The organism is Nodosilinea nodulosa PCC 7104 (assembly GCF_000309385.1).
GTDB classification, from domain to species: Bacteria; Cyanobacteriota; Cyanobacteriia; order Phormidesmidales; family Phormidesmidaceae; genus Nodosilinea; species Nodosilinea nodulosa.
On sequence record NZ_JH976537.1, the window covers coordinates 1,623,117 to 1,735,407 of the forward strand.

Below are 112,291 nucleotides of genomic sequence, written 5' to 3' on the forward strand. Positions count from 1 at the left end.
TTGACAGAATGGGACATTGAATAAAAACTCCAATGTGGGTCACGACTGGGTTTGACAGCTTTAAGGAGGCCCTCAAAGGTGGGTCAAAACGGTCTATTCAGTAAGGGTTTCCTAATCTTTGACCAGTCTATAGCGAGAGATTTCAGCTCTCATCGCCACCCCCTACAAACCTTAACGGATCGTAATATGAATAGGCGTTTAGACTCATAAACGCCCCGCGAACGGGATCCCGGTGGTTTAAGTGGTCTGGCCCGTCAAGTTAACCGCACCTCAACCATCGATGCGGTCAACCTGTTTGAAGGCCATTACCACCAGAGCATCGTCGGCCATCAACCGCTCGAAGGACTGGGGCTTAGGGTTGAGCAAAATCTCGCCGCCCCGGCGCACCCCCAGCAGCAGCAGCGGATTGTCGGTTTGGGTGGCGCTGTAGGTGCTGACCCACTGGCTGAGTTCGGTAAAGGTTTTGCCCCACAGGTGGCTGGGGTAACGGCCCGAATCAATAAAGTAAAACTCGTTGGTGTCGTCGGAATAGGTGAGCAACTGCTGGTAAACCACCGACATATTTTTGAACATGGCGCTCTGGGCAATGATGCCAGCACTGTAGTCGCGGGCCGACACTACCTCATCCACTCCGGCCTCCTGGAGGTGGCGGCGGCGGCTGAGGTTGACCAGTTCGGCAATCACGTGGATGTCTTTCTGCCGACCGGGAATATGCTCCAGATGCTTGATGGCCAGGGCAATCAGGGCATTTTTTTCGTCGGGAGCCTCGGTCTCCTCATCGGCCAGCAAAATAACCGCCCTGGCCTGGGAGGCATAGAGGCGCTCTAGGGTGGCGTGGTGGGTGGGGTCGTCTTGCACAAAGTGAACCCAATCGCTGAAGCCGCTGCGATCGCTCAGAAAAGCCGGAATGCGATCGTCCACCAGCGCCGAGGCCGCCACCACCACAATGTCGATGGGGCTATCTTTGTTGCCCTCCAGCAGCTGAGCGACAATGCCCGCCGCCTTATCGTTCCAGTTGCAGATAATAATGTGGTCTTTAAACACACTCACAGAGGTCTCCGATCGCAGGGCGCGGGTCACAAAGAGGGCAGAAATCCTGCCGCTGATAGCCCCAAAGATAAACGTGCCCGAAATTAGCAGCAGCAGTTGCAGCACCCGCCCAACGGGGCTTTTGGGCTTGTCGGGGTATTCCCCCATCAGGGTAATGACGATATTTTCGAGCACCACCCAGGGGGCTGTGCCATTGGCCCCACGGCTCTCCTGCCACAGCAGCAGCCCCACCACGCCCGCCAGCGCCAGCGCCACAGCCAGGGCAATCAGCCGCTGCCACCGCTTACGATTGAGGTTTGGCATCACCGTCATAGACACGGGGTTTGGAATCTGGGAATGAGAAGATGAAAACGCCAGAAATATGCCATCAAACCCTAGGGTACCGTTAGGCTGGTCAATAACTCTGGGTTTTAGGCAACACTCCTGGCTCGGCCCTAACCCATCACGCCCATCCACCAGCACTGCACACTGCTATGGCTACCCGCCTCTGGAACTTTCTCACCACCGACGTTGGCGACCTGGTTTCGCTCAAGACTATCGACAGTGCCGCCGATGCCGCCGACGCGGTACTGGGTTTGGCAGAGGTACTGGCCGAAGAAGGTCCAAACGTGCAAAAGCTGGCCCCGCTGGTTGGCCAGCTCGACTCGCTACTCGATGCCCTCAACTCGCCCCTGGGCAAGCTGGTGGGCGCAACCCTGCCCTTTGTCTCTATTGGAACTGGGCTGCTGAAGTTTTATCTGGAGACCACAAAGAAAGAACCGACTCTGGCCCAGTCGGTGGCGCTGGTGAGCCAGGCCGCCTACTTGGAGAGCTTTCGGGAGTTTGTTAAACAGCATCCTAAGTTGGAGCAATGGCTCAACGCCAAAGACGGCACTCTCCAGGCTAAGAACATCACCCCCGCCGTTAAAGCCCTGGGCCAATTTGAGCTAACGGATAAAGAGGCCCGCTTTGCCACACTGTACTTTCATCAGTCGGCTCTGGCGATCGCGTTTAATGACGCTCTAAATGCGCGGCTGGTGCAGCTGGGGGCAAAGCCGGACCTAGCCAACCAAATTGTCGACCGCGTTGCTCAAAACACCAATCGGCACATGCGGAATGCGATCGCCGATGCCGCCCCCGACCTCCAGCGCGTAGTGGAGTGGTACCGCACGGGCGGCGACCAGGTGTTTGAAAAGTACCTCAGCATCGATAGCTATCTGGATGAGGCGATCGCCCCCTGCCCCCACCAACAGGTCTTTGCTGAAGACTTCACCTTTAGCGACATCTACGTGCCCCTCAAGGCCCAGGCTCTAACTTCAGCAGGAGAAGCCAACGGCACTGAGGAATCCTTTGTTTTAGAGGCATGGGCGCGGCAATGTCTCAATGACTCCACTAAGTCAGGTCAGGTGATGTTTGTGCAGGGTGGGCCAGGGCGGGGCAAAAGCGTGTTTTGCCGCATGTTTGCCGACTGGGTGCGTCGCCACGAGCATCCCCGCTGGACGCCGATTCTGATTCGCCTGCGGGATGTGTCGGTGCTGTCGAATGATTTTGAGGAAACGCTGGCCAAGGCGATCGATCGCGACTTTGCCAAGACCGACTCTGGCTGGCTGACCGATCGCAACGTCAACTTTCTCTTCATCCTCGACGGTTTCGACGAACTGCTGATGGAGGGCCGCACCAGCGGCGGGCTCGATCGCTTTCTCGATCAGGTGGGGCGGTTTCAGGAGCAGTGTGCCAGAAATTCTGAAAAGAACCACCGAATTCTGATCACAGGCCGCACCCTGTCGCTGCAATCCATCGAGCGCAGCCTGCCGCCCAACCTGGAGCGGGTCGAAATTTTACCCATGGATGACGACCTGCAAGCCCAGTGGTTCGTCAAATGGGGCAGGCTCATGGGCCAAGACCCCAACTATCTCAGGGGCATTCTCAAAGACCCACGCCTGCCCGATCGCCTGCAAGAGCTGGCCCGCGAACCGCTGCTGCTGTACCTGCTGGGGGCCATGCACCGCGACGGTGCCCTGCGCCTGGAGATGTTTGAGGGGGCCGAAGGCGCTAAGGCCAAAGTACTGATCTACGAAACCGCGCTGGATTGGGTGCTTACAAAACAGCGCCCTGAGCGACTGAACTTAGACATCGCTGAACTCGACACCGAGAGCCTACGCCGCATTCTCATGGAGGCGGGGCTGTGTGTAGTGCAATCGGGTATGGAGTTTGCGCGGATTGGTGCGATCGCCCAGCGACTGCAACAAGACAGCGCCGCCAAACAGTTTCTCGACGCGGCCCAGCAGCGCCTGCAAGACAGCGAAGCCCCCCTCCGCAATGCCCTGGCGGCGTTCTACATGCAGTCGGGTCGTCAGGGCGAGGGCTCGATCGAATTTGTCCACAAAAGCTTTGGCGAATTTCTCTGCGCCGAACGCATCGTCAAAAGCCTGATCGACTGGTGCCAACCAGGCCGCAACCGCGAATACGACATCCAAGACGCTGAATTTTGCTGGGGCGTGTATGACCTGTTAGGCTGCCATGTACTGACCTCGGAAATCCTAGAGTTAGTTATTCAGCTACTTCTAGAGTTAGTTATTCAGCTACTTCTAGATTGTGCTAGTGACGAAATTGAAAGGCTTTTCGATCGTCTTTACAGCTTTTACTTAAGCTGGCGAGAAGGCGATTTCATCGATTCGTTGGCTGAGAACTTACCACAAAGGAAACAGCGTCAAATTCAAGATTTTAGAAGTGATTCAAATCAAAAACTTGGAATTAGGCAGATAGATTTCTTCGCTGGAATTAATGCACTCTGCCTGATTTTGAATATCAGGAATTCATCATTGCTAGAAAAAGACGATTTCTATCCCTTTGGGGATCCTAGCAAGCTTGAGAAGGAACATTGGGTCTACACTGACCTTTCCCAAATCATAGATTACAGTTCGTGTGTTTCGCCTACTATATTTCTTAAAGTGGTTGGTCCGCACTTACAAGGAGTCAACATCAGCAGGCAATTTCTTGAGAGCGCAAACTTGAGTTTCCTGAATTTAGAAAATGCCAATATTCAGAACTCAGTTTTGTTTGCTTCCAATCTAACAAATTCCAATTTAAAAAATGCGAACTTAACGGGAGCAAGACTAGAAGGAATCTATTGGAATGAAGATACTAACTGGGATAATGTAATTGGACTCGACAAAGCGATCGGTGTTCCTGATGCACTTAAACGTCAGCTTGGCCTCGATCGCCCGTAGGGTGCCTTCGGCTGGCCAATATCCTCAGCAAATCTGCAACACTCCTGCTCAGCCAACGCACCAAAGCTCATCCACCAAAACATTCGCTACTGCCAGAAACCGGGTTTCTTCTTTGCATCGATAAGGGCCATTAACACAGCCTCAGAAACCCGGTTTCTAAATTCTATGGCTACCTGCCCAATACAGTCGAGACAATCACCGTCACCGTCGCCGCCGCAATCAGGCTAAAGGCAAGCTGAACTACCCACTGAGTCGCTTTTTGGTAGTTGTCAAACTTTTGGTTAAACCGCTCAACTTCTTGCTTCAGTTCCCGAATCTCAGTAATCACCTGCTGCGAGTCGCTTCTATCATCCGTTGCTTGGGCCATCACAGGTAAAAGGTATGGTTATATCCATCAATCTTACCGCAAGCCTCAAAACAGCAGTTTAAGGAGAATTCTTTTCTGTGGCACCATAGGAGTACATCACTGCAAAGGCCCATGGCTACTAGCGCTCCCAACACCCAGGCCAATATGGCCCTTGGCGAAAAGCGGGTGACGCTGCGCGGTCTAGACTGGCAGGCTTACCAGCAAATTTACCAGGCCCTGCCCCAGACCCGTGCGGCTCGCTTTACCTACGATCGCGGTGCGCTCGAAATCACCATGCCCCTCGAAGATCACGAATTTGCGGTGCGTCTGATTGAGCTGTTTATTCGCATTTTGGTGGTAGAGCGGGGGCTAAAAATCAAAACCCTGGGCTCCACCACCCTCGATCGCGAAGATTTAGATCGCGGTGCCGAGCCCGATAACGCCTACTACATTCAAAATCAGCCCCTAGTGGTGGGCAAAACCATTGACCTACAAACCGACCCACCCCCCGATCTGGTGGTGGAAGTTGACATCACCCACAGCGATATTGACAAGCTCGGCCTCTATGCCAACCTGGGAATACCGGAATTTTGGCGCTACAACGGCAAGATCTGGCGCATTTACCAGCTTGAAAACGCGATGTACCAGGAAGTTGAGACCAGCCCCACGTTTCCTATGGTGGCCAAAGCCAAACTGTACGAGTTCCTGGCCCAGGCCAAGCTAGACGAAGTTGATGCAGAAATAACTCTCCGACGATGGCTGCAATCTTTAGCCACATAGCTCAATATTCCTAGCCAATTCGGGCTGCAAAAGCCAAGCTTTTTGCGTTCTTATCAACTTAAAGCCAGGGCAACAGCCGCCTCGGCGTGGATGCGGGTGGTGGGAAACAGCGGCACCGTCGCCGTCGCATCGCCCACCAGCAGCTCTAGCTCGGTGCAGCCCAGAATCACCCCCTCGGCTCCGGCCTCAACCAGCTCCTGACAGATCCCCAGCACCGTCTGGCGCGACTCAGGCTTAAACTGCCCCTGGCACAGCTCATCATAGATAATCTGGTGCACCGCCGCCCGGCCCGCATCATTAGGAATGATCACCTCCAGGCCGTGATTCTCGACCAGGCGCTGGCGGTAGAAGTCTTGCTCCATGGTGAACCTGGTGCCCAGTAGCCCCACGCGCCCTAGCCCCTGGGCTTTAATGGCCTCGGCCACCGCATCGGCAATGTGCACCAGGGGCACAGAAATGCGGGCCTCAACATCATCGGCCACCAGGTGCATCGTGTTGGTGCAAATCAGCACCATGCTGGCTCCGGCCATTTGCAGCTGTTGGGCGGCCTCCACCAGGATGGCTGAAATATCGCTCCACTGGCCCTCGTGCTGCATGGCGGCCAGGTCGGCAAAATCGACCGAGAACAGAATCACCTTGGCGGAATGCAGCCCTCCCCGCCGGGCCTGGGTCGTTTGGTTGAGAATGCGGTAGTACTCCAGGGAAGACTCCCAGCTCATGCCGCCAATTAGGCCAATGGTTTTCAATGGATGCCTCCTAGTCCTAGCGCGTTGGGATGTGCCCTGGGTATATCACCTTTCCGGGACGATGGGGTATGGTTGCGTAAGTTTAGGCATGCCTAGCCAGGCATGCCTGACCGGGTGAACGGACTGTCCAACCCCATCTGCTTCTAAAATTGACCTATGACGTTTGCCTCCGACACCGCTCCCTACGAACCCCTCAGCGTTGAAGCCCTGGCACAGCGCCTGGCTGAGGCGGACGAAGATGTGCAGCTAATCGATGTGCGCGAGCCTTTTGAAGTGGAGACCGCCAGCCTGGAGGGGTTTGTAAATCTGCCCCTGAGCGAATTCGCCGCCTGGGCTGACACGATCCACAGTCGTTTTGAGGCCGATCGCGAAACCATTGTGCTCTGCCACCACGGCATGCGATCGGCCCAGATGTGCGGCTGGCTGGCCCAGCAGGGCTTTACCCAGCTCAAGAATGTGACCGGCGGCATCGATGCCTACTCGCTGATGGTCGATCGATCGGTACCCCGCTACTAGGCTCGCTGCGAAGGTTGACCCATGGTTACCAGTACCCTGCGATCGCTGATTCCTGGCCAGCCCCCGGTGGCGGCTGACCTGCGGACGCTGGCAGCGGTGGTGGGGCCGCAGCTAACGGCCCATCGCCGGGGTTTGCCCCTGGTCGCCTCACCCCGCGAGATTCCCATGAATTACCGGGTGTGGGGGCTTCAGTTTGGCCGCCAAGACAACCAGGTGCTGACCTCCGTGGGGGCGATCGCCGATCTGTTTCAGCGCGACGGCATCGACGGTCGGCTGCTCATTTTAGGCGAGGCGGGGGTCGGCAAAACCCATACCCTGCTGGCGGTGGGCGATCTGCTGCGGCAGCGCGGCGGCCCGGTGCCGGTGCTGCTGGATGTCTCGGCCTGGGCCGGGGAGACCATGCGCGAGTGGCTGATGGCGACCCTGTGGCGCGAGTACCGCGTCGCCAAAGCCGCCGCCGCTAGTTGGATAGACACCGCCCAGCTCACTCTGCTGGTGGACGGGTTTGATCACCTGCCCGTGCCCCAGCAGCGCAAGTTTGCCGCCGCCCTGGAGGCGCTGCTGCGCACCAACCCCAACCAGACCGCCCTGCTCTGCTGCCGCCGCCAGGTGATGGAATCGTCGGGGCTGATTTTTGATCAGTTCAACGGGGGCATCAACATCATTCCGCTGGCGGCGCAGCAGGTCAAAGACTACGTGCTGGCCCAAAACCGCCCCGACCTGTGGCCAGTGATTAAGGGCAGCAAAGTGCTGCAACAGCTGGCCCGGCTGCCGCTGCACCTGACCATGCTGGTGGCGATGGCGAACCCAGCCGAGCCGCCCGTTCGCAATCAGGCCGACCTGGTGCAGCGCTACATCGATGACCGACTGGCCCAGGCCAAGGGCAATGCTGGCCAGCACCGGGCAACGCTGAGCTGGCTGGCCGGGCAGCTCGATCAGCGCCCCCGCCTGTTCTATCTGGACGACCTCCAGCGCACCTGGCTGCCCGAACCTCGTCAGCTGCTGTACCGGCTGCTGGTGGGGCTGGCGATCGCCCTGGTGATGGGGCTGGTGGGCGGCAACCTGCTGCTGGGGCTGGCCCTGGGACTCATGTTCTCGCAGATTGACCTGGAGAATTTTGCCTATTTTCGCCTCGGGCTGGCGATCGCCCCCCTGAGCCGCCTGGCGGCCATGGTGCTGACCTGCGGCCTGCTCGCCCTGGTACTGGGGCTGGGGTTGGGCACCCTGGGGGCGCTGCTGCTGACCCCGCTGAGGTTGGGCGTGCCTGGGTTCGGCTGGGCGGGGGCCGTGGGGGCTGTGCTCGGCACTGGCCTGGGGCTAGGGCTGCTGCTGCGGGGCGGCCAGGCGGGGGCCATGCAAAGCCGCCAAACCCCAAACCAGGACATTGCCCTGGCCCTGCGCAACACGCTGGTTTTGATGGTGGGGCTGGGGGCACTGCTGGCGCTGCTGCTGGTGCTGCCAGCGATGGCCAGCGGCCAGCCCCCCCTGGCGCTGCTGCCCCCCAACCGGATTCGGCTGCTGGTGGGGGCACTGGCGATCGCGGTGCTGTGGCTGTCCTTTGGGTTGCAGCACGGCGCTGTGCGGCTGCTGTTGGGAAGCCGCAATAGTCTGCCCCTGGCCGCCCGCCCCTGGCTCGATGCGATGGGGGCGGTGGGGCTGCTGCGCCGAGTGGGAGGGGGCTATGGCTTTGGCCACGAGATGCTGCGCCAGGCGATGGTCAAGGATCGCGCCTAGGGGGCGATCGCGCCCAATCCTCTCGCAGCGGCTATCTAATTGGTCCTAGGGCGAACTAATGCCGAACTCCCTGGCCTGCGAGTATTGCTTTGCTGGTGCCTGTTTGCAGGGGCCTAAAGCAGTAGAGAATGGGTTGCAGCCGTGGTGTAGTAACCCCAGGTACCCTTTAAATTCGCCTATGTCCTCCATACTGATGGTCGCTCGTGTGGCTCTAAGGAGAATTAGCCGGGATCTCTACGTGTGATATAGCTGTGGCCAGTCTGGTTAAGACAGGTCTCCTATGAACGTTCAAACGTTTGAACGCTCATAGGGTTTCTAGATGTCCTAACCCACGTGACTGTGGCTACAAGTGCAGCTCTGGCGACGTCGCCAAGAGAGTATTCACGCTCGCTTCACCTGCCCTCTACCCGTTCACTACTTCTATGGCGTTTTTATCCAGGTCTGCTTCAAAGCCGACTGATCGGGCTAAATCGCGCCCCCCGCTGCGCTGGGCAACCATGACAATGGCGGCCACCGTCGGGTTCTCAGCCGCCGTTGTGATGGCCTGGTTTGCGGGCGAGGCGCGCATTACCAGGCTTTTTGCCCAGCTTCAGGTGTTGCAGAGCCAGCCCCCCGTGTGGCTGGAGGTACCGATGGTAGCGGCCCAGTATCTGGTGGCCCCCACGGTGCTGCTGCTGCTGGTAGCCTACGCCATTACCCGCGTTTCGCCCCGGCCTCAGCCCTGGTCGCGGTGCGTTGTGGTCGGCATTTTGCTGGCCCTGGTGACTCGCTACCTGGTGTGGCGCTGCCTCTCAACTTTAAATCTGGCCTCGCCCCTGGAGGGTACCCTTAGCCTGGGGCTGCTGGGTATGGAGCTGTTTGGCCTCACCACCAGCATTATTCAGCTGGTGCTGCTGCTGTGGGTGCGCGATCGCAGAGCCCAGGCCGACCAGCTAGAGCAGACTGTGGCCAGCGGGCAGTACCAGCCCTGGGTCGATGTGTTTATTCCCACCTACGACGAACCGGCGTTTATTTTGCGCCGCACCATCATTGGCTGTCAGGCCATGAGCTATCCGCGCAAGACCATCTACCTGCTCGACGATACCCGCCGCCCGGAGATCAAGGCGCTGGCCGTCGACCTGGGCTGCGAGTACATCACCCGCCCCGACAATGCCCACGCCAAAGCCGGCAACCTCAACCACGCCATTGGGCAGGTCCAGGGGGAGCTGATCGCCTCCTTTGATGCCGACTTTGTGCCCACCCGCAATTTTCTCTGCCGCACCGTGGGCTTTTTTCAGTCCCCCAGGGTGGGGCTGGTGCAAACGCCCCAGAGCTTTTACAATGCCGACCCGATCGCCCGCAACCTGGGCCTGGAGGGGGTGCTGACCCCCGAGGAAGAGGTGTTCTATCGGCAGATTCAGCCCATGCGCGACGGGGTGGGCAGCGTGGTGTGCTCGGGCACCTCCTTTGTGGCCCGGCGCAGCGCCCTGGAGCATACCGGCGGCTTTGTCACCGAGTCGCTGAGCGAAGACTACTTTACCTCGGTGCGCCTGGCCGCCCAGGGCAACGACGTGATCTATCTCGATGAAAAACTCAGCGCCGGGCTGGCCGCCGAGGACATCGCCGCCCACGCCACCCAGCGGCTGCGCTGGGCCAGGGGCACCCTTCAGGCCTTTTTTATCGACTCCAATCCGCTGACCATTCCGGGGCTTACCCCGCTCCAGCGGCTGGGCCACCTGGAGGGGCTGCTGCACTGGTTTAGCAGCATTCCCCGCATCGGCTTTCTGCTGATGCCGCTGGCCTACTCGTTTCTCGGCGTAATTCCCATCCAGGCTACGACGCCGGAGATTCTCTACTACTTTGTGCCCTACTACCTGGTGCAGCTGACCGTGTTTGGCTGGCTGAACGAGCGATCGCGCTCTGCCCTGCTGTCCGACATTTACTCGCTGGTGCTGGTCTTTCCGCTGGCGGCCACCGTGATCAAGGCCATGGTCAGGCCCTTTTCGCGGGGGTTCCAGGTCACCCCCAAGGGCACCTCCAGCCAGCGGTTTCGGTTCAACTGGAAGCTGGGCTGGCCGCTGGTGATTCTGTTTGGGCTCACGGCGGTGAGCCTGTGGCGCAACCTGGGCCTCTGCCTGATGGCCGGCTGGGGCACCGACGCCTACCTCCAGGTCCGGGGGCTGACCCTGGGCTGGGTGTGGAGTGCCTACAACCTGGCCATGATCGCCGTCGCCCTGCTGATTTTGCTGGATGTGCCCCGTCCCGATTCTCACGTGTGGTTTGATCTGCGCCGGGTGATCAAGCTGTCGCCGCGCATCTTTCCGCCGGAGCCAGGCGATCGCCCCGACAACCTCTCGCCGCCCAGCCCCCGGCCCAAAACCTGGTGGGGCATCACCACCCTGATGTCCGAGGCCGGGGTAGAGGTTTCTCTCACCCAGCGGGCGTCCCCCGAGCATCCCCTCAGCGTGGGCATGGCCGTAGATCTAGAAATTGCCGAAGAGGCGATCGCCCTGGAGGGCATCATCACCGCCGTCAGCGACAGAGATGGATTCCCCCACCTGCGGGTGCAGTTTGGCCCGCCGTCCCCGGCCAGCTACAGGGCGCTGGTGATCACCCTATTTTGCCGCCCCGGCCAGTGGAAAAGCTGGAATAGCCCCGGCGAGCTGCAATCGATCTGGCTGCTGCTGCGGGTACTGCTGTGGCCCTGGCGCTTTAGCGGCCGCAGTCCCAGGGGCGTGCCGCTGGTAAAAGGGTAGCCCATCGGGGTTAAGCTATCAGGGCTGAAACGCTCTATGATGGCGGCTATTAATTGCCCCGCGACACTACCCGTTAACCTTTGTGCCCTTCGCCTTCGCCCTATGCAGATTATCTACGACCCCGATCGCGACATCCTGCAAATCGCCTTTAATCAGCGCGAAGTCGGCGAAACCGCCCGCATTTCGCCCAACCTCATCCTCGACTACGACGACGATGGCATGGTGGTGGGGCTAGAGCTGCGCCAGGCCTCGCAGCGGGTCGAAAATCCTCTGTCAGTCACCTTTACCGTGGGCGACGCCGACCTCGAAAAGCCCCAGCCGTAGACGCAAAAAAAGGGGGAGGCAATGCCTCCCCCAGTCATCATGACAAACTCTCAATCGTCAACCGTTAGCGTTAACCCGCAGCGTCAGGACACCTCTGCCTAACGCTTAGGCTTGACCTGCTTCAATGGCGGGTGCTGCGGTGCCGCCCAGATCAATTTTGACCACTTTGTTGCGGGCCTCAACCACCTTGGGCAGGGTGAGGGTCAGCACGCCGTCGGCGAAGTTGGCCACAACCTGGTCGTTTTGCACCGCGTCGGGCAGGTTTACCAACCGCTGGAAGCTGCCGTAGCGGGTGTCGTCGTAGAGCACCTTGGTGTCATCGGCGGCCACTTCGGGCTGGTTGCGGGTGCCAGAAATAGACACGCCATCGGCACTGACCTGCACATCCAGGTCGGCGGCGTTGACCCCGGCCAGGTGGGTAGTGAGCACGAACTCGTTGCCCCGGTCTACCAGGCGCACAGCCGGTGCCCAGTCAGCCTTGGACAGAGCCTCGGTGGTGAGGTCGCCGAACACATCGTTGATCTGACGACGAATGGCGTTGATTTCGGTAATCGGGTCTAAGTAGCGACGAATAATCATGGGTTTTAAACCTCCTGGTACTTGCCTTCTAGAACTGCTTAAGTGAGTCAGGTCAAGCATTTGCGCTTTCACTCTGTACAGTTACTATGGTGCGCCAGAGTTGTCTCTACCTAAAGTGGTAGGAACCCTACTGCGGTGGCGAACTTACCTCCCGTACCGTTTTGGGGGCGAACCGTAAAGCAGAGTACGGGCCAGGGGCGATCGCGCTTGCCACGCCTGGAATTGTTGAGGCAGGGTCTGCGATCGCGATCGCAGCTCGATGCCATGCCATTGCAGGGCGGTGATAGGCGATCGCGGCGAGACCTGTCGGCTTAAATTCTCTGCGAGTACCATAGCGATAAGGATTTTTCCCTTAGCCCGCCCCGTATGGATCGCGCCCAGCTTTTCGATGACCTGAGCAATCTGTCGTCTCACGACTTTGAGCGGCTGATTCTCAGCGTCAATATGCCTAGAATGAATCGAGCTGGGGCATCGGCCAAAATAGGCGAGCAGGTTAGCGCCCTGCTGGACTGGGCCGATAGCGCGATCGGGCCGGGGTTAGAGGCGATCGCCCGCCACCTGGCCGAACTTAATCGCTTTGAGTTTGATGCCTGCCTGCGATCGCTCATCGCCACCTACGAGAAATGGTGGGAGCACTACACGATTACCGATGCCGTTGGCAAAGTTGACCAAGCACAGCCAGAGCAACCCTCAGTTTTTGACTTTGGCCTTATGGTGCAAACCGTCACCAAAGAACGAGAGCCAGCCGACCCGGAGAATAATCCACTTCAGAAAGAGAAAGAAAAAACCGAACGCCTGCCCGTGCTTGATGGCATTCGCAAATATGCCGACGGCCACGTGCTGCTAGTAGGTCGCCCTGGCTCTGGTAAATCAACCGCGTTGATTCGGTTAGTTCTAGAGGTGGCAACCGAAACGCTAAAGGAAGGTCAAGGGCAAATTCCTATTTTGGTGGAGCTGCGCTACTGGCAAACCTCCGTCATTGAGCGCATTCAGGCATTTCTCCATCAGCATGACCCAGCGCTGTCGCTGGATAATGCTGCCCTCACGACACTATTGCGCCAGGGACGGTTTCTGCTGCTGGTTGACGGGTTGAATGAGTTGCCCTCCGACGAGGCCCGCACCCAGCTCACCACCTTTCGCCGCGACCATCCCAAAGTGCCGATGATCTTTACCACGCGAGATCTGGGTCTTGGGGGCGACCTGGGCATTGAGAAAAAGCTGGAGATGCAGCCGCTGACCGAGGCGCAGATGAAAGCCTTTATTCGCGCCTACGTGCCCGATCAGGCGGAGGCGATGCTGCGGCAGTTGAGCGTTGGCAGAGCCTCTGGGAACCAGACTCGCCTGCGAGAGTTTGGCCAAACGCCGCTGCTGCTGTGGATGCTGTGCGAGGTGTTTCAGCGATCGTCTAATCGACAACTGCCCACCAACCTGGCGGAGGTGTTTCGGGCGTTTACGACCATGTATGAAGACAGCAGCGTGCGCAAGCATGAGGTGGCACTGCTGAAGGGGGATGTGCGACCATTGAGCGATCGCCGCCTGTGGAAAGACGCTCTCAAAGCTCTGGCGGCCCTGATGATGCAGGGCGAAACCCCGGTTGATTTTCGCGTGGCGATTCACCGCACCGAAGCCGAACGCGAACTCAGCAAAATCTTTGCCAACGAAAAGTTCCCCGCCCGCGACATTCTTGACGACCTGCTCAAATACCACCTGCTGCAAAACCGCACTACCGACCAGCTCGAATTTCGCCACCAACTGATTCAGGAATATTACGCCGCAGAACATTTGCTGTGTCTGCTGCCGGATTTGCTTAAAGAGAAAAACAAATTTAAGCGAGACTACCTTAACTATTTGAAGTGGACAGAAGCGATTGCCCTCATGCTGGGGCTGGTGAAAGAGGATGCCCAATCGCTGCAGGTGGTGAAGCTGGCAATAGATGATGTGGATTTGATGCTAGGAGCGCGATTAGCTGGGGACGTTATACCTCCGTTACAAAGTACAGCTATTGGCTGGATTAGTACCTCAGATGTCCCAACACGTCTCAAAATTCAGTATTGGACAATGAGCCACAGCGAAGCGGCTATCCCAAGCTTGCTCAAAGCCCTTGAAAATTCAGACTCCGATGTTCGTATGAGTGCCGCAGAGGCCTTAGGCCAAATCGGCAGTGAGGCGGCTATCCCAAGCTTGCTCAAAGCCATTGAAAACTCAGACTCCGATGTTCGTTGGAGCGTCGCAGAGGCCTTGGGCAAAATCGGTAGTGAGGCGGCCATCCCAAGCTTGCTTAAAGCCCTTGAAGACCAAGATCCTAATGTTCGTGTGAGTGCCGCAGAGGCCTTAGGTAAAATCGGCAGTGAGGTAGCCATCCTAGGTTTGCTCAAAGCCCTTGGAGAACAAAATCTTTATCATCAGGGGGTCGTCGCAGAGGCGTTGGTGAAAATCGATAGTAAGGTGGTCATCCCAGATTTGCTTAAAGCCCTTGAAAACCAAGATTCTAATGTTCGTGGGAGTGCCGCAGAGGCCTTAGGCCAAATCGGCAGTGAGGCAGCCATCCCAGGTTTGCTCAAAGCCCTTGAAGACCGAGAATTTTATGTTCGTGGGAGTGCCGCAGAGGCCTTAGGTAAAATCGGCAGTGAGAAAGCCATCCCAAGCTTGATCAAAGCCCTCAAAGCGCAAAACTTTTACGCCGCAGAAGCCTTAGGCAAAATCGGCAGTGAGAAAGCCATCCCAAGCTTGATCAAAACTCTTGAGAACCAATACTTTGATGTTCGTAGAAGATCCGCAGAGACCTTAGGCAAAATTGGCAGTGAGAAAGCCATTCCAGGTTTGCTCAAAGCCCTTGAAGACCGAGAATTTGATGTTCGTAGGAGTGCCGCAGCGGCCTTAGGCAAAATTGGCAGTGAGGCAGCCATCCCAAGCTTGCTCAAAGCCCTTAAAAATTCAGACTCCGATGTTCGTAGGAGATCCGCAGATGCCTTGGGCGAAATCGGCAGTGAGGCGGCTATCCCAAGCTTGCTCAAAGCCATTGAAGACCAAGTTTCTAGTGTTCGTGGGAGATCCGCAACGGCCTTAGGCAAAATCGGCAGTGAGGCAGCCATCCCAAGCTTGCTCAAAGCCCTTAAAAATTTAGACTCCGATGTTCGTGGGAGATCCGCAGATGCCTTGGGCGAAATCGGCAGTGAGGCGGCTATCCCAAGCTTGCTCAAAGCCCTTGAAGACCAAGATTTTAGTGTTCGTTGGAGATCCGCAACGGCCCTAGGCAAAATCGGCAGTGAGGCAGCCATCCCAAGCTTGCTCAAAGCTCTTGAAGACCAAGATTTTATTGTTCGTATGAGTGCCGCAGAGGTTTTTGAGGAAATCGGCACTCCTAACTGCTTAACTAAGTTATGGCAGCTGCATCTCCAACAGCCAGAAGATGCCTTGAAGAGAGCAATTTCCGCTATCCAAGACCGCTGCAAGTTCTACAACTACGAAATCTGGCAGGCCTGTCTAACAGGCCAGCAGGCCGACAGCACCCCCAGCCAAAGCGACAAAATAATCGCAAACACCATAACAGTTCAAACTGTAGAAAAACTAACAATCATGAGCGACAAAGCACCCATTTTCAATCAGCAAAATGCAACAATCGGTGTTAATTATGCGGCTGAAGGCAGTCAACAAGACTTCACTCAGCACATTCACGTCCCAGAGCAAAACTTTGAGACTCTTCTAACGGGCTACAAACACTTCATCGACGAACTCCAGCAACAAAATCCCCACGTCACCGACGAAACCGCCATCACCCAAACTATCGACATCGAAGCTAGACGCATCGACACCCGCTGGCAAAACTTTCTCAACCTCAAGCGTCTGTGGAATGGCGGCAAAAAAGCAGCCATCAAAGTCGGCGAACACTTTGTTGAATCTAACCCCTGGGGTAAAGGTGCGATCGCCTTTCTAGAAGGCGTAAGCGAAGATGTGAAGTAACCATCATTGAACTGAGCGGACTCAAACTATGCAAATTATCATTGACCTGCCTGACAACTTAGCTCTCACAGAACCAGACCTGCGCCGAGAAGTTGCAATTACTGAAGGCATTCGTACTGTAGCGATGGAGGCTAGAAGGAAAAAGAGTGGAGGGTGAATGAAGGAAATTCGCTTTAGTGAGCACTCAGAGATCAAAATAGAACTACTTGCCAATCATGGACTCACTATCGAACCAAACTTCATTATTGACGTAGTTCGTTCACCTAACAGGCTAGAGCCTGGAGAAGACGATAAGAAGATTGCTCAAAAGCGGTTAGACAAAACGCGAGTATTGAGAGTAGTCTATCGAGAGTTCAATGCATTTATTCTGATCATTACCCTTTACCCTGGCAGGAGATCTAGATATGAAAAAAATTAGCTATAGCAAAGATGTCGATGCGCTTCTAGTTGAATTATCTGAAGAACCCATCGCCTACGCTGAGGAAGATGGACAGGTGATTTTGCACTACTCGGCCAATGAGAGGCTGGTCTTAGTTGAAATTCTAGACTTTAGAAGATTCATGTCTGAAGAAGCAGTCACGGCACTTTTGGCTTCATGAACATCCCTTGTCAACTAATGGAGTCTGAATAATGCAAATTACGCTCAACTTACCAGATGACATCCAACTGACAGAAACCGATTTGCGCACAGAGCTAGCGATTCTCCTTTGGAGAGGCTACGCCAACGCCCTCTTTCAGCAAAATATCCTGCTCATCGAGCAAGCGGCTCAAGTCGTTGCAATGGATGTAGACGATTTTTATCAAATTCTCGTCGATCGCGGTATCCTCACTCCCCCAAGCGACCCCGACGACGACCCAAATGAACTCATCCTTGCCCATTTGCGAATCTCCCTACAACAAGCTAAGGAAGGCGATTTAAAACCCATCTCTGAGCTTTGGGATGGCATTGATGACTGACGCTCCATCCGTTCAAGTTTTAGTCACTCCTGATTTCCAAGGACAGCTTCGCAAATTAGCCAAACGGTATCGCAATATCCGGGCTGACCTACAGCCGCTATTCGATGACCTCGCAAAGGGAAACTGTCCCGGCGATCAAATTCCTAGCACGACTTACACTGTTTTCAAAGTCCGCGTCAAAAATAGCGATATTCAAAAAGGTAAAAGGTAAATGTATGAATCTTGAGAAACGACTAGAGAGAGAACGAGCACAAATTTTAGAATTGGCTACCCAATATGGAGCTTACAACGTTCGTATTTTTGGCTCAGTAGCCCGAGGCGAAGCAGACTCAAACAGTGATATAGATTTCTTAGTTGAAATGGAGCAGGGTCGTAGCTTACTCGACCTCGGTGGCTTGCTCATGGAACTGCAAGACTTATTAGGTTGCTCGGTTGATATTGTCACCGACAAAGGACTACGCACCAAAATCCGTGAACGAGTGCTCGCTGAGGCCATACCTCTATGAGAAATGATCGCGACAAATTGCACGACATGCTGGAGGCCATTGAGCGTATTGAGCGTTATGCATCTCAGGGCAAAACAGCCTTCGAGCAAAACGAACTGATCCAAACCTGGTTTACACAAAATCTTCAGATTATCGGGGAAGCAGCCCGCTCCTTGTCTTTAGAAATCAGGGAGCAGCATCCAGAAATACCCTGGCCAAAAATTATCGGCATGCGCAATATCTTGACTCACAACTATTTTGAGATTGACTTTGACATCGTCTGGGTTGTTGTAGACCAGGAACTCACTCCCTTAAAACAAAACATAGAAACCATTGTGCGATCCATACCTTAACAACCTCAGCATTGAGGCCATTGAGCTTTTCTTTGAAGTCGCTGATCCTACAGAAATTGCCAACCGCCTAAAATCCGAGATCTTCATTACCCGCTTGGAGGTCAGCGCTGGGCAAGCTTAGAATCTTCTCTGGCCAAGAAGTTTGTAAGCTCTTGGAGCAGCACGGGTTTCAAGCTGTACGTCAGCGGGGAAGCTACATCGTTATGCAAAAACTCACAGAAGAAACGACTATTACAGTTCCCGTACCTAATCACAAGGCGTTAAAGATTGGAACATTGCAATCCATCATTCGTCAGTCTCGGTTACCAAAATCATTGTTTGAAGCCTGACTATTTAAATTAGATACAGGCCTAAATCATTTCTACAGCATTACCAGGTCGGGGTAGTTCGCAATTAGCTCATCGGCGCTGAGGCTGTCGCTGGGGTCCTGGGGTGTCCACAGCAGCTCATAGACCAGCAGATAGGCGGGCGAAATCGAACCCAAGCGTTGCAGAACAGCCCTGAGATCCGCTGCGGAGTTCACGGATTGGAATAAGGGGCGATCGTCCGCCGTACCCAGCAGCAGCGTCACCACAATGTGCGAGGCCACCTCATTGCTGGGGCCATTGGGCATGGCTCGCCGCTGCACCTCACCGCCCACGTTGACCAGCGTCTCTACCGCAAACTTGCTGCGCTCTTGAATCGAGAGGCGCTCAAACAATTCCGATGCTTTCTCCCGTCCGGCGACAGTTTGAGACTCGGCCCGCGCGTAGGTCCAGTAGTCGGGGTGGCGCAGCAGGGCCAGCACGGTGGCGCGCAGCTGGGCGGCCAGCCCAGCCGAGGTGGTGAGGTCGGCCTCCAGGGTAATGCGATCGAGATCGCGTTGCAGTTCTCTCGCGCCTGCTAGCAGCACGACCTGAAGGCGCGTCACGGTGACAATATCGTTGAGCAACTCGCTCTGGCTGCCCGCCACTGCCGGGCAATCGCCCCGGCGGGTGCCGCCCTGCATGTAGTTGAAGGCAATGGGCAGCAGAATAAACCCCAGCACCACAATTACAATGAAAAACCCACCGCCATCGTCATCGCCCGTACCCACATACACCGGAGCTGGAGCATAGGTGGGGTAGGGCACGATGACTGGGCCAGGGGCCGAGCGATAGCCGTACCCACTGCCGTAGCCATACCCACCGCCGCCACTGGGGGGTAAGCTGCGCGGCATTGAGGGTGCAGGCGAGGCCGGACGGCTAAAGGAACCGCCCCGACTCATGCCGCCGCTGGCCGATTGGGCGGCGATCGCCCCTGGGGGCAGCAAACTCTCGCTCCGCAGCCGTTCTTCTATGGCCTTGAAGGAGAGGTGGTGGCTTTTGACCACAGGCACCACGACCAGGTAAACCACCAGGGTAATCAGCAGAGTGGTTGCCGAAATCATTAACCAAAGTCGTTTGAGGCTGGGGCTTACCGACATGGTGGATTTCTCCAGGAATGAGACATCAAACGTTTGCCTAAGCTGTTGCGCATCTAAATTGCATCAATAGCACTTCCCTTGTTTTTCACCTTCCGATGCCAATTTATGGCCAGTTCTCCTTCATTGAGAAGCTTATTGATAAGAGCCTCGAGATCTTCAATAGACTTAAATAAACGATTTGAGATGAACTCTTTTGCTGAATGCCAAACCAATTCGACCAGATTGTAGTCCGGGCTATACTCAGGTAAAAACTCCAAAACTAAATTTGGCATCTCTAACTTTATCTTCTCTGTAAATTCCTCCTTTTTGTGAATGCTCGCATTGTCTAAAATAATCACAACCTTAGGCCCGTCTTTCTCAAATTCGCTCACGCTCCTATCCTCGCCAGCCCAGTCATAAATAACCTCCTCGTAAAAGTTCTTGAGAACCTTATAAAAATTTTCACCGGTTCCTTTGGGGAGAAAGTCCACCAACCGCTTCTTGTCCGAATAGCGGATTCCTCCCATCACATTGATACGTCCTTTCCGTCGAATTCCAGAAACCTTCTTGCGCGTCCCTTTCTTGACCCAATCCTTTCGACGTGTCACTCTCAAACTAAAGCCACATTCATCCCAAAACCAGACCTGGAGCTTCTCTGGGGATTCTTTAGTAATTCTTAAATACTCCTCCAGTTTTGCCTTGAAGAGTTTTCGCTTCTCTGGATCTTGCTTCTCCTCTAAGCTATATTTGGCCCAGAGGTAAACGTACTTTTTTGACTTGAGAATCCTCCTCACTTGACTCCCACTTAGCTGAATCCCGGTTTCTTGTTCTAAATATGTGGCGAGCCGAGCCGCCGTCCATCGACCAAATTCGTACCCCAATTCTTGAGGCTCTTTCTCAATGACATCCAATAATAAGTTGACATATTGATCGGTGGCCTTATGATAATTCCCATGCATTCGTTCATCGGTTAAACTGGCTAAGTCACTTGGATTTCCGTGGGCACACCAATAGGCTACTTTCCTTAAGGAGCAACCTAGAAAGTCTGCAATCTCTTGCTGTTTTCTGCCATCATTTCGCAATAGCAGAATTAGAATACGCTCACGAACGTCGGGATGCTCATGAAATTTAAGCTGCTTCTGCAATTCCTGTTTCTCTTCGGCCGTTAGGTAATTCTTGATTGGCATGTATAACTCACCAAAATACACTCCCTAATATGTAGTTTAGATGCTTAACAGCTTACAGCTATTCTTTGAGTATCTAATAAAGCCCAGGACAAGGGGGTAAATAATCCTAAACCCCCTCAGCAGCGGATTAGTAACAGCCTTCAAATGGCCCTGGGGCGTTGCTAAAAGCGTAACCCCGTACAGCTTCCTTATAGTTCGCTGATAGATTGCTAAAGGACTAAGGGGAGATGTAATCAGCTTTCTTGGCATATCAAAGCCGATGACTGTCGATTTCCCGGCTAAACGTTAGGTGTGAGATCAATGATGAACAAGCGAGTATTTTTAGCGCTGGTGGGGGCGTCTCTGGTGACCGCATCCCTGGGCAGCGGGGTGTTGACGACAGAGCAGGCGATCGCCCAGACCCAGCCCGACCAAACCCAGCCCGAGTGGTACAACTGCCTCACCCGCGAGGTGTTTACCCCCGAAAAGCAGGCCTGGTGCGATCGCTGGAGCAAGCTGCAAAACGGCACCTACATCGTGCCCCTGGGCTTTGGCCCCGAGCCCACCTTCGAAACCGTGACGCTGGAAAATGGCGAGTACAACCGCCCCGGCGAGCTGCTGGTGAGCCTGGCCAACGAGCCCAACTGGCTGGCCTTTGGCGACCTCAACGGCGACGGCAAAACCGATGCCGCCGTGCTCTTTGGCGTCAACCAGGGGGGCGGCACCAACCTGGTCACCTACCTGGCGGCAGTCATGGATATTGACGGCGAGGCCCAGGCGCTGCGGCCCGTGGCCCTGGGCGAGCGAATTATGCTCAACGGCCCGACCACCATTGAAAATCAGCGCATCAACCTGTCGCAGCTGACCCAAACCGAGGTGATCAACCGCAGCTTTGTGACCGATGGCAACAGCCTTAGCGAGCTGGCTCAGCTGCCCAGCCCCGAGCGGGCGGAGCTGCCCGATGGCACCGTCGTGTTTTCGCAAACGCCGACCTACGCGGTGCGGGTGCTTACCCGCGACGGCCTGCCCTACATCAATCTGTTTGATAAAACGACGGGGCAGCAGGTCATCAACGGCTTTCGGGCGATCGCGACATCATCTGTAGAGGGCATCACGTTTAGCTACGCAGGGTCGACCGCTGAGGGACGCCCCTCGGTGCAGGTGAGCGTGGCGTCGAACGGAGCCCAAACCATTGAGGTAAATGATATGGCGCTGACCGATGCTGCCAGCGTGACCGGCACCGTCACCTACCTGCCCCGCGTTGCCATGCCGCCCAATGCCGTGCTGGAGGTCAGCCTAATAGATGTCAGTCGGGCCGATGCCCCGGCTGTTACACTGGCGTCTCAAAGCATGGTGTTTGGCGATCGCCAGGTGCCGCTTCCCTTTGAGCTGGTGTACAACCCCGACCAGATCGACCCCCGCTTCAGCTATGCGGTGCAGGCCCGCATCCTGGTCGATGGGCAGCTGCGCTTTACCAACACCAGCCGGTTCGCGGTGATCACTCAGGGCAACCCCACCTCGGTAGAAGTCAGAGTTGACCCGGTGTCGCGGTAGGGCTGAGGAGGTTTCTGAGGCAGAAAAGTCCCCCCGGGTAGGAGCGCAGCGCTTGCGCCTCTACCTGGGGCACAAAATTCTTGGGTATTTTCGTGGCCAGAATTGCCCTGAGGCCACCGAGGTTGCTGGCTACCCCTGTCGACAAACCCTGTCGGGGCAGCCCTCCCAAGAGGGTTATTGAGTCCTGCCCTGAGATATAAATTGAGTAAACCTGGAGCTGAAGCCGATCGGGCTGGGAAGACCGCTTGTTAGACTAACGGCTGTATAGCCCCCGTGTTGTCAAGAGCGTGTAGACCTACCGTGACCACCGTTAAAGATTCAGCCCCCGCACTGCCCGCCGTAGCCCAGCCTGCCCTCCAGCCCCTGGTTTACCTCGTTGAAGATGAAACCCAGACGGTGCTCGATTGGGCCTCGTCGGTAGCCCAGTCTGACGATACCTACTTTCAGCGGGGGCAGCGGCTGGCCCGACGGTTAGGTGCTCACTACCGCCGCGACGGGCTGACCGAGTTTGGCTTTTGGACCCCAGAGCTGGTGGCCGACATCATTCAGTCGGAGCGCACCCTGGAGCTAGAGATTCTCACGCCGCTGCAGCCGATCGACTTTCGTGCGCCCCAGCAGACCCTGCGGTTTCAGCGCGATCGCCTGCCGGTGATGCAGCAAGGCGAGTTTGTCTGGGCGGTGGTGGCGGGGGTGAAGCCGGGGGGGCGCGATCGCGCCGGCAGCTTTTACTGGCTGCGCTACGTCGATGCCGACGGACGGCTTAACTACATTCGCGACCCGCTGGCCTACTCGCTACCCTACGGCGTATTTGCCCCCGCCGAAGTGTACGACCTCAGGCGGCTGCAGCAGCGCCGGGCCGACCTGGGCTACCTGGCCCGCAGTTCCGCCCCCAAGGGCGGCATCGATCCCGAAATTCCCCGCGTGCCCGCCCCCACCAATATCCTGCAAATCCACGTCAAAACCGCCTCTGCTGAGGGCAGCCTGGAGGGGCTAACCCGCATTTACCAGCACATTTCTGCCAAACTGGCCGCTGGCGAAGACCTCACCCCCGCCGAGGCCGCCTATACCGGCTACGAGGCGGTGCAGCTGCTGCCGGTCGAACCCACCATTGAGTATCGCCGCGAAGACACCAACATCGAGCACGAGTTCTTTGCCATTGTCGAAGACAGCAGCACAGGGGCTAGCGATGACGAGGCCGCCAGCGCTGGCCTGACCGTCACCCTGCGCCAGCCCAACACCCAAAACTGGGGCTACGACGTGCCCATTTTGGGCTCAGCCGCCACCAACCCCAGCGTGCTGGGCAGCCTGCGCCCCGACGAAATCGTGGAGTTTATCGCCACGCTGCACACCTTCTCCACTGGCCCCATCCAGCTAATCTACGACCTGGTCTACGGCCACGCCGACAACCAGGGCATCGAGCTGCTCACCCAGCAGTTCTTCAAAGGGCCCAACATGTACGGCCAGGACCTCAACCACCAGCTGCCCCAGGTGCGGGCCATTTTGCTGGAGATGCAGCGGCGCAAAATCAACACCGGGGCCGACGGCATTCGCGTCGATGGCGGCCAGGATTTTCGCTTTTTTAACCCCCTCAGCGGTCGGGTCGAGCAGGATGACGTCTACCTGCTGGCCATGAGCGACGTGGTGCAGGATATCCAGGGCTACCGGCGGCGCATGTTCACCATTTTTGAGGATGGTCGCCCCTGGCCCGAGACGGGCTGGGAAGAAAAATCGACCTACCGCGAGCTAATCGAGGCTAAGCCCGGCTCGTTTCAGTGGGGACCGCTGATTTTTGCCCACAATACCCCCACCCTGAAGGGCTTTTGGGACCGCAAGTGGCGGCGGGTGTGCGAGGTGATCTTCCAGGGCGACCACTGGATTACCGGCTGCGGCAACCACGACACCGTGCGCCGGGGTAACCAGATTGCCCTCGATGCCGACATCAACTGGAACCTGGGCAACACCCTGCCCGAGGCCCTGAACCGGGCCTACAACAACTCGGCTACGCTGCTATGGGTGCACGGTTTTAGCCCCGGCCTGCCAATGGACTTTCTCAACGCCAGTCTGGAGACCCCCTGGGGCTTTTTTCGCAACACCGACGCCCGCTACGGAGTAAAAGTTGCCTCTGAAGAGGTGGGCTTTTTGGATTGGGAAATCGAGCCGGAGCTGTATCTTCAGCCCTACGCCTTTCCCCAGCTCAAATCCCTGGGCTTTGAAACCCTGGAGCAGCTGAAGGATTTTGCCAAGGCCCTGCGGGAGGCGATGGTCGAAACCGACTACAACCTGGAGCAGGTGGCCCAAATCTGCCAGCACTGCCTGGGGGATGGGGCCGAGGGTGTGGCCTGCGAGGTGCCTGCCCTGGAGGAGCTAAACCAGCCCAGCCTGCCCCGGTTTTTGGCCACCCTGGATGTCTCAAAGCTAAAGCAGTTTGCCATGGCCTTCATGGAAGACGGCCACGATGTTTGCAATGTGGCCCACTATTTTGATCAGGCCAACCCCGATCGCGGCTACTTTGGCATGGCCCTGCGGCAGTTTCGGCGGCAGCGCCCCTGGCTGCGGGAGAATTTGATTGGCCGCGATCGCTTCAACCGCATCAGCGACGACGAGCGCACCATTTTCTACGGCTACCGCATCGAGCCCAGTGCAGACGAGCATCGGCCACCCCAGGAAATTGTAATGGTGGCCCACATGGGGGGCGCGCCCATGACGGTGAACCTGGGCGACTGGCTCCAGCTCGATCTGTCGGCCTGGCGAGTGGGGCTCACCACGCCGGGATTAAATCTGGGGTCCCAGCCCGACGACTTGCGCTCCTTTGAGCTGCGCGACAGCCAGGGCGTGCTGCTGGTCAATACGACTGGTGGTTAGAGCGATTGCCTAAAGCATCTGCTCAGTATGGCTGAGATCTCGCATCTGCTGCCCCAGGGTCTACAGATCCCTACCCATTCCCTGGCAGGACAGAGGTTTAAACCTATGATCGATCAGTCCTTTCCGTGAGGTGAAGGGCGACGGAACGCCCTTCTCGACGGGGGTCTGGGGCCAGCGAAATGGCCCCAGCAGCACCTTGGGCTTGCCGCCGCAGTTGTGGTCTCGCGTGCCCCGGCCTTGCTGCAACACAAATACTGTACCGATTGCCTAAAAAGCCAGTTCAGGATCTGCTGCTCCTCGTTCCCATGCAAAGCTAGGGTATCAGCCCATGCCATTGCCTAAGATCCCGCCATTTCCTCCACCTCATCGGTCTGGAATTCCTCGGTCTGGGGGTGGAAGTACTCGTAGATCTGCTGGGCCAGCTGGGGGCCAATGCCGGGCACCGTGGCCAGCTGCTCGGGGCTGGCCTCGCGGATGTAGTCGATGGAGCGAAAGGCGGCCAGCAGTTCCTTCTGGCGGTGCTGGCCAAGACCGGGAATCTCAGAGAGGCGCGATCGCCGCATCCGGTCCGTCCGTTTTTTGCGGTGAAAGCTGATCGCAAAGCGGTGGGCCTCGTCGCGCAGGCGGCGCAGCAGCTGCACCCCAGGCTGGTCGGCCTCAGTGGTAAGGGGAATGGATTCACCCGGCAGAAAGATCTCCTCCCGCTTTTTGGCCAGGCTGACTACGTTGATCTCTTGCAGCAAGTTGAGTTCTTTCAGCACCTCCACCACCGCCGAGAGCTGGCCCTTGCCGCCGTCGATCATTACCAGGTCGGGCCAGTCGGGGTTGCCCAGGCGCGGCTTGGTGGGGTCGGTGGCGTAGCGGCGAAAGCGGCGGCGAATCACCTCGGCCATGCTGGCAAAGTCGTCGGAGTGGCCCGGCTTCACCTCGGGGTTTTTGATTTTGTAGTGGCGGTAGTGCTGCTTGGCGGGCATGCCGTCGACAAACACCACCTGGGAGGCCACCGCATCGGACCCCTGAATGTGAGAAATATCGTAGCCCTCGATGCGCTTGGGCAGGTCGGGCAGGTCGAGGGCGATCGCCAGATCTTGCAGGGCCTGAATGTTGCGATCGGCGGCGGCCTGGGTGCGGGCCAGCTCGTACTGGGCGTTGCGCTCCACCATCTCAATCAGATCGGCCTTGGTCTGGCGCTGGGGCACCTCCACCGATACCTTGCGGCCCCGGCGCTGGGTGAGATAATCCGTCAAAATTTCGCTCTCCGGCAGCTCGTGCTGTGCCAAAATCACCGCCGGAATCTCCACCGCCTCCACGCTCTGGTAGTGATCCTCCAGCACCCGCTGCAAAATCTCGCCGGGAGTGCCCGACTCGGCATCGGCGGTAAAGCCCAGGCGGCCCACCAGCCTTCCCGCCCGCACCTGAAAGATCTGCACGCAGGCGTACTTGTCGTCGGCAGCCAGGGCGATCGCATCCCGCGATACCGTGTCATCGGGCAGGGCCACCTTCTGGTCGGCGCACAGCCGCTCCAGCCCGCGAATCTGATCGCGCAGCCGGGCCGCCAGCTCAAACTTGAGGTCTTCGGCGGCCCGCTCCATCTGAGCGGTGAGAATATCCACCAGCTCTGTGGTGCGGCCCTGAAACACCATCACCACCCGCTGCAGGGTCTTGTGGTAGTCCTCAGACGAGATCAGCTGCTGACAGACACCGGGGCAGCGGCCAATATCGTAGTTGAGGCAGGGGCGATCGCGGTGCACCGGCTGGGGCCGCTGCCGCAGCGGAAAGATGCGCTTCACCAGGTTCAGGGTGCTGCGCAGCAGGCCGACATCTACGTAGGGGCCGTAGTAGCGGTCCTTCAGGCTCTTGCGCCGCTTGCGGGTAATAAAAATGCGGGGATACTCTTCCGACCAGGTGACGCAGAGGTAGGGATACTTCTTATCATCCTTCAGCAGCACGTTGAAGTGGGGCTGGTTCTGCTTGATTAAATTGGCCTCCAGGGCCAGGGCCTCGGCCTCGGTGTCGGTGACGATGAACTCGATATCGACAACTTGCATCACCATCACGGCAATGCGCGGCATGTGGCCGTGAAAGTCGCGAAAGTACGACCTGACCCGCGTGCGCAGGCACTTCGACTTGCCGATGTAGAGGATCTGGTCGCGGCTATCTTTCATAAAGTAGACCCCCGGTTCCTTGGGAATCTCTTTAAGCCGCGCCTCAAGGCGATCGGGGTCGTTAACCAGGGTGGAGGGCTGATCCGTAAAACTCACAGGCCACGCGTCTAAACCTTTGTACTAACCAGGATAGCGGCAAACCTCCCGACCAGATTTTGACGCGCGGACGGTTTTCCGCCACAAATAAGGAGTGATATGTTTGGATGGCATCTCAGCAGCCCAGGAAATTCAGCATTTATGCGCAGGCTCATAGAATACTTTGATACTCAATTTCATACGGGGCACTATCTTGATCAGAACTGTAAAGATTAGCTTTCCAAGCTATAGCTTCCGGAAAATTCTTCGCTTCTGATGTAATTAATATTACATCCTGTTCCTGATCGTTATCGTCACGAGGCCTTGTCTAAATGGACTCCCAAGAGTTTGAAGTACGCTATCGAGAGCAAATTAAAGAAATTTTAAATCGACTCCAGTCGGCCATGGTGGTGTCGTCGCAGCTGGAGCACACCATCGCCGACATCGGCGAAGCCGTGCAGCTTTTGAGTCGAGATGTGGAGCAGTTCTTAGCCGAACAGCGGCCTGGCTCGGGGGGTGGCAGCCTGTCCTAAGAGGGCGTTTGAAACGTGATCTGCTGTAGCTTTAGCCACCTGCTGATCCCCCCTGCCCCCCTTAAAAAGGGGGGTAAAAGTCCCCATTTTTATAGACGCTTGCGGCTTCCCGCAGGGTAGGGGGATTTAGCGATTATCTTGATTGTCAACCACTTGTGGCTGGCGTGGCAGTCTGAGCGGGTTCTGTATCCTTAGGGTCTCGCCACGATTGACCTTGGGTGACCAGCGCATTGAGGATGCCTAACAGCTTATGGGCACAGGCAATCAAGGCGACCTTTTTGGGTTTCCCTGCGCTTAACAGACGTTGATAGAACGCGATGATGACGGGGTTGTGTTGAATGGCCACCAAGGCTGACATATACAACGTGGAGCGTACCAGGGCGCGACCGCCCACGATGTGGCGTTTGCCCCGAAGCTTGCCACTGTCAAAATTGAACGGGGCGACACCCACTAGGCTAGCCAACCGTTTCGTCGAGAGTTGGCCCAGCTCCGGCAGTAGCGCCAATAGGGTGGTGGCCACGACTCGCCCGACTCCAGGTACACTGGTCAACCACTCGTAGCGCTGCTGGCGGGTCTCATCGGCCTGACGGAGTTGGTCGATCTCCGCATCAAGGGCTTTGACCCGCTGCTTGAGCCAGTCAATGTGAGTATCAATATCGGCCTGGGCCGTGCGGTTGCGCGCACTGTGGCGACGACGCTGCTCACTGTTGAGCATCTCAATCACTTGAGAACGCCGATGGACCAAGTCAGAGAGCGCTTCCTGATGCTCTGAGGCCAACGGTTTCGGTAACGGCTGCAGCGCCTCGCCAAAATGCGCCAACATCGGCGCATCAATGCGATCGGTCTTGGCCAATCGCCAGACGCTTTGCTAAAGTCCCGCGCCCGCTTCGGATTGATCACCGCCACCGCGATTTCATGGCGCTGCAAGACCTGAACCACGCCCCGTTCCATCCCACCCTGTGGATTCCACCACCACCAGCGCGACGGTGACAGCCTGTAGTTCATTCAACAGCCTCTGCCATCCCGACTCGTCATTAGCCACTTGCCAGTAGCGTCCCGAGGGTCGCAGCGCTACGTCCAGCTTGGCCTGACTCACATCAATACCCACCCATTGCCGTTCTTCACTCGTCCCCATCACGCACCTCCTGAGGAATAGAATGACCATTCATCACTCGACCTTGTTCGATGCGGGTTCATGACCCTGGCGATTTTTCGAGCTGTTGACAAATGGCAGAACGGCGACCTGGACTAAATCTCGGTTTCTAGAACCGGGGGGAGATCGGTCTACCGTCCTGCTGCTTAAAATACAAGGGGGATCTCCACTTTTGCTACAAAAAATAGTACCTTTCAAACATCCTCTAAGGCGGCCCCCGCCACCGAGGAGCGATCGCAATCCCTAGAAGACAATAGAAGCCAATCCCAAACCGCCGCCCAGGCATCCCCTGCCTGGGCAACTGCCCCGCGCTATTCGGCTCCGGGCGGCGGTAAAATCGCCTGAATAGCCTGGATCAGCTGGTGTAAATGCACGGGCTTAACCAGATATTTTTGGGCACCCAGGGCCAGAGCGCGACGCTGATCTTCGGCAAAGGCATAGCCCGACACAATAACGACGGGCAGCTGCTGCCACAGGTCAGAGGATCGCACCTGCTTGAGCAGGGTATAGCCGTCAATTTCGGGTAGCCCCAGGTCGAGCAGCAGCAGATCGGGCTGAAACTCCTTAAGCTGCTGGTCAAGGTCGAGTCCGTGGGGCAGAGCCAGCACCCTAAACCCCGAAAAGGTGAGATAGTCGGCAAAAAACAGTCGGTTGGCATTGTCGTCTTCAACAACAACAATGCGACGCCGACCATCAGCACAGCTGGATGGAGAGGTGACCATTCCCTAAATTCCGATCAAAAAACGCGAACCACCGCAACCGTCAATGGTTCGACGACGTCAGAAAAAGCCAACTAGCCGCACCCTGGATACTAGACATTGGCGTGACTCTGCCTCGGCTGAGATCTACGCAAGTTACCTAAACTTTAATCAAATGGCGAAGTTCTTAATCCGCGCTTCGTTTTAGGTCTACGGGCTGCTTAGGGATGCTTCATTTTAGCCATGGCTGTGGCTAGGCGACCAGCGACCAGCACTTTCAGGGCTAAGTTACCGTTATCAGGGCTAAGTTACCGTTTCAGGGCCAAGTTACCGTTTTATATCGTGCAGCGCTTCAGCTCGCCTTAGAACAGCAGAGAGGCCGCGCGGGCGATCGCTGCCTCCAGCACCTCCGGGGGGTGCACCAGGGCCATGCGTACGTAGCCTTCCCCCGCTTTGCCAAAGCCCACGCCCGGAGCCAGCGCGACGCCGGTTTGCTCCACTAGGCGCAGGCAGAATTCTTTAGAGCGCTCGCTCCAGGGTTCGGGCAGCCTGGCCCAGATGTACATGGTGGCCTCGGGCAAGGGCACCGTCCAGCCCACTCGATCGAGCGCCTGCACCGCCGCATCGCGCCGCTGGCGAAAGGTGGAAATCATGTGTTTTACGGTGTCTTGGGGGCCGCTGAGAGCCGCGATCGCCCCCCGCTGAATGCCAGGATACTGGTTGAAATCGACGCTGGCCTTGACCTGGCGCAGGGCGGCAATTAGATCGGCATTGCCGATTGCATAGCCGACGCGAAACCCACCCATGTTGTACGACTTCGACATGGTAAAAAACTCGATGGTGCAGGTTTTATCGCGATCGGCCTGGAGCGCCGAGACAGCGGGTTTGCCCGTGAAGGTGAGGTCGGCGTAGGGAAAGTCGTGGGCCAGCACTAGATTGTGCCGCTGGCAAAAGGCTACGGCCTCCTGCCAAAACGATAGGGAAGCCGTGGCCGTGGTCGGGTTGTGGGGGTAGCTCAGCACCATCAGCCGCGACTGCTCCAGCACCGCCCCAGGAATCTCTTTGAACCGGGGTAAAAAGCCGTTTTCGGCCAGCAGCGGCATGGGGTAAATCTGCCCGTTGGCCAGGTACACTCCGCCAGCGTGGGAAGGGTAGCCGGGGTCCATCAGCAGGGCAAAGTCACCGGGGTTGAGCACGGCCAGGGGCAGGTGGGCGGTGCCCTCCTGGGAGCCAATCAGCAGCAGCACCTCGGTTTCAGGGTTGACCGGCACCCCAAACTTGTCGCTGTACCAGCGGGCGGCGGCCTGGCGAAAATCCTGGGTGCCCGAAAACAGGCAGTAGCCGTGGGTCGCAGGATCGGGCAGGGCCGCCGCGATCGCCTCTAGCACGTGGGGCGGCGTCGGTAAATCCGACGACCCCAGCGACAGATCCACAATCGGTTTACCGGCAGATCGGGCCTTGGCTTTAGCCCGATCCATATCGGCAAATACGTTGGCCTGGAGGGGCCTCATTCGCTGGGCAATTTGCATGGTGCTGGGGAATAGGGCGATCGGCTGCTAGCAAAATGGAGGTAATCGAAAATCTGGCTCAGCAGGGAACAATCATTATAAAACCTTTGTTTTATCCCGGGCTTGCAATGCCACTCAAACAACAGTCACCAAAATGCAGCAAACCATAATGACCCAATGCCCGCAGCAGGATAGCAAGTGTATTGTGCTGGGCATGGTCAACGACATCACCTGTATGGTGCAGCTGGTGCAGCTTGAGGCAGAGGCGTTTAACCTGGTGCAAACAACGCTGCTCAAAAGACTGTCGGAGCAAATTTTATTTGTGATGCAGCGTCTGCTGCTGCTGGAAGACTTGCAGGACAAGGCCCTCAAAGATCCGCTGACGGGGTTGCTCAACCGTCGCCAGGCCGAAACCGTGCTCAACAGTCTGTGCCACGGCGCCAATGGTCAGCAGAATATCAGCATTATTTTGATCGACATTGACCACTTTAAGGCGGTCAACGACACCTACGGCCACCAGGCGGGGGATGCCGTGCTAAAAAACATCGGTATGCTGCTGCGGGGCCACGTGCGCGCCCAGGATGTGGTCTGCCGCTACGGCGGGGAAGAATTTTGCATGGTGCTGCTCGACACTTCCCCGGAGGTGGCGCTCAGACGGGCCGAAAAAATCCGGCGAGCGGTGAAGTACGTCAACACCTCCTTCAACCGTCAGGTGCTGCCATCGCTGACCATTTCCCTGGGCGTGGCCAGCTTTCCGCACCACGGCGAAACGCCCAGCGCCCTGATTGCCCTGGCCGACAAAGCGCTGTACTGGGCCAAGAACCACGGACGCGATCGCGCCGTTAGCGTCGACCACATGCTCGCCGACTCGAAGCGAACCTACGTTCTACCCCCGGAGGCCGTGGGTACAGGCCCCAGGTAATGGGGTTGCTCAGCGGGTTTCGGTAGGTCGGCAGCAGGCCCTAGTCGAGCTTGTCAATCTGCGATCGCAGCTCCTCTAGTTCCGCGTCTACCTCAGTCGACTCGGTGACCGGAATTGTCGTCTCAGCGGCGGGGAGCTGGCCCTGGTCAACGCTGCCGCCCGACAGCTGCGCCTTCATCTGAGCCAGCTCAAAGTCCACGTCGCCCCCGGCTTCGAGGGAGGCAAACTGGCTCTCCAGATCGGCCCCGGCTAGCTCCGCCGCCGCCTGGGAGGTAGCCTCCATTTGCAGCACCTTTTCTTCCATGCGCTCAAAGGCAGCCATGGCGCTGCCGGTGTTCATGCGGCTGGTGGTGTTTTGCAGCTGCTCGTTGGCCTTAGCAGCGCTGGCCCGCGCCTTGAGCATGTCTTTTTTGGTCTTGGCCTCCGAGAGCTTGCTCTCTAGACCAATTAAATTTCGCTTGAGCTGCTCCACCGCCGTGCTCTGGGAATCGAGCTGGGTCTTGAGGGCCACTGCCGTTTCGGCCTGGGTTTTCTTACGCAGCAGGGCCTGCTTGGCCAGCTCTTCGTCGCCCTTTTGCAGGGCTAGCTGAGCCCGCTGCTGCCAGGTGCTGGCCTCACTGTTGGCCCGCTCGTACTGCTGCTGCACCCGCTTTTGGCTGGCGATCGCGCCCGCCACCGCCTGGCGCATCTGCACCAGGTCTTCCTGCATGTCGATAATGGCCTGATCCAGAATTTTCTCTGGATTTTCTGCCGAACTCACCGCCGCATTTAGGTTAGAGCGAACCACTCGGCTAACGCGATCAAATAACCCCATGATGTGCTGCTTCCTTAAATCTATGGTGTTGCGATGGTCTTTCCTAGTTTATTCCAAATCCTCCGACTGCCACTTCAGCACCGACGCATTTACCCCCTGCTCACGCTTGAGTTTGGCGTCTTTTTCAAACCACTGGGTGATTTGCGCTGCCGTCAGGGCTTCCATGGGGGTGTCGGTGTCGGCGGCGATCGCCCGCAGCAGGTTGGCGGTAGAGATGGTGAGGCGGGCCAAAAATTTTTCGGGGGATGACAGCAGCGCCTTGTCTACCTCCGCCGACTCTTCGGGGCTGAGAAACTGAAGCGATTGGTCAAGCATAGCGATGCAAAACATTTTGAGGATCAACGCCTTCATCATGTCATACCGACCAAAGGGCTGCCCAACCGCCGCATATAGCCTTCGCCACGTTAGTTAGGACACTTGAGAACCTTCAAACGTTTGAGCGTTCAGAGACATGTTTTAACCAGACTGGCCACAGCTACAGCATCTACCGGCAAGCAAAAAAGCGGCTTCTAGAGGGTTTCTAGAAGCCGCCGTTATCTGGAGATTGCTGCTATAGACCTACGATTCAGGCTGACCTTTGGATTCATTGGCGCTCAAACGGCCCAGCCAGGCCCCCAGCAGATAGCCCGCCGTACACAGCAGCAGCCCGTAGATATTCACCCCTAGGTCGATGGCGTACTTGCCGCTGCCCAGGCTGATCCAGGCGGGAAAAATGGACTCACCGATCGCGTTTTCGGCCACCCGCAGCACGCCAAAGAGCATCCCCGGCCAGAAGGCGAGGTGAAAGCTGAGCGCCCCAGCCCTGGGCAAAAACGCCAGCAGAAAAATTGGGGCCAGCCCCATCACCATGGTGCCGCTGATGGTGGTGGCCTGAATAATGGCGGGACCAACCCGATCGCCCATGTAGATGCTCAGCAGGGGCACATTGCCCAGCAGGGCGATCGCGATGATCCACCAGCGGCCGATGCGGGCCTGGCCCTCGGTGGGGGCACCCTTGCGGTGGAACCAGTCGCGCGCGCCCACCTTGGCCACACTCGAAAACGTGGAGTCGAGGGTAGACCCGGCGCTGGTCAGCATGATGGCGTTAAACACCAGCAGCATGGGCAGGCCAAACAGGGCCGGTACCGCCAGGCTGGGCGACCCCTCGGCCCCCACGGCGCGGGCGTACAGCCCCACGCTGCTGAACAGGAAAATAAAGCCGCCGCTGATCAGGCCCGCCCAGATAAAGCCCTTAAACATGGTGCGCGGCCCGGTGATAAAGGCGCGATCGGTCATCACCGGGTCGTGGAACGGGTAGCTAAAAATTTGCACAAAGGCCAGGCCGCAGAAGGTAAGGGCCGCGCCACGGGTGTCGGCATCCACGGCGGGCAATCCTTCGCGGGCCAGGCCAGGGCCAACGGTGGCCAAAATCACCACCAGCAGCACGGCGGCTAAAATCATCTGCGCGCCGTCGGTGAGCAGGCTGCTGCGCAGGCCGCCCAGCAGCGTGTAGTAAACGGTGAACAGGGTGACGATCGCCGCCGCCAGCCAATACCCCGCGCTGCCCTCAGCACCGAAATAGAGCGAAAATACCTTGGTGTTAGACCACACCTCGTTGAGCAGGCGAATGGCGATCGCGATCAAAAACAGCCGCGAACAGACCTTGCCGTACTTGCTGACCAAAAATTCTGGAATCGAGCGAAAGCCGCCCCGAGTGCGCAAAAAATACAGGGCGATCGCCGCCGTGACAAAGCTGAGGTAATAAATCGCGTAGCCAATGCCGCCCAGCACCCCAAAGGCGCTGCCCAGGCTGGCGGCGTTGTCGATTGATTTGGCAAAAATCCAGGAAATGGCAGCGCTGGCTACCAGCAGCCACAGCCCCGGCGCCTGCCCAGTGCTGGACTGGCCCTCAAAAAACTCCGGCGCGCTGACGCGATCGGGGGTAGTCTGACGCACCAGGTAAAGCAAAAATCCGCAGTATCCGGCCAGCAAGACCCAGGTAAGGGTATTTTCAACCATGTAAAGCGCCCTACGTTAATAATTTGACAAGAATCCTTTGACAAGATTATTCAGGCTCTAGGCCGCCATGTCTACGGCAGCCTAGAACCCCGCCTCTGAGTACGAATGTCTCCGCCCTAGGGATGAGTAGTCTCAGGACGAGTTATAGCCTTCGTCACGGTAGTTAGGACACTGAGCGACGTTGAGAACGTTCAAACGTTCGAACGCTGGCTTTGAGAAATGTCCTAACCTACCTGTCGGCTGCTATAAGAGACCGTGGCAAAACAGGGGCTTACCGCCCCTGCCGCCTCCGACAAAATCTCGGCGCAGATGGCACATACCCCCCGCCAGCAGCGACATGTTTTCGGCGACTGTTCCCTTCCCTAATAACTGTTCTCTGGGGATTGCTCGGGCAACACCCTATCAACGCCGTCTGAATATTTGCTGAGAGCAGGGTTATGGACAGGTGAGATAAGTTGAAGCGAGAGAGCAGGGACCGACATGAGCGATATAGGCGCGGGTTAACTTGCCCGGCCCGCTTACCTATCGACCTACCTGTGCCTAACCGCGCCCTTTGACCAGGTAGCCGCAGCGGTGTTCCCCCTGCACCAGCCAGTGGGTGCGCTGCACCGTACAATCATCCCCCAGAGCCAGCTGAAACATCTCCAGCTCGTGGCCGCACACGCTCGGGAACGACTCGGCAATATGGGAAATGGCGCAGTTGTACTCGGTAATGATGTAGCCAGGTCCTGTCTGACAGCCCTCGCCTTCGGCGATCGCCTGCCACTCGGCCATGTAGCCTTCTTCTTTGCGCAGCTGCACCAGCCGCGCTACCCGATCGGCCACGCTGCCGCTGCCCACCTGGGCTTTATACTCCAGCGCCTTGCGCTCCCACTGCTTGCGCAGCACTGTCACAACCTGGTCCTGGCCCATGTCGGCCAGGGTATCGAGCAGCGAAATGGCAAATTCGTCGTACTTGGCGGGGAAGCGATCGCGCCCTTTAGGGCTGAGCTGATACAGATGGTTGGGCCGCCCCATCCCCTCCTGCACCGCCCGATGTTCGATCAGCGCCTCGGTTTCCAAATCTTTCAGGTGGCGACGAATGGCCTGGGTGCTCATCTCAAAGTGATCGGCCAGGTCGTGGGCCGTGGCCTCGCCCTGCCTGAGCAGGTACATCAAAATATCGTCTTTTGTAGAGGTGGAGGGTTGCTGCACAGAAGTCATGGCGTTGGCCCACATAGACATAAGAGATCACGGCCCCAGGCTGCCCTGTAGATTGAACCCACCCCGGCCAGGAGCAACTCAGGCCGGTCAGACATCAATCTACTTTGACAACCTTTATGTTGTTAAAGTAGTCTAAGATTTAGTTAGACAACTTAAATGTTGCTTTAATTGTATAAAATTATTGGGCTGTGTAGCGTACCAATCCCGTAATGACTGACTCCAACACCAACCAGGCCACCGACAAGAACCTAGAGCTCATGCGCAATTTTGCCCAGAGCTACGCCAAACGTACCGGCACCTACTTCTGTGCCGACCCCGGCGTGACGGCGGTGGTGCTAGAAGGTCTGGCCAAGCACAAGGACGACTTCGGTTCGCCCCTGTGTCCCTGTCGCCACTACGAAGACAAAGAGGCCGAAGTCAAAACCATCTACTGGAACTGTCCCTGCGTGCCTATGCAGGAACGCAAAGAGTGCCACTGCATGCTGTTTCTCACCCCCGACAACCCCTTCGCCGGCGAGCAGCAGGATATCACCTTCGAGACTATCCGGGCCGAGACCGATAAGTTCTAGATTGCCCTCCAGGTCGCTGGCAGCCCCGCTGAGATTTCATCTGTCCCATTTTCGTTTGTTTTAACTGTGCAGCCCGTTCAAAGAGTCGCGTCATGAGTGTTTCCGTTCAGTCCCTGGTTAGCCAACCCTATAAGTACGGCTTCACCACCGATATTGAGGCCGACGCCATTCCTCGCGGTCTCAGCGAAGATGTGGTGAGAATGATCTCGGCCAAGAAAAATGAGCCAGCGTTTATGCTGGAGTTTCGGCTGAAGGCCTACCGCAAGTGGCTGACCATGAAAGAGCCTATCTGGCCCAACGTCAGCTACCCGCCCATCGACTACCAAAATATCGTCTACTACTCGGCCCCCAAGACCCAGCCTAAAAAGCTGGGCAGCCTGGATGAGGTCGATCCGACCATGCTGGAAACCTTCGAGAAGCTGGGCATTCCCCTTTCGGAGCAAAAGCGGCTGGCCAACGTGGCGGTGGACGCCATCTTCGACAGCGTGTCGATCGCCACCACCTATAAAGAAAAGCTGGCGGAATCCGGCGTCATCTTCTGCTCGATCTCCGAGGCGCTGCAAGAGCACCCAGAGCTAGTCGAGAAGTACCTGGGCACCGTCGTCCCCATTGGCGACAACTACTTCGCGGCGCTGAACTCGGCGGTGTTTAGCGATGGCTCCTTCGTTTACATTCCCAAAGACACCCAGTGTCCGATGGATCTCTCGACCTACTTCCGCATCAACAACGGCGACTCGGGCCAGTTTGAGCGCACCCTGATTGTGGCCGAATCGGGCAGCTCGGTGACCTATCTGGAGGGCTGCACCGCCCCCATGTACGACAGCAACCAGCTCCACGCCGCGATCGTTGAACTGGTCGCCCTGGACAACGCCACCATCAACTACTCCACCGTGCAAAACTGGTTTGCGGGCGACGAAAACGGCAAGGGCGGCATCTATAACTTCGTCACCAAGCGCGGCCTCTGCGCCGGGAAAAACTCCAAAATCTCCTGGACCCAGGTGGAAACCGGCTCGGCCATCACCTGGAAGTACCCCAGCTGCGTGCTGGTGGGCGACAGCTCCGTCGGCGAGTTCTACTCGGTGGCGCTGACCAACAACCATCAGCAGGCCGACACCGGCACCAAGATGGTGCACGTGGGCAAAAACACCCGCAGCACGATTATTTCTAAGGGCATTTCGGCAGCTAAATCTAAAAACAGCTACCGGGGACTGGTGAAAATTGGGCCAAAAGCCACGGGGGCGCGCAACTACTCCCAGTGCGACTCGATGCTGATTGGCGACACCTCCAGCGCCAACACCTTCCCCTATATCCAGGTGCAGAACAGCACCGCCCAGGTGGAGCACGAAGCCTCGACCTCCAAGATTGGCGAAGACCAGCTCTTCTACTTTGCCCAGCGGGGCATTTCGCCGGAGGATGCGGTGTCGATGATCATCAGCGGCTTCTGCCGCGACGTGTTCAACAAGCTGCCGATGGAGTTTGCCGCCGAGGCGGACAAGCTGCTGGCGCTGAAGCTCGAAAACACGGTGGGGTAATCCCGTAGGGTGCATTCGCGCCAGCAATGCACCTATGGGGATCTCGGCGGAGATGGTGCATTGCTTCGCGAATGCACCCTACGAATCCTTGGTCACAGACAAGAACTTTAATTTCAACGCGCAGGAGCATGGTGGGCGGTACCCACCCTACAGGAGAGGCATGATTAACGAAAACAGCGACATTATTCTCTCGGTGCGCGATCTTCGCGCCAGCGTAGACGGCACTGAAATTATCAAGGGCCTCAACCTGGAGGTGAGGGCGGGAGAAATTCACGCCATTATGGGTCTCAACGGCTCGGGTAAGAGCACATTCTCGAAGGTGCTGGTGGGCCACCCCGACTACGAGGTCACCGCCGGAGAGATTCACTTTAAGGGCCAGAATATTCTAGAGCTGGAACCCCACGATCGCGCCACCTCCGGCATTTTCCTCGCCTTCCAGTATCCGCTCGAAATTCCCGGCGTCAGCAATCGCGACTTTCTGCGGGTGGCCTTTAACGCCCACCGCAAGGCTCGGGGCGAAGAGGAAATTGACGTGTTCGACTTCGACGACCTGATCGAAGAGAAGCTGGATGTGGTGAAAATGGACGCCTCGTTCCTCGATCGCAGCGTCAACGAAGGCTTCTCCGGTGGCGAGAAAAAGCGCAACGAGATTCTGCAAATGGCTCTGCTGGAGCCGGTTCTGGCCATTCTCGACGAAACCGATTCGGGCCTCGATATCGACGCCCTCAAGACCGTGGCGGGCGGCGTCAACCAGCTTTCTACCCCCGACAATGCGGTGGTTCTAATCACCCACTACCAGCGGCTGCTCGACTACATCGTGCCCGACTACGTGCACGTGATGGCCGATGGCCGAATTATCACCACGGGCGGCAAAGACCTGGCCAAGCAGCTGGAGTCGCGCGGCTACGAGTGGGTGCTGGAGGAATTTCGCACGGGGGTAACGGCGTAATGGCGAGTTCCGTATCCGACGTGAGCGTGTTGGCGACGGCTGACCAGCGCGATGCCTACTTGAAGGGGCTGGTGCAGGCGGTGAAGGCAGCGGTGCCCGGGGATTTGGGTCTGGGTGGGATGCGATCGCGCGCCGAGGCCCTGCTCAACGAGCAGGCCTTTCCCTCCACCCGCGACGAAGACTGGCGCTTCACCGACCTGTCGGCCATGCTCTCCATTGAGTTTGCTGTGGCGGGTGAGTCGGCGGTTGATGAGGCCGCGATCGCTGATCTGCGCCTGCCGGAAACCGCTGGCGCTCAAATTGTGGTGGTCAATGGCCGGGTCAGCACGGCGCTATCCCGGATTGAGAACCTGCCGCCGGAGGCCGTGGTCGGCTCCCTGGGCAGCAGTCCCGATCTGTCAGCCAAGCTGGGTGAACGCCTGGCCCAGGCCAGCGGCAGCCACGAAGTATTCACCGCCCTTAACACCGTGGGCTTTCAGGATGCGGTGGTGATCTGGCTACCCCGCAACGTTGTGGTTGAAACGCCCATTCAAATTATTTATGTCTCCAGGCTTCAGGGAAACCCTGCGATCGTTCAGCCCCGCTGCCTGGTGGTGGCCGAATCGGGCAGCGCCGCAACCCTGGTCGAAGATTTTTGGGGCAACTCTGCCGATTCCCAGTTCACAAATTCTGTCAGTGAACTCTGGCTCGACGCCAATGCCCAGGTCAGCCACAGCCGCATTCAGCGGGAGGGCGCAGGCACCTTTCACATCGGCAAAACCGTCGTCACCCAGGCGCGCGACAGCCAGTACGTCGGCACCGCCGTAGACTTTGGCGCTAAGCTGGCCCGCCACAATTGGGAGATTTACCAGACCGGCGAGCAAACCACGACCAAGCTGTACGGCCTGGGGGCGATCGCGAACACCCAGCACGCCGACACCCACAGCCTGGTAGCCCTTAGCCATCCCCACGGCACAGTCGAGCAAGAGCACAAAGCGATTGTGGACGGCAAAGCCCACAGCGTCTTTAACGGGCGCATGGCGGTGGCGCAAAAGGCCCAGCTCACCAGTGCCAGCCAGCTCAACCGCAACCTGCTGCTCTCCGACAAGGCGCGGGTAGACACCAAGCCCCAGCTCGAAATCGTCGCCGACAACGTCAAGTGCGCCCACGGAGCCACAGTTAGCCAGCTCCAGGCCGACGAGATTTTCTACCTGCAAAGTCGCGGCATTAGCGCCCCCCAGGCCCAGCGCCTGTTGATCTATGCTTTTGCTATGGAGATCTTAGAGACCGTTTCGGTGGCAACGCTGCGATCGCGCCTCGCCGCCCTCATTTCTCAATGGACGTAGCGCGACATTATCCCCTCCTGGGAGGGGCGGGGGTGGGCTAGCCCAGCCCCCGAGACCCACCCCGCCCTCCGGGCACCCCTCCCAGGAGGGGAAAAGACTTTCCAAAATCCAAAATCTAAAATCCTCAATCCAAAATTCCCCATCCACCCATCTACCCGCCCACCCATCCACCCTCTAACCCCCACTCCCCCATGACCGTCGCCCAGGAACTCACCCTCGCCGCCAAGGTCCGCGCCGACTTCCCGATTCTCCATCAGGACGTCAACGGCCATCCGCTGGTGTACCTCGACAACGCCGCCACCTCCCAAAAGCCCCAGGCGGTACTGGAGGCGCTGCAGCACTACTACCGGCACGACAACGCCAACGTGCACCGGGGCGTGCACAACCTCAGCGCTCGGGCCACTGAATCCTACGAGGGAGCCAGGGATAAGGTCGCCGCCTTTGTGCAGGCCACCAGCCGCAACCAGATTGTCTTTACCCGCAACGCCAGCGAGGCGATCAATCTGGTGGCCTACGCCTGGGGCATGACTCAGCTCCAAGCGGGGGATGAAATCATTCTTTCGGTGATGGAGCACCACAGCAACCTGGTGCCCTGGCAGTTTGTAGCCCAGCGCACGGGGGCGGTGCTCAAGTTTGTGGGACTCACCGCCGACCAATCCTTTGATCTCGACCAGTACCGCGCCCTGGTGAACGACAGGACGCGCCTGGTGGCGGTCAACCATGTCTCCAACACCCTGGGCTGCATTAACCCGGTGGCCGAGATTATCGACATTGCCCACGCCAGCGGGGCCAAAGTCCTTATCGACGGCTGCCAGAGCGCCCCCCACATGGCGCTGAACCTGCCCGAAATGGACTGCGACTGGTTCGTGGCCTCGGGCCACAAAATGTGTGCCCCCACCGGCATTGGCTTTCTCTACGGCAAGCTAGAGCTGCTGGAGTCGATGCCCCCGTTTATGGGCGGCGGCGAAATGATCGCCGAGGTGTTTCTCGACCACTCCACCTACGCCGAGCTGCCCCACAAGTTTGAGGCGGGGACTCCGGCTATTGCCGAGGCGATCGCCCTCGGGGCAGCGGTAGATTACCTCAGCGCGATCGGCATGGACACCATCGCCGCCTACGAGCACGAGCTGACGGCCTACCTGTACCAGCAGATGCAGACTGTGCCCGAAGTCACCCTCTACGGCCCGCGTCCCGAAGCCGACGGCAGCGGGCGGGCGGCGCTGGTCACCTTTACCGTTGAGGGCGTCCACGCGCAAGATCTTTCCACCCTGCTCGACCAGTCGGGGATTGCAATTCGCTCGGGGCACCACTGCACCCAGCCGCTGCATAAGGTTTTGGGGGTAGACTCGACGGCGCGGGCCAGCCTGTATTTCTACAACACCAGGGCCGAGATCGACAGCTTTATCGCCGCGCTCAAAGACACCATCGAGTTCTTCAAAGGCGTGTTTGAAGACGACGATTGAAGTTTCTGGCGTTGGCAATAAACCTTACGGGCTGCGAAAATAGGCATACAGGGCCAAAAACCGGGTTTCTCAAGGCAATTTAGGGGTTAACCTGGAGTTCGGGATAAGAAAATTCTCTGCAAAAGTAGGCCTGCTGTCCCCTCCTGGGAGGGGTAGGGGTGGGTCAGGCGGGGCTAGTTGCGGAACTTCACCGTCTCCAGCCAGTTCCTTGCGGTAGCCGTTTTGACCCACCCCGCCCTCCGGGCACCCCTCCAAAGGAGGGGACAGCGTTATCCCGAACTGAGATTAGGGGTTAAATATAACCCGGTCAAGAAACCCGGTTTCTAAACGCAGAGTTTCTAGCAACGGTAACAATTCTTACTTGCGCCCGGTGCGCGATTGGACTAAATTACTGAGCTAAGGCTGTGTGCGTGCAGTCCGAACGTCCCAAAAATTTGGTCTGACGCCACTGGAAGGTGCTAGCAACACCAACCAGCGGCTAACCCCGTCGACTGAACCAGCCAGTCTCGGAGGCTAAGGTGATTTTACCTGGCCGCCCCGAACTGCACATGTCTGGGGCGGCCAAGTTTTTGGGTTTCTTACCCGTCGTTACATTCGGAAGGAACCCGATTATGTTGTGTTTGCCATATTTGGTGTCGTCGGCCCGTCGGGGCGAGGCGACCGATCCTCTGCTGCTTGCGAACTCTGAGGCCCAGCCGGGGCGCGAGCGATTGCGCCATCTGGTGATTGGCTCAACCGAAGGGGTGCGAGGGGCGATCAACCACCTGCATTTGCTCCAGTACGCCGAGCAGCGGGAGTGGAGCCGGTTGATTACGATTCCGCGATCGGGGATTTTGATTACCCCTGAGCAGGGGGAGGTCTTTAGTCTGCTGAGGCGCGACAGGCAGTTAAGTTAAACCGTTGGATGGCGCAAAGCAAGGCCTGTCCATCGTTTTTGGATACTCAGAAATGATGGACACGGGCTCAGCCCATCCTACGCATTGTCAGGGGTTACGGGAAGCTTTTACGTCGCCGATCTCTTGCAGTCTCTGTAACGCATCTTTTCTAAAGAAAGCAAACTCTGTGTCGGCAGCTAAATCGGCAGCGCATTGCAGTGACTTAATGGCTTCATGATGTTGCCCTAGGGCAAGCTGAGCTTCAGCTACAAATCTCAGCAGGTTTCGACACTGGCTATACCTGTCTCCAATTGTCTCGTAGAGAGCTTGAGCCTGCTGTAAAAGCTGTAAAGACCTGTGCGGGTCAGGCTCCATTTTTCCCTGTTCCTGCAACACATTAGCTTCCCCCAGGCGATCGCCCGTGGCGCGGTAGAGCTCCATCGCTTGCTCATAGTTTTGGAGCGCTTCGGTGCGACGGTCAAGAAATTGGAGGACATCGCCGATCGCTGTTAGGGTGTTGGCTTCGCCGAGGCGAGCGCCCGTGGCGCGGTAGAGCTCCATCGCTTGCTCATAGTTTTGGAGCGCTTCGGTGCTTCGTTTAAGAAATTGGAGGACATCGCCGATCGCTTTTAGGGTGTTGGCTTCGCCGAGGCGAGCGCCCGTGGCGCGGTAGAGCTCCATCGCTTGCTCAAAGCGTGCTGTCGCTTTGGTATTTTCTGCTCGCAGGCGATGCACTTGACCTAGGCCATACAGACCGTCAGCCATTTGAATTTTGTTGTTTTCAGCCTCAGCCCAATCAAGAGCTTTGTGGTAGTAGCGGCGGGCCTGGTCTAGCTCAGACAGGCTGCGGTAGGCATCTCCCAGTTCTAGCGCCAGGGGTATATTGCTGCTCTGGGGGTGAGCGGGGGGAGTGCCGTTGTCGCTGGGGCTTTGCTGCTCGCTCAGCAGGCGTTCTAGCTGCTCAATGCGCTCTTGCCTAACCGGGCGAGTGTCGCTGGGCTGGGCGCTGGGCTGGGTCAGCTGGGTTTGAGCTGTTTCTGTGGTTTGCCGGGTCGTGCGAAAGTGAAACAGCCCCGACTTCCAGTTCCAAAAGTCTTTGCCGTACTGGGCCAGGCGGGTCAGGGCGTAGTCGGGCAAAAACAGCACCAGCGGGTAGGGCACCCTGGCGGCGAGCTGGTCGCGGTTGTAGTTGAGATCGCGCAAAAAGTTGGGGTAGTCGCCTTTTACGCCAATCACGGTGGCCAGCCCCCGCACCAGCAGCACCTTGCGGCCCGGCTGTAGCTCTACCGCTGCCAGCTCAGCCTGCACCGCCTCTAAAAACGAAAACGACGTTCGAGCACCAAAGTCTAGCACCACAAACTGCACGGCTTGGGCAATGGGGTGGTTTTGCAGGGCTGCCACCAGCAGGTCGCCATCGCTGTCAAAATTTACCTCGGCAATGGCCAGGGTAAAGCCCTCGGCCACCTCGGCGTAGGCTACCAACTCCCGAAACGCATCAAGATTTAACCCCAAAAACTCTACCGCCCCCTGGTCAGGGCTATTAGGGCTGGTTGAGGTACTGGGTGAGGGCACGTTTGAAGGGTTCACTGTCCTGTATCACTGGATTGGGGTAAACCCATCGAGTTCCCCCGTTGTACTCCAGAATAGCGGTATTAAACAGCAGCGATCGACCGATGGTTTCGTCGGTTAGTTCTTTTTTTATCGCTACCTGGGCCAGCTCGGCATAGGCCTCAGTCGGAATAATCCGCTCAAACCCCTGCATCTCTTGACCAATGGCGTAGGTCACATCGTCGGCCTCTAGTTTGCTGTGCCCACGCCCCAGCCCCGTGAGCAGGGCCTGGCGGGTCATGCGCATCATCTGCCGCAGGTGGCCACCGCTAGCCTTTGCCAGAGTCACCAGCAGCTCTGGGTCAGCAAACACAGCCCCAACCTCGACCCGCTTGGCGATTAGATCGACCATCTGGCTCAGCCCAACGGGGTCATACCCTAGCTCTGCGCTGCTGCGCTCAAAGGCGTAGATATTGATCATGGGCACAATATGAGGGTTTTCAAAAATGCCCCCCATGCGGCGCGACGAGTAGAGAATAGCGATGGGCACGGTGTAAATAATGGTGCAGGCCAGCTCTCGCATTTGGGCCGCGTAGTCTATAAACTCCCGGTTCGCTCATTTCTAAGGTGGTTCGTCAGATACGGGCCCCAGCAGGGTGTAAATACTTACCGGGAAGTTGAGAGCCTTTAAGATCTGCTGCTGTAAAGGCGTCAGCTCCGTCAGATGGGCATAGGTCTGCCCTCGTGCATTCACCATGACTAGAGTAATGTCGCGAAAACTGGCCAACAGTAATTCGGCTGTCGGACGTGCCGTCGCCCGCTTGGGATTACCGATATATAGCCCTGAGAGGGTTTCTTGGTGACCAGCTAAGGCTTGACGCATCTGAAACTCCACCAGCGTTAACAGCCGCAACCCCATCGAGAGTAAGCGAATTAATCCCTTGATATGGTCTTCACGCTGTAAGTACATCGGGGAGAGGGAGAGGGGATGCCCTTTGAGTCGGCTAAAGCTGTGCTCCACCAGATATTCTTGGCGGTAGACCGTCACGGCTTGAGGCAACGATAATGCCGCTGCGGGATGATTGGTGACATAGACCCGCCAGCCCAAGGTTTGCATCTGCTGGTTGATGGCCTCAGTTTCTAGGGTGCCATTCACCTGGAATCGACGGTGCTCCACCATCCGAGCCGGGCGGTCCCGGTAGCGACGCACAGCGTGTTGCTCCACCTGTTGTGAGTAGGTGAGTTGAACGTAGGCCTTGACCCGGTAGCGGGTGAGAATCGCCTCGGCGGCTTGCGCTAAGGCGACCTCATCGGGAAAGGCTTTCTGGCCGCGCCCCGATTGGTTGAGCGCCGCTAAGGCCGTCTGGGCGTGCTCAAGTCGAGCTTGGAAGGCCTGCTGGGCGGATTGAGCATAAGCCAAGGAGTACACGACCAATTGCCGCTCTGACCACGTCCAGGTGTGTCCGTCCCATTCTCCTGTGCGGGTCTGGGTCTGCTCATAGCCTCGGGCAATCAGCGCGGTGTGACCGTCGGCATAGTCGTAGTGAATCTCCTGCAACTCAACGGCCCCTTGCTCCACTGGGTCTAGGTAGGCCTGCATCGCCTCCGCCTTGAGTTGAGTCCCACCGAGCGGACAGAGATAGTAATCGCCTGTGGCCTGGAGAAAGCAACGGGTCGCTAGACTGGCCATCTTGCTGTCACCCACGTAGAGCAACCCAGACTGACTGAGGGTCTGACGCACCTGCCCGATGGCCGGAATGTAGAGCGGGTCGTCGGCGCGCTGCCCGGAGACAATCTCGGTCGCTATCGGTAGCCCCAGCGGATCTAGCGTCGCCAGCATCAGCTTCAGTTGGGGCAGGTCGGGGCGATGGTCTTTGCTATGGCCATATTGGAACAGCCCTGACTCATTGACCGTCCAATCCCCGCTGACGCTGGTACTATCCAGACGCAGCCGTTTGGGGTGCAGGTCATACACCTGAATCTGACGCTGATTCAACGCCGGTTCAAACAACGCCCATTGGGCATCATCACTGAGATATCGCAACACGCTTTCTAGGCGGTCGTCACTCAGGTCAAGGGCGCGAACCGGTTGCTGCAAGCCCTGTTGCAAGGTTTCCTGATGTCGCTCTACCCAGGCCTGCACGGGGTTTAACCGGTGATCCGCTTGGGACAAAATGTGGCTCAGCCAAACTATCACCACATGGCCTAAGCTGAGCCCCTGCCAGTTCCCATGGGTCGGAAAGTAGTCGTCGAGCAGGGGTTGCACGTCCATCCGCTGCAGTTGGGCCAGCAACAGGGGAATATCGTCAACCCGTTCGGTGATAACGGTTAGGGGGGTATCCATAGCCCAAACCTAACCCAATTGGCTGACCTCATTTAAAAATGAGCGAACCGTGAGTATAAATAGCCGGGTTGCCACATCGGGCGGGCATTTATCCAAATCATCCAAAATCAGCAAAAAACCCTTTTTCCCAGGAAAGTGCTGCTGCACCTTTTGAGCGCCATCCCGCAGCAGCAAATTAATATCGGTTTTGAGCCGCGATACCTCCCTCGCCAGCGTTTGGCGGATGGTGGTTTTATCGGTTGAGCCACCTTTGATTTGGGCCATCACCTTAACCAAAAACTTGGCCAAAAAGGGAGCTTCAGACCCTAACGAAGCTTCGGCGTTGACGTTGACCGATCGCTCTACGGTTTCTTCGGTCTCTTGGGTGATGTCTTTAAACCAGTCCTCAAAGCCCTGGCGCAGTCGGGGGTCAAACCCCAGCCCGGCCCGCCGCAGGGCCAGCTCCACCTGCTTAATAATGACCAGGTACAGGTCGGTATATTCCAAATCGTTGACATCGGTTTCTTCCACGGCCTCAATGGGGATGACAAAATAGTCGTCTTGCCAGTGGTTGGCAATGCGGTTGAGCTCAGAGCTTTTGCCGCAGCCCACGTGCCCGGTAAATAAAATGGTGCTGTGCTCCCCCGGTTCTTGCACCATGAGCACCGAGTGCACACCCACAATCGCATCTTGGCGTGAGGCAAAGGGCACGTAATAGTCTAGCTCAGAGGCTTTGAGCGGCTTGACATCGCAAACGCGATAGGCCTCTTTGAGGGTGCGAGCTTTTGAAATGGTCATAGGAGCAGGGCACAAACCACAAACCCCATTAAACTCGACATCCCAGGTTTTGAGACAACCAGCATCGATGCCTGAGTCCCTGGCCATGGCACAGTAAATCTACCCTGTGGGCTACGCGCCCATCTGCGCTGAAAATTGCGCCCGTGCGATACTTTAAGGGCAGGCCAGCGCGGCCTAGCGAGGTTTAAGGAGATATGCCGTGGCCAGCCAAATTATTGACGAAAAACTCCACGCCTATCGCGATAGCCTCGATCGCCTGCTGGAGCGCGTGCAGGCCCTGGCCACCCACATCAACAACGCCAACTTGCAGCGCACCACCCACAACCTGCGCCGCAACATCAACGAGCCGTTTCTCTTTGTAGTGGTGGGCGAGGTCAAGGCGGGCAAGAGCAGCTTTGTCAACGCCCTGCTCGACGCCGAGGTGTGCGCCACCGACATTGAGCCCTGCACCGACTCCATTCAGCAGATTGTCTACGCCGACGAAGAGTTTGTCGAGCAGGTAGAACCCAGCCTGCGCAAGATTGGCCGCCCCATCCCCATTCTGCAAGACATTTCCATTGTCGATACGCCGGGCACCAACACAGTGATTGCCGAGCACCAGATCATCACCGAGCGCTACATTCCCAACAGCGACCTGACGTTTTTTGTGCTGTTTGCCAAAAACCCCTACCAAAAAAGCGCCTGGGACTTTTTAGATTTTGTTAGCGCCGAGTGGCGCAAGAAGGTGGTGTTTATTTTGCAGCAGGCGGACCTGCTGCGCCCCGCCGATCTCGCCACCAACATCGAGCGGGTGAAAGAGTACGCCTACCAAAAGCAGATCAAAGCGCCGATCATCTTTCCCACCTCGGCGGCGCTGGAGCAGGAGGGCGATACGGCGAACAGCGGTTTTGAGCCGGTGCGTCAGTACATTCAGGCAATGGTGTCGTCGGGGGAGAGCTACAAAATCAAGCTGCGATCGGTGAGCCAGACCACCCAGCAGATTATTGACCTGCTCAACGGCGATGTGGAGGCGCTGAACCAGCAGCTGGCGGTCGATCGCGCCACCGCCCAAAACATTCGCGGCAAAATTGACGCGGGCAGGGGGCGATCGCGCTACGAGATCAACACCCTGGCCGATCGCCTGGCCGCCCGCTACGAGGTGATTTCGGCCCGCATCAAGCGCGACTTTCGCGCCAGCCTGACGGTGCCGATGGTGGTGCGGCGATCGTTCGTGGGGCTGTTTAACGAAGAGTCGTCTATGCAGGCCTGGATCGACGACTTTCAGGCGCGCTGCGCCCGCGACCTGCGCGCCTCGCTCGAAGAAGCCTCCAACGAAGGGGCGCAGCACTTTGTGGACGGCATTCGCCAGCTCTTCGACGGCCTCAACCAGGACCTGGAGAACGTAAAAGTTCAGCGCATTGAGAGTAGCCACATCTCGCTCAAGGTGCTGGAGCGGCGCCAGGAGGTGATCGAGAGCGTGCGGGCCAAGGTCGACAACCTGCTGATGGATCAGGGCTTTGGGGATATGCTAGTGACCCAGGCGGGCGACATGGCCAACGAAATTGTCGGCGGGGCGATTTTGGCGGTGTCGGGCACCATTTTGCACGCCATTCAGTTTGCGGTGGCAGAGGCGATCATGAGCGCCATTGGCATTGCCTTTGCCGGGGTGGGGGTGATTGTGCTGGGCATCGGCATTCTCTGGCAGCGCAACCGCATTATCGCCAAGTTTGAGCAGGCCCTAGACAACGAAAAGACTCGGTTTCAAGAAGAGATCGCCAGCCGCCTGAACGAAAAGCTAGGGCTGATCTACGAGGAGGTGGAGCGCATTTTCACCCAGTTTTACGACTACGTAGAGCGCGAAGAGGCGGCGGTGCAGCCGGTGATCGACCAGTACACCGCGATTCAGCAGGAGGCGGCGGGGCTGTTTGGCAAGTGAAGCGTCTGGAACGGTCTTTATCTGGTGCAAAGAAGATGGATGTAAACCCCTCTGACCCGGTTGATCTGACGGCCTACGTGGAGGCGATGGCCGCCGCCCTGGAGCTAACCATTCCCGACGACATTAAGCCATCGGTGGTGGCCAACGTAGCGCACATCTGGGCGATCGCCCAGCCCGTCATCACCTTCCCCCTCCCCGACGGCCTGGAAAGCGCCCCCACCTTCGAGCCATGAGCGACCTCCAGGATGCCACCGCGATCGCCGCTGCGGTCAGGGCGGGTCAGCTCTCGGCAGCGGCCCTGCTGGAGGCGACTCTGGCCGATATCTCCACTCGCAACCCATCGCTGAATTGTTTTACCGAAGTGACGGCAGAACGGGCGCGATCGCAGGCTCAGGCCATCGACCGTGCGATCGCCGCTGGACAAGACCCTGGCCCCCTGGCCGGGGTTCCCTTTGCGGTCAAAAACCTGTTCGATATTCAGGGCCTCACCACAGTCGCGGGGGCCAAACTCAACCAGACCAACCCCGCCGCCGCCCGGGATGCCACCGTTATCACGCGGCTTGAGCAGGCCGGGGCGGTGCTGGTCGGCGCGCTAAATATGGATGAGTACGCCTACGGCTTTGTCACCATCAACGCCCACTACGGCACCACCCCCAACCCCCACGACCCCACTCGCATGGCGGGCGGCTCTTCGGGCGGATCGGCGGCGGCGATCGCCGCCGGATTTGTGCCCGTCACCCTCGGTTCCGACACCAATGGCTCGATCCGCGTACCCGCTTCGCTGTGCGGGGTGTACGGCCTCAAGCCCACCTATGGCAGACTGTCGCGGGGGGGAACCTACCTGTTTTCGGCCAGCTTAGATCACGTGGGGCCGCTGGCGCGATCGCTCGCCGACCTAGCCACCCTCTACGATGTCATGCAGGGGCCAGACCCAGCCGACCCCGTCTGTACCCAACGGTTCCCAGAGCCGGTTACGCCCTGGCTGCGCCGGGGTATTGAAGGCCTGCGCATGGCCCGACTGGGGGGCCACTTCGAGCGCGGCATGGAGCCCTTGGTGAGGGATGTCCTCACCGACACTGCTGCGGCTCTGGGCATTGCCGACACGGTGGAATTTCCTGAAACGCCCCGAGCCAGGGCCGCCGCCTACCTGATCACCGCCTGCGAGGGCAGCCAGCTGCATCTAGACCGCCTGCGCCAAAGCCCCATGGAGTTTGACCCGGCGACGCGCGATCGCTTCTTAGCCGGAGCCATGATTCCCGCCGCCTGGTACGTGCAGGCCCAGCGGCTGCGGCGGTGGTACCGCGATCGCGTCCGCGAAGTCTTCCAGAATTACGATGTGCTGATCGCCCCCACTACCCCCTGCGTGGCCCCACCCCTCGACCAAACCACCCTCGATATCGACGGCGCTACCTATCCCCTGCGGCCCCACCTGGGGTTCTACACCCAGCCCCTTTCGTTTATTGGATTGCCGGTGATCTCGGTGCCCGTCCATCGGCCCGGCCAGCTGCCGGTCGGCATTCAGCTCATTGCCGCCCCCTACCAGGAGGCCAAGCTGTTTCGGGTTGCCGCCTGGCTGGGGGAGAAGAGTGGGTGAGGGGATGGGGAAGATGAGGGGATGGGGGGATGGGGGGATGGGGAAGGAAAAGTTCAAAGTTCAAAATTTTGAATTTTGAATTTTGAATTTATCCATCTTCGGCCTGCGAGCAGCCGCTCCGCGTCTACCTCTCGTCTACTCTTCGCTTTCCAGCAGAATCCTGGCTTCCTTCAGCCGCTCCAGGTGGTTTTCCTCCAGCTCGGGGTAGGCCAGGTTGAGCGATTTCAGCTTGGCTTTAATGAAGCTGGCGACGGTCAGGCGCATGAACCACTTGTTGTCGGCGGGGATGACATGCCAGGGTGCCCAGTCGGTGCTGGTGTGGGTGAGCGCGTCTTCGTAGGCGGCCATGTAGGCCTCCCAGCGGCCCCGCTCTTTGACATCGGCAAGGGAAAATTTCCAGTTCTTCTCGGGGCGATCGATGCGGTCTAAAAAGCGGTTCTTCTGCTCTTCCTTCGACACATTGAGGAAAAACTTCATCACCACAATGCCGTTATTGACCAGGTATTTTTCAAAGTTGTTGATTTCCTCAAACCGCTGCTGCCAGATGTGGTCGCCTCGGGTGCTGGCGGGCAGCTGCTGCTGGGCCAGCAGGTCAGGCCGCACCCGCACGACCAGCACCTCTTCGTAGTGCGATCGGTTAAAAATGCCGATGTTGCCGCGCTCGGGCAGCGCTTTGAACGATCGCCACAGGTAGTCGTGGTCCAGCTCTTCAGCGGAGGGCTGCTTAAAGCTGTACACCTGACAGCCCTGGGGGTTAATGCCCGACATCACGTGCTTGATGGTGCTGTCCTTACCCGCCGCATCCATGGCCTGAAAGATCACCAGCAGGGCGTAGGTATTTTGGGCGTAGAGCATATCCTGGTAGCGGGCCAGCTCTTCCACCCCCTGCTGGAGCAAGGCTTTGGCCTGTTTCTTTTTAAGCGAGCCGGTAAAGTCGGGGTCGAAGTCTTTGAGTTTGACCCTGGTGCCGGGCTTGACCACCATTGAGTCTGGGCTAAGGGCATCAAGCAGCAATTGAGAGTCCATGGGATATAAGGTGTAGGGAAACGCTTGCCCCTGGCCAGGGGTCTTAAGCATAGCTAACGCTGGCTTGGCAAAGGCTTGATCTGTCTCAACCCTTAACGATTGTGGCCCTATGAGCAGGATGGTTGCAGGTCAGACGATCGGTCAGACTTGAAGGGTAGGGCAAGGCAGGGAGTGCAGGGAAACGCTATGGCGGGGACATATTTTACCGGGTGCGCGGTGTGGGCATTTAAAGATTGGGTGGGCAGCTTTTACCCCAGGGGCAGCAAGGCGGGGGATTTTTTGCGGCTGTACGGCGATCGCATGACCGCCGTCGAGGGCAACACCACCTTTTACTCCATGCCCGACGCCAAAACCATCGATCGCTGGGCCGCTACCATGCCCCCCGGCTTTCGCTTTTGCCCCAAGCTGCCCCGCGCCTTCTCCCACCAGGGCAAGCTGGTGCCCTTTGTGGAAGCGTCTCACCGCTTTTTGCAAACCCTGACCCCCCTGGGAGACAGGCTGGGGCCGCTGTTCATTCAGCTGCCGCCCACCTACAGCCCCGAAAATTTGGCCGACCTGCGCGAATTTCTGGCTCGCTGGCCCCTGCAGCAGTGCCCGATCGCCGTGGAGGTGCGCCACCTGGGCTGGTTTGCCGAACCCCAGGCCACCCGCCTCAACCAGATGCTCACCAGCCTGGGCGTGGGCCGCGTGCTGCTCGACACCCGCCCCATCTACGACTGCATCAACACTCCCGATGACGATCCGCAGATTGGCTCCGAGCGCAAGAAACCCAGGGTGCCGCTCCAGCCGCAGGTGACGGCAGCGTTCACGATGGTTCGCTACATCAGCCACCCCGACCTGGCCTACAACCAGCCCTATTTCGATGAGTGGGTGCTCCGACTGAAGCCGTGGCTGGAGGCCGGAACCGACGTGTATTTCTTCGCCCACTGCCCCCAGGAGGTGAAATCTCCAGCGGTGGCTCGGGCCGTCTACCACCAGCTTCAGCAGGCCGGGGCCGCGCTGCCCGAGCTGCTGTGGGATAGGGCCGATCAAAAGAGGGCCGAGGAAGATGATTCCCCGGCCCAGCTCAGTTTATTTGGCTGATTATTTGACGGACAGGTGGTCCCGATGGGGCGGGAGCCTAGTCGTTTTCCCAGTCTTCGCGGCCCATCAGATCGCCCACGCGATCGCGCAGTAAAAATCCTGAAGACTCCAGCTCGGTTTCTACCATGGCCCACTCGCGGGCGGGAATGTGGCGGCACAGGGTATAAATTGGCTGCTGACGGCTAACCACACCCTTTTGAACCAGCTGTCGAGCTTCGTCACGGATGATATCGATGGAGTAGTGGAGGGACTGAAGCATAGCTAAACCCAGTAACGACGAAGGAGCTGCACGTGACAAAAGTCAAATAAGCCAGACAAGAATCTTTAGATTCCGTATCCCAGTTTACTGATAGTTTTTAGGGTTTGGCTAGCAGCTCTGGCTTATTCTCGCCTTAATCTTTGGGCCGTGCTGTTAACAAATGCTGTATTTTTGTCCAGAGCTACGCTACAGACGGTAACAAATCCGTAATGCGCGGTGCCGCTACGGGCCGTCAAGGGCAGCTGCCGACTAGGGCAAACGACCGCAGAACCCCCAGTAGCCCTGAGCCGGAGGACCGACATTGCAGCCCTTTAAGTTTTTCGGAATCGTCTAGCTGGGTTGGGTAGTTTAAATACAGGGTAGCCATCAACCCATCGGGAGGACAGGTCGTGAGCGTGACCGACGAACTTTTTCACCGAGCCAACGATTTGTGCCGCCGCCGCGCCTACGAACAGTGGCACCGGGGGCAGAGCAAGCAGCAGATCTTGCGATCGCAGGTCGGCTTCCAATCCCTGCCGCCGACTCGTCCCCAGCCCTGCCGAGGATGCGCCAACTACCACGGCATTGCCTACGGCACCAGCCGGGCGCGGCGCAGTACTCTGGTCTGTGCAATCCATCCCCACGGCTGGCAGGGGGTTGCGGGGTGTCCCGATTGGCGCGGGGATGAGGGGATAAGGGGATGAGGGGGTGGTTCACCTTCCCTATCTCCCCCACCTTCCCCATCGGGCGTATGCAACGGCTAGGGGATCCCCCCTGCCCCCTTAAAAAGGGGGGTCTGAGTCCGCTTCAAAGTCCCCCTTTTTAAGGGGGATTTAGCGATTATCTTGATTGTCAACCACTTGTGGCTGGCGTGGCAGTCTGAGCGGGTTCTGTATCCTTAGGGTCTCGCCACGATTGACCTTGGGTGACCAGCGCATTGAGGATGCCTAACAGCTTATGGGCACAGGCAATCAAGGCGACCTTTTTGGGTTTCCCTGCGCTTAACAGACGTTGATAGAACGCGATGATGACGGGGTTGTGTTGAATGGCCACCAAGGCTGACATATACAACGTGGAGCGTACCAGGGCGCGACCGCCCACGATGTGGCGTTTGCCCCGAAGCTTGCCACTGTCAAAATTGAACGGGGCGACACCCACTAGGCTAGCCAACCGTTTCGTCGAGAGTTGGCCCAGCTCCGGCAGTAGCGCCAATAGGGTGGTGGCCACGACTCGCCCGACTCCAGGTACACTGGTCAACCACTCGTAGCGCTGCTGGCGGGTCTCATCGGCCTGACGGAGTTGGTCGATCTCCGCATCAAGGGCTTTGACCCGCTGCTTGAGCCAGTCAATGTGAGTATCAATATCGGCCTGGGCCGTGCGGTTGCGCGCACTGTGGCGACGACGCTGCTCACTGTTGAGCATCTCAATCACTTGAGAACGCCGATGGACCAAGTCAGAGAGCGCTTCCTGATGCTCTGAGGCCAACGGTTTCGGTAACGGCTGCAGCGCCTCGCCAAAATGCGCCAACATCGACGCATCAATGCGATCGGTCTTGGCCAATCGCCCAGACGCTTTGCTAAAGTCCCGCGCCCGCTTCGGATTGATCACCGCCACCGCGATTTCATGGCGCTGCAAGACCTGAACCACGCCCCGTTCCATCCCACCTGTGGATTCCACCACCACCAGCGCGACGGTGACAGCCTGTAGTTCATTCAACAGCCTCTGCCATCCCGACTCGTCATTAGCCACTTGCCAGTAGCGTCCCGAGGGTCGCAGCGCTACGTCCAGCTTGGCCTGACTCACATCAATACCCACCCATTGCCGTTCTTCACTCGTCCCCATCACGCACCTCCTGAGGAATAGAATGACCATTCATCACTCGACCTTGTTCGATGCGGGTTCATGACCCTGGCGATTTTTCGAGCTGTTGACAAATGGCAGAACGGCGACCTGGACTAAATCTCGGTTTCTAGAACCGGGGGGAGATCGGTCTACCGTCCTGCTGCTTAAAATACAAGGGGGATCGCTAGCTTTGGTCGGTAGTCCCCCAATCTCTAGATGCGCCCTTCCCCATCTCCTCACCTCCCTCACCTTCCCCATCTCCTCACCTTCCCCACCCCCCTCACTCCCGCAATACCCCTCGCAGCCGCTGGCTCACCGCATCCACCCCAAAGGTAAGCACCACAAAAACGCCCAATGTCACCATGACGCGGCTGTAGTCAAAGCTGCTGATTTGCTCGGTGAGCAGGCGGCCCAGCCCCCCGGCGCCGACCAGGCCGACGATCACCGTTTCGCGCAGGCACACCTCCCAGCGGTAGAGAATGTAGGCCAGAAAGCGGCCCAGGTTTTGGGGCAATATGCCGTAGGCCACCACCGCGCTGGGGCTAGCGCCCAGGGAACTCAGAGCGCGCACGGGGCGATCGTCCAGGTTTTCATTGACCTCAGCCATCAGGCGGCCCAGAATGCCGAAGTTGTGCAGGGCCAGGGCCAGCGCCCCCGGCAGCACGCCGGGAAACAGCACGAACAGCAGCACCAGCGCCCAAATGGGAGCCGGGATAGCGCGGCTGACCAGCAGCACCAGCCGACTCAGCCCCAGCAGGGTATAGGCTCCCCAGGCCAAGCCGCCGCGCTGACCCACGGGCCGCAGCAGGCCCCCCGGCAGCAAAAAGTTTTGGGCGGCGGGCAGCGAGAACACAATGCCGCCAAGGCCCGCCAGGGCGATCGCCACCATGGACATGGCCACCGTCAGCCAGGCCAGTTGGGCTAGGTTGGCCGCCTCGGCCACCGTCGGCCACGGGGGCCAGTCTGTCGCCAGCAGGTCGCCCAGCAGCTGCTGGGTGCGCGCCGACCAAAGAACGCCTAAGTTCAGGTGCAAGAACCCCACACTCAGGGGCACCGCTAGCAAGGCCCCCAGCCACGACAGCCGCAAAAACCAGTCCTGGCCCGGTGCCTGGCGGGCCGAGCGAGCCGCCGTGCTGCCCGGCTTGCGGTTGAGGTCAAGGCGGCTGGTAAAGCCCATGCGGCGGCGCACCAGAGCGCTCCAGGCATCCACCACGCCGTTGAGAATAACCAGGGCGTAAAACCCCGTCCACAGCTGCTCGTAGCGCAAGGATTGCAGGCTGAGAAAAATTTCGTAGCCGATCCCCCCCGCGCCGATGATCCCCAGCACTGCCGAGGACCTGAGCGAACACTCAAACCGATAGAACGTGTAGGAGAGCAGGTTGGGCAGTGCCTGGGGCAGCAGGCCATAGATCAGCGCGACCAGGGGTGGTGCTCCTGCATTCAGCAGCGCCTGCAGGGGTTCCTGGGGAGTTTCATCCAAAATTTCTGAGAATACCTTAGAGACGATCGCCCCGAAGGGAATCGCGATCGCCAGTACCCCCACCAGCGGGTCTAGCCCCAGCACTTGCAGCAGCACCAGCCCCCAAATCAGCTCGTGGATGGCGCGGGGAAAGGCCAGCAGCCCCCTCACCCCCAGCCAGAGGCCCGATCGCAGGCCAGAACGGTGCCTGGGCAACAGCGTTTGCCACCAGACAGCCGATGACAGCAGACCGCCCCCCAGCCCCAGCCCCACGCTCAGGGCGGTGCCCAACACCGCGTAGGCCAGCGTGACCAGCGCGGCGCGCCCCATGCGAGCAACAAACTCAGGGCTGAGGTCGGGGTGCAGGCTGGCGGCCAAAAACTCCCGCAGCTGGGGCCAGCCGCCCAGGTTGATGAGCTCCGCCCCAGGGCGCCCCAGCCCCGCCTGCCAGGCCGCCAGCCCCAGGGCTAGCAAAACTCCCAGAGCGCTGGCTGTTTTCGGGTTCCAGAGGCTCGGTCGCAGCGGTATGGTGATAGTCTGTTGGGTGTCAACCATGCTCAGGTCGTCACAGTGCCATGGATGTTATGCCCCAAACCGACGCTTATCTTTTGCAAAACGCTGCCCAGTCCCTTTCTATAGATACGATCCTCCGCCCCGTTAGCCTGGATGCTGGGGACGGTTTCAGCAGCTATTTTACCGGAGTTGATCTGGCTAATCTGGCCGGAGTAACTGGGTCTTCGATTCATCAGGCGGCGCTGTCGCCTGTGCTGGCCCAGCAGTTTGACGAAGACATTCTGGGGGATATGGTCAAAACCTGGCACCATTTTGTCGATTCAGGACAGTTGTGGGCGCTGCTTTTCGGTATTGTAGTGGGCTACTTCATTCGCAACCTGACGGCTTTCTAAACCCTATCTCCTGACCATGCAATCCCCCCCTCCCCAAACCTGGAGTCAGCGCTTTGAGACGGCGCTGCACCCCGCGATCGCGCGCTTTAACGCCAGCATTGGCTTCGATATTGAGCTAATCGAGTACGACCTCACTGGCTCGGCGGCCCACGCCAAAATGCTGGTTAAAACCGGCATTCTCAGCCCCGAGGAAGGGAAGCAGATCGTTACCGGGCTAGAGACCATTCGCCAGGAGTACCGCCGGGGCGACTTTACCCCCGGCGTTGAGGCCGAGGATGTGCACTTTGCCGTGGAGCGGCGGCTGACCGAGCTAATCGGCGATGTGGGCAAAAAGCTGCACACGGCCCGCTCCCGCAACGACCAGGTGGGCACCGACGTGCGCCTCTACCTGCGCGCCCAAATCGAGGCGATTCAGAGCCTGCTGCGCCAGTACCAGCAGACGCTTTTGACCATTGCCGAGGCCAACGTCGAAACGCTGATTCCGGGCTACACCCATCTCCAGCGGGCGCAGCCCCTGAGCCTGGCCCACCACATGCTGGCCTACTTCGCCATGGCCCAGCGCGACTGGGAGCGGCTGCGCGACATTCAAAAGCGGGTGAATATTTCGCCCCTGGGCTGCGGGGCGCTGGCGGGCACAACCTTCCCCATCGATCGCCAGTATGCGGCCGAGCTGCTGGGGTTTGAGCAGGTCTACGGCAACAGCCTGGACGGGGTGAGCGATCGCGACTTTGCGATCGAGTTTGCCTGCGCCGCCAGCATCATCATGGTGCACCTGTCGCGCCTGTCGGAGGAAATGATTCTCTGGGCCTCCGAGGAGTTTAGCTTTGTCACCCTCAACGACAGCTGCTCCACCGGCTCCAGCATCATGCCCCAAAAGAAAAACCCCGATGTGCCCGAGCTGGTGCGGGGCAAAACGGGCCGCGTGTTTGGCCACCTGCAAGGTCTGCTGGTGATGATGAAGGGCCTGCCCCTGGCCTACAACAAAGATCTGCAAGAGGACAAGGAAGCCCTCTTCGACACGGTCAACACCGTAGGCGGCTGCCTTGAGGCGATGACGATTCTGCTGGCGGAGGGGGTTACCTTTCGGGTGCCGCGCCTGCGCCAGGCGGTCAACGAAGACTACTCCAACGCCACCGATGTGGCCGACTACCTGGCCACCAAGGGCGTTCCCTTCCGCGAGGCCTACAACCTGGTGGGCCAGGTGGTGAAGACCTCGCTGGCGGCGGGCAAACTGCTGCGGGAACTCACCCTGGAAGAATGGCAGGCCATTCACCCCGCCTTTGAGGACGACATCTACGCGGCGATCGCCCCTCAGCAGGTAGTCTCGGCCCGCAACAGCTACGGCGGCACCGGCTTTGAGCAGGTGCGTGAGGCGCTCCAGCGGGCTACCCAGGCCCTGGGAGAAGGCTAGTGATCAGTCTCTGCATGATTGTTAAAGATGAGGCGGCCACCCTGGCTCGCACCCTGGAGAGCGTGGCGGGGGTAGCGAATGAAATTGTGGTGGTGGACACCGGGTCAGCGGATGACACGGTGGCGATCGCGCAGTCCCACGGCGCCAGGGTTTACAGCTTTGCCTGGGGTGACGACTTTGCCGCCGCCCGCAACGCGTCGCTCAGCCACGCCACGGGCGACTGGGTGCTGGTGCTCGACGCCGACGAGGTGCTGCTGAGCGAAACCGCCCAGGTGCTCCAGCGCCTCGACCAGGGCCATCCCCTGGGGGATGTGGCCGCCGAGGACGTGCTGGCCGTGAACCTGCTGCGTCTGGAGCTGGGCGCGCCCCAGGCCCCCTACACGTTGATCACCCGGTGCTTTCGGCGGCTGCCCGAGCTTACCTTTAGCCGCCCGTACCACGAAACCGTGGACGACAGCGTGGCGGCGCTCCAGGCGCAGGAACCCCGCTGGCAGGTGCTTACCCTGGGCGAGGTGGCGCTGCACCACACCGGCTATGACCCCGCCGTCGTGGTGCAGCGGGGCAAGTTCGATCGCGCCCGAAAAATCATGGAAACCTACCTGGCGGGCCACCCCGACGACGGCTATTTGCTCAACAAGCTCGCCGCCCTCTACGTCGAGTCTGACCAGGCCGAGGCCGCCCTGCCCCTGCTCAACCACGCCCTGGAGCAGGCCAATGCCCTCGACGAGCTGACCCGCTACGAGCTGCACTACCACCGCGCCTTGGCCCTGGCCAATCGCCCCGAGCTGGCCGCCAGCGATTACCAGGCCGCCCTCGATCAACCCGTTCCCCCAATCCTCAAGCTGGGGGCCTGGATCAACTACGGCAGCCTGAAAAAAGTTCAGGGAGATTTAGAGGGGGCGATCGCGCTATTTCAGCAGGCGATCGCGGCGGACCCCAGCCTGGCGATCGCCCACTACAACCTGGGCACCGCCCACCGGGCCAGGGGCTACCTCGATGAAGCGATCGCGGCCTACCGCCAGGCGATCGCCCTCGACCCCAGCTATCCCGAAGCGTACCAAAACCTGGGCGTGGCCCTGTTTAAGCTGGGCCAACTGCCCGAGGCCGTCCAGGCCTTCCAGCGGGCGATCGCCATTTATGACACCATCGATCCCGCCACGGCGGCCAGCCTGCGCCAGGGAATCACCAAACTCGGCATTCCATCGGGGCTATTTGCGCAGAAAGGATTCGGGTAAGCTGGCCGCAACCTGCACCCCCTGGGGAGACCTGTAGACTTTTCCTTACAGATGCCTACTTAGAATAGCGGGCATCATTCCAATCAAACCCGCCAGGGGATGAATCGTGGGACTTCTGCCACGACACATCGGAGCCGTAGGTGCCCGGTCGCCAGTAGTGAGCGTGTCCACCGTCGGCCTGCTCGGCCCGCTCGGCACTGCTCATATCCGAAGGGCTGCCCCGGTAGCGGGTCCGGTGAGAGGCTGCATCAGCCCCCGCAGTGATGGTAGGGGCGGGTGGCTCACCCCGTCGTCCCAGCACCGTCCGCAGGCGAGTGATCGCCCCGTCCCAGCTCAGATCGGGCTGCTTTAAGATTTCTCGCAGGGCGTTGAGGGCGACGTTGGCAGCCTCGTTGTCCTGGCCGCGCAGGGGTTCTGACGAGCGGATCGGATCTACCTGCACCGCTGCAAAGGCCTGGCGTACGGCGCTTTTAATCTGGTTGTGCAGCTCTCGCTTGGCTTTTTCATACTGGTGCTGCCACCCCTTCTCGCTCGAGGCGTAGAGCGAAGGCAGGCGGTTGAGGGCATAGGTCTCTACCTCAACTCGCTTCAGGTACTTCAGCATGCGAGGATGCATGGTTTTAACCTGCTTTTCCACCTCTTCGGTGACGAGGAGTTCCATGACATTCATGTAGCTATGCCTGGGTACATCGTGAGCGACTTTCATAACCAACCCCATTTTCGTTTAACAAACTGGCGCAGCCCTGGAAAAGCTGGCCGTAGAGATGCTCCCGATTGATCGTCAACTGCGTAAACCACAAAACCCCAACCTTAATGGAGGGGAAAGAGCCAGGTAAGGCCGGGGGATGGAGCACTGCAATAACAGCAGTATGCCCAAATGGATTCCGGAAACCTACTGAAATTGTTCGGTGGCTGGATACTACTCTTTCTGGTGAATATGCCGAATTGACCTATCCTGCTATATTGCCAAATCCGTAAGGATCCCTGCAACCGTACTCATCTAAATTTTAGCGGCTTGTTTCAAAGGTTCATACCCTAGGACTATAGCAATGGGGAGAGGGTTCCCCCCCTCCCCCGTAGGTTAGCCCCTATAGAGCCAGCAGCTCGGCGGGCAGTCGTTTGAAGGAAAGCCGCTCGTTTTCGACATCGACGTAGATCGTGTCGCCCTCGCCAAACTCGCCCCGCAGAATGGATTTGGCGATTTGGGTCTCCAGCTCTCGCTGGATGGCCCGCTTGAGCGGACGGGCACCGTAGACCGGGTCATAGCCCACCTCGGCCAAAAAGTCGAGGGCCGATTCGCTCAGCTTGACCGCCATCTTGCGATCGGCCAGGCGCTCTTCGAGCCGGACCACCTGTAGCTTCACAATCTCGCGCAGCTGCGACTTGAGCAGCCCGTGGAAGATGATCATTTCATCCACCCGGTTGAGAAACTCGGGCCGGAAGCTGCCCCGCAGGGCCTCCATGACGCGGGATTTCATTTCGTCGTACTTAGCATCGTCGCCCGCCACATCGAGAATGTACTGGGAGCCGATGTTGCTGGTCATGATGATGATGGTGTTTTTGAAGTCCACCGTGTGGCCCTGGGCATCGGTGACCCGGCCATCGTCGAGAATTTGCAGCATGACGTTGAACACGTCGGGGTGCGCTTTCTCAATTTCGTCAAACAGAATCACCGCAAAGGGGCGGCGGCGAATCGCCTCGGTGAGCTGGCCGCCCTCATCGTAGCCGACGTAGCCCGGAGGGGCACCGATCAGGCGCGAGACGGCGTGCTTCTCCATGTATTCCGACATGTCGATGCGCACCAGGGCCTCTTCGGTGTCGAACAGGTAGGCGGCCAGGGCCTTGGCCAGCTCGGTTTTACCGACCCCAGTGGGGCCGAGAAAGATAAAGCTGGCGGTGGGGCGGTTGGGGTCGGCCAGGCCCGCCCGCGATCGCTGGATCGCATCGGCCACCGCCGTCACGGCTTCTTCTTGACCGATTACCCGCTCGTGCAGCTCGTCTTCAAGCAGCAGCAGCTTCGCCATCTCCGACTGCACCAGCTTGCTGACCGGGATGCCGGTCCACTTGGAGATGATCTCGGCGATGTCTTCCTCGGTCACCTCTTCGCGCAGCAGGGTTTTGCCCGTGGTTTGGGTGGCGGTGAGCTGGGTTTCGGCGGTTTCGAGCTGGCGCTGCAGCTCGGTGAGCTTGCCGTACTTGAGTTCGGCGGCCCGGTTGAGGTCGTAGTCGCGCTCGGCCTGCTGGATCTCGATGTTGACCCGGTCGATGTCTTCTTTGATCGACTGAATGTGGTCAATGGTGTCTTTTTCGGACTGCCACTGGGCGTTGAGGGCGCTCTGCTGCTCCTTGAGGTCGGCCAGCTCTTTCTCGATCCGCTCCAGGCGCTCCATGGAGGCGGCGTCGCTCTCTTTTTTCAGCGACAGGCGCTCCATTTCGAGCTGGAGAATCTTGCGATCGACTTCGTCGAGCTCCTCGGGCTTGGAGGTAATCTCCATTTTGAGCTTGGCGGCGGCTTCGTCCACCAGGTCGATGGCCTTGTCGGGCAGGAAGCGATCGCTGATGTACCGGGTCGAGAGGGTTGCTGCCGCCACCAGGGCGCTGTCGGAGATTTTCACCCCGTGGTGCACTTCGTAGCGCTCTTTCAGGCCGCGCAAAATCGAGACCGTGTCTTCCACCGTGGGCTGATCGACATAGACCTGTTGGAAGCGGCGCTCCAGAGCGGCGTCTTTCTCAATGTATTTGCGGTACTCGTCCAGGGTTGTGGCGCCAATGCAGCGCAGCTCGCCCCGGGCTAGCATGGGCTTGAGCAGGTTGCCCGCATCCATCGCCCCCTGGGTGGCACCCGCGCCCACCACGGTGTGGATCTCGTCAATAAACAGAATGATCTGCCCTTCGGAGTCGGTGACTTCCTTGAGCACCGCTTTGAGGCGCTCCTCAAACTCGCCCCGGTACTTGGCACCGGCAATCAGCGCCCCCATATCCAGGGCGATCAGCTGGCGGTCTTTGAGCGACTGGGGCACGTCGCCGCTGACGATGCGCTGGGCCAGCCCCTCGGCGATCGCGGTTTTACCTACCCCCGGCTCGCCAATTAGCACCGGGTTATTTTTGGTGCGCCGCGACAGAATCTGGATGGTGCGGCGAATTTCGTCGTCGCGGCCAATCACCGGGTCGAGCTTGCCCCGGCGGGCGGCCTCGGTGAGGTCGCGCCCGTATTTTTCGAGCGATTGGTACTTGCCTTCGGGGTTTTGGTCGGTCACTTTTTGGGTGCCTCGAATGTCTTGAATAACCTGCTTGAGCTTGGCTTCGCTCAGGCCCAAATCTTGAAACAGGGCCTTGCCAAAGCGGGTGTCGCCGGGGTAGGCCAGAATGATGTGCTCAATGGAAATATACTCATCGCCGTAGTCTTTTTTGTGCCTGTCGGCGCGATCGAGCAGGGCGTCGAGCGACTTGCCCAGGTACACCGACGAGCCACTGCCCGACACCTTGGGCTGGCTGTTGATAAAGGCTTCGGTGCGATCGCGCAGCACCTGCCCGTTGACGCCTAGCTTGGCAAAAATGCTGCTGGCCAGACCATCCTGGTCGAGCAGGGCCAGCAGCAGGTGATCGCTCTCGATCTGCTGCTGCTGCGACTGTTTGGCAATATCCTGGGAGCGCACAATGGCATCCCAGGCCTTTTCGGTAAATAAATTTTGGGTGGGTTGCATGGGCGTTCTTTCTCCCAGGTCACTTAAGGTGTTTCGTATGTCTGCATTGTAGAAAGCGCGGCCCGCAGGGCAGGATCGGTGTTTACGATTGTTCTCAGGCGGGTTGCCGTCTTTGAGCTAATTTTCGGCGGCTAAAACCTGGGCACCCCACTGTTTCAGCACTTGCAGCACCGCATACAGCTCATTATTGGGATTAATCAAAGAGAACAGTCGGGAATTGGCGTACTGAGCGACGGGCTGCTGGGTGGCTTTGAGAAACAAAAACTCACTGCCATTCGTAATTAGACCAAAGGTTGACTCTGTCAATTCGGGGTTGCTGAGCATGTATACCAGCGCTTGGGGAATGGCTCGCGTTACGGCAAAGTCGCTGCGCTTGGACTCAATCACCAGCAGCCAAAACTGCTCCTTTAAAACCAGAACATCGATGCGGCCCCGAATGACAATGCCGTCGTCTTCTAGTTCTAAATCGATGCTGGTTTCGGTCTCAATACGAAAGGGTTTACGATAAAACCCAGCCAGATCCAGCAGAGGCGATAACACCACCATCTTGACGCTGTTTTCGAGCATCGGTGGGTCTTCCATCAAAGCCGTAAAATTCGCCTTGACGCGATCCAGCAGATGTTGTTCAGCCTCACTCAAAGGAGACATATTCTGCTGCCACTCCTCAAAAAAGGCGGGATCTAAGGATTGCTGTAACCCCAGGACCTGTTTGAGATCGCGCAGGGTGGCTGTATTTGCCGCAGTGGTTTGCACCATAGTCCATTCGCCAGGAGGTTATACCAATTCTAATTGCTAAAGATCAGGCCCCAAGATTTGTAGGAATCCTGGGGCCTTTCGGTGAGGGTTGAAGGGATACTGGCTCGGATTCTACCAGGGACGCCAGTTGCCCCAGTCTTCGTTGAAGATTGAGGTGTTGGGAAACTGCACCGGGTTGCCGCTGGCTTGCAGATCGGCCCGCAGCTGGTCGAGCAGAGGCTCCTGGCTGGGCAGGTCGTCGACCATTTCGTAGGGCAGCACATCGTTGCGCAGCGAAAGGTCGATGGTGTGGGCGGCAGCGGCCCCCACCGACCACTCAAAGGAATGCACCCGGTAGGCGGCGGCAGCGCTGTAGCTGGTGGCAATGCTCTTGCTGGCCACCAGCATATTGTCGATCCGCTGGGGAATCATTGCCCGCAGGGGAATTTGGGCGGGGTAGGCCTGGCCGTGGGCCTGGCGCACGCCGGGGCGCTCGATGTTGCCGGGGGCCTCTGCCGGGTACTCGGTCAGACAGGGGTGAAAGTCGATCGCGTACTGGGCAATGCCCACGGTGTCGGGGTAGAGGCGCGATCGCATCCGCACCGGAAACTGGTTGGGGTTGGCGCCGGGTTCAAAGGTCTCCACCGTATCTAGGCCTGCCAAAAATCGCCGCAGCGAGGTGTAGGTGCTTTCGCTCAAATTTTGCTGGTAGTACTCCGAGGTAAAGTCGTTCCACGAAAAGTCAATTTCGCTAATCGAGAAGCCATTTTCGTAGCCGTAGGAGGGCCGACCAATAATTCGCCGCGCCTCGCGAATGTAGGGGTACTTCGACAGGCCGTGGGCGGTGCCCATGGGCGAATCTAGCCCCATCATGTAGCGGTTAAAGGGCTCTGGCTCCTTCCAGGAGTCGTCGATCTGCGAGTCGGTGGTGCCAGTGGTGAGCCAGTAGAAAAAGCCGATCGCATTCTCTTCGCCCTTGCGCAGGGTGTCGGTGCGCAAGCCCCCCAGCCAGCCGCCCGGCTCTAGCTGACCGCTGGCCTTCAGCTGGTCTTCGGTGAGAATCAGGTTGTCGCGGCTGGTGCCGGGGCGGTAGTCATTGCCCCAGGTCCAGTTCTGCATGGAGATATCGCCGACGCCGGGACGCGGCACCCCCGCAATGGTGCCCTCAGCGTGGGGCGTGGCATTCCACAGGCGGCGGTAGGTAAACACAAAGTCGAAATGGTCCTGGGCATTTTTCAGCGAGTCACGCTCTTTTTCCCAGCTGTAGTAGGGCTGGTAGGTGCTGTAAAAATCAGGAATGTCGTAGGTTTGCGGCTCGGCGGTGTGCTCCATGGCAAAGGTGTAGGTAAAGCCCTGGGTGCAGTAGGGGTCGCGCTCGGCCACTGGCGAGGAAGGGTTGAGGGACGACTTGGGGTCTAACCCCAGCTCGTAGGGCACATCGGCCAGCACAATTAGCTCGCCGGTCTCGGTGGCCTCAACCACAAACCAGTCGGCCTTGCGAGGCGCGCTGCCTTCCTTGGGCGGGGCGGGCACAAACTGAATGATTTCTTTGGACAGACGGGCCGAGTCGTCGTAGGTGTAGGCGTCTTCAATAATTTCGGAGAGAAAGTCGGTGTTCAGCGGGGCGGTGCCCGGCGCCGGACTGTGGTGAATGGCGACTACGGTATCGATTTGGCTGCCGTCGGCGTTCAGGCTGAGGTCTTTGACCACCGTGTTGGGGAACCACTTCAGCTTGCCGCCCCCCTTGCGCTGGGCATCGGCCAGCATGTCCATCAAAATGGCGTTGGCATCGGCGGGCAGAAAGCAGGTGGCGCTGACCCAGCAGTTGCCGGGGTTGAGCTTGCCGTACTTGCGCTCAACGCGATCGCGCAATTCCTTATATCCCCGCGAGTAAAACAGCTGGTTGCGCTGCTCCTTCGACTCATCTAGCGCCGTGGTGCCCTGGGAAGAAATCTGCCCGCCCACCCAGTCGGTGAGTTCGGTCATGCAGACGGTGTGGCCCATCAGCAGGCTCTCGTAGGCGGCAGCCGTGCCCGCCAAACCGCCGCCGACAATCAGCAGTTCGCACTCGACTACCTGGTCGGGGGTACGGGGCAGCTGGGCTACGCGGGGCGCTACCGACTCCTGCGCCTGGGCGTTGTCAATGGGGCAGGGGATGGAGCCAGTGACCAGGGCAGAGGCAAGCAGGGGGGCAGTGAAGGCGCGAAAGAAGCGTTGCATGGCAAACCACGGGGGCGAATCGATTGCAACTATTAGCTTATCGGCTGGTTGCCCCAATCTGATGTTTGTCGCAAAAGAGTCGCAAAAAATAGAGGTCTCGGCCACTGCCGCTGCATGTTTGAGGTCGCCGCCTCGATCGCTTCTAGCCCCGGTCATTGCCCCCAGGCGGTTTGTCGCTCTCAAAGCAACAGCCAGTGCAACAAACTAACCCCACAAAACCGTTGCTGGGGTTGGGTTTGGCTTCGCTCAACGCCAGCCTGCATCAGAACTTTTGCCAGTCAATCAGGGGCAATCTCCACAGCGACGGGCTACCTGACTTTCTGGAAAAACCAAACTCAAGCTGAATCTAACTATACATAAATCTTATCCAAGTCTGGAAGTAAAATTTTGCCTGGGGGAAAATTCTAGATTTCGAGGGAATCTCGAACTGTACTTGGTTTAACACATCGCACTTTATTCACACAAGACGATGGATTCACTCTTTGTTCTCTTTCTCAATCGCTATTTTTGGTTAATTTGTCTGCTCGTCACCTGGATCAATGCTGTGATTTTTAAGCTGCGATCGCGCCCCTATATCCGTCAAAACCCAGCCCTAGCCCCCGGTTACGCCACTCTAATTCGAGGCTTTCTGGTTTGCTCTAGCCTACCGTGGCTCATGATGGGATTTGGCATCTTAGTAGGAGATGTGCCTGCAATTTGGTACTTTCTTTATCCTAATACAAACGACCCTTACGTATTAGCGTGGTGGGTGTTGTACTGGTTAAATATTGGCACCATCGCCTATTGGGTCATCCTACGCGGCGGCGCTGAAATGATGATCAGCCATCCTGGCTTTTTGAGAGGAAGTTCCCCAAGCTTAAAGACGGTAAAGCTTTTTTGGTTGCTAATGTTGGGTACGACAATAGTCATCACGATCATTTTGTTTAATCAGCCCCTACCCACCGAGCCGGTATAGGCTTGCCCTATTTTTCCAAGACATGTGCGACAGGTGACAATTGCTATACCGCCCCCAGCTTTAACAGATGTAGCCATAGTCAGTTGGGTTAAGACATTCAAAAACCTGAGAAACGTTTGAGCGCTCAAACGTTCTCAGGAAAACTGTCCTTACCAGACTGGCTACAGCTATAACCGTGATCTGGTCGGTGTGCAAAAGGCTTGTTCGGGCGAAACCGCCGCTGCAGGGCCAGCTTTCTACGGCTGATCGAGATAGAGCTTCGCCGCCTCGGTTCGCAGACGTTCCGCATTGCGGGCCAGAAAGTCGGCAATTACAGCCAGTTCCTCATCCGAATAATTCTCGTACAGATGTGCCAATGACTGCCGGGTCGATGCGAAAAGCAGGTGTGCCTCGGCAACCTGTTCAGCGACCGGCTCAACCAGGACACGGCGGCGATCGACGCGATCGTGAACCCGACGCACAAACCCTTTACGTTCCAGTCGGTCGATCAAGTTGGTTACCGATGCCGTAGCCAAACCCGTGTGCCTGGCAATTTCCCCTGCGCTCAGTGGCCCTAAGCGTTCGAGAACGCTCATGGTCTTGTAGTCGGTGAGGGGCAGACCCAAAACCTGCGCCATGGCCGCGTGGTAAATCACCGTAGCGTCACTATTCTCGCGCCCCACCTGGGCTAGCTTTGCCAGCAGGTCATCGCGAGTTGTGCCTTTTTCCGGGGGACGACTTGACATGGAGTACCTCCACGAATATATTACGATCAATCGAGATATACGGCGAGCCGTACCGATCGCCACCCGTTTGGCCGCAGCCACATGAGGATAATAGATGATGTCGGTGTTGTTCTTTGCGGTGACTATCGCTACTGCCCTGGCGCTGATGAGCCTCGGCGGTGGCCTGTACGAGTTCAGCGTGGTCGATCAGGTCTGGCCCGCGCGGCCGGAGTTGATCCAACCGAACCGCGGCGGCCTTTCGAGGCGCAGGTTCTGGATTCCCGCCCATGTCGCCTTTGAGCTCGGTCTGATCGTCTCGCTGATCGTCGCTTGGTCAGTGGTCGAACTCCGCACCTGGCTCTTGGTGGCCCTGGTCAGTCATGCCACAATGCGAGTTTGGTCGGCGCTGGACTTCATTCCAAAAGCCCTGGTGTTCGAGAAGGTTGATCCTGTGACAATCAGCGAAGATACCGCACGGTGCTGGGTGCGGCGAAGCTTGCTGCGGCTTCCGCTCGATCTGGTGACCTGCGTAGCCATGCTCACGGCCCTAACGCAGGCAGGCAGGTTGATGTAGTCAATTCAGGGGCTAGGTTTAGAAGTTGCCCAATGGTTATTACGTAGAGGTAAGAAACATGAAGATCACTGTTGAAACCACAGCTGCCGCACCAATCGAAGCGGTCTGGCGCGCATGGACAACCCCAGAAGACATAAAGCAGTGGAACGCCGCATCAGACGACTGGTGCACGTCGGCTGCCTCGGTAGATCTGCGCGTTGGCGGTACGTTCTCGTCGCGCATGGAGGCTAAGGACGGGAGCGCAGGGTTTGACTTCGGTGGAACCTATACAAAGATCGTTCCCCACGAGTTAATTGAGTGTGAGTTTGGCGGCCGCACCCTGGTCGTGCAGTTCATAGACGCAGGCGATCGCACCACAATTCGCGAAACCTTCGACGCGGAGGAGACGCATACGCCCGAGCAACAGCGAGAAGGGTGGCAATCCATTCTGGACCGTTTTGCCCGTTACGTTGAGACATCCAGGTAAATCTGTGGGGCCTCATACCGTTCAAGAGGCAGGTAAGCGCTCACGGTTCGCTCATTTTTAAATGAGGTCAGCCAATTGGGTTAGGTTTGGGCTATGGATACCTCCCTAACCGTTATCACCGAACGGGTTGACGATATTCCCCTGTTGCTGGCCCAACTGCAGCGGATGGACGTGCAACCCCTGCTCGACGACTACTTTCCGACCCATGGGAACTGGCAGGGGCTCAGCTTAGGCCATGTGGTGATAGTTTGGCTGAGCCACATTTTGTCCCAAGCGGATCACCGGTTAAACCCCGTGCAGGCCTGGGTAGAGCGACATCAGGAAACCTTGCAACAGGGCTTGCAGCAACCGGTTCGCGCCCTTGACCTGAGTGACGACCGCCTAGAAAGCGTGTTGCGATATCTCAGTGATGATGCCCAATGGGCGTTGTTTGAACCGGCGTTGAATCAGCGTCAGATTCAGGTGTATGACCTGCACCCCAAACGGCTGCGTCTGGATAGTACCAGCGTCAGCGGAGATTGGACGGTCAATGAGTCAGGGCTGTTCCAATATGGCCATAGCAAAGACCATCGCCCCGACCTGCCCCAACTGAAGCTGATGCTGGCGACGCTAGATCCGCTGGGGCTACCGATAGCGACCGAGATTGTCTCCGGGCAGCGCGCCGACGACCCGCTCTACATTCCGGCCATCGGGCAGGTGCGTCAGACCCTCAGTCAGTCTGGGTTGCTCTACGTGGGTGACAGCAAGATGGCCAGTCTAGCGACCCGTTGCTTTCTCCAGGCCACAGGCGATTACTATCTCTGTCCGCTCGGTGGGACTCAACTCAAGGCGGAGGCGATGCAGGCCTACCTAGACCCAGTGGAGCAAGGGGCCGTTGAGTTGCAGGAGATTCACTACGACTATGCCGACGGTCACACCGCGCTGATTGCCCGAGGCTATGAGCAGACCCAGACCCGCACAGGAGAATGGGACGGACACACCTGGACGTGGTCAGAGCGGCAATTGGTCGTGTACTCCTTGGCTTATGCTCAATCCGCCCAGCAGGCCTTCCAAGCTCGACTTGAGCACGCCCAGACGGCCTTAGCGGCGCTCAACCAATCGGGGCGCGGCCAGAAAGCCTTTCCCGATGAGGTCGCCTTAGCGCAAGCCGCCGAGGCGATTCTCACCCGCTACCGGGTCAAGGCCTACGTTCAACTCACCTACTCACAACAGGTGGAGCAACACGCTGTGCGTCGCTACCGGGACCGCCCGGCTCGGATGGTGGAGCACCGTCGATTCCAGGTGAATGGCACCCTAGAAACTGAGGCCATCAACCAGCAGATGCAAACCTTGGGCTGGCGGGTCTATGTCACCAATCATCCCGCAGCGGCATTATCGTTGCCTCAAGCCGTGACGGTCTACCGCCAAGAATATCTGGTGGAGCACAGCTTTAGCCGACTCAAAGGGCATCCCCTCTCCCTCTCCCCGATGTACTTACAGCGTGAAGACCATATCAAGGGATTAATTCGCTTACTCTCGATGGGGTTGCGGCTGTTAACGCTGGTGGAGTTTCAGATGCGTCAAGCCTTAGCTGGTCACCAAGAAACCCTCTCAGGGCTATATATCGGTAATCCCAAGCGGGCGACGGCACGTCCGACAGCCGAATTACTGTTGGCCAGTTTTCGCGACATTACTCTAGTCATGGTGAATGCACGAGGGCAGACCTATGCCCATCTGACGGAGCTGACGCCTTTACAGCAGCAGATCTTAAAGGCTCTCAACTTCCCGGTAAGTATTTACACCCTGCTGGGGCCCGTATCTGACGAACCACCTTAGAAATGAGCGAACCGGGAGTAAGCGAACTGGGCGCTGCAATTGTCTGACCGGGCATGAACGTCTTGCGTCATGGGTGAACCCCTATGGCTCTATCGGCTAGGTGAGTCCAGTTGTTCCAGTCTTTCTAGCAGCCTGGTGGTAAATCATAATTTTTGCGTTTCCATGAAGTAAATAGGTCTGATTATCTATAAGGCACATTTCGACTCCGCACAATGCCCGATCCGCTGCTGGGCAGAGGCTTGAGCGGAGTCATACACAAACTGTCTCCAAAGGGAGAAAACCCGGAAACTTTGATTGGGTTTAGTTTGACCGTCCTAATCCCCAGCACTCAAGATTCGCCATAAAAATTATGGCGAAAACGATTAATTTTAATGACTGAGCAGAGTTTGGGCAGTCCAGAAATTAATTAATAATTTCTCCATTGCTTCTGGCTAACTTTTCACGCCATTTTTGAAGTTCCTCAGGTGTTTGCCTCACCCAGTCTGTCACTTCACCGACAATTTTTAATGGTGCTTGAGAGCGATAGGAGCGGGTCGGATTGCCCGGAAACTTTTTATCTGTAACATTTGGGTCATTTTCAAACTCCCCCGTCGGTTCAACGATATAAACTCGCTCACGTCTATCGCCTTTTGCTAAGGCAGCAGCCAGTCCCGCTCCGTTAACAAGGGCTGTGAAATAAATGTGATTCATTTTGAGTTTGGGCTTGTAGTTAGAACTGTTCCCTGCTGTCAGCAAATCTCCAACCTGTAAATCTGCCCTCGTCCCATGGTAAAATGGGCCTTGATCAGAGGGTTTATCCTTAAACAAAGTTGCCAATTCATAATTCTTTTTTGCTTTATCAGGGTCGCTTAAATCTTCATGGCATTTGGCAATGTTTGAATATAGAGAAGGCAAGGCACTCTTAACAGTATCGTCGTTTATTTTAAGGGCAAACTGCAAAGCCGTTTCGAGCCATTTTAATTTGTCAGGAACATTCTCTTGGTGTCGGGCCACATAATGAGCTGATATAAATTTTTCAAAGTCATATATCGCTTCATTCCAGGCTTGAAGAAAAAGTTTATGCGCCTCTTCGGGTTTGCCTTTTTCTTCCATACCCATACCTTGAAGGCAGAGTTTAACAACATTGTTGTTTGGGTTAAATTCCATAATTATTTTGCCTATCGATCATTGTAATTTCAATTTATTTGCTTGCCCTCAGGCCATTGAGGCGTATCGAAATTACCGCTAACGATTGCATTCAGTGGCGGCTAGTAGACTGCGGCACAAGTGTGACGACTGTTGTCAATCGCGAAGGAGCAGGGGAGCCAAGCGAGCTGGAATAGTCGGCATATTTCAGCCTTCGAGTACTGGCAACTTCAGCTATAAAACATCAAAAGGGCACAACCCACAGCACCGCTTACTTCAAGCTTTCCCATCACGATTAAGAAGCGGTGGATCGGGCTGGTTGGCCACAGTCCAGGGCTGGGGCTAGGTAGCGGTGACCCATCCCTCAGCTAACTGGCTTAGCTCAGGGGTGCGGCTTGCAACGAGGGTTCTACCGCGCTGGCCAGCTGACGCAGCATAGCGGCAGTAGTGTCAAAATCGACGCAGGCATCGGTGATGCTCTGGCCGTAGATGAGCTGCCCCAGGTCGCGGGGAATGGCCTGGTTGCCTGCCTTCAGGTGGCTCTCAATCATTACGCCGAGGATGTGGCGTGAGCCACCGCGCACCTGGGCGGCAATGTCGTCGAGCACGTTGGTTTGGCGGTTGTGGTCTTTGTTGGCGTTGGCGTGGCTGCAATCGACCATCATGCGGGGGTTGAGCTTGAGCTTGGCCATTTCTTCGGCGGCTTTATTGACGTGCGCGGCGCTGAAGTTGGGGCCGCCCTTGCCGCCGCGCAGCACCAGGTGCCCGTCGGGGTTGCCGGTGGTGGTGACAATGCTGGCCAGCCCGCTGTGGTTAATGCCCAGAAAATGGTGGGGGCGGCTGGCGGCGACCATGGCATTCATGGCGGCTTGCAGGCTGCCGTCGGTGCTGTTTTTAAAGCCGATGGGCATCGAGAGGCCGGAGGCCATTTCGCGGTGGGTCTGGCTTTCGGTGGTGCGCGCGCCGATCGCCGTCCAGGCAATCAAGTCGGCAATGTACTGGGGCGTGACCGGGTCGAGCAGCTCGGTGGCGGCGGGCAATCCCAGCTGGGCCAGGTCGAGCAGCAGCTTGCGGGCCAGGCGCAGGCCGGTGTTGATGTCGTAGCTGCCGTCTAGGTGGGGGTCGTTGATTAGCCCCTTCCAGCCGACGTTGGTGCGGGGCTTTTCGAAGTACACCCGCATCACAATTTCGAGCTGCCCCGACAGTTCGTGGCGCAGGTTGACCAGTTTTTGGCCGTACTCGTAGGCCGCATCGATGTCGTGCACCGAGCAGGGGCCGACAATCACCAGCAGGCGACGGTCTTCGTTGTAGAGAATGTGGCGAATGCGATCGCGCGCTTCGGCCACCAGCGTTGCGGCCTCAGCCGAGGTGGGAAACTCGTGGTGCAGCAGTGCCGGACTGACGAGGGGGCGAGTCTCAACAACGTGGAGATCGTGGGTTTGGTGCATTGAATTTGGCCTAATAACGAACGGCTCCACCCCGGAGCCATGCCTACAAAATGGTAGCGTACCTTACTCCCCGTAGGGGTTATGGCTCCGGGCTGAGTTCTTAACCAACCGTGACCTGGGCAGGGGTCTCGGCAGAGGGGTCGAGGGAGGGCAGCATCTCAATTTCGGCGTCGTTGTAGAGCACCATCGTGGTCGAGGCATTTTCTTCAAAGCCGATGCGCTTGTAGAAGCCCTGCTGATGGGTGGTCATCAGGTAGACCCGCTCCACCCGGCTCATGTGGGGATGGGCCACCAGAGTTTGTACCAGCTTGCGGCCCAGCCCGCCGCCCTGGTAGTCGGGCGAAATCACCACATCCCAAATGGTGGCGCGAAACACGCCGTCGGAGGTGGCGCGGGCAAAGCCGATCAGCCGATCGCCGTCCCAGGCGGTGACGACCGGATAGCTGTGGGCGATCGCGGTTTCCATATCGGCGCGGGTGCGATCCTTCGCCCAAAACGCCGCCGCCTGAAAGAGTTCCACCAGCTGGTTCAGCGCCGGGGCAGAAAACTGGTCTGTGTATTGAAATTGAATAGCACTGCAATCCATCGACAACCTTTCACATCCCAATTAGGGCTAAGGGGTTAGTGAGCGTTAGCTTAATCGCAAAAACGGCGGGGATTCTGTCACTCAGGTAGCGGAGACCGCTCCTGCCAGGGCAGACGATTCGCGAAAGGACGTCCGCCACCTACCGGCCTATAGATTTGCGAGAGCAACGTCGAGGGTGCGCCCAGCGCCATGCTCTTCAGACAGAATAAACAGATTTTTTGGATAGTGGTATACCAAAACTCGGATTCCTTTGACATTGCCAAGAAGCCCTGACACCTGCATGCAGAACCGTCTCATTCCGCTTGGCTCCCTTTCCTCGGTGGAAAGACGGCGCTAACCGCGCCATGCAAATGCTTGGTCTATGCCGGTGACTGAGACAGGAGGCCCTTACGCGGGAGTACGCTGCTGACGCAGCTTCCACACCATGCTGGAGACTAGGTTCGTCACCGTATGGGCCACAATTGGCACCAGCAAATTGCCCGTCAGCACCGCTCCGATCGCCAGCACAAGCCCAATGGCCGTCGCCCACACCACGTAGGTCCACTGCTGCAAACTGCTCAGGTGCAGCACCCCAAAGCTCGCCGCCGATACCGCAACACCCAGGGCGTTTAGGCCAATGGCAGGCAGCATCACGCCGCGAAACAGCAGTTCTTCGCTCATGCCCGGCAGCAGCCCCAGCCAAAGCAAATCGGGCCAGTGGAGGGGTTGCAGCACCATGGTCAGATAGGTGTCGGCGCTGTGGCGATAGGCGGGCCACAGTCTGTAAATTGCCCCACTGGCCAGGGTAATCGCCAGCCCCAGCCCCACACCCAGCAGTCCATCCTGGAGCGAAAACCGCAGCGGCAGCAGCCCCGCCGAGTCAAAATACAGCCAGGCCTTAGAGATCAGCAGCAGCACCACCGCCGTCACCCCCATGGCCGCCAGCACCTGCATACGGGTCAGGGGCTCTAGCTGAGGATCGGGGCGAGGGTCAGGGTTGGAAGGCGGCTGGGTCACAGTGGTTATGGCAAAGGGCACTGCTATCTTAGCGAAGCGGTCTCAGGAAACTCCCTGGCTTTTGGTACAAGCAGCCATACCGACGCCCCTAGCCGCTGCCCGAGCGCTGGTTAGCCTGCCCCAGGTTGGTCAGCCTAGGCCGGAGGCGTTTTGGTAAAGGGCCAGGTGAAATAGAAGGTGGTGCCTTCGCCCACCGTAGAGGTGAGCCACACCCTGCCATTTTCGGCTTCGACAATTTTTTTTACCACCGCCAGGCCCACCCCGGTGCTTTCAAAGTCGTCGCGGGCCTTGAGGGTTTGAAAAATGGTGAAAATTTTGTCGTGGTACTGGGGGGCAATGCCAGGGCCGTCGTCGGCAACGGCAAACTCAATCCGTTTGCCCTGGTCTCGCCAGGTAACGCGCACGGTGCCCTGGTCGCGGTGGTGGTGCTTAATCGCATTGTTGATCAGGTTGGCAAACACCTGGCCCAGCGCTGTTTTGTGGCTGTAGAGAGTAGGCAAGTCGGGGGCAATATCCAGCCCAAACGACTTGGGGGGAGCCAGCGAATCGACCACATTGGTCAGCAGTTCACTGAGGTCAACCGCCTCAATGGTGCGCTGGCGGCGGCCCACCCGCGAGTACTCCAGCAGGCCGTTGATCAAAGCTTCCATGCGCTGCACCCGACTGCGCAGGAGGTCGAGCTGGTGTTGGTTCTCCGGCGGCAGCTGGTTGCCCAGGTCTTCGCCAATCCAGTCGGCCAGGTTAGAAATGGCGCGCAGGGGCGCCTTCAGGTCGTGGGAGGTGACGTAGGCAAACTGGTCTAGCTCGGCGTTGCGCTGCTCCAGCATGGCGGTGGTGTGGGCCAGCACCAGGTTGGTGTTGGCCATTTCGTCGGCCCGCCGCAGCAGCTCTTCGCGGGCGGCTTTGCGGTCCTCAATATTTTCAAGAATGGCGATCAGGGCTGAGGGTCCATGGGTGTCGTCGCTTTCTACCGAGACCGTCACCAGGGTCCACAGGGGGGTGCCGTCTTTGCGCAGGTAGCGCTTTTCAAACTGGCAGGAGGTTTGTTCTCCAGTCAATAGCTGCTGGTGGTAGTACTCATCTTGAGGTTTATCCCCTTCGTAGGTAATGGCCTGAAAGGACTGACCGAGCAAGTCTTGGGGCTGATAGCCCAGAATGTTGCACAGCTTTTGGTTGACCTGAATCCAGTGGCCCTGCATGTCGAGGCGGGCCATGCCCACGGCGGCCTGCTCAAACACCGCCCGAAAGCGCGTTTCACTGGCCCGCAGCGAAAGCTCGGCCTGCTTGGCCGGGGTGATATCCTGCATGACCCCCACCATGCGCTGGCTGTGGCCATCTTTGACGGCTACGACTCGACCGTAGGCGCTGATCCAGTGCCAGGTATCGTCGGGCCAGTGCATGCGGTACTGCCCAACAAACTCGCCCTGGGTGGCGATCGCGTCGTTGACCAACCCCTCTATGGCGGGCAGGTCGTCGGGGTGCACCCGCTCGGCCCACACCTGGGCCGTTTGGGAAACCGTGCCAGGCTCCAGGCCCATGATCCGCTCGGTCTGGGGCGACCAGAGCTGGGTTTCGTGGTCCAGGTGCCAGTCCCAGGTGCCCATCTGGGCCGCGCTGAGGGCCAGGTTGAGCCGCTCGGCAGTATCTTGCAGGTCGTCTTTGGCCCGCTGCAGGGTGCTGCGATCGCGGCGTTCCTGCTCCAGCAGGGTTTCGATCTGCTGCTTGGCTGCCTCTAGCTCAGCGGTACGGCGCTGCACCCGCTCTTCTAGGGTGGCGTTGAGCTGCCGCACCTCGGTCTCGGCCGTGCGCAGGCTGGCTTCGGCCTGCTTGCGATCGCCAATCTCCGCCTGCAACGCCTGGTTCATATCCATCAGCTGGGTGGCGTTGGGCAGCGCCAGCGCCAGCGGCAGCCGGGGCACCAGCTCCAGCGCCGTGTAGAGCGACACCAGGGCCGTAAACGCCTTGACCGACCCCGACACCCAGTAGGTCGGAAACCACAGGGTCCACACCGAAAGCAGGTGAGTGGCACCGCAGGCCGCAATAAAGGTGGCGAACAGCCAAAACAGCGGCTTAAACGGCACATCGGGCCGCCGCTGCACAAAATAGATCAGCGCCCCCGCAATCAGCCAGTAGGACAGCGCAATTAGCGCATCTGACAGCAGGTGCAGCCACACCAGCCCCGGCTGCCAAAGGTAACAGTGTCCGTGGGGAATATACGGCCCCGACACCAGAGCCTGCCAGTCCTCGATCATGACACTATCCTTTCCCAGCAGAGGCAAGAGCATTGTTAATCTTCCTGGCATACCATGCCCACTCGCAACAGAGGCTCTACCCTTAGATATAGGCCTGGGGCAGTGCAGGTCAGCCTGGAGATACGTGCCAGACCCCTGAAATTGCCCCATAATCAAGTCACCTCGGGCGTTAACACGGCCCGCGATTTTTTCAATGCCTCATTAGGGGGCTACCTATGACAGATATTCGCATTGTACTGATCGAAGACCATGACCTTACCCGCCTAGGCCTCAAGGCAGCCCTCCAGCGAGTGCCCGGTATGACTGTGGTTGGCGAAGCGGCCAACGGTGCTCGCGGCCTCAGTCTTTTAGAAACCGAGCACCCCGATGTAGCCATCGTCGATATCGGCCTGCCGGACATTGACGGTATTGAACTCGTAGAGCGTCTGCGCCAGTCCCAGGGCAGCGTTGATACGCCCACTCGCGTCCTGATGCTCACCATGCACGACAGCGAAGAAGCGGTTATGGCCGCCTTTGCGGCCGGGGCAGACTCCTACTGCATGAAGCAGACCGAGCTAGACGACCTGATTGTGGCCGTACGGGAGACTAACGAAGGCAACTCGTGGATTGACCCGGCTGTGGCCAGCGTAGTGCTGCGCCAGGTGCGCAAGACTCCAGCCGGGGCGCTGGCGGCCAGCAACCGAACCGTCTCCATTGAAGCGATCGAGCCCGAATTCGAGCAAATACTGGAGTCGTATCCGCTGACCGAGCGCGAGCTAGAAATTCTCGAGCTCATTGTGGGCGGGTGCAGCAACGCGGAGATTGCTGAGCGGTCGTACATTACGGTGGGCACAGTCAAGACCCACGTCCGCAGCATCCTCAACAAGCTGGGGGTAGACGATCGCACCAAGGCCGCCGTGCGCGCCCTGCGATCGGGTCTGGTAACGTAGGTGGCGCGACGGCCCTAGGGCTGTTTATCAGGATTGCTAGCTGTGGCCTCTAGAGTCATGGTTAAATAATTTCACAACCGTTCATAACTCCAAACACGCAAGGCTTACGGCCGGTTGTCAAACCCCGAAGCAACCCTATGGACACCACTCCCTCTGCTCTGCTACCGACATTGGGTCAGCTCCAGCGGAAGCTGGCTCAGGACTTTCAGCGGCTATACCGCGAAAGGCTCGACCACACCCCCGGTAAAATCACCTGTCAAATTCTGGATGAGAAACTGCTGTTTGTCATCGAGGACTCCGTGACTAAGCCCGAACAACTGCTGCTGGACGAAGGGCAGGCCGAACTGGCAGAACAGGTCAGAGGCGATCTTGCCGCCGCCCTGCGTCCACAAATTGTTGAGATGGTTGAGTCTACCCTGGAGCGTCAGGTCGTCGATGTTTTGACCGATGCCACCCTGACTACCGGGCGCACTAGCGTCGTGATCATTCTCTCTGAACCGCCCGAGGCGCGTCCTGCCGCCAAAAATACCTAGGCCCCAGATACCTAAGCCCCAGTTGGCCCAGGGAAGTAGGTCCCATCAAATCTATCCCTAGGCGCTCAATTTTTTACATTAGCCAGAAACTTTGCGCCAGCGGCTTGCGCCAGCCATGCAGACCGCTCAGGCTCGGCTACAGGCCCCAGACAACCCGCCCGATTGGACGAGTCGCCGCCTCAGCACGCAAGCGCGAGATGTGACGTATGGCGGGGTGCTGCCAAAAAGCTGGGGAACCCAAAAAGCACAGCCCTAGGCTGCCGACTGGGGCATACCGATAAAGCGGTTGATTAGATGCTCCAGAGGCTGAATTAAAAACGGCTTGCTGATGTAGTCATCAAAACCGGCGGTAAGGATTTTTTGGCGATTTTCCTGACCAGCCAGAGCGGTCACCGCCACCACCGGAATGTCTCGAGTACCAGCATCGGCCCGCAGCTGCTGAATCAGGCTATAGCCATCGACCTGGGGCAGATGAATGTCCGATAAAATCAGCTGAGGGTGGTGCTGCCGAGCTGCCTTTAGAGCGGCCAGACCATCGGCTACAAAGCAAGTCTCGCAGGACAGCTGCTCTAAAATGTAGGCCATTAGAGTGAGGCTATCATCGTCGTCGTCCACCACGAGCACGACAGGAGCCTGGGGGCGAACAGCGAAAGAAACAGAAGCTGAATTTTGCACAACCACAGGGAATATTCTCCTTGATGAGGCCACGAAACGAGGGGGTAAGCCGTAGCTATACCCGCTAGAAAGGCATTCCGTCCGTGGTCAAGGGAGCACGCAAAAGGACTGGCTGGAGATTCAGGTCTACAGCGAACGCTGCTGAAGGAGTCAAGCAACGTTGAGTAGAGCTAAGAAAAAGCAACTTTCTTTATTTTTGCTTAATCTTTTTGCTAGCTTAGCACAGCCATCCCTGGGATGGGCGACACAGGAGCGTATGGATCAACCTTCTTAATTTTTCGATTCCTTCTTTAATTTCTCTGGTTGAACCATTCACTCAGGCCGGGCAGGGTTTAGCAAAGGGAGACCTGAACCGGATGCTGGGCGCGCGGCCTACTGTTGCAGCCCTGCCGATTCAGGCTGCTCGGCCTGTGGTACTGGCCCGTCCGTCCGTCGGTTTGGCCAGGTTTGTTAGACTGAGGGAGTCCTACTGGCATTTCCCCTCACCCCACAAGGATTCTTTGGCATGACGGTTGCACCCTTACCGACTCCTTTAATTAAAACCAACGATCTGCTCCAGCGCGACTACTCGGCCCCCCGCGATCGCTTCGATAGCTCCTGGGAGGCCACCCTCTCAACCCTGCTGGGGCTGGGCCGCGCCGCCGGGGCAGATTTTGTCGAATTTTTTCTAGAGCGCAACAACTACATCAGCTGCCAGGCCGAAGACGACGCCATCACCAGCCTCTCCCCGCGCCTGGTGACCGGGGCTGGGGTGCGGGTGTTTGTGGGCAAAGCCGACTGCTACGTCAGCACCAACGACCTCACCTTCAACGGTCTCAAAGCCGCCCTCGATAAAGCCCTGGCGATTATGGGGCTGGCCCTGCCCGGCCCCAGCGCCAACCTGGCCGAAATTAATCTAGAGCTGCTGCGCGACTACGCCACCGCCAAGGGCAAAGACGGCTGGCTGACCCGGTGCAGCTCGATGCAGGAAATGGGTGACGTGCTGCTGTCCGCCAATGCCGCCCTGGCCAAGGAAGCTAACCACGTGCAGTCGCGCCGCGCCGTCTACTTTCGCGACTGGCAGGAGGTGCTGGTGGCCGCCAGCGATGGCACTTTTGCCCGCGACATTCGCCTCACCCAGTCGGTGGGCTACAACCTACTCTGCGCTGACGGCGAGCACCGCTCCTCGATTGGCCAGCGGGCGGGCGACACCAGCGACCCGGCCTTTCTACGCCAGTGGGACTTCCAGACGGCGGCGGCGGATGTGGCCGAGTCGGCGGGCAAAATGCTCTACGCCGACTACGTGGAGTCGGGCAGCTACCCGGTGATTATGGCCAACAAGTTTGGCGGCGTGATCTTCCACGAGGCCTGCGGTCACCTATTAGAGACCACCCAGATCGAGCGGGGCACCACCCCCTTTATGGACAAAAAGGGCCAGAAGATCGCCCACGAAAACCTCACCGCCTGGGATGAAGGGATTTCTCCCGACGCCTTTGGCACCATCGACATGGATGACGAGGGCATGCCCGCCCAGCGCACCCTGCTGATTGAAAATGGCGTGCTGAAGAACTTTTTGTCTGACCGGGCCGGGTCCATGCGCACGGGCCACCCCCGCACCGGCAGCGGTCGCCGCCAGGGCTTTACCTACGCCGCCGCCAGCCGCATGCGCAACACCTACATTGCCCCCGGCGATTACTCCCTCGACGAGCTATTCGCATCGGTCGAAAAAGGCATCTACTGCAAGCAGATGGGCGGCGGCAGCGTCGGCGCTACGGGCCAGTTCAACTTTGCCGTTTCCGAAGCCTACCTGATCGAAAACGGCAAAGTGACCAAACCCCTCAAGGGCGCAACTCTGATCGGCGAAGCCACCGAAATCATGGACAAAATCTCCATGTGCTCTAACGATCTTGATCTCGCCGCTGGCTTCTGCGGCTCGATCAGCGGCAGCATCTACGTCACCGTGGGCCAGCCCCACCTGAAGGTGGACTCGATCACCGTCGGCGGCCGTTAGAAAGGTAGGTGGATGGACGAATCAGGGAGGCAAAGGCGCTGATGTCAAACCTTGAGCAAATTGAAGCAGCGATTATTTCGCTGCCGTCTAATGACTTTGAGAAATTGAGAGTCTGGTTTTTTGACCTGGACTACGAACGCTGGGATCAGCAGCTAGAGCGGGATATTGCAGACGGCAAGCTAGAGGCCCTAGCTCAGGAGGCGATCGCTGAGTTTGAAGCGGGCCACCGTCGAGAACTTTAATGCCCTATGCCACCCAGCGATTTTGGCAATGCTACAACGCCCTGCCCAAAAGTGTTCAGCGCACTGCTGATGAATGTTACACGTTGCTTAAAACCGATCCGTCCCATCCGTCTTTGCACTTTATAAAGATTAGGCAAAAATTATTGGTCTGTTCGAGCAGGCCTGAGCCATCGAGCTTTAGGTGTAGACGTTGAAAGCGGTATCTCTTGGTTCTGGATTGGAACTCATGCTGAATATGACAAGTTGATTGGCCGCCTATAGCCAACCTCCCCTCCCCATCTTCCCCATCCCCCCTATCTTCCCCATCACTCTACACCCCATCCCCCATCACCCCATTACCCCATCACTCCCTATGCCCTCCATTCAAGACATCGCCGCCTACGCGGAATCTAGCGCTAAGAAGCTCGGCATTTCCAAGTACGACGTCTACGGGTCTTCCGTCGACGAGACCAGCGTGCAGGTCGACAAGGGCGACCCCAAGCAGGTCAAAGCCTCCAACCGCTCCAGCGTGATCGTGCGGGTGTGGAACCCGGACGGCAAGGTGGGGGTGACCTCCACCAGCGACGTGGACCCGCTGGGCATGGATCTGGCCCTGCAAACCGCCCAGGAGGCCAGCGCCTTTGGCGTCAGCGACCACATCCCCGACTTCAGCCCTGAGTCGGTGGCCCCCACGGCGGATGTGCAAATAGAAACGGTGCCGCCTGCGCCCGTAGGCGATCTAATTTCGACCCTAGTAGATGTGGAGAAGCAGCTGCTGGAGGCGCATCCGGCGATCGCCAGCGTGCCCTACAACGGCCTGGCCCAGCGCGATATCGATCGCTTTTACCTCAACAGCGCCGGGGCCTTGCGCCACGAAGCTCGCTCCTACGCCTCGCTCTACCTGTACAGCAAGACCGAGCAGGAGGGCCGCAAGCCGCGATCGGCAGGGGCCATGCGGGTCGATCGCGGGCTGCCCCTGCTCGACATTGAAGGCTGCCTGAAAGAAGCCGCCGAAAAAACCATCAGCCACCTCGACTACAACAAAGTGGCCTCGGGCAAGTACCGGGTGGTGTTCTCGGGCGAGGCGTTTTTGAGCCTGCTGGGGGCGTTCTCGAATATGTACAATGCCCAGAGCATTTTGGACAACCGCAGCCTGTCCACGGTCGATTCCCTCGGCAAGGTCGTAGCATCGCCGCTGCTGTCGGTGTACGACGACGCGCTGCATCCCGAAAACGTCAGCGCCGAAACCTTTGACGGCGAGGGGACGCCCACCCGCCGGGTGCCAATCATTGAGCAGGGCGTGCTGACCCAGTTTTTACACAGCGCCGGGACGGCCAAGCGCATGGGGGCCAGCCCCACCGGCCACGCCAGCATTGGCGCTAAGGTGTCGGTTGGCCCCAGCTTTTACGAAGTGCTGCCCGGAGCCGAGGCCAGCAGCGAATTTACGCTCGAAAATGCCGAGAACGTGATTTTCATCGACGACCTCCAGGCGCTCCACGCCGGGGTGAATTCCTTGCAGGGGTCGTTCTCGCTGCCCTTTGATGGCTGGCTGGTGAATAAGGGCGATCGCGTCAGCATCGAATCGGCCACGGTGGCGGGGGACTTCTGCGATCTGCTTAAGGCGATCGTCCATGTAGAACCGGAGGCGGAGATTACCCCCGGCGGTCTGTGCCCGCGCATCTGGGTCGATGCTCTGTCGATCACTGGAGAAGGTTAGGGGAAACCCACTGCTGCACGCCCCCCTGCACCAGGCCGATGCCCACCTGCACCAGGCTAAAGCTGGCTCCGGCCAGCAGCGCCGCTTTGACCAGGCCGACATTGAGTCCGGCCCGCACGGCGGCGATCGCGCCCAGCAGCGTCCAGCCCGCCAGCGCCAGGGTAATCGGCGGCCCCAGCAGAGGAATCACCGTCAGCAGGTTGAGCAGCTGAGGCGTGTAGGCAAACCCCACGGGCACCAGCAGTTCCCGGTAGGGGGGCACTGGCGGGGCCAGGTAGGCATTGAGTTTCCAGAGGGTGTAGGTCCAGAGGTAGTACCCGGTCACTATGCTGAGACCATTGATCAGCACACCGATGCCCAGCTGGGCCAGAGAGGGCTGGTAGAGCAGCAAAATCAGGCCGCTGCCCAGGCCGTGGGAGAGTCCGGCCAGGATGACGATACCCCGAGCAAACCGGGCGGCCCCTGAGTATTGATGGCTGTGCTCATAGAAATCTTGATTGAGGGTCAGCGCATCCACCAGCACCTGTCTCAACCACCTGATAGAATGCCGCTGACCCATAGATGCGTCCGTTCTTCTCTGGCTCAGTTTACTCCCTGGGGCCGCTGCCGATGAAATCTCTGCTGCAAACGCTGATTGCGCGATCGCTCGGCGATACCGGCAAGCTGCTGACCGCCCTGGGGCTGTTCTTTTTGGCCTGGGGCACCATCGCTCCGATTAGCACCCTGTCGTGGTGGCTGCGCGGCGGCGATCGGCTGGCGCAGCAGCGCCCCGAACTGCCCGCCAAGGATGTCGCGGCAGGCGCAGGCCCGCCGTGCTATCTGGTATTTTTGGCCGGGGTGGGCAACGTGGCCGACGTAGATTTGGCCCCAGGGGAAGACGCCTTTTTGACCGCCATGGCGGCGGCAGAGCCGGACTGCGTGGTGGTGCGCAAGGTGTTCCCCTACTCGGCGGTGAACGACAATGTCGGCGGCCAGCCCGTTTTTCGCTGGCTGTGGCAGCTCAGCGATCGCCTGGACGGAGAGGGCGATCCTGCCCACACGGTGCTCAAAATTCGCAACCTGTGGCGCATGGCCCTCTCCGCCGACAGCCGCTACGGGCAGATCTACAACCGGGGGGCGGCGGCCACCATCCTGGAGCGGATGGCGGCCACCCAAGCCATTCCCCTGGAGGCTGACAAGCCGTTTCAGCTGGTGCTGGTGGGCACCAGCGGCGGAGTGCAGGTGGCCATGGGGGCAGCCCCCTACCTGCAAGAATGGCTGCCGGTGGAGATCACGGTACTCTCCTTTGGCGGTGTCTTCGACGGCCAGGACGGCTTTGGGGCCGTGCAGCAGGTTTACCACTTTTACGGTCAGAACGACTGGATCGACAACCTGGGCCTGGTGCTGTTTCCCTCCCGTTGGGGATGGACCTGGGGATCGCCCTACAACCGGGCGCGGCGGGCGGGAAAATACGAGGCGATCGCGACCGGACCGCACAGCCATGACGGCGATCGCGGCTACTTTGGCCTAGATCCCCTGGGCGGCGACCCCCGCCAAGCCACCACCTACCTGGATCTGACGCTGCAACAGGTGCAGGCGCTCCCCCTGTGGAACCAGCTCTAACGCTCGGCCTCCCGGCTGCAATTCTCTGGCCTAACCCTTAAGCTGATCACGTGCGATCGCGTTGAGATAAACCCCATGCGTCAACCCCAGCCAGCGCCCGTTGCCCTGATCACCGGAGGAGCCCAGGGGATCGGCCTGGGCATTGCCCAGCACCTGCTGGGCCGCAGCTGGCGGGTGATCGTCGCCGACCGCAATGCCGCCGCTGGTCAGGCGGCTCAGGCGACCCTGGCGGCGCCGCCCGAGTCTTTCCGGTTCGTCCCCTGCGATGTGGCCCAGGAGATCGACGTGGAGCGCTGCGTTCAGGCGGCTATTGACCAGTTTGGTCAGCTCAACGGCCTGGTGAACAACGCGGGCATTGCCAACCCCTACAGCGGCCCGATCGAAGCCCTCCGCCTGGAGGACTGGAACCGCTGGCTGGGCACGAACCTGACCGGCTGCTTTTTGATGGCGAAGCATGCGGTGCCCCATCTGCGGCAGAGCGGGGGGGCGATCGTCAATATTGCCTCCACCCGCGCGCTCCAGTCTGAGCCCCACGCCGAAGCTTACGCTGCGTCCAAAGGTGGAATTGTCGCCCTCAGCCATGCCCTGGCGATTAGCCTTGGCCCAGCGGTGCGGGTCAACTGCATCAGCCCCGGCTGGATTGACGTCAGCCAGTGGCAGCATCCGCCCCAAGCCGCCCAGCTCAGCGCCGCAGACCATGCCCAGCACCCCGCCGGGCGCGTCGGGCAGCCCCAGGATGTGGCGGAGATGACCCACTTTTTGCTCTCCAGCGCCGCCGGCTTCATCACCGGGCAAAATCTGATCATCGATGGCGGCATGACCCGAAAGATGATCTACGCAGAGTAAGATGCGAGCACCGTCACCCTGCCCGCCCCGCCAAGGAGGCATCCCATGACCACCGCAATTCAGGCACCCCAGACGTTTAAGGTGCCTGGCCCCCGTCCCCTACCGCTGATTGGCCGCTCCCTGAACAGCCTTCGCTTTGCCAGAGATTCCGTGGGCTACACCCGCGAGCTGTTTCACACCTACGGCAACCTGGTGGCTTTGGCCAAGGGCGGCCGCACGCGCCTCTATTCTCCCCGAGACACCTGCCCCGCTACGGTCTTTGCCTATGGCCCTGAGCTGGTGCGCCAGGTCACCACCCAGCATGAGGTTTACTTCAAGTATCCGCTGACCGGACCCAGCTACCGGCTGCGCGATCGCTCCGCCCGCACCAGGCCCCTCAACCACTTTCTGGTCGGCCTGTTTGGCGTCAACTCAGCGGAGCATTTGCAGCAGCGCAAACTCATGGCCCCCGCGTTTCATCGCCAGCGCCTGGAGACCTACGCCAGCGATATGGTCGCCATCACCGCAGACCAGCTCAACCAGCTTCAGGTCGGCCGGGTGAACGAAATGGCGATGGCGATGCGGCAGCTCACCCTCCGCATCGCCACCAAGTCGCTCTTTGGCGAAGATATCGGCGCCAGCGCTGGCGCGGCGGGAGGCAGCCCCGGTCAAACCATTCAAAATGCTCTGAACATGCAGGGGAAGCTGCTGATGCGGGCGCTGCCCCTGGACTGGCCGGGGCTGCCCTGGCACCGCTACCTCAACCTGGTGGCCAGCTACGAGGCCAGCATGCGCCAGATCATTCAGGCCAAGCGCCAGGCGACGGGCGACGAACCCGATGTGCTGTCGATGCTGATGCAGGTGCGCGACGAAGACAGCGGCGATCGCCTCAGCGAAGCAGAACTGCTGGGGCATGTGGGGGTGCTGTTTGTCGCCGGTCACGAAACCAGCGCCAACGCCCTCACCTGGACGATTTTTCTGCTGTCGCAGCACCCTGAGATTATGGCCGACCTGCTGGATGAACTGGAGGCCACCCTGCACGGGGCGCCCCCCAGCCTGGAGCAGCTGGCTCAGCTGCCGCTGCTGGAGAATGTGATTAAAGAGAGCCTGCGGATTTTATCGCCGGTGCCGTGGAATGGCCGGGTGACCGCTCAACCCACCGAGCTGGGCGGCTACCAGCTGCCAGCGGGAACCGAAGTGCTGGTCAGCCTTTACCAGACCCATCAAATGCCCGACCTCTACCCCGATCCAGCCGCCTTTGATCCCCACCGCTGGGAGACCATTCACCCCGATGCCTACGCCTACAACCCCTTCAGCGCTGGCCCACGCCTGTGCATCGGGGCCGGGTTTGCGATGATGGAAATTAAAATCATTCTGGCCATGCTGCTGCAGCGATACCGCCTGGAGTTTGTGCCCCAAGCCCCCATCGATCGCGCTGGCGTGATTGTGATGCGGCCCAAGCACGGGCTGTCGATGGCCGTACACCAGCAGGACCGCCAGTTTGGCGCCGGGGTGGGGCAGGTGAGGGGGAACCTGCGCGAAATGGTAAAGCTCCCCTAGGGGCAAACGGCGATCGCCTCAAAACCCATTCACGCCATCGCCCAGCGATCCCGCAATCTCTACCGTCTTTTTTTGCCTATGTCGAACGCCTCCCTGCCTCCTCCTCGGGCGGGCTACACCCTGCCCGTATTCGCCTGCGCGGGGGCCGTAGCGGCGCTGCGGTGTTTGGTCGATGGCCGCGATCGCCCCGCCAGCGTCAGCCTCGATCTGCTCAACCCGCCTCAGCCCGCCGATATCCCCATCGACCAGATTGCGCCGCTGCCCGACGGGTCGGTGCTGGCCATCACCCACAGCGATCCCGGCGACAACCTGGACCTCACCCGCAACACCCCAATCTGGTCGGTGGTGGCCTGGGGCAGCGGCGATCAGGCTGAACCAATTTTGCTTCAGGGGGGAGAGGGGGTGGGACAGCAGGTCAACCGAGACCACGCCCCGGCAATCTATCAGTACGCCAGGGAGCTGATCGGCCACAGCCTGAGGCCGCTGATTCCCGAGGCTAAGACCGTGAGGGTCACGATTATTCTGCCGGAGGGCCGGGCGCTGGGCGATCGCACCTCCAACGCCGCCTTTGGAGTGATCGAAGGGCTGTCGCTGCTGGGCACCTCCGGCATTGCGGCCCCCCTCAGCGCTCCGGGGCAGCTTGACCAGTCCCGCGAAATCCTGCGGGCCAAGGCGGCCCGGTATGGCCACCTGGTCTTTTGCCTGGGCGAAAACGGCCTGGATCTGGCGGTGAAGCTGGGGATCGACCCCGATCGCCGGGTCAAAACCGCCAACTGGCTCGGCCCCCTGCTGGTGGAAGCCGGCGACCTGGGCGCTGCGGGGGTGCTGCTGCTGGGCTACCACGGCAAGCTGATCAAACTGGCGGGGGGAATTTTTCACACCCACCACCACATCGCCGACGGTCGCCAGGAGATCTTTGCCGCCTGCTGCGCCGCCGTGGGAGTGCCGCTGCCCACCATTCAAGACGTTCTTAAGGCCCCGACCGTGGAGGCAGGGCTGGGAATTTTGCGCGATCGCGACGGCGCAATGGCCCAGCGCGTTTACCAGCAGATTGTTGAGCGTATTGACGAGCGCGCTGCCGCCTACGTCCACGCCCACACCGGCAGACCCCTAGCCGTAGGAACCATGGTGTTTGACCGCCAGCGGCAGGTGGTGGCGCGCAGTCACCTCGCTGAAGGCCTGTTTAATCAAGTTTTGGTAGACTAGAAGGAATATCTTTTTATAAAAATCCATAACATCTCCATACAACACCCGCGACGTTGGCTGTCCTGGGGCAAGCGGTTTTCCTCTCTATCTATTGCTCTGGTTCCATTGCAGAATCGTTTAATCTGGGCATCGACAATCCCCAAACGGGAGCAGCCAGGGCTAGGTTCCAACCTTCCTGGTTTCCCCGTCTCCTCTCTACCCCGGTGCCGCCAGCCCTTCGCCATCCGTCTAACGCCCCCAAGCCCACCACGCGCAGGATTAACCCGTGACCCTTCAAACCGAAACCACTACCAACCTTGGGGAAGACTCCCTGCCAGAGGTCAACCGCCAGATGCTGGTGATTCTCGACTTTGGCTCCCAATATTCCGAGCTGATTGCCCGCCGCATTCGCGAGACCGAGGTGTACTCCGAGGTGCTCTCCTACCGCACCACCGCCGAGCAGCTCAAGCAGCTCAACCCCATGGGCATTATTTTCTCCGGCGGGCCTAGCTCGGTCTACGACAACGGCGCCCCCCACTGCGACCCGGCCATTTGGGACCTGGGAATTCCGGTGCTGGGGGTGTGCTACGGCATGCAGCTGATGGTGCAGCAGCTCGGCGGCCAGGTCGACCGGGCCGATCGCGGCGAGTACGGCAAGGCCGCCCTGTTTATCGACGACCCCACCGACCTGCTCACCAACGTCGAAGACGGCACCACCATGTGGATGAGCCACGGCGACTCGGTCAGCCGTCTGCCCGAGGGCTTTGAGCTGCTGGCCCACACCGACAACACCCCCTGCGCCGCCGTCGCCGACCACGCCCGCAAGCTCTACGGCGTCCAGTTTCACCCCGAGGTTGTGCATTCCCAGGGGGGCATCGCCCTAATTCGCAATTTTGTCTACCACATCTGCGAATGCCAGCCCACCTGGACCACCGAAGCCTTTGTGGAAGAGGCCATTCGCGAGGTGCGGGCGCGGGTGGGCGACAAGCGGGTGCTGCTGGCCCTCTCGGGCGGGGTAGACTCGTCAACCCTGGCATTTTTGCTGCACCAGGCGATCGGCGACCAGCTCACCTGCATGTTCATCGACCAGGGCTTTATGCGCAAAGATGAGCCCGAGCGCCTGGTGAAGCTGTTCAAGGAGCAGTTCCACATTCCGGTGATTCATATCAAAGCGCGCGATCGCTTTTTGGCCCAGGTCGAAGGCATCACCGATCCCGAAGAAAAGCGCAAGCGCATCGGCCACGAATTCATTCGCGTGTTTGAAGAAGAGTCCAAACGCCTTGGCCCCTTCGACTACCTCGCTCAGGGGACGCTGTATCCCGACGTGATCGAATCCGCCGACACCAACGTGGACCCTAAAACCGGCGAACGGGTAGCGGTGAAAATCAAGAGCCACCACAACGTCGGCGGCCTGCCCAAAGACCTGCAATTTAAGCTGGTAGAACCCCTGCGCAAGCTGTTCAAAGACGAAGTGCGCAAAGTAGGCCGCTCCATCGGCCTGCCTGAGGAAATTGTGCGCCGTCAGCCCTTCCCTGGGCCGGGGCTAGCGATTCGCATCATTGGCGAAATCACCAAAGAACGCCTGGAAATTCTCCGCAACGCCGACCATGTGGTGCGCGACGAGATTGCCAAGCAGGGTATGTACCACGACTTTTGGCAGGCCTTTGCGGTGCTGCTGCCGGTGCGCAGCGTGGGCGTCATGGGCGACCAGCGCACCTACGCCTACCCGATTGTGCTGCGCCTGGTCAGCAGCGAAGACGGCATGACCGCCGACTGGTCGCGGGTGCCCTACGACCTGCTAGAGACGATTTCAAACCGCATCGTCAACGAGGTGGAAGGGGTTAACCGCGTGGTCTACGACATTACCTCGAAGCCCCCCGGCACCATCGAGTGGGAGTAGGGTAAACCCCAACGGTTCTCTTCGACTCCGCTCAGCCAACGTTGGCTGAGCGGAGTCGAAAAGAATCTGGCTCAAGACACGGTCCGTGCCATACCCAGAACAAAGAGGGGGAGGTGATCTTCAAAAAATCACCTCCCCTTTTTATTGTTTAGGTTATCCGCATCACAGTCGTTAGACGGCAGCCAGTTCGGGGGCGGGGCGCTTGCTGTGGCGAATGCCTTCGATCGCCGCCGCATAGTCCGGCGCGTTGAACACCGCCGACCCGGCCACAATGGCGTTGGCACCAGCCTCTAGCACCTGCCAGGTGTTGTTCACCTTGAGCCCGCCGTCGACCTCAATCCAGGGGTTGAGGCCGCGCTCATCGCACATAGCGCGCAGGTCGCGAATCTTATTCACCATGGTGGGGATAAAGCTCTGGCCGCCAAAGCCGGGGTTGACGCTCATAATCAGCACCAGGTCGCAGAGTTCGAGCACGTTCTCGATCAGCACCAGCGGGGTGCCGGGGTTGAGCACGACGCCAGCCTCTTTGCCCAGCTCTTTGATTTGGCCCAGGGTGCGGTGCAGGTGGGGCGAGGCGTTGTGCTCGCAGTGGACGGAGATAATGTCGGCCCCGGCCTTGGCAAAGTCGGCCACGTACTTCTCCGGCTCGACAATCATCAGGTGCACGTCGAGGGGCTTTTGGGTGACGGGGCGAATGGCGTCCACAATTAGCGGGCCGATGGTGATATTGGGCACAAAGCGACCATCCATCACGTCTACGTGAATCCAGTCGGCCCCGGCCTGGTCGGCGGCTTTGATCTCTTCGCCCAGACGGCTGAAGTCTGCCGAGAGAATGGAGGGAGAGATGACGACGGAGTCTTTGTTAGAGGAAGTGTGAGGCATGGGGGATGGTTCTCCTGTGCGTTTGTGACCATCGTAACAAAGTCTTAAAATCACTTCTCACAAAACTTTTAGATTTGGGGAGATTCCCCCTAAATATATGATGAAGCCCTGGGATCGCTAGTAGGCTGCGGCGTGATTTTATTGACCATGGCCGATCGCAAGGGGGCCGGGGGCTAGGGGGCCAGGGAAGTTGGCACGGCACCCGGTAGGGTGGGCATTGCTTCCTGGGTTATGGAGGGTTGGGTGTTTGCCATGCCGCGCCAACCGCGCCAGTTTTCCCCAGGCCACTACTACCACATCACGGTTCGCTGCAACAATCGTGAGTTCCGGCTGATTCGTGACGAATGCCGCGAAATTTTGCTGTATGCCATTGACCGATGCCAGGAGAAATATGGCTTTAAGCTCTATGCCCTGTGCATCATGAGTAACCATGTGCATTACCTGCTGGAGCCGCAGCAGCCGGAGGATTTGCCTAAGATCATGCACTGGCTGAACTGGTATACGGCGATGTGTTTCAACCGGATGCTGAACCGCACCGGGCACTTTTGGGAAAAGCGATACCACAGCACGGGCTTTGCCAATACCGACTATCGGCGAGCGCTGAATACCTTGCGATACATCCACGCCAACCCCAAGGCGGCGAACATGCAGCAGGGATTCTTTTATGACTACAGCAACTATGGCAGCTATGACCGCCTGACCACCGATGGCCTAACGCAATGGCACCCGGCGTTTTTGGCGTTGGGAGCAACGCTAGAACTGTGTGCGGCGGCGTACCGCAAGTTTTGTCAGCGCTATAAGCCGAAACCCAAGCCAGAGAGGCGAAATCACTGGGGCAGCAAAAAACTGGCGGCCCTGCGGCAAAAAATGAAAGTCCGCAAACCCAGCCCTGGGCAAAAGAGCCTTTGGAAGGTGTGGAATGCGCCGCTAGAAGAGGTGCAAGAAGTGGCTAAGGCATTTGTGCTGGCGAACTGCCTAAACCCAGATATTGTCAGCGCCAGATTTGAGAACTCGACCTGACCGCTGGTGCCAGGTAAGGGATCTCCGAAACGCTTAGTTTTCCGTGGGGAGGGTGTCTGAAATAGTTCTTTTGGATCGGGCTGAAGCGCTTATCTGCTACAGTTTACAAGTCTCGATGCGAGAGAAGAGACACGCCCCCATCCACCCCCCACGCCCACCCACACCCCAACCCAAAACACCACCCACCGACCAGACCAACCACAAAGAAACGGAAATTCAGCGGGAGATAAAGAGGGGTTTGCTTGTAGGTCTTTGTAGCTCAGATAGTTGCCTGCCTTGCGCCAGCCGACGCGATCGCAAAACTCTTGCCAAATTTTATCACCTGGGTATTTGCCGTCGAGCTTGGCTCCGCAGTCTACATAAATTTTCTTTTGCACGCTAAAGCCAAACTTGCCGTGGCTGTACTTCACCCATAATCGGTCTATTGTCAGCAGGTCTGTGCAGGGAAAATTTAGCAGTTCATCGCTAGTAAACCAATCCCCCGACTTTTTGCCCACGGCCAGAATCATTTTTTCGTAGGTTTCGCTATCTGCCTCGCGCCATTGGCCAGCCTTTAGCAAGTCGCGCAGGTTGCGGTAATCAATTCCTTTTTCAGAACTCAGGTCGTCTTCTGGGGCAGAGGGTAGAGCAACAGGCGGTGAGATGGGCGGTGCCGACCCTGCGGGACGTTGGCCTGAAGTATCGCTCGATGTTTGGGAAGTGCCGTATTGTCGGGTGGGCCTGCGTTGGGTGATGCCCCACTCTAGAAAATACAGAGCCTTCTCGTCTTCGATACTGTCTTGAAACGAGACGGCATGAAACTCTTGAAGAAAAATGAGTTCTTCTGGAATCTCCTCTACCCCTGGCAGCAGCACCGGAATAATGGGAATATCGCGCTTGACACACTGGCTAATGAAGGATCTTAGCTCTAGCGCCTGCCAGCGCCCTAGCCCGCCATGACCAAAAAAGATCGCTGCCGTTTTGATGCGCCCGATCGCCTGCTGAATCTCGTCTTGAAATTTGGTGCCGGGGACAATTTCTTCTTCATCGAGCCAGGGGTGCAGGCCCAGGTCTGCTAACTTGCGGTAGATGCGGCGAATCAGCGGTTTGTCTTTGCTGCTGTGGGCCAAAAAAACATCAAACTGCTGCTCCGTCATCGATCGCTTGCCCCGCTGGCGTTAGCCCTTGCCTACCCAGAGTTTAGCCCGAATCGCTAACCCTGTCCTGGCCAAGCCTGGTTGAGTGCTTGCGCTGGGGCAAAGCAACCTCGCGCTTTAGCCTATGGTATTCGCAAGCTCAGAAAAACTGTGGCTCGGACAGTGCCTAGAATGGGGCCAGAGCTGCGATCGCCTGACTTCAATGGCCAAGCTTGCTGCGAGAGGTGGGGGACGGAGTGTCAAAATGGATGTAGAAGAGATAAGGGCCAAGATTCGTAATGATACCTATGTGTATACATCCCACGCCGATATAGAGCGCCAGGCCGACGATCTGACCTTGATGCAGGTAGAAGAAGCTCTATTGAATGGAGAGGTTTTAGAACAATATGCGGATACAGGGCGCGGTGAAAGCTGTCTGATTTTGGGCTATTCCAGCGATTTGCCTATCCATATTGTCTGCGGCTGGAGGGGTGAACAAGTAGCCATCATCACTATCTATATCCCTGGGCCACCCAAGTTTATCGATCCACAAACGAGGGCTTGACCGATGCGAGAGATTAAATGCAACGCCTGCGGCAGCACCGAATATGAAGAACGTCGCGTCACTTATTTGTATAGTCACAAAGGGCAGTATCTCATTGCGCCCAACACTCCGGTAGAGGTTTGTAGTCGCTGCGGTACTCTGTACTACAGCGCCGAGGTACTCAAAGCGATTGAGCGCCAGTTTTTCGCTATCCACAACAACACAGCTAGTCCAGACCAATTTCTTCAGGTGCCAGTCAAGTCGATGTGATGGGCTATGCATTCGCCTTATTTGGTGGCGATGGGCATCAGTGCAGCTTCTAGAATGGGGTTGGAATTGCGATCGCCTCTCCCATACCCCATGGCCGCCAAAGACCTGGTTCACGATGCCGTCAAACGCGCCCTCGAAAAAGACGGCTGGACGATTACTGATGATCCACTATTTCTGCGCTTTGGTGGGCTAGAGATGTACATCGACTCCGATGGATACCTACCGCGATTTCTTTACGCTGGAATTGCCACGGTTGCTGGTTGAGCGCTACCACGTGCACCTAATTGTCTACGATCCAGAGGAGGAGGTGATCACCAAATGGCAGACGTAAACTACTACCGCCAGCTCGTTCAAGAGCTGTTGCAGAAATATAGCAACATCAGAGCCAGCAACGAAGCGGTTGAAGCTGAGGCAATTTTTGACCTTCAGCGCGATCGCTACCGGGTCGTCCATGTAGGCTGGTCAAACAAGCGCCGGGTCTACGGCTGCGTGCTGCACCTCAAAATCAAAGACGGCAAAATCTGGATTCAGCACGACGGCACCGAGGGCGGCATCGCCAACGAACTGGTCGATTCCGGAACGGATACTCGTTTCGAGTCGGTTCCCGAACGCTGCGCGAATCGCGGCGTGCCCAAGCACGACATTGTGCTGGGGTTTCACTCGCCCTTTAAACGCCAGTTTACCGAGTTTGCCTTGGGTTAAGCGGTAAATTAGGCCCTGGAGCCTCTTTGAAGTCTCTACTGGGCCTCAAGCTTTGCGCGCAGCCACTGGCGAAAGCCCTTCACCCAGGTGGTTTCTCCCACGGTCTGGCTCTCCTGCAAAAACCGCAGCACATCCCCCTGGTTAAGCAGCGGCAGCACAGTGGATGCCCGCTGGGGCCGATAGCCGCCCTCCCCCAGCGCATAGATCGTCAGCGTTTCGCCATTGAATCGCCATACCTCTGGCACCCCCAGGGCTGCATAGATCGCCATGCGATTTAGCGAACTGCTGGTGTTGTCTATCTCAATGGCAAGGTCAGGGGGTGGGTCAATGGTCAGGTCGATCGCGTCTTTGCCGCGAACGGCTTGCTCATGCTGAATGTAGTAGCACTGGTCAGGCTCTAGCCCCTGCCTCAAATCTTCTCGGCTCCAGGTGGTCGACCCCAAACTGCGAATTTCAGTATTGGTCTCTTCAGTGGTGACTTCAACCATTCGGCCCATGAGCTTTTTGTAGCCTTCGTGGGGAGGGAGCGGCACCATAATCTCCAGGGTTCCCTGGTCGTAGGTCAGCCGCTGGCCGGGGGCAGTTTCCAGATCGCGCACCAGACTTTGGTAAGTCGCCCAACTGACTCCCTGCAAGGTAATTTGATTTCGGAGTGGGGTAATGACCGCTGTCATCGGCAGCCTCCTGATAGCTTGTATTGTACTGGCCTAGTCCGGGCGATAGGGTAGCCCATGCCCTAGGCCCAATTCTCTGCCCCCTAGAGGCTGTCTTTGCCAGCCTGAGCCGCTATTCCGCCATGGCTCTTTGTTACAATTTGGGTCGCGCCCCTTGCGGCAGAACTTCCTGGCCGCTGACCCACGCCTCTACCCAGCGAGCCTCTCCCCCTATGAATATGGCCCAGCCTCCGTCGCCGTCTTCCCTGTCGCCGTCCCCTCGCCTGCACCGGGCCAACCTAGAAAACATGCTGCAATCCGCTGAAACCGTGGCCGCCCCCTGGACGATTGAAGACAGCGAGGAGCTGTACCGCATTCACAGCTGGGGCGAGCCGTACTTTTCGATCAACGCCGAGGGCCATTTGACGGTGTCGCCCAGGGGCGATCGCGGCGGCTCTCTCGATCTGCTCGATCTAGTCGAGGCCATTAAGCAGCGCAACCTCAATCTGCCGCTGCTGATTCGCTTTTCAGATATTCTCGAAGACCGCATTGAGCGCATCAATGCCTGCTTTGCCAAAGCGATCGCCCGCTACAAGTACAGCGGCGTGTATCGGGGGGTGTTTCCGGTCAAGTGCAACCAGCAGCGCCAGCTGCTCGAAGACGTGGTGCGCTACGGCAGACCCTACCAGTTTGGCCTGGAGGCCGGGTCTAAACCCGAGCTGCTGATTGCCCTGGCCACCCTCGATACGCCGGGGGCGCTGCTGATCTGCAACGGCTACAAAGATAAGGACTATATCGAAACCGCCATGCTGGGCCAGCGGCTGGGTCAGCAGCCCATCATCGTGATCGAGCAGATGAACGAGCTGGCGATCGCGATCGAGGCCAGCCAGCGGCTCGGCATTCGCCCCGTGCTCGGGGTGCGGGCCAAGCTCAGCACCAAGGGCAGCGGGCGCTGGGGCATTTCGGCGGGCGATCGGGCCAAGTTTGGCCTCACGGTGCCCGAAATTTTAGCGGTGGTCGATCGCCTGCGCGAGGCCAACCTGCTCGACTGCCTCCAGCTTTTGCACTTTCACATTGGCTCACAGATTTCGGCCATTAGCGTGGTCAAAGAGGCCCTGCGGGAGGCCAGCCGCATCTACGTAGAGCTGGCGGAGCTGGGCGCTGGCATGCGCTATCTGGACGTGGGCGGCGGCCTGGCGGTAGACTACGACGGCTCAAAAACCACCTTCTACGCCTCAAAAAACTACAGCACCCAAAACTACGCCAACGACGTGGTGGCCGAGGTGCAAGAGGCCTGCCGGGTAAAGGGAATACCGGTGCCCACCCTGGTCAGCGAGAGCGGGCGGGCGCTGGTGTCCCACCAGTCGGTGCTGGTGTTTGACGTGCTGGGCAGCAGCGATGCCCCCTCCCACGAGGATGTCGAGGTGCCCGGCGAAGACGACCACGTGATTTTGCGCGAGCTGTACGAAATCTACCAAAACCTCAGCGCCAGCACCGTACAGGAGCTGTACAACGACGCCGTGCAGTTCAAAGAAGAAGCCATCAGCCTGTTTAACTTTGGCTATCTCAGCCTGTCGGCGCGGGCGCGGGCCGAGCGGCTGTTTTGGTCCTGCTGCCGCCGGGCGCTGTCGGTGGTCAGCGATGCCGACCACGTGCCCGAAGACATCGAGGAGCTGCACCAGAGCATGGCCTCGATCTACTACATCAACCTGTCGGTGTTTCAGTCTATGCCCGACACCTGGGCGATCGACCAAATTTTTCCGATTTTGCCGATTCACCGCCTCAACGAAGAGCCGAGCTGCCGAGGCACCCTGGCCGACCTCACCTGCGACAGCGACGGCAAAATCACCAAATTTATCGACCTGCGCGACGTTAAGCAGGTGTTAGAGCTGCACCCGCTCAACCCTGACCAGCCCTACTACCTGGGCATGTTCCTGGGCGGGGCCTATCAAGAAATTATGGGCAATCTGCACAATTTGTTTGGCGACACCAACGCGGTGCACATTCACATGACGCCCAAGGGTTATCAGGTGGAACAGGTAGTCAAGGGCGACACCATGACCGAGGTGCTGGGCTACGTGCAGTACGACGCCGAAGACATGATTGAGAACATTCGCAGGCGATCGGAGCGGGCGCTTCAGGACAGTCAGATTACCCTGGAAGAGTCGCAGCTGCTGATTCAGCACTACGAGCGTAGCCTTAGTCAGTACACCTATTTGGCTTAGGCGAGCTTAGGTTGACTTGGTCGGTTTGGTGCCGCTGGGCGGCGGCGATCGCAAGTTCTGCGCCAATCAAAAGCGCTAATCTATAGCCATAGTCCTATGGATGTTAAAACGTTTTAACGTCCATAGGGTTTCTGGATGTCACCAACGTGACCTATGGCTATAAATCCTAATTTAAGCGTTTCTTTAACGGATCTTCTGCTGATTTTAACTCGCTCTTAACCCAGGAGGGCTGCTTTTTTGCGTTTGCCAAAGGCGATCGCATTCAGTTTAGATTTAGCCTGAAAAAATAACCTGTTCTTTACCTTGGCGAGGTAAGAAATAGATGACTATGAGCTTGGCCCCCATCAAAGGACATGCTTTTTTTCGGTGTAAACAAGTGTGATATATGTATCACTGAGCTGGTGCACAGATTGCTACCGCCTTGAGGGGCAAATGGGAAAAAACGTGGCCATCAATCAGCTTGACTTGTCTGGAAGATGGGTTTGATTTTTGATTTGGCTGCGCTCCTTTGTCGATACGGTCTGAGAAAGATTTATAGCTGTTGATTGGTTGACTAATCATGCTTCAAAGAATGCCAAAAATTAAGATTGATCTACGTCTAGCTGCCGCTTTGCTGCTGGCGGCTGGGGTGACTGCCTGCGGCAGTTCTACCTCAACTCCCGACGACACCGCCATGGACGGTGGCGACGCTATGCAGGGTGAGAAAATTGCCCTGGGCGGCAATGTCGCCCTGACCGGTGCCGGGGCCTCCTTCCCCGCTCCCCTCTACCAAAACTGGTTCATCTCCATGAACAAAGAGGTGCCTGAGCTACAGGTGAACTACCAGTCCGTGGGTAGCGGCGCTGGGGTCGAGCAGTTTCTGGCCGAGACCGTAGACTTCGGGGCCAGCGACGTCGCCATGAAGGACGATGAGATTGCCCAGGCCAAGCGCGGCGCCATTCTGCTGCCCATGACCGCTGGCAGCATCGTGTTTGCCTACAACCTGCCCGGCGTTGAGAACCTGAAGCTCAGCCGCGACGCTTACGTTGGCATCACCACCGGCAAAATCACCACCTGGAACGATCCGGTGATTGCCGCCGACAACGCCGGCGTAGATCTGCCCAGCACCCCTATCACCTTTGTGCACCGCTCCGACGGCAGCGGCACCACCGCCGTTTTCACCAAGAATATGTCGGCCATCTCCCCCGATTTTGAGCAGGCCATTGGCGAAGGCAAGAGCGTTGAGTGGCCCAAGACCGGCAACTTCATTGGGGCCAAGGGCAACGAGGGCGTAACCGCCCAGATTCAGCAGACCGAAGGCTCGATTGGCTACATTGAGTACGGCTACGCCAAGCAGAACAACGTGCCCTTTGCGACCATTCAGAACAAAGCCGGGAACTTTGTGATGGCCGACGATGAAACCGCAGCGGCTACCCTGGCCAACGTGGAACTGCCCGAGAACCTGCGGGCCTTTGTTGTGGATGACGATGGCGCTGATTCCTACCCCTTCGTAACCTACACCTGGATGCTGGCCTACAAAGACTATCCCGATGCCCAAAAGGCTAAGGCTATGGAAGTGATGATCGAGTACGGTCTAAACCAGGGCCAGGAGGAAGCCAGTGCCCTGGGCTATGTGCCCCTGCCCAAAAACGTGCGCGAGCGCGTGGCCGCAGCGGCTGATGTGATTAGCCCCGACTACACCATCAAGGTGAAGTAGGCCCTAGGACTTGACCAAGTTAATTGTGACAGGGGGCAATGGCCTGGGTTCAAGGTTCACGGTATACCTTAAACCGTATACCGTGAACCATATACCTTGCCTTATCTATCATCTTTGGCTTGGCCGTCTACTAGCCTACTCGGGGGGAAGCCTGACTTCCCCCCGCTATCTCTGCCTAAGTATCCAATGCAGGTGAGGTCATTGTGACTGCTGATACGCCTTCTCCGCCGCCCAGCGATCGCCAGCGCACGCCCTTTGAAAAGGGGCTAGATCGGTTTTTCGAGGGCACAACCCTGACATTTGCCCTATTTATTTTGCTGCTGCTGATAGCCATTGGTCTGCTGATTCTGGTAGACGCCTGGCCTGCCATTAAAGAATTTGGCCTCGGCTTTTTGTGGACTAGCAGCTGGAACCCTGTGGCCGGGCGCGAGTCGTACGGGGTGCTGCCCATGGTCTACGGCACCCTGGTCAGCTCGGCGATCGCCCTGCTGATTGCCGTTCCCCTGGGTCTCGGCACCGCCCTGTTCCTCAGCGAGAATTTTATTCCCCTCAAAATTCGCACCGTGCTGGTGTTCATGGTGGAGCTGCTGGCGGCTATTCCCAGCGTGGTCTACGGCCTCTGGGGCATCTTTGTGCTAATTCCGGCGCTGAAGTGGTTTTTGGGCCTGTTCGGCATTCCGTTTACCGGGCCAAGCATGCTGGCCGCCTCCCTGGTGCTGGCGATTATGATTTTGCCGATTATCACCGCCATCTCCCGCGACTCGCTGGCGGCACTTCCCCCCGAACTGCGCCAGGGTTCCTACGGGCTGGGGGCGACCCGCTGGGGCACTATCTTTAGGGTGCTGATTCCGGCGGCGATTTCGGGCATCGTGGGCGGTGTGATGCTGGCCCTGGGCCGCGCCATGGGCGAAACCATGGCCGTAACGATGCTGATCGGCAACTCAAACACCATCAGCCTGTCGCTGCTCGCGCCTAGCAACACGATTTCATCGCTGCTGGCGAATCAATTTGCCGAGGCCAAGGGCATTCAGGTGGCAGCACTGATGTACGCTGCCTTTGTGCTGGTAATTTTGACGCTGATTGTCAATATTCTGGCCGACTGGATTGTGCGCAAACTCCAGGCCAAGTACTAGGTATCCCAGGACGTTTTGAGCGATGAGAGGCAACCATGACCGCGCATTCTGAGGCTTCCGCCCATTCTTTTGACGCTAAGAGCCTAAAGGCCAACAGGTCCAGCTCCCGCAACCTGTTCAATATCGTCATGACCGGGCTGGCGGGGCTGTGCATTCTGCTAGCTCTAATCCCCCTGGTGCTGGTTCTGTTCTATGTGTTTGCAAACGGGTTCAACCGCCTCGATCTAGACTTGTTTACGCAGCTACCGCCGCCGCCGGGGGGTACAGGGGGAGGTATTGCCAACGCCATCGGCGGGACGGTGATCGTGGTGGCCATCTCGACCATCATTTCGGTGCCCATTGGGGTCTTGTGCGCCATCTGGCTGTCTGAGTTTGGCGGCGATGACACCTCCATTGACGAGTACGTGCGCTTTGGCGTCAATATCCTGGCCGGGGTACCCTCCATTATTGCCGGGGTGTTTATCTACGGCATCATGGTGCGCCCAGGCCGTCCGGGCTACTCCGCCCTGGCCGGGGGCGTGGCCCTCGCGGTGCTGATGCTGCCCACGATTATTCGCACCGCCGACGAAGCCCTCAAAATTGTGCCCCAGGAGATTCGCTGGGCCGCCCTGGGAGTAGGGGCATCTAAGTATCAAACGGTGCTCAAGGTGGTGCTGCCGGCGGCCATTCCGGCGATTTTGACCGGGGTTACCCTGGCGATCGCTCGGGCCGCAGGCGAGACTGCCCCGCTCATTTTCACCGCCCTATTTTCGCCTTTCCGGTTCAACGGCATTACCCAGCCCATCGCCACCCTCGCGGTGCTGGTGTACAACTTTGCCACGCTGCCTTTTAAGGCCCAGCAGGAGCTAGCCTGGGCGGCCTCGCTGATTCTGGTGCTGATGGTGCTGCTGACCAGCATCATTGCCCGATTTGCAACCCGTCAGAAAACGTACTAGTAGAGCCAATTTTTTGGGGAGCCTGAGGAATGGTTGACACAATGCCGAAGAGTGGGACTATGACTGACGTAGTGCTGCGGGCCAAGGAATGCGATATCTATTACGGGTCGTACAAAGCCGTACGGGATGTCTCTATCGACATTCCCAGGAACAAAATTACCGCCTTTATTGGTCCCTCGGGCTGCGGCAAAAGTACCGTTCTGCGCTGCTTTAACCGCCTCAACGACCTGATTGAGAGCTTTAGCCTCAAGGGCAAGATGACCTACCACGGGCAGGATCTCTACGCTCCGGATGTAGACCCCGTAGAGGTGCGCCGCCGCATCGGCATGGTGTTTCAAAAGCCCAACCCTTTCCCCAAAACCATCTACGACAATATTGCCTACGGTCCCCGCATTAGCGGTTACAAAGGCGACATGGATGAACTCGTTGAGACTTCGCTGCGCCGCGCCGTGCTGTGGGATGAGGTCAAAGACAAGCTGCAGGAAAGCGGGTTTTCGCTCTCGGGCGGGCAGCAGCAGCGCCTCTGCATTGCCCGCACCATTGCGGTGCAGCCCGAGGTCGTGCTGATGGATGAACCCTGCGCTGCCCTCGACCCCATCTCTACCCTCAAGGTTGAGGAGTTGATGAAAGAGCTAGTGCAGAACTACACCATCATCATCGTCACCCACAATATGCAGCAGGCCACCCGAGTGGCCGACTATACCGCCTTTTACAATGCGCAGGTGACTGAAGAGGCTGGGGGCAAGGTGGGCTACCTGGCCGAGTTCGACAGCACCGAAAAAATCTTCAATGATCCTGAGCAAGAATCGACTCGCGATTACGTCACGGGCCGCTTTGGCTAAGCGCTAGTACTATAAGGCGGAAGTTTAGGGACTATTTCTGCGAGCTAGGGAGCAGGGGAGCTAGGGAGCCAAGCGCGCCAAAGCGGTGGAGATATTTCAGCCTTCGAGTACTAGGGAAACAGAGTTCCTATCCAAACAGTCCTGCCGGACTCGTCAGTGCCTCAGGTATAGCTGTAGCCAGCCTGGTTAAGACATGTCTCCCACGAACGTTCAAACGTTTGAACGTTCGTAGGGCTTCTGGATGTCCTAACCAACGTGACTATGGCTATAACGGCCCTGCGGTAAGCAAACGACCATGGCCAGTCTAGAGGTTGGGCTGCTCGGCGGGCCAGCTGGCCCAGAGCGTAGTGCCGACAATCAGGCTGCCCCCCAGCAGCGTGCGAAAAGACGGCAGTTCTCCCAGCAGCAGGGCGGCCAGGGCGACACCGTAAACTGGCTCCAGGGAGCTGATGACGCTGGCGGTTTGGGTTCGCAGCACCGCCAGACTCTCGATAAACAGGGTGTGGGCTACGGCGGTACACAGCACCCCCAGCACCATAAGGAGGCCGACTTCTCTGGTGCCCAAGGCCAGACCCGCCAGAGGCGTGACCACCATCAGACTAAGACAGGCAAACAGATCTTGGTAAAAGGCGATCGCCAGGGCCGAGTACCGCTGCCGGTAACCTTTATTGAACAGTTGCAGCAGCGCAAAGGAGAGCCCCGACAGCAGCCCCCAGATGGCCCCCAGGGTGGTGGCTGACCCCAGGCGATAGTCGGGAATGACCAGGGCCACCCCAAGGACGACCAGAGCGGCGATCGCGCCATCCCGCCATCGCCACGGAGTTTTCAGCAGCAGCGGCTCTAGCCCGGTGACAAACACCGGAAAGCTAGAAAAGGTCAGTAGCCCGATCGCCACTGTGGCCAGCTGAATACTGCGGAAAAAGCTGACCCAGTGAAAGGCCAGCAGCACCCCCAGCAGCACCATGCCCAGCCCGTCTTTGGGCGATCGCAGGCGCGCCGCCCGCTGCCCTAGAACCAAAACCAGCCCCAGGGCCAGGGCCGCAAATCCGGTGCGGCCCAGCACAATTACCGGGGCAGGCAGGGCCAAAAACTTGCCAAATAGCCCCGACAACCCAAACAAAAACACTGCGGTATGCACCTGCAGCAGCGCACTTTTAAGGTGGGGCATGGATAAATGTAGATAGGGTGTATCGATCAGACTGGCATCAACCGGCGTTCTGCAAATAGCCCAGGACGAGGTGCGCATTTCACGATATTGATCTCATCTGCGGCGGGTCCCAGGCCCCAAGCTGCCACAGCAGCAGTTGACCTAATCTAGAAGCAGAACCGCACTGGACAGGCCTTAGATATTTCATATATTTTGCCGATATGGTTGCCTTAACTTCTAGTGCCGGAGTGAAGTGGTTATGTACCAGGCTTTTACGGAAGACGAGTGGAACACACTACTGCAAGCACCCATGCAGGCCGTCATGGGGGTGTGTCTGGCCGATCGGGTTGATCCAGTAACATTTTTGCAAGAATTGAAAGCTGGGGTCGCCATCGTAGCTGAAGAACTCAAGCGGAGCGATCTGGTGGGAGAGCTAACCCCGGCACTAGTGGGTGACATGGCCAAACTCGACGCCGCCGACGCCCTCGATGGCGAACAGCTCCAGCTCAAAAAACAGTTTGAGCTGCTAGGGCTGATGCAAACCTTCAAAAAGTCCAGCGAGGGCCGAGACTACGCCGTCGCGCACATGCAAAAAGTGGCCGCCATCCTGGATGCTAAAGTAACGGGTGTACAGGCCACCGAACTCAAGGAGTGGCTGTTGTCGGTTGCCACTAAGGTCGCCGAGGCTCAGAAGGAGGGCGGTATTATGGGCATTGGAGCCAGCCGCATTAGCGAAAAAGAGAGCGACATGCTCAAAAAGATGGCTGTTGCCCTGGGGCTGTCTACCTAACGTAGGGCTGCCCTACGAGCAGTACTGGGGTTCTATTGCTCAGGCTACCGAAGCTGGCAAAATTCAAAAACTACTGCCTGTCCAGCGCATTTTCTAAAATCGGCGCTTTTTTAAGAATGTGAAACTAAAAGCGTAGCAGATGCTACTTTATAGTCGATAATTTCAGAAGCACAGGAGACTCTGCCCCACCTTAGCTGGTTTTTGCTTTACTGACCCCATCATTTATCTGTGTGAGGAGAAACATCAATGCTGATTGGATTTTTAATTAGCGTCGTTATTTTAGCGATCAGCCTGCTAATCATTTCTAAGATTCCGCCCATCGGAGTTGAGATCGACAGCCCTGTCAAAGCGCTACTGGGCGGAGCCATTATCGGCGCCTTCAACGGCATCTGGGGATTTTTTCCCACTGCCTTTCGCGGCTTCTTCGCCATCATTAGCCTGGGCCTGATTCCGCTGATTGGGGCCATTCTTGTGTTTGGTCTGGCCGCCTGGCTCATCGAAGGTTTCCGCCTCCGCTACGGCATCTGGAGCGCCATTCTTGGCGCGATCGCCCTGGCCATTGTCAGCTCCATTCTCAACTTCATTCTTCAATCAGTTGGTTTATAGCCAAGTCACGTTGGTCAGAGCATCCAGAAACCCTACGAACATTCAAACGTTTGAACGTTCATAGGAGACATGTCTTAACCAGACTGACTACAGCTACAGTTGCTGGCTAGGTCAGTTTTAACCCACACCAAAAGTCCTGGGCCAAACTGGACCAGGACTTTTGTTTTTCCCCTTGGCGCTGCTTTATTTGGGCTGAAACCTGAGCTAGACAGTGGTGCAAAACCATCTCAATCGCCGCTGGGGCCGCTGAGCATGGCTTGTCAGCAGTGACCGGGCAAAATACCCTTCTAAGGGATTTGATGCCACCACACCACCCGCAGGTTTGTTATGGGTTGTGCAACCAGATCAGAACCCTGCTTTAAAGCGCGATCGCCAGGCAGCAGCTACCCCAAGTAGGTAAACACGCTGGCCATGAAGCCCAGGGCTGCAAACACTAGACCAGCGCCCATTAGATTGGTTTGTAATGCCGTAAGTCGGTAGGCAGGGCGCAGCCAAAACCTCAGAATTTGGCTGATTCGTGGCATCACTATCCAGGTCAAAATTGAGGAAGTAATTAAATTGTTGATTACCAGCGAGGTAGCCATGGGCCACGACTGCATAATTCCCAGGGCACTAAACACCATGCTCTGAATCATCAGCGTAGGGTAAAGACCCAGCACGACCGCCAGCACCTGCTTCCAGGGCGGCGGCCCCAGGCTGTGCTGCTCTGCCCCGCCGGTATGGTTTGAAAACCAACCCTCTAAGCCGGTGCTAAACGACTTATATCGGTAGGCCAAAAAAGTGTCGCGCCCCTGCTCAAAGAGGTTGGCGCGAACACCTGATTTTAGCCAATGGTTCAGGTCTTCCGGCGTTCTGAAATGAACAATCGAGTACCACTTCACCACCCCGTCGCCGCAGTCCAAAGGCGGACACAAATCGTTGCGAGTATAGCCCTCAAACTGGCTCGCTGCTTTCATCAGCTGACCATACCACCGTCGAAACACCCCTTCCGCCTGCTGACCTTCGGGCACGATATATTCCACGATAAATGTGGAGTAAAAATGGTCGTCTTGGGAATTCTGAGAGTCTTGGGAGTCCTGACTGATTTCAGAGGAGGAAGCCATGGCAAATTAGTAGTGAAAGAAGAAGGCTCGAGCAGCAAAAAAGCCCCCCAGCAGCAAAACCCAGAGCAGGTTCTGCCTAATGCCTTTAAGCTCCGCCAAGATTTGCTCAGCCTGGATGCTCGTCATCGGAGCGGCGTTAGGCGCAGTCTCTGATTCTAGAGGAGAAGTCGGTACAGTTTCGCCTGAGGAGTTAGCCCTGCCTTCAGGGACGGCTGCGCCGGTAGGCTGATGGGTAGATTCTAAATCAGGCATAGGTCAAGGAATGATATTGGGGACAAGGTTTGAGCCAGGTCATACCCCACTAACGTACTATCCCAGACTCGCAGGCTCAATAGCCCATGTGGCTTGACCATGACTTGCCCGCCAGAATTGCCCGCCAGAATTGCCTGACAAAATTGCCCGTCAGGATTGCCCCCGAGAGCCAGTTCCCAAGCCAGAATCCTTAAGATTCTGTGTCAAACTTGTCTGAGATTCTTCAAAGTACGTAACAATTAATTGAAGATACATTTCCTCCCCTTGGCACAAGAGACCCTAAACGAGCAAACCGAAGACCTCAGCAGCCTGTTGAAAAAGGCCGCCTTGATTGCGGTGGCGCTGGTTACAGCGGTGGTACTGAGTCTTGTAGCGGTACGCTATTCCCAGGCCTCGGATCCCTACGTTCACCAGGTGCTGTCTATGGAGGGCGATGGCAGCCGAGGCGAAGCCATCTTTAAGATGAATTGCGCCGTGTGCCACGGCATTGCGGCTACCGGCGAGGTGGGGCCAAAGCTGCTGGGCGTATCTGACCACAAAACAAAAGTGGGCCTGATCAATCAGGTCATCAGCGGCCAAACTCCCCCAATGCCTCAGTTTCAGCCTGAGCCTCAGGATATGGCCGATCTGCTCATCTATCTAGAGCAACTGTAGCGATCTCATCCCAGGGCCGAGCCTGGCATGGGGATTTGTTACAGACTTTTATGAGAACTCTGAATACAGCTCCGGCTGGACTGCGATCGCGCCCCAGAGATTTCAGCTCGATCTGGACTGCGTCTAAAGCCCTAAGGCTAAAGCTTTCAGGCGATTTAGTTCAGCGATCGCTCTCGGCCTCAGCCCCAAAACCATTAAGTTTCGAGAGAAAATTTGTTTACAAAACTCCACGATTGCAGTAACATGTACTTACACGGATCACAAATCTACACGGTTTGTCCTGTGTACCTTGAAACGATAAATACCAAGGACTAATACATCATGACTACGACTCTACAGCGGCGCGAAAGCGCCAATCTGTGGGAGCAGTTCTGTCAGTGGGTCACCAGCACCGAGAACCGCCTGTACATTGGCTGGTTCGGCGTGCTGATGATTCCCACCCTGCTAGCTGCGACCGCCTGCTTCGTGATTGCCTTCATCGCCGCCCCCCCCGTCGACATCGACGGCATCCGTGAGCCCGTCGCTGGCTCGCTGATGTACGGCAACAACATCATCTCCGGTGCGGTGGTGCCGTCCTCCAACGCCATCGGCCTGCACTTCTACCCGATCTGGGAAGCCGCCTCCCTTGACGAGTGGCTGTACAACGGTGGTCCTTACCAACTCGTGATTTTCCACTTCCTCATTGGCGTCTTCTGCTATATGGGTCGTGAGTGGGAACTGAGCTACCGGTTGGGCATGCGCCCCTGGATCTGCGTCGCCTACAGCGCTCCTGTGGCTGCTGCTTCCGCCGTATTCCTGATTTACCCCCTGGGCCAAGGCTCGTTCTCGGACGGCATGCCCTTGGGTATCTCTGGTACCTTCAACTTCATGCTGGTATTCCAGGCTGAGCACAACATTCTGATGCACCCCTTCCACATGCTGGGCGTGGCCGGTGTGTTCGGTGGTTCGCTGTTCTCCGCCATGCACGGTTCACTGGTGACCTCGTCTCTAGTGCGTGAGACCACCGAGTCTGAGTCGCAGAACTACGGCTACAAGTTTGGCCAAGAAGAAGAGACCTACAACATCGTTGCGGCCCACGGCTACTTCGGTCGTCTCATCTTCCAATATGCCAGCTTCAACAACAGCCGCTCTCTGCACTTCTTCCTGGGCGCATGGCCTGTGATTGGCATCTGGTTTACGGCCCTGGGCATCAGCACGATGGCGTTCAACCTGAACGGGTTCAACTTCAACCAGTCGATTCTTGACTCGCAGGGACGAGTGATTGGCACCTGGGCTGATGTGATCAACCGTGCGAACCTGGGTATGGAAGTGATGCACGAGCGCAATGCTCACAACTTCCCCCTCGACCTGGCCACGGCTGAGGCCCCTGAAATCATCGGCTAGTCCCCTGTGACTACCCCATTGATAAATGGATAGGAAAAGCGCTCCCCTCGGGGGGCGCTTTTTGCTGTGTGTGGTGGTTACTCGTAGGTGTAGGCAGGGAGGCGAGAGTCGGTGATGCGATCGCAGTTGACATTGACGGCTTGGACGCTACCCCTGGCCATGGGCAATATTGGCTGGCAGAGGCATTTTTGAGAAGGCTCAGTTCGAAGATTTGAATTAGCCCATCCACCGAGGACAGCCTTATTAAACTTAAGGTTGCGCTGGCTTTAAACGCTCTGGCACAATGTCAATCTCAGTGGTTGAATAGGGTTGACCGTTCAAGCATCGACGAAATTCATCTCTCACTCTCAGACCACTGTGCCAAGTGGTATTGGCAACAGATCGACCATCGATCGCTACATCAAAACTTTGGACATCTTCCATGCCCGCCAGCGCGGCATCAATGGTCGGCACAGCAAAAGCAATGACTCCATAGGGTAGATCGGGTACTGAATAGTTGAATGCCTGCACTGTTACAGAGGGGTAATCGTTTTGGGTCAGCGTAACGGCGATCATCTCCACCGTTTCAGGCTTCGGAATTGCTTCTGCTGAAAAGGTAAGTAAAGCCCCATCGTAGTCGCCACCCGGCCCCGACAGATTGATCATCACCGGTGCATGGTTAGCAGCCGGGTCCATGGATGCCTTTAAGAAGGAGGCAACGCAATATTCGCCAAGGGGTTCACTTGCTGATATAGACGTTGGGAAAAGTCTCCAGCTGCCAGACAAATATCTCAAATAGTCTGGATCTAGCAGTAATTCCGCTTGCTGTTGCAGCTGGAGCAGAAGGGCGGCACTTTGCAATTCGAGGGCCGCCGACTCTGGGTCGTAATAGGTCGAGCTATCACTGCCTTGATCGTCTGGATAATCTGGATAATCTTGATAATCCGGATCCGTATCACAGAGGAGGACAGAGGCAACTCCATTGCCACCTTGGGTACTGCCAACGACTATCTCGCCAGGGCCAGCCGAACCGCAGGGATATTCAGCTTGTGCTGCCGGCACCAAGAAAGCTATGCCTGCGGCAAGCGGCAAGCCAAACAGCGAAAGTTTGCTGAATGAGGCTCTTGAGAAATTCATGTTTAGCGTCCTAATTTAAAAATACTTTTCAATTAAGTGGAAGGTTTCTAAAACCTATAATGTGTGGTCAGAGATGTACCCATGGCCCAAAAAAGTGAAAGAAAATGACGACGTTCAGATTTGGTTGATCAGATTTAGTTTTTGCTCTATTTAGGGTTGCCAAATCTGCACCTCTGAGGCCTGAGTCGAAACTAGGAAAAGATTGTTAGGGCTGAAGCTAATCTGCTGGGCGTTGGGGATAATAGTTAGCCTAGCGCCGGTCGTTACCTCCCTCAAATCGATGCCAAACCCAGAGGGGATAAGCGAACTGGCGGGACCTCTACCGTCGAGTCCACTCAGTGGAACAGCGAAGGTGTCGCCACTGGCGCTGAGGGTGATGGGACTGGGTGTGGCAGTGCTATCCAAACTACTCACCAGGCTGCCATCAACAACAATATCGCGATTGCCCGAGGCAACGCTGATCGAGCGATCGCTCCGATAGGTTTGCAGGTTCCAAAACAGCACCGACTGACTGCTGTCTCGGCTGATCAAAAGCTGTCCGGCGACGTCTACCGTCAGCGCTTGAATAGGCTGCTGGTGTTGACGCAGGGTAATAACCCTAGCGCCATTGTTTCTGTCCCAAAGCTTGATGCTGTTGTCGGTATCTAGCGTGGCCAGGTTGGCGCTGTTGGGCACAAACGCCATAGAAAACGGCAGCGCCGCACTCAGCGATTGGGCCTGCTGGGGTGAGAGCTGCACAATGACTTTGACCAGCCTGCCCGCCAAAATATCCCAAAGCTGAATGCTGCGCTCGGTGGCGATGGCTAAGCGTCGGCTGTCGGGGCTAATTTGCAGGGCTTGTACGGTCGTGGCTTCGGTTTCACCTGCGGTCAGGGGCAGGGTTTGCAGCAGTCTGCCGCTGCTGAGTTCCCACACTTTGACGGTGCGATCGCTGCTTCCTGTAATTAGAAACTGCCTGTCGGGGCTGATAGCGATCGCCGTAATCTCAGTCCCATGAGCCGTCCAGCTTCGCACCGGGTTTCCAGTGGTGGTATCCCAAACTTGGACGTTGCCGCTGTTGAGTCCGGCCACAATCTGCTGACTGTTTGGATTAAATACAATGGCACGCGCCTCAGCCTGAGTCAGGTCTGGTTTTAACAGCGTAATTCGACGAGTCCCGCGCGATAGGTTCCACAGCGCTAAGGCACCGCGCTCTGGCTGCGATCCTCCGGCAGATTGCCGGCTAGCGATGGCCAGCAGTTCGCTGTCAGGACTGATGGCCTGGGCAATTGGGCGAATGTTGCTGCTGCCAGCAGGATAGAGAGAGTTGAGAGAGATTCGGTAAAGGCGTCCGGGCGATCGCCAGGTAGGCGCTGTCGCAAATGATGCATCCGCCACAATCTGGGTGCTGGCCTGAGCATCGGGAATGGGGGCTGCGATTGCGCTAGAACCAATCGGGCTGCTCATGAGTCCTAACATCAACCAGCGAAAAATAGACAAAAACGATACGGGGCAATAGTTCATGACAAGACCGTCATCAGGTTGAAACTAGGAACTGATCCGACAGATACCGGGAGTAGAACGAACAAAGCGCTCAGCGCTGAGATAGTGCACAATCTGAACGTGAGTAGGAATGCCTTGAAAGGGTCGCAGGCTGGCGTAAAGGCCATAGCGAGAAGCCGTGACGCTGTAGAGTCCTGCACCGTCGTTAGGCAGACCGCTAAACCCATCTGTAAACGGCAGGCTGGAATAGTCGGCGTCGGGGGCAAGTACCTCGAAGTGCTTCAGCACTGTGCGATTCAGTAATGTCTGAACCTGGCCGTTGCTGCTGTGCTTTTTAAGCGTCATGCTTAGCTGTGACTCGGCTTCGATGGGGCGCATCTGCTGACCCGCTTTGTCGAGATCAATTTGTCCGGCAATTTGGTAGATCAGCGTAGTTCCATGGTCAGCCAGAATAAAGGCTTCGCATGAGAGAGTTTGGGCGATCGCGGCGTTAGCAGGCGCCGGACTCAAATCGGAGAACCAGGCAAGGCTCAGCAAAATTCCTTTCATGGTCGATTTGCTAAAAATTTCCACAGGATTTGATTGTGCGATTAGAGGTGTTTCAATCCGAGCTTTGAATGAATGGACACAGCACCCATCATGCATCCTGTCGAAAAATATGTAGAAGCGGTATCAGTTTTTGCAACACGCCCTTTCTTTTCGCACATGAATAACGGCTTTTCCAATTACTTGCCGCTGCTCAAGTTGGCGAATGGCTACGGGAACCTCCTCCAGGCTGTAAGAGCGGTCAATCAGCGGAAGAATTTTGCCTGCTTCGATCAGCTCTCGCAGTGTGGCCAAGTCGGCTGCATTGGGCTTTACCATTAAAGATTTCACCGTGCGATCGCTCACTTTTGAAATTAGCGATCCCAAAATCATGACGAGGAACAATCGGGCGATCGCACCCCCCACCAGCACATAGGTTCCTTTGGGTTTTAGCAGAGGCAAATAGTCAAGAACTGACCGATAGGCCGCCATATCAATAATTAAGTCATAGGACTCCTTCTGGCTCAGATCTACTTGGGCGTAGTCAATCACATCGTCTGC

At 58.0% G+C, this 112,291-nt stretch carries 103 protein-coding genes and 3 pseudogenes (2 of these 106 only partly in view); 61 read left to right on the forward strand and 45 right to left on the reverse strand.

Annotation, left to right across the window (positions count from 1 at the left end; all coding sequences use genetic code 11):
- Positions 1–17: the start of a photosystem I iron-sulfur center protein PsaC gene (gene psaC / locus LEPTO7104_RS0107280; RefSeq protein WP_006515950.1), read on the reverse strand. The gene continues 229 nt to the left of window position 1, outside the view; only the first 17 of its 246 coding nucleotides appear in the window; it begins with the start codon at positions 15–17; its stop codon lies beyond the left edge, outside the window.
- 253 nt (positions 18–270) lie between these two features.
- Complete coding sequence (locus tag LEPTO7104_RS0107285) at positions 271–1,362, reverse strand: potassium channel family protein (RefSeq protein WP_225886943.1); 1,092 nt, start codon at positions 1,360–1,362, stop codon at positions 271–273.
- A 161-nt stretch (positions 1,363–1,523) separates the two neighbouring features.
- Between LEPTO7104_RS0107285 and LEPTO7104_RS0107290 the strand changes: the two genes are divergently transcribed.
- Complete coding sequence (locus LEPTO7104_RS0107290; protein ID WP_017297899.1) at positions 1,524–4,259, forward strand: NACHT domain-containing protein; 2,736 nt, start codon at positions 1,524–1,526, stop codon at positions 4,257–4,259.
- Positions 4,260–4,428: 169 nt separating this feature from the next.
- On the opposite strand, the gene LEPTO7104_RS0107295 is transcribed toward LEPTO7104_RS0107290, so the two are convergent.
- Entirely contained in the window at positions 4,429–4,626 is a 198-nt protein-coding gene (locus LEPTO7104_RS0107295; protein WP_017297900.1) for a ssr2422 family thylakoid membrane protein, read from the reverse strand.
- A gap of 111 nt (positions 4,627–4,737) precedes the next feature.
- Here LEPTO7104_RS0107295 and LEPTO7104_RS0107300 point away from each other — a divergent pair, with 111 nt between their 5' ends.
- On the forward strand, positions 4,738–5,385 hold the full coding sequence (locus LEPTO7104_RS0107300; RefSeq protein WP_017297901.1) for a Uma2 family endonuclease: 648 nt from the start codon (positions 4,738–4,740) through the stop codon (positions 5,383–5,385).
- Between the two features lie 53 nt (positions 5,386–5,438).
- Here LEPTO7104_RS0107300 and LEPTO7104_RS0107305 read toward each other — a convergent pair whose 3' ends face one another.
- The gene (locus LEPTO7104_RS0107305; RefSeq protein ID WP_017297902.1) at positions 5,439–6,131 is read right to left on the reverse strand and encodes an aspartate/glutamate racemase family protein; all 693 of its coding nucleotides are present in this window, start codon (positions 6,129–6,131) and stop codon (positions 5,439–5,441) included.
- A gap of 156 nt (positions 6,132–6,287) precedes the next feature.
- On the opposite strand from LEPTO7104_RS0107305, the gene LEPTO7104_RS0107310 reads away from it, so the two are divergent.
- From LEPTO7104_RS0107310 to LEPTO7104_RS0107325, 4 genes are all read left to right on the forward strand, one after another.
- A complete protein-coding gene (locus tag LEPTO7104_RS0107310; protein ID WP_017297903.1) occupies positions 6,288–6,647 on the forward strand; it encodes a rhodanese-like domain-containing protein in 360 nt (119 codons plus the stop codon).
- 21 nt (positions 6,648–6,668) lie between these two features.
- On the forward strand, positions 6,669–8,381 hold the full coding sequence (locus LEPTO7104_RS0107315; RefSeq protein WP_017297904.1) for an NACHT domain-containing protein: 1,713 nt from the start codon (positions 6,669–6,671) through the stop codon (positions 8,379–8,381).
- 503 nt (positions 8,382–8,884) lie between these two features.
- Positions 8,885–11,116 carry a glycosyltransferase family 2 protein gene (locus LEPTO7104_RS33090; protein ID WP_155523549.1) on the forward strand — a complete coding sequence of 744 codons (2,232 nt, stop codon included), beginning with the start codon at positions 8,885–8,887 and terminating at the stop codon, positions 11,114–11,116.
- A 102-nt stretch (positions 11,117–11,218) separates the two neighbouring features.
- Entirely contained in the window at positions 11,219–11,440 is a 222-nt protein-coding gene (locus LEPTO7104_RS0107325) for a DUF2283 domain-containing protein (RefSeq protein WP_017297907.1), read from the forward strand.
- A 105-nt stretch (positions 11,441–11,545) separates the two neighbouring features.
- Here LEPTO7104_RS0107325 and LEPTO7104_RS0107330 read toward each other — a convergent pair whose 3' ends face one another.
- Both LEPTO7104_RS0107330 and LEPTO7104_RS39930 read right to left on the reverse strand, forming a co-directional pair.
- Positions 11,546–12,019, reverse strand: coding sequence for an Hsp20/alpha crystallin family protein (locus LEPTO7104_RS0107330; RefSeq protein WP_017297908.1), 474 nt, complete (start codon positions 12,017–12,019; stop codon positions 11,546–11,548).
- Between the two features lie 144 nt (positions 12,020–12,163).
- Positions 12,164–12,352 (reverse strand): hypothetical protein, encoded by a 189-nt coding sequence (locus LEPTO7104_RS39930; RefSeq protein ID WP_155523550.1) that lies wholly within the window; start codon positions 12,350–12,352, stop codon positions 12,164–12,166.
- 33 nt (positions 12,353–12,385) lie between these two features.
- Between LEPTO7104_RS39930 and LEPTO7104_RS33095 the strand changes: the two genes are divergently transcribed.
- The 7 genes and pseudogenes from LEPTO7104_RS33095 to LEPTO7104_RS43525 all read left to right on the forward strand — a co-directional run bounded on the left by LEPTO7104_RS33095 (position 12,386) and on the right by LEPTO7104_RS43525 (position 18,103).
- Positions 12,386–15,979, forward strand: coding sequence for a HEAT repeat domain-containing protein (locus LEPTO7104_RS33095; RefSeq protein WP_017297909.1), 3,594 nt, complete (start codon positions 12,386–12,388; stop codon positions 15,977–15,979).
- 404 nt (positions 15,980–16,383) lie between these two features.
- Positions 16,384–16,578 carry a DUF2283 domain-containing protein gene (locus LEPTO7104_RS0107340; protein WP_017297910.1) on the forward strand — a complete coding sequence of 65 codons (195 nt, stop codon included), beginning with the start codon at positions 16,384–16,386 and terminating at the stop codon, positions 16,576–16,578.
- A 31-nt stretch (positions 16,579–16,609) separates the two neighbouring features.
- Positions 16,610–16,936 carry a hypothetical protein gene (locus LEPTO7104_RS0107345; RefSeq protein WP_017297911.1) on the forward strand — a complete coding sequence of 109 codons (327 nt, stop codon included), beginning with the start codon at positions 16,610–16,612 and terminating at the stop codon, positions 16,934–16,936.
- Positions 16,929–17,141, forward strand: a pseudogene (locus LEPTO7104_RS43520) (type II toxin-antitoxin system RelE/ParE family toxin); the annotation flags it as partial. The gene LEPTO7104_RS0107345 and the pseudogene LEPTO7104_RS43520, both read left to right, overlap by 8 nt.
- Positions 17,142–17,151: 10 nt before the next feature.
- Complete coding sequence (locus LEPTO7104_RS0107350; RefSeq protein WP_026072462.1) at positions 17,152–17,442, forward strand: nucleotidyltransferase family protein; 291 nt, start codon at positions 17,152–17,154, stop codon at positions 17,440–17,442.
- A complete protein-coding gene (locus LEPTO7104_RS0107355; protein WP_017297913.1) occupies positions 17,439–17,774 on the forward strand; it encodes a HepT-like ribonuclease domain-containing protein in 336 nt (111 codons plus the stop codon). The genes LEPTO7104_RS0107350 and LEPTO7104_RS0107355 overlap by 4 nt, the downstream gene beginning before the upstream one ends.
- 107 nt (positions 17,775–17,881) lie before the next feature.
- Positions 17,882–18,103 (forward strand): type II toxin-antitoxin system HicA family toxin, encoded by a 222-nt coding sequence (locus LEPTO7104_RS43525; protein ID WP_071527200.1) that lies wholly within the window; start codon positions 17,882–17,884, stop codon positions 18,101–18,103.
- A 32-nt stretch (positions 18,104–18,135) separates the two neighbouring features.
- Here LEPTO7104_RS43525 and LEPTO7104_RS33100 read toward each other — a convergent pair whose 3' ends face one another.
- Together LEPTO7104_RS33100 and LEPTO7104_RS0107370 are read right to left on the reverse strand one after the other, a co-directional pair.
- A complete protein-coding gene (locus tag LEPTO7104_RS33100; RefSeq protein ID WP_083887021.1) occupies positions 18,136–19,218 on the reverse strand; it encodes a DUF1517 domain-containing protein in 1,083 nt (360 codons plus the stop codon).
- 53 nt (positions 19,219–19,271) lie between these two features.
- Complete coding sequence (locus LEPTO7104_RS0107370) at positions 19,272–20,384, reverse strand: IS630 family transposase (protein WP_017297916.1); 1,113 nt, start codon at positions 20,382–20,384, stop codon at positions 19,272–19,274.
- Between the two features lie 303 nt (positions 20,385–20,687).
- Here LEPTO7104_RS0107370 and LEPTO7104_RS41575 point away from each other — a divergent pair, with 303 nt between their 5' ends.
- Complete coding sequence (locus LEPTO7104_RS41575; RefSeq protein ID WP_017297917.1) at positions 20,688–21,917, forward strand: YbaY family lipoprotein; 1,230 nt, start codon at positions 20,688–20,690, stop codon at positions 21,915–21,917.
- 330 nt (positions 21,918–22,247) lie between these two features.
- Positions 22,248–24,779 (forward strand): glucosylglycerol hydrolase, encoded by a 2,532-nt coding sequence (gene gghA, locus LEPTO7104_RS0107380; RefSeq protein ID WP_051158573.1) that lies wholly within the window; start codon positions 22,248–22,250, stop codon positions 24,777–24,779.
- Positions 24,780–25,117: 338 nt separating this feature from the next.
- Here gghA and uvrC read toward each other — a convergent pair whose 3' ends face one another.
- Entirely contained in the window at positions 25,118–27,040 is a 1,923-nt protein-coding gene (uvrC, locus tag LEPTO7104_RS0107385) for an excinuclease ABC subunit UvrC (protein WP_017297919.1), read from the reverse strand.
- A gap of 311 nt (positions 27,041–27,351) precedes the next feature.
- Between uvrC and LEPTO7104_RS0107390 the strand changes: the two genes are divergently transcribed.
- A complete protein-coding gene (locus LEPTO7104_RS0107390) occupies positions 27,352–27,552 on the forward strand; it encodes a hypothetical protein (RefSeq protein ID WP_017297920.1) in 201 nt (66 codons plus the stop codon).
- Positions 27,553–27,697: 145 nt separating this feature from the next.
- On the opposite strand, the pseudogene LEPTO7104_RS33105 reads toward LEPTO7104_RS0107390, so the two are convergent.
- The 3 genes and pseudogenes from LEPTO7104_RS33105 to LEPTO7104_RS0107405 form a co-directional block, all read right to left on the reverse strand.
- A pseudogene (locus tag LEPTO7104_RS33105) lies at positions 27,698–28,687 on the reverse strand (IS110 family RNA-guided transposase).
- 329 nt (positions 28,688–29,016) lie between these two features.
- A complete protein-coding gene (locus LEPTO7104_RS0107400; RefSeq protein ID WP_017297923.1) occupies positions 29,017–29,427 on the reverse strand; it encodes a response regulator in 411 nt (136 codons plus the stop codon).
- Positions 29,428–29,765: 338 nt separating this feature from the next.
- Entirely contained in the window at positions 29,766–30,932 is a 1,167-nt protein-coding gene (locus LEPTO7104_RS0107405; RefSeq protein WP_017297924.1) for an LL-diaminopimelate aminotransferase, read from the reverse strand.
- Positions 30,933–31,080: 148 nt separating this feature from the next.
- Between LEPTO7104_RS0107405 and LEPTO7104_RS33110 the strand changes: the two genes are divergently transcribed.
- A complete protein-coding gene (locus LEPTO7104_RS33110) occupies positions 31,081–31,833 on the forward strand; it encodes a GGDEF domain-containing protein (RefSeq protein ID WP_196358092.1) in 753 nt (250 codons plus the stop codon).
- Between the two features lie 40 nt (positions 31,834–31,873).
- Here the strand turns inward: LEPTO7104_RS33110 and LEPTO7104_RS0107415 are convergent, their stop codons facing one another.
- From LEPTO7104_RS0107415 to sufR, 4 genes are all read right to left on the reverse strand, one after another.
- Complete coding sequence (locus tag LEPTO7104_RS0107415; protein WP_017297926.1) at positions 31,874–32,647, reverse strand: PspA/IM30 family protein; 774 nt, start codon at positions 32,645–32,647, stop codon at positions 31,874–31,876.
- 48 nt (positions 32,648–32,695) lie between these two features.
- On the reverse strand, positions 32,696–32,962 hold the full coding sequence (locus tag LEPTO7104_RS0107420; RefSeq protein WP_026072465.1) for a hypothetical protein: 267 nt from the start codon (positions 32,960–32,962) through the stop codon (positions 32,696–32,698).
- A 243-nt stretch (positions 32,963–33,205) separates the two neighbouring features.
- Positions 33,206–34,645 (reverse strand): SLC5/6 family protein, encoded by a 1,440-nt coding sequence (locus tag LEPTO7104_RS0107425; RefSeq protein WP_017297928.1) that lies wholly within the window; start codon positions 34,643–34,645, stop codon positions 33,206–33,208.
- Positions 34,646–35,185: 540 nt separating this feature from the next.
- Positions 35,186–35,848 (reverse strand): iron-sulfur cluster biosynthesis transcriptional regulator SufR, encoded by a 663-nt coding sequence (sufR, locus tag LEPTO7104_RS0107430; RefSeq protein ID WP_026072466.1) that lies wholly within the window; start codon positions 35,846–35,848, stop codon positions 35,186–35,188.
- 209 nt (positions 35,849–36,057) lie between these two features.
- Between sufR and LEPTO7104_RS0107435 the strand changes: the two genes are divergently transcribed.
- From LEPTO7104_RS0107435 to LEPTO7104_RS0107460, 6 genes are all read left to right on the forward strand, one after another.
- Positions 36,058–36,417 carry a ferredoxin-thioredoxin reductase catalytic domain-containing protein gene (locus tag LEPTO7104_RS0107435; RefSeq protein WP_017297930.1) on the forward strand — a complete coding sequence of 120 codons (360 nt, stop codon included), beginning with the start codon at positions 36,058–36,060 and terminating at the stop codon, positions 36,415–36,417.
- A gap of 92 nt (positions 36,418–36,509) precedes the next feature.
- Positions 36,510–37,949, forward strand: coding sequence for a Fe-S cluster assembly protein SufB (sufB, locus tag LEPTO7104_RS0107440; protein WP_017297931.1), 1,440 nt, complete (start codon positions 36,510–36,512; stop codon positions 37,947–37,949).
- A gap of 160 nt (positions 37,950–38,109) precedes the next feature.
- Complete coding sequence (gene sufC, locus LEPTO7104_RS0107445) at positions 38,110–38,898, forward strand: Fe-S cluster assembly ATPase SufC (RefSeq protein ID WP_017297932.1); 789 nt, start codon at positions 38,110–38,112, stop codon at positions 38,896–38,898.
- Positions 38,898–40,223, forward strand: coding sequence for a Fe-S cluster assembly protein SufD (gene sufD / locus LEPTO7104_RS0107450; RefSeq protein ID WP_017297933.1), 1,326 nt, complete (start codon positions 38,898–38,900; stop codon positions 40,221–40,223). The genes sufC and sufD overlap by 1 nt, the downstream gene beginning before the upstream one ends.
- Positions 40,224–40,414: 191 nt before the next feature.
- Positions 40,415–41,686 carry a SufS family cysteine desulfurase gene (locus LEPTO7104_RS0107455; RefSeq protein WP_017297934.1) on the forward strand — a complete coding sequence of 424 codons (1,272 nt, stop codon included), beginning with the start codon at positions 40,415–40,417 and terminating at the stop codon, positions 41,684–41,686.
- A gap of 611 nt (positions 41,687–42,297) precedes the next feature.
- Positions 42,298–42,582, forward strand: a complete 285-nt coding sequence (locus tag LEPTO7104_RS0107460; protein WP_051158481.1) for a hypothetical protein — start codon at positions 42,298–42,300, stop codon at positions 42,580–42,582.
- Between the two features lie 87 nt (positions 42,583–42,669).
- Here the strand turns inward: LEPTO7104_RS0107460 and LEPTO7104_RS36800 are convergent, their stop codons facing one another.
- The 4 genes from LEPTO7104_RS36800 to LEPTO7104_RS33130 are packed head-to-tail and all read right to left on the reverse strand — an operon-like array spanning position 42,670 to position 47,230.
- Positions 42,670–44,133, reverse strand: a complete 1,464-nt coding sequence (locus LEPTO7104_RS36800; protein WP_155523551.1) for a tetratricopeptide repeat protein — start codon at positions 44,131–44,133, stop codon at positions 42,670–42,672.
- A complete protein-coding gene (locus tag LEPTO7104_RS33125) occupies positions 44,102–44,692 on the reverse strand; it encodes a hypothetical protein (RefSeq protein WP_017297937.1) in 591 nt (196 codons plus the stop codon). The genes LEPTO7104_RS36800 and LEPTO7104_RS33125 overlap by 32 nt, the downstream gene beginning before the upstream one ends.
- Before the next feature lie 39 nt (positions 44,693–44,731).
- The gene (locus LEPTO7104_RS0107475; protein ID WP_017297181.1) at positions 44,732–46,453 is read right to left on the reverse strand and encodes an IS1634 family transposase; all 1,722 of its coding nucleotides are present in this window, start codon (positions 46,451–46,453) and stop codon (positions 44,732–44,734) included.
- A gap of 9 nt (positions 46,454–46,462) precedes the next feature.
- Positions 46,463–47,230 (reverse strand): P-loop NTPase fold protein, encoded by a 768-nt coding sequence (locus LEPTO7104_RS33130; protein WP_017297938.1) that lies wholly within the window; start codon positions 47,228–47,230, stop codon positions 46,463–46,465.
- Between the two features lie 199 nt (positions 47,231–47,429).
- On the opposite strand from LEPTO7104_RS33130, the gene LEPTO7104_RS0107485 reads away from it, so the two are divergent.
- Genes LEPTO7104_RS0107485 through LEPTO7104_RS0107495 form a run of 3 tightly spaced genes read left to right on the forward strand, consistent with a single transcriptional unit; the run spans position 47,430 to position 50,739 of the window.
- Positions 47,430–49,145, forward strand: coding sequence for a dynamin family protein (locus LEPTO7104_RS0107485; RefSeq protein ID WP_017297939.1), 1,716 nt, complete (start codon positions 47,430–47,432; stop codon positions 49,143–49,145).
- A 35-nt stretch (positions 49,146–49,180) separates the two neighbouring features.
- A complete protein-coding gene (locus tag LEPTO7104_RS33135; RefSeq protein WP_017297940.1) occupies positions 49,181–49,378 on the forward strand; it encodes a DUF4089 domain-containing protein in 198 nt (65 codons plus the stop codon).
- Entirely contained in the window at positions 49,375–50,739 is a 1,365-nt protein-coding gene (locus LEPTO7104_RS0107495; protein ID WP_017297941.1) for an AtzE family amidohydrolase, read from the forward strand. Before LEPTO7104_RS33135 ends, LEPTO7104_RS0107495 begins: the two co-directional genes overlap by 4 nt.
- Before the next feature lie 135 nt (positions 50,740–50,874).
- Here the strand turns inward: LEPTO7104_RS0107495 and LEPTO7104_RS0107505 are convergent, their stop codons facing one another.
- Positions 50,875–51,765: a polyphosphate kinase 2 family protein gene (locus tag LEPTO7104_RS0107505; protein ID WP_026072467.1), complete on the reverse strand. Its 891-nt coding sequence runs from the start codon at positions 51,763–51,765 to the stop codon at positions 50,875–50,877.
- A 186-nt stretch (positions 51,766–51,951) separates the two neighbouring features.
- On the opposite strand from LEPTO7104_RS0107505, the gene LEPTO7104_RS33140 reads away from it, so the two are divergent.
- Positions 51,952–52,848, forward strand: a complete 897-nt coding sequence (locus LEPTO7104_RS33140; RefSeq protein ID WP_040695321.1) for a DUF72 domain-containing protein — start codon at positions 51,952–51,954, stop codon at positions 52,846–52,848.
- A gap of 37 nt (positions 52,849–52,885) precedes the next feature.
- On the opposite strand, the gene LEPTO7104_RS0107515 is transcribed toward LEPTO7104_RS33140, so the two are convergent.
- Positions 52,886–53,107, reverse strand: coding sequence for a DUF4327 family protein (locus LEPTO7104_RS0107515; protein WP_017297944.1), 222 nt, complete (start codon positions 53,105–53,107; stop codon positions 52,886–52,888).
- Between the two features lie 389 nt (positions 53,108–53,496).
- On the opposite strand from LEPTO7104_RS0107515, the gene LEPTO7104_RS38015 reads away from it, so the two are divergent.
- Complete coding sequence (locus LEPTO7104_RS38015) at positions 53,497–53,790, forward strand: hypothetical protein (protein WP_083887024.1); 294 nt, start codon at positions 53,497–53,499, stop codon at positions 53,788–53,790.
- 148 nt (positions 53,791–53,938) lie between these two features.
- Here the strand turns inward: LEPTO7104_RS38015 and LEPTO7104_RS0107520 are convergent, their stop codons facing one another.
- Together LEPTO7104_RS0107520 and LEPTO7104_RS0107525 are read right to left on the reverse strand one after the other, a co-directional pair.
- Entirely contained in the window at positions 53,939–54,928 is a 990-nt protein-coding gene (locus LEPTO7104_RS0107520; protein ID WP_040695782.1) for an IS110 family RNA-guided transposase, read from the reverse strand.
- Between the two features lie 280 nt (positions 54,929–55,208).
- Positions 55,209–56,942, reverse strand: a complete 1,734-nt coding sequence (locus LEPTO7104_RS0107525) for a PhnE/PtxC family ABC transporter permease (RefSeq protein WP_017297945.1) — start codon at positions 56,940–56,942, stop codon at positions 55,209–55,211.
- 20 nt (positions 56,943–56,962) lie between these two features.
- Here LEPTO7104_RS0107525 and LEPTO7104_RS41580 point away from each other — a divergent pair, with 20 nt between their 5' ends.
- The 3 genes from LEPTO7104_RS41580 to LEPTO7104_RS0107540 are packed head-to-tail and all read left to right on the forward strand — an operon-like array spanning position 56,963 to position 59,938.
- Positions 56,963–57,292, forward strand: a complete 330-nt coding sequence (locus LEPTO7104_RS41580; protein ID WP_017297946.1) for a hypothetical protein — start codon at positions 56,963–56,965, stop codon at positions 57,290–57,292.
- 16 nt (positions 57,293–57,308) lie between these two features.
- Complete coding sequence (gene argH / locus LEPTO7104_RS0107535) at positions 57,309–58,703, forward strand: argininosuccinate lyase (RefSeq protein WP_017297947.1); 1,395 nt, start codon at positions 57,309–57,311, stop codon at positions 58,701–58,703.
- 14 nt (positions 58,704–58,717) lie between these two features.
- Positions 58,718–59,938 carry a tetratricopeptide repeat protein gene (locus tag LEPTO7104_RS0107540; protein WP_040696259.1) on the forward strand — a complete coding sequence of 407 codons (1,221 nt, stop codon included), beginning with the start codon at positions 58,718–58,720 and terminating at the stop codon, positions 59,936–59,938.
- Positions 59,939–59,993: 55 nt separating this feature from the next.
- Here the strand turns inward: LEPTO7104_RS0107540 and LEPTO7104_RS36810 are convergent, their stop codons facing one another.
- The 4 genes from LEPTO7104_RS36810 to LEPTO7104_RS0107560 all read right to left on the reverse strand — a co-directional run bounded on the left by LEPTO7104_RS36810 (position 59,994) and on the right by LEPTO7104_RS0107560 (position 66,597).
- The gene (locus LEPTO7104_RS36810; protein ID WP_196358093.1) at positions 59,994–60,644 is read right to left on the reverse strand and encodes a late competence development ComFB family protein; all 651 of its coding nucleotides are present in this window, start codon (positions 60,642–60,644) and stop codon (positions 59,994–59,996) included.
- A 382-nt stretch (positions 60,645–61,026) separates the two neighbouring features.
- Positions 61,027–63,642 (reverse strand): ATP-dependent chaperone ClpB, encoded by a 2,616-nt coding sequence (gene clpB, locus LEPTO7104_RS0107550; protein WP_017297950.1) that lies wholly within the window; start codon positions 63,640–63,642, stop codon positions 61,027–61,029.
- Positions 63,643–63,759: 117 nt separating this feature from the next.
- The gene (locus tag LEPTO7104_RS0107555; RefSeq protein ID WP_017297951.1) at positions 63,760–64,398 is read right to left on the reverse strand and encodes a type I restriction endonuclease; all 639 of its coding nucleotides are present in this window, start codon (positions 64,396–64,398) and stop codon (positions 63,760–63,762) included.
- A gap of 111 nt (positions 64,399–64,509) precedes the next feature.
- On the reverse strand, positions 64,510–66,597 hold the full coding sequence (locus tag LEPTO7104_RS0107560; RefSeq protein WP_017297952.1) for an FAD-dependent oxidoreductase: 2,088 nt from the start codon (positions 66,595–66,597) through the stop codon (positions 64,510–64,512).
- Between the two features lie 469 nt (positions 66,598–67,066).
- Between LEPTO7104_RS0107560 and LEPTO7104_RS0107565 the strand changes: the two genes are divergently transcribed.
- Positions 67,067–67,552 carry a hypothetical protein gene (locus LEPTO7104_RS0107565; RefSeq protein WP_017297953.1) on the forward strand — a complete coding sequence of 162 codons (486 nt, stop codon included), beginning with the start codon at positions 67,067–67,069 and terminating at the stop codon, positions 67,550–67,552.
- 236 nt (positions 67,553–67,788) lie between these two features.
- On the opposite strand, the gene LEPTO7104_RS0107570 is transcribed toward LEPTO7104_RS0107565, so the two are convergent.
- Positions 67,789–68,277 (reverse strand): MarR family winged helix-turn-helix transcriptional regulator, encoded by a 489-nt coding sequence (locus tag LEPTO7104_RS0107570; RefSeq protein WP_017297954.1) that lies wholly within the window; start codon positions 68,275–68,277, stop codon positions 67,789–67,791.
- A 94-nt stretch (positions 68,278–68,371) separates the two neighbouring features.
- Between LEPTO7104_RS0107570 and LEPTO7104_RS0107575 the strand changes: the two genes are divergently transcribed.
- From LEPTO7104_RS0107575 to LEPTO7104_RS0107585, 3 genes are all read left to right on the forward strand, one after another.
- Positions 68,372–68,830: a hypothetical protein gene (locus LEPTO7104_RS0107575; protein ID WP_017297955.1), complete on the forward strand. Its 459-nt coding sequence runs from the start codon at positions 68,372–68,374 to the stop codon at positions 68,828–68,830.
- 58 nt (positions 68,831–68,888) lie between these two features.
- Complete coding sequence (locus tag LEPTO7104_RS0107580) at positions 68,889–69,296, forward strand: SRPBCC family protein (protein ID WP_017297956.1); 408 nt, start codon at positions 68,889–68,891, stop codon at positions 69,294–69,296.
- A gap of 93 nt (positions 69,297–69,389) precedes the next feature.
- Positions 69,390–71,111 carry an IS1634 family transposase gene (locus tag LEPTO7104_RS0107585; RefSeq protein WP_017297957.1) on the forward strand — a complete coding sequence of 574 codons (1,722 nt, stop codon included), beginning with the start codon at positions 69,390–69,392 and terminating at the stop codon, positions 71,109–71,111.
- A gap of 402 nt (positions 71,112–71,513) precedes the next feature.
- Here LEPTO7104_RS0107585 and arr read toward each other — a convergent pair whose 3' ends face one another.
- The 5 genes from arr to LEPTO7104_RS33155 all read right to left on the reverse strand — a co-directional run bounded on the left by arr (position 71,514) and on the right by LEPTO7104_RS33155 (position 77,518).
- Positions 71,514–71,918 (reverse strand): NAD(+)--rifampin ADP-ribosyltransferase, encoded by a 405-nt coding sequence (gene arr, locus LEPTO7104_RS43530; protein ID WP_071527370.1) that lies wholly within the window; start codon positions 71,916–71,918, stop codon positions 71,514–71,516.
- A 695-nt stretch (positions 71,919–72,613) separates the two neighbouring features.
- The gene (locus LEPTO7104_RS0107595; protein WP_017297959.1) at positions 72,614–73,684 is read right to left on the reverse strand and encodes a 3-deoxy-7-phosphoheptulonate synthase; all 1,071 of its coding nucleotides are present in this window, start codon (positions 73,682–73,684) and stop codon (positions 72,614–72,616) included.
- A gap of 100 nt (positions 73,685–73,784) precedes the next feature.
- Complete coding sequence (locus LEPTO7104_RS0107600) at positions 73,785–74,270, reverse strand: GNAT family N-acetyltransferase (protein ID WP_017297960.1); 486 nt, start codon at positions 74,268–74,270, stop codon at positions 73,785–73,787.
- 387 nt (positions 74,271–74,657) lie between these two features.
- Positions 74,658–75,266 (reverse strand): CPBP family glutamic-type intramembrane protease, encoded by a 609-nt coding sequence (locus LEPTO7104_RS0107605; RefSeq protein WP_017297961.1) that lies wholly within the window; start codon positions 75,264–75,266, stop codon positions 74,658–74,660.
- A 134-nt stretch (positions 75,267–75,400) separates the two neighbouring features.
- Positions 75,401–77,518, reverse strand: coding sequence for a PAS domain S-box protein (locus LEPTO7104_RS33155; protein WP_017297962.1), 2,118 nt, complete (start codon positions 77,516–77,518; stop codon positions 75,401–75,403).
- A 215-nt stretch (positions 77,519–77,733) separates the two neighbouring features.
- Between LEPTO7104_RS33155 and LEPTO7104_RS0107615 the strand changes: the two genes are divergently transcribed.
- Entirely contained in the window at positions 77,734–78,447 is a 714-nt protein-coding gene (locus tag LEPTO7104_RS0107615) for a response regulator (RefSeq protein WP_017297963.1), read from the forward strand.
- 137 nt (positions 78,448–78,584) lie between these two features.
- Complete coding sequence (locus LEPTO7104_RS0107620) at positions 78,585–78,980, forward strand: Na-translocating system protein MpsC family protein (protein ID WP_017297964.1); 396 nt, start codon at positions 78,585–78,587, stop codon at positions 78,978–78,980.
- A 252-nt stretch (positions 78,981–79,232) separates the two neighbouring features.
- Here the strand turns inward: LEPTO7104_RS0107620 and LEPTO7104_RS33160 are convergent, their stop codons facing one another.
- Positions 79,233–79,604 carry a response regulator gene (locus LEPTO7104_RS33160; RefSeq protein WP_017297966.1) on the reverse strand — a complete coding sequence of 124 codons (372 nt, stop codon included), beginning with the start codon at positions 79,602–79,604 and terminating at the stop codon, positions 79,233–79,235.
- Positions 79,605–80,160: 556 nt separating this feature from the next.
- On the opposite strand from LEPTO7104_RS33160, the gene LEPTO7104_RS0107635 reads away from it, so the two are divergent.
- The 4 genes and pseudogenes from LEPTO7104_RS0107635 to LEPTO7104_RS0107645 all read left to right on the forward strand — a co-directional run bounded on the left by LEPTO7104_RS0107635 (position 80,161) and on the right by LEPTO7104_RS0107645 (position 83,583).
- Complete coding sequence (locus tag LEPTO7104_RS0107635) at positions 80,161–81,645, forward strand: TldD/PmbA family protein (RefSeq protein WP_017297967.1); 1,485 nt, start codon at positions 80,161–80,163, stop codon at positions 81,643–81,645.
- Between the two features lie 41 nt (positions 81,646–81,686).
- Positions 81,687–81,887 (forward strand): hypothetical protein, encoded by a 201-nt coding sequence (locus LEPTO7104_RS0107640; RefSeq protein ID WP_017297968.1) that lies wholly within the window; start codon positions 81,687–81,689, stop codon positions 81,885–81,887.
- A pseudogene (locus tag LEPTO7104_RS43535) lies at positions 81,887–82,148 on the forward strand (ParE family toxin-like protein). The gene LEPTO7104_RS0107640 and the pseudogene LEPTO7104_RS43535 overlap by 1 nt, the downstream one beginning before the upstream one ends.
- Before the next feature lie 91 nt (positions 82,149–82,239).
- A complete protein-coding gene (locus LEPTO7104_RS0107645) occupies positions 82,240–83,583 on the forward strand; it encodes a TldD/PmbA family protein (protein WP_017297969.1) in 1,344 nt (447 codons plus the stop codon).
- Here the strand turns inward: LEPTO7104_RS0107645 and LEPTO7104_RS0107650 are convergent.
- Complete coding sequence (locus LEPTO7104_RS0107650; RefSeq protein ID WP_040695324.1) at positions 83,567–84,142, reverse strand: tail assembly protein; 576 nt, start codon at positions 84,140–84,142, stop codon at positions 83,567–83,569. The genes LEPTO7104_RS0107645 and LEPTO7104_RS0107650 overlap by 17 nt on opposite strands.
- 50 nt (positions 84,143–84,192) lie before the next feature.
- Here LEPTO7104_RS0107650 and LEPTO7104_RS0107655 point away from each other — a divergent pair, with 50 nt between their 5' ends.
- From LEPTO7104_RS0107655 to guaA, 5 genes are all read left to right on the forward strand, one after another.
- Positions 84,193–85,185: a hypothetical protein gene (locus tag LEPTO7104_RS0107655; RefSeq protein WP_017297971.1), complete on the forward strand. Its 993-nt coding sequence runs from the start codon at positions 84,193–84,195 to the stop codon at positions 85,183–85,185.
- A 75-nt stretch (positions 85,186–85,260) separates the two neighbouring features.
- Positions 85,261–86,031 carry an SDR family oxidoreductase gene (locus LEPTO7104_RS0107660; RefSeq protein ID WP_017297972.1) on the forward strand — a complete coding sequence of 257 codons (771 nt, stop codon included), beginning with the start codon at positions 85,261–85,263 and terminating at the stop codon, positions 86,029–86,031.
- Between the two features lie 45 nt (positions 86,032–86,076).
- The gene (locus LEPTO7104_RS0107665; protein WP_017297973.1) at positions 86,077–87,570 is read left to right on the forward strand and encodes a cytochrome P450; all 1,494 of its coding nucleotides are present in this window, start codon (positions 86,077–86,079) and stop codon (positions 87,568–87,570) included.
- A gap of 78 nt (positions 87,571–87,648) precedes the next feature.
- Complete coding sequence (cbiD, locus tag LEPTO7104_RS33165; RefSeq protein ID WP_017297974.1) at positions 87,649–88,776, forward strand: cobalt-precorrin-5B (C(1))-methyltransferase CbiD; 1,128 nt, start codon at positions 87,649–87,651, stop codon at positions 88,774–88,776.
- A 331-nt stretch (positions 88,777–89,107) separates the two neighbouring features.
- A complete protein-coding gene (gene guaA / locus LEPTO7104_RS0107675; protein ID WP_196358171.1) occupies positions 89,108–90,655 on the forward strand; it encodes a glutamine-hydrolyzing GMP synthase in 1,548 nt (515 codons plus the stop codon).
- 171 nt (positions 90,656–90,826) lie between these two features.
- Here the strand turns inward: guaA and rpe are convergent, their stop codons facing one another.
- Positions 90,827–91,537 (reverse strand): ribulose-phosphate 3-epimerase, encoded by a 711-nt coding sequence (gene rpe, locus LEPTO7104_RS0107680; protein ID WP_017297976.1) that lies wholly within the window; start codon positions 91,535–91,537, stop codon positions 90,827–90,829.
- Between the two features lie 252 nt (positions 91,538–91,789).
- Between rpe and LEPTO7104_RS0107685 the strand changes: the two genes are divergently transcribed.
- The gene (locus LEPTO7104_RS0107685) at positions 91,790–92,557 is read left to right on the forward strand and encodes a transposase (RefSeq protein ID WP_026072469.1); all 768 of its coding nucleotides are present in this window, start codon (positions 91,790–91,792) and stop codon (positions 92,555–92,557) included.
- 89 nt (positions 92,558–92,646) lie between these two features.
- On the opposite strand, the gene LEPTO7104_RS0107690 is transcribed toward LEPTO7104_RS0107685, so the two are convergent.
- Positions 92,647–93,693, reverse strand: a complete 1,047-nt coding sequence (locus LEPTO7104_RS0107690; RefSeq protein ID WP_026072470.1) for a GUN4 domain-containing protein — start codon at positions 93,691–93,693, stop codon at positions 92,647–92,649.
- 244 nt (positions 93,694–93,937) lie between these two features.
- On the opposite strand from LEPTO7104_RS0107690, the gene LEPTO7104_RS0107695 reads away from it, so the two are divergent.
- From LEPTO7104_RS0107695 to LEPTO7104_RS0107710, 5 genes are all read left to right on the forward strand, one after another.
- Positions 93,938–94,237 (forward strand): DUF4258 domain-containing protein, encoded by a 300-nt coding sequence (locus LEPTO7104_RS0107695; protein WP_026072471.1) that lies wholly within the window; start codon positions 93,938–93,940, stop codon positions 94,235–94,237.
- A 3-nt stretch (positions 94,238–94,240) separates the two neighbouring features.
- A complete protein-coding gene (locus tag LEPTO7104_RS0107700) occupies positions 94,241–94,486 on the forward strand; it encodes a type II toxin-antitoxin system MqsA family antitoxin (protein ID WP_017297979.1) in 246 nt (81 codons plus the stop codon).
- Positions 94,487–94,576: 90 nt separating this feature from the next.
- On the forward strand, positions 94,577–94,750 hold the full coding sequence (locus LEPTO7104_RS39300; protein WP_340627206.1) for an element excision factor XisH family protein: 174 nt from the start codon (positions 94,577–94,579) through the stop codon (positions 94,748–94,750).
- Positions 94,698–94,817: an element excision factor XisH family protein gene (locus LEPTO7104_RS43540; RefSeq protein WP_017297980.1), complete on the forward strand. Its 120-nt coding sequence runs from the start codon at positions 94,698–94,700 to the stop codon at positions 94,815–94,817. The genes LEPTO7104_RS39300 and LEPTO7104_RS43540 overlap by 53 nt, the downstream gene beginning before the upstream one ends.
- Entirely contained in the window at positions 94,805–95,188 is a 384-nt protein-coding gene (locus LEPTO7104_RS0107710; protein ID WP_017297981.1) for a XisI protein, read from the forward strand. The genes LEPTO7104_RS43540 and LEPTO7104_RS0107710 overlap by 13 nt, the downstream gene beginning before the upstream one ends.
- Positions 95,189–95,223: 35 nt before the next feature.
- Here the strand turns inward: LEPTO7104_RS0107710 and LEPTO7104_RS0107715 are convergent, their stop codons facing one another.
- Positions 95,224–95,862 (reverse strand): Uma2 family endonuclease, encoded by a 639-nt coding sequence (locus tag LEPTO7104_RS0107715; RefSeq protein WP_017297982.1) that lies wholly within the window; start codon positions 95,860–95,862, stop codon positions 95,224–95,226.
- A 287-nt stretch (positions 95,863–96,149) separates the two neighbouring features.
- Between LEPTO7104_RS0107715 and speA the strand changes: the two genes are divergently transcribed.
- From speA to pstB, 5 genes are all read left to right on the forward strand, one after another.
- Positions 96,150–98,066 (forward strand): biosynthetic arginine decarboxylase, encoded by a 1,917-nt coding sequence (gene speA / locus LEPTO7104_RS0107720; RefSeq protein WP_225887083.1) that lies wholly within the window; start codon positions 96,150–96,152, stop codon positions 98,064–98,066.
- Between the two features lie 571 nt (positions 98,067–98,637).
- Positions 98,638–99,762: a phosphate ABC transporter substrate-binding protein PstS gene (gene pstS, locus LEPTO7104_RS0107725; protein WP_017297984.1), complete on the forward strand. Its 1,125-nt coding sequence runs from the start codon at positions 98,638–98,640 to the stop codon at positions 99,760–99,762.
- 203 nt (positions 99,763–99,965) lie between these two features.
- On the forward strand, positions 99,966–100,895 hold the full coding sequence (pstC, locus tag LEPTO7104_RS0107730) for a phosphate ABC transporter permease subunit PstC (RefSeq protein WP_017297985.1): 930 nt from the start codon (positions 99,966–99,968) through the stop codon (positions 100,893–100,895).
- Positions 100,896–100,930: 35 nt separating this feature from the next.
- Entirely contained in the window at positions 100,931–101,830 is a 900-nt protein-coding gene (pstA, locus tag LEPTO7104_RS0107735; protein WP_017297986.1) for a phosphate ABC transporter permease PstA, read from the forward strand.
- Positions 101,831–101,889: 59 nt separating this feature from the next.
- Positions 101,890–102,672, forward strand: coding sequence for a phosphate ABC transporter ATP-binding protein PstB (gene pstB, locus LEPTO7104_RS0107740; protein WP_017297987.1), 783 nt, complete (start codon positions 101,890–101,892; stop codon positions 102,670–102,672).
- A 304-nt stretch (positions 102,673–102,976) separates the two neighbouring features.
- Here the strand turns inward: pstB and LEPTO7104_RS0107745 are convergent, their stop codons facing one another.
- Positions 102,977–103,840 (reverse strand): DMT family transporter, encoded by an 864-nt coding sequence (locus LEPTO7104_RS0107745; RefSeq protein ID WP_017297988.1) that lies wholly within the window; start codon positions 103,838–103,840, stop codon positions 102,977–102,979.
- Positions 103,841–104,078: 238 nt separating this feature from the next.
- On the opposite strand from LEPTO7104_RS0107745, the gene LEPTO7104_RS0107750 reads away from it, so the two are divergent.
- The gene (locus LEPTO7104_RS0107750) at positions 104,079–104,609 is read left to right on the forward strand and encodes a hypothetical protein (RefSeq protein ID WP_017297989.1); all 531 of its coding nucleotides are present in this window, start codon (positions 104,079–104,081) and stop codon (positions 104,607–104,609) included.
- Positions 104,610–104,858: 249 nt separating this feature from the next.
- Positions 104,859–105,215, forward strand: a complete 357-nt coding sequence (locus tag LEPTO7104_RS0107760; protein WP_026072473.1) for a phage holin family protein — start codon at positions 104,859–104,861, stop codon at positions 105,213–105,215.
- 383 nt (positions 105,216–105,598) lie between these two features.
- Here the strand turns inward: LEPTO7104_RS0107760 and LEPTO7104_RS0107765 are convergent, their stop codons facing one another.
- Entirely contained in the window at positions 105,599–106,318 is a 720-nt protein-coding gene (locus tag LEPTO7104_RS0107765) for a putative antibiotic biosynthesis monooxygenase (protein ID WP_017297991.1), read from the reverse strand.
- A gap of 516 nt (positions 106,319–106,834) precedes the next feature.
- On the opposite strand from LEPTO7104_RS0107765, the gene LEPTO7104_RS41165 reads away from it, so the two are divergent.
- Together LEPTO7104_RS41165 and psbA are read left to right on the forward strand one after the other, a co-directional pair.
- Complete coding sequence (locus LEPTO7104_RS41165) at positions 106,835–107,224, forward strand: c-type cytochrome (RefSeq protein ID WP_017297993.1); 390 nt, start codon at positions 106,835–106,837, stop codon at positions 107,222–107,224.
- Between the two features lie 321 nt (positions 107,225–107,545).
- Positions 107,546–108,607, forward strand: coding sequence for a photosystem II q(b) protein (gene psbA, locus LEPTO7104_RS0107780; RefSeq protein ID WP_017297994.1), 1,062 nt, complete (start codon positions 107,546–107,548; stop codon positions 108,605–108,607).
- 249 nt (positions 108,608–108,856) lie between these two features.
- Here psbA and LEPTO7104_RS0107790 read toward each other — a convergent pair whose 3' ends face one another.
- The 4 genes from LEPTO7104_RS0107790 to LEPTO7104_RS0107805 all read right to left on the reverse strand — a co-directional run.
- Positions 108,857–109,723, reverse strand: a complete 867-nt coding sequence (locus LEPTO7104_RS0107790) for a hypothetical protein (protein WP_040695330.1) — start codon at positions 109,721–109,723, stop codon at positions 108,857–108,859.
- Positions 109,724–109,873: 150 nt separating this feature from the next.
- Positions 109,874–111,169, reverse strand: coding sequence for a WD40 repeat domain-containing protein (locus LEPTO7104_RS0107795; RefSeq protein WP_225886944.1), 1,296 nt, complete (start codon positions 111,167–111,169; stop codon positions 109,874–109,876).
- A gap of 81 nt (positions 111,170–111,250) precedes the next feature.
- Positions 111,251–111,754: a hypothetical protein gene (locus tag LEPTO7104_RS0107800; protein ID WP_155523553.1), complete on the reverse strand. Its 504-nt coding sequence runs from the start codon at positions 111,752–111,754 to the stop codon at positions 111,251–111,253.
- 123 nt (positions 111,755–111,877) lie between these two features.
- Positions 111,878–112,291 carry the end of an NAD(P)-dependent alcohol dehydrogenase gene (locus LEPTO7104_RS0107805; RefSeq protein ID WP_017297999.1) on the reverse strand. Its footprint extends 582 nt past the window's final position, so 414 of the gene's 996 nt are visible here — the last part of the coding sequence; the start codon falls outside the window, past its right edge — the gene reads right to left on this strand; the stop codon is at positions 111,878–111,880.

What these genes read in the sequence shown, in the direction of transcription:
- LEPTO7104_RS0107285 (WP_225886943.1), bottom strand. Translation starts at nt 1,362, where the DNA reads ATGACGGTGATGCCAAACCTCAATCGTAAGCGGTGGCAGCGGCTGATT.
- LEPTO7104_RS0107290 (WP_017297899.1), top strand. Translation starts at nt 1,524, where the DNA reads ATGGCTACCCGCCTCTGGAACTTTCTCACCACCGACGTTGGCGACCTG.
- LEPTO7104_RS0107295 (WP_017297900.1), bottom strand. Translation starts at nt 4,626, where the DNA reads ATGGCCCAAGCAACGGATGATAGAAGCGACTCGCAGCAGGTGATTACT.
- LEPTO7104_RS0107300 (WP_017297901.1), top strand. Translation starts at nt 4,738, where the DNA reads ATGGCTACTAGCGCTCCCAACACCCAGGCCAATATGGCCCTTGGCGAA.
- LEPTO7104_RS0107310 (WP_017297903.1), top strand. Translation starts at nt 6,288, where the DNA reads ATGACGTTTGCCTCCGACACCGCTCCCTACGAACCCCTCAGCGTTGAA.
- LEPTO7104_RS0107315 (WP_017297904.1), top strand. Translation starts at nt 6,669, where the DNA reads ATGGTTACCAGTACCCTGCGATCGCTGATTCCTGGCCAGCCCCCGGTG.
- LEPTO7104_RS33090 (WP_155523549.1), top strand. Translation starts at nt 8,885, where the DNA reads ATGGCGGCCACCGTCGGGTTCTCAGCCGCCGTTGTGATGGCCTGGTTT.
- LEPTO7104_RS0107325 (WP_017297907.1), top strand. Translation starts at nt 11,219, where the DNA reads ATGCAGATTATCTACGACCCCGATCGCGACATCCTGCAAATCGCCTTT.
- LEPTO7104_RS0107330 (WP_017297908.1), bottom strand. Translation starts at nt 12,019, where the DNA reads ATGATTATTCGTCGCTACTTAGACCCGATTACCGAAATCAACGCCATT.
- LEPTO7104_RS39930 (WP_155523550.1), bottom strand. Translation starts at nt 12,352, where the DNA reads ATGGTACTCGCAGAGAATTTAAGCCGACAGGTCTCGCCGCGATCGCCT.
- LEPTO7104_RS33095 (WP_017297909.1), top strand. Translation starts at nt 12,386, where the DNA reads ATGGATCGCGCCCAGCTTTTCGATGACCTGAGCAATCTGTCGTCTCAC.
- LEPTO7104_RS0107340 (WP_017297910.1), top strand. Translation starts at nt 16,384, where the DNA reads ATGAAAAAAATTAGCTATAGCAAAGATGTCGATGCGCTTCTAGTTGAA.
- LEPTO7104_RS0107345 (WP_017297911.1), top strand. Translation starts at nt 16,610, where the DNA reads ATGCAAATTACGCTCAACTTACCAGATGACATCCAACTGACAGAAACC.
- LEPTO7104_RS0107350 (WP_026072462.1), top strand. Translation starts at nt 17,152, where the DNA reads ATGAATCTTGAGAAACGACTAGAGAGAGAACGAGCACAAATTTTAGAA.
- LEPTO7104_RS0107355 (WP_017297913.1), top strand. Translation starts at nt 17,439, where the DNA reads ATGAGAAATGATCGCGACAAATTGCACGACATGCTGGAGGCCATTGAG.
- LEPTO7104_RS33100 (WP_083887021.1), bottom strand. Translation starts at nt 19,218, where the DNA reads ATGTCGGTAAGCCCCAGCCTCAAACGACTTTGGTTAATGATTTCGGCA.
- LEPTO7104_RS0107370 (WP_017297916.1), bottom strand. Translation starts at nt 20,384, where the DNA reads ATGCCAATCAAGAATTACCTAACGGCCGAAGAGAAACAGGAATTGCAG.
- LEPTO7104_RS41575 (WP_017297917.1), top strand. Translation starts at nt 20,688, where the DNA reads ATGAACAAGCGAGTATTTTTAGCGCTGGTGGGGGCGTCTCTGGTGACC.
- LEPTO7104_RS0107390 (WP_017297920.1), top strand. Translation starts at nt 27,352, where the DNA reads ATGGACTCCCAAGAGTTTGAAGTACGCTATCGAGAGCAAATTAAAGAA.
- LEPTO7104_RS0107400 (WP_017297923.1), bottom strand. Translation starts at nt 29,427, where the DNA reads ATGGTCACCTCTCCATCCAGCTGTGCTGATGGTCGGCGTCGCATTGTT.
- LEPTO7104_RS0107405 (WP_017297924.1), bottom strand. Translation starts at nt 30,932, where the DNA reads ATGCAAATTGCCCAGCGAATGAGGCCCCTCCAGGCCAACGTATTTGCC.
- LEPTO7104_RS33110 (WP_196358092.1), top strand. Translation starts at nt 31,081, where the DNA reads ATGACCCAATGCCCGCAGCAGGATAGCAAGTGTATTGTGCTGGGCATG.
- LEPTO7104_RS0107415 (WP_017297926.1), bottom strand. Translation starts at nt 32,647, where the DNA reads ATGGGGTTATTTGATCGCGTTAGCCGAGTGGTTCGCTCTAACCTAAAT.
- LEPTO7104_RS0107420 (WP_026072465.1), bottom strand. Translation starts at nt 32,962, where the DNA reads ATGCTTGACCAATCGCTTCAGTTTCTCAGCCCCGAAGAGTCGGCGGAG.
- LEPTO7104_RS0107425 (WP_017297928.1), bottom strand. Translation starts at nt 34,645, where the DNA reads ATGGTTGAAAATACCCTTACCTGGGTCTTGCTGGCCGGATACTGCGGA.
- sufR (WP_026072466.1), bottom strand. Translation starts at nt 35,848, where the DNA reads ATGACTTCTGTGCAGCAACCCTCCACCTCTACAAAAGACGATATTTTG.
- LEPTO7104_RS0107435 (WP_017297930.1), top strand. Translation starts at nt 36,058, where the DNA reads ATGACTGACTCCAACACCAACCAGGCCACCGACAAGAACCTAGAGCTC.
- sufB (WP_017297931.1), top strand. Translation starts at nt 36,510, where the DNA reads ATGAGTGTTTCCGTTCAGTCCCTGGTTAGCCAACCCTATAAGTACGGC.
- sufC (WP_017297932.1), top strand. Translation starts at nt 38,110, where the DNA reads ATGATTAACGAAAACAGCGACATTATTCTCTCGGTGCGCGATCTTCGC.
- sufD (WP_017297933.1), top strand. Translation starts at nt 38,898, where the DNA reads ATGGCGAGTTCCGTATCCGACGTGAGCGTGTTGGCGACGGCTGACCAG.
- LEPTO7104_RS0107455 (WP_017297934.1), top strand. Translation starts at nt 40,415, where the DNA reads ATGACCGTCGCCCAGGAACTCACCCTCGCCGCCAAGGTCCGCGCCGAC.
- LEPTO7104_RS0107460 (WP_051158481.1), top strand. Translation starts at nt 42,298, where the DNA reads ATGTTGTGTTTGCCATATTTGGTGTCGTCGGCCCGTCGGGGCGAGGCG.
- LEPTO7104_RS33125 (WP_017297937.1), bottom strand. Translation starts at nt 44,692, where the DNA reads ATGCGAGAGCTGGCCTGCACCATTATTTACACCGTGCCCATCGCTATT.
- LEPTO7104_RS0107475 (WP_017297181.1), bottom strand. Translation starts at nt 46,453, where the DNA reads ATGGATACCCCCCTAACCGTTATCACCGAACGGGTTGACGATATTCCC.
- LEPTO7104_RS33130 (WP_017297938.1), bottom strand. Translation starts at nt 47,230, where the DNA reads ATGACCATTTCAAAAGCTCGCACCCTCAAAGAGGCCTATCGCGTTTGC.
- LEPTO7104_RS33135 (WP_017297940.1), top strand. Translation starts at nt 49,181, where the DNA reads ATGGATGTAAACCCCTCTGACCCGGTTGATCTGACGGCCTACGTGGAG.
- LEPTO7104_RS0107495 (WP_017297941.1), top strand. Translation starts at nt 49,375, where the DNA reads ATGAGCGACCTCCAGGATGCCACCGCGATCGCCGCTGCGGTCAGGGCG.
- LEPTO7104_RS0107505 (WP_026072467.1), bottom strand. Translation starts at nt 51,765, where the DNA reads ATGGACTCTCAATTGCTGCTTGATGCCCTTAGCCCAGACTCAATGGTG.
- LEPTO7104_RS33140 (WP_040695321.1), top strand. Translation starts at nt 51,952, where the DNA reads ATGGCGGGGACATATTTTACCGGGTGCGCGGTGTGGGCATTTAAAGAT.
- LEPTO7104_RS0107515 (WP_017297944.1), bottom strand. Translation starts at nt 53,107, where the DNA reads ATGCTTCAGTCCCTCCACTACTCCATCGATATCATCCGTGACGAAGCT.
- LEPTO7104_RS0107520 (WP_040695782.1), bottom strand. Translation starts at nt 54,928, where the DNA reads ATGGGGACGAGTGAAGAACGGCAATGGGTGGGTATTGATGTGAGTCAG.
- LEPTO7104_RS0107525 (WP_017297945.1), bottom strand. Translation starts at nt 56,942, where the DNA reads ATGGTTGACACCCAACAGACTATCACCATACCGCTGCGACCGAGCCTC.
- LEPTO7104_RS41580 (WP_017297946.1), top strand. Translation starts at nt 56,963, where the DNA reads ATGGATGTTATGCCCCAAACCGACGCTTATCTTTTGCAAAACGCTGCC.
- argH (WP_017297947.1), top strand. Translation starts at nt 57,309, where the DNA reads ATGCAATCCCCCCCTCCCCAAACCTGGAGTCAGCGCTTTGAGACGGCG.
- LEPTO7104_RS0107540 (WP_040696259.1), top strand. Translation starts at nt 58,718, where the DNA reads ATGATTGTTAAAGATGAGGCGGCCACCCTGGCTCGCACCCTGGAGAGC.
- LEPTO7104_RS36810 (WP_196358093.1), bottom strand. Translation starts at nt 60,644, where the DNA reads ATGAAAGTCGCTCACGATGTACCCAGGCATAGCTACATGAATGTCATG.
- clpB (WP_017297950.1), bottom strand. Translation starts at nt 63,642, where the DNA reads ATGCAACCCACCCAAAATTTATTTACCGAAAAGGCCTGGGATGCCATT.
- LEPTO7104_RS0107555 (WP_017297951.1), bottom strand. Translation starts at nt 64,398, where the DNA reads ATGGTGCAAACCACTGCGGCAAATACAGCCACCCTGCGCGATCTCAAA.
- LEPTO7104_RS0107560 (WP_017297952.1), bottom strand. Translation starts at nt 66,597, where the DNA reads ATGCAACGCTTCTTTCGCGCCTTCACTGCCCCCCTGCTTGCCTCTGCC.
- LEPTO7104_RS0107565 (WP_017297953.1), top strand. Translation starts at nt 67,067, where the DNA reads ATGGATTCACTCTTTGTTCTCTTTCTCAATCGCTATTTTTGGTTAATT.
- LEPTO7104_RS0107570 (WP_017297954.1), bottom strand. Translation starts at nt 68,277, where the DNA reads ATGTCAAGTCGTCCCCCGGAAAAAGGCACAACTCGCGATGACCTGCTG.
- LEPTO7104_RS0107575 (WP_017297955.1), top strand. Translation starts at nt 68,372, where the DNA reads ATGATGTCGGTGTTGTTCTTTGCGGTGACTATCGCTACTGCCCTGGCG.
- LEPTO7104_RS0107580 (WP_017297956.1), top strand. Translation starts at nt 68,889, where the DNA reads ATGAAGATCACTGTTGAAACCACAGCTGCCGCACCAATCGAAGCGGTC.
- LEPTO7104_RS0107585 (WP_017297957.1), top strand. Translation starts at nt 69,390, where the DNA reads ATGGATACCTCCCTAACCGTTATCACCGAACGGGTTGACGATATTCCC.
- LEPTO7104_RS0107595 (WP_017297959.1), bottom strand. Translation starts at nt 73,684, where the DNA reads ATGCACCAAACCCACGATCTCCACGTTGTTGAGACTCGCCCCCTCGTC.
- LEPTO7104_RS0107600 (WP_017297960.1), bottom strand. Translation starts at nt 74,270, where the DNA reads ATGGATTGCAGTGCTATTCAATTTCAATACACAGACCAGTTTTCTGCC.
- LEPTO7104_RS33155 (WP_017297962.1), bottom strand. Translation starts at nt 77,518, where the DNA reads ATGATCGAGGACTGGCAGGCTCTGGTGTCGGGGCCGTATATTCCCCAC.
- LEPTO7104_RS0107615 (WP_017297963.1), top strand. Translation starts at nt 77,734, where the DNA reads ATGACAGATATTCGCATTGTACTGATCGAAGACCATGACCTTACCCGC.
- LEPTO7104_RS0107620 (WP_017297964.1), top strand. Translation starts at nt 78,585, where the DNA reads ATGGACACCACTCCCTCTGCTCTGCTACCGACATTGGGTCAGCTCCAG.
- LEPTO7104_RS0107635 (WP_017297967.1), top strand. Translation starts at nt 80,161, where the DNA reads ATGACGGTTGCACCCTTACCGACTCCTTTAATTAAAACCAACGATCTG.
- LEPTO7104_RS0107640 (WP_017297968.1), top strand. Translation starts at nt 81,687, where the DNA reads ATGTCAAACCTTGAGCAAATTGAAGCAGCGATTATTTCGCTGCCGTCT.
- LEPTO7104_RS0107645 (WP_017297969.1), top strand. Translation starts at nt 82,240, where the DNA reads ATGCCCTCCATTCAAGACATCGCCGCCTACGCGGAATCTAGCGCTAAG.
- LEPTO7104_RS0107650 (WP_040695324.1), bottom strand. Translation starts at nt 84,142, where the DNA reads ATGGGTCAGCGGCATTCTATCAGGTGGTTGAGACAGGTGCTGGTGGAT.
- LEPTO7104_RS0107655 (WP_017297971.1), top strand. Translation starts at nt 84,193, where the DNA reads ATGAAATCTCTGCTGCAAACGCTGATTGCGCGATCGCTCGGCGATACC.
- LEPTO7104_RS0107660 (WP_017297972.1), top strand. Translation starts at nt 85,261, where the DNA reads ATGCGTCAACCCCAGCCAGCGCCCGTTGCCCTGATCACCGGAGGAGCC.
- LEPTO7104_RS0107665 (WP_017297973.1), top strand. Translation starts at nt 86,077, where the DNA reads ATGACCACCGCAATTCAGGCACCCCAGACGTTTAAGGTGCCTGGCCCC.
- cbiD (WP_017297974.1), top strand. Translation starts at nt 87,649, where the DNA reads ATGTCGAACGCCTCCCTGCCTCCTCCTCGGGCGGGCTACACCCTGCCC.
- guaA (WP_196358171.1), top strand. Translation starts at nt 89,108, where the DNA reads ATGCTGGTGATTCTCGACTTTGGCTCCCAATATTCCGAGCTGATTGCC.
- rpe (WP_017297976.1), bottom strand. Translation starts at nt 91,537, where the DNA reads ATGCCTCACACTTCCTCTAACAAAGACTCCGTCGTCATCTCTCCCTCC.
- LEPTO7104_RS0107685 (WP_026072469.1), top strand. Translation starts at nt 91,790, where the DNA reads ATGCCGCGCCAACCGCGCCAGTTTTCCCCAGGCCACTACTACCACATC.
- LEPTO7104_RS0107690 (WP_026072470.1), bottom strand. Translation starts at nt 93,693, where the DNA reads ATGACGGAGCAGCAGTTTGATGTTTTTTTGGCCCACAGCAGCAAAGAC.
- LEPTO7104_RS0107695 (WP_026072471.1), top strand. Translation starts at nt 93,938, where the DNA reads ATGGATGTAGAAGAGATAAGGGCCAAGATTCGTAATGATACCTATGTG.
- LEPTO7104_RS0107700 (WP_017297979.1), top strand. Translation starts at nt 94,241, where the DNA reads ATGCGAGAGATTAAATGCAACGCCTGCGGCAGCACCGAATATGAAGAA.
- LEPTO7104_RS39300 (WP_340627206.1), top strand. Translation starts at nt 94,577, where the DNA reads ATGGCCGCCAAAGACCTGGTTCACGATGCCGTCAAACGCGCCCTCGAA.
- LEPTO7104_RS43540 (WP_017297980.1), top strand. Translation starts at nt 94,698, where the DNA reads ATGGATACCTACCGCGATTTCTTTACGCTGGAATTGCCACGGTTGCTG.
- LEPTO7104_RS0107710 (WP_017297981.1), top strand. Translation starts at nt 94,805, where the DNA reads ATGGCAGACGTAAACTACTACCGCCAGCTCGTTCAAGAGCTGTTGCAG.
- LEPTO7104_RS0107715 (WP_017297982.1), bottom strand. Translation starts at nt 95,862, where the DNA reads ATGACAGCGGTCATTACCCCACTCCGAAATCAAATTACCTTGCAGGGA.
- speA (WP_225887083.1), top strand. Translation starts at nt 96,150, where the DNA reads ATGCTGCAATCCGCTGAAACCGTGGCCGCCCCCTGGACGATTGAAGAC.
- pstS (WP_017297984.1), top strand. Translation starts at nt 98,638, where the DNA reads ATGCCAAAAATTAAGATTGATCTACGTCTAGCTGCCGCTTTGCTGCTG.
- pstA (WP_017297986.1), top strand. Translation starts at nt 100,931, where the DNA reads ATGACCGCGCATTCTGAGGCTTCCGCCCATTCTTTTGACGCTAAGAGC.
- pstB (WP_017297987.1), top strand. Translation starts at nt 101,890, where the DNA reads ATGACTGACGTAGTGCTGCGGGCCAAGGAATGCGATATCTATTACGGG.
- LEPTO7104_RS0107745 (WP_017297988.1), bottom strand. Translation starts at nt 103,840, where the DNA reads ATGCCCCACCTTAAAAGTGCGCTGCTGCAGGTGCATACCGCAGTGTTT.
- LEPTO7104_RS0107750 (WP_017297989.1), top strand. Translation starts at nt 104,079, where the DNA reads ATGTACCAGGCTTTTACGGAAGACGAGTGGAACACACTACTGCAAGCA.
- LEPTO7104_RS0107765 (WP_017297991.1), bottom strand. Translation starts at nt 106,318, where the DNA reads ATGGCTTCCTCCTCTGAAATCAGTCAGGACTCCCAAGACTCTCAGAAT.
- psbA (WP_017297994.1), top strand. Translation starts at nt 107,546, where the DNA reads ATGACTACGACTCTACAGCGGCGCGAAAGCGCCAATCTGTGGGAGCAG.
- LEPTO7104_RS0107790 (WP_040695330.1), bottom strand. Translation starts at nt 109,723, where the DNA reads ATGAATTTCTCAAGAGCCTCATTCAGCAAACTTTCGCTGTTTGGCTTG.
- LEPTO7104_RS0107795 (WP_225886944.1), bottom strand. Translation starts at nt 111,169, where the DNA reads ATGAGCAGCCCGATTGGTTCTAGCGCAATCGCAGCCCCCATTCCCGAT.
- LEPTO7104_RS0107800 (WP_155523553.1), bottom strand. Translation starts at nt 111,754, where the DNA reads ATGAAAGGAATTTTGCTGAGCCTTGCCTGGTTCTCCGATTTGAGTCCG.